The sequence below is a fragment of the Nitrosomonas communis genome (assembly GCF_900114745.1).
Classification (GTDB): domain Bacteria; phylum Pseudomonadota; class Gammaproteobacteria; order Burkholderiales; family Nitrosomonadaceae; genus Nitrosomonas; species Nitrosomonas communis_A.
On record NZ_FOUB01000002.1, the window covers coordinates 1 to 115343 of the forward strand.

Consider the following 115343-nt stretch of genomic DNA (forward strand, 5'->3'; position numbering starts at 1 on the left):
TCCCGCTTTCCGTTTGCAGTGGGAACAGGTGGAAAATCGAATCTACCTTATATCATCGGTATCATTGTGTTGGCAGCTGCTGCTGCTTTATTCTTGATGCGCGGCAAAAAAAATAAAATAGAAGTTGCATAATATACTATACAGCTTGAGTTAGCGAAAACAACATTAGAACCATGCTCATGCTCGATAATCTAAATAATATTAGTTTATTAGAATTATCAGTTTTAAAAATGAGGAGTACTCGAATGAAAATAAAATGGTCAGTATTAAATTTAAAGCGATTTTTAGCATTATCTATAGCAGTAACGGTAATGACACTGATGCATGCGAACCAAGCATTCGCGCATGCTGCTCTGGTCAAGGCTGAACCTGCTCGTCGTGCTGTACTTTCTACAGCACCAACACAAATTCGTCTCTGGTTTAATGAAGAAATTGAACCTGCCTATGCATCGCTTTCGGTACTGGATAAAGATAAAAAATCCATTACCGATAATAAAGTAAAGGTTCATCCAGAAGATCCAAAGTCTATAGTTTTGGAATTACCAGAACTGCACTCAGGACGATACACAGTGAAATTTCGGGTACTCTCTGTAGATGGTCATGTAGTTGATTCTGAATATAATTTTACAGTTACGGATAAAGAAAAAAAAGATGATTGAGATTATTGCTGCATTTGCTCGTTGGTCACAGCTGGTAGCTAATCTGATTATTTTTGGGAGCTGTATTTTTCTTGCTATAGCTGGACAACAAAAAGCTGTATTTGAGAGCCCCTGGGCAATTCGCTTGGAACGTGGATTTCCATGGCTAGTTGGTATCATCCTCGTTGGATTACTCGGTATTTTGGCGACAACGACAGGCGAAGCGACGGGTATTGCTGCGAATGCTTGGCGACCTGATGCTTGGTTGGAAGTAGTGCAACAGACTCGCATGGGGCAAATGTGGGCAGCTCGTGCGCTATTTGCGTTAGTTTTACTAGGAGCCATTCTATACATTCGGTATGCTTACAGAGTGAGGTGGCACTATATCCTAGGTGCGGTGGCAGCATCACTTCCGTTGATTGCAGGTTCACTGGTTAGCCATTCGGCTGCAGAGGAAATATCTGTTATATCAATACTTCCCTATGTACTGCATATTCTTCTGGCAGGTGCTTGGTTCGGCGCTTTACCAGCATTTCTATTGATAATATTCAATAAGAAAGAGCCGGACAAACCATTGGATTTATTGAGCACTGAAAGCTTGAAGAAGTTTTCGACGATCGCCTTGCCAGTAATGGTCGTTTTAATGCTAACTGGTTTTATCATTGCGGATCGAATGGTAGAGGAAGATTATCATGCGTTAGTTTCTAGTGCGTATGGCTGGCTGATAAACATAAAGCTTATGCTACTGGCTATAATTCTCGTCATCGCATATCGAGCACGCGCTAGATGGTTACCTTCATTCACGCAAGTAAATTACGTCGAGCAAATTCAAAGAGGCGGGCAGCAACTGAAGAAATGGGTAAGTATTGAATTCATACTTGCCATTATCATGGTATTATGCGCGACCATTTTGTCTAATACCATACCTGCAAAACATGCTACCGTAGAGAACTGGCCTTATTCTTTTAGATTCTCAATTGATGCCACTTGGAGTGAACCATATACGCCTCTTCTCTTCTGGAGTGGTGTGGTGTTATTGATACTTGCGGCTGGTTCGGTGTGGTTAGGCATTAAAAACAAATGGGAAATTAAAAAAAGAGTTGGAATACCAGCGAGCTTAACAATTGCCTCTTTAGCCATAGCCTTGCCTCCTTTAGCAGTGGACGCTTATCCGGAAACTTATCAAAGTACGCCGGTACCTTTTGATGCTATTTCCATTTCTAATGGATCGGTCCTTTTCTCACAAAATTGTACTTCCTGTCATGGCCCGCAAGGTAAAGGTAATGGAATACTTGCCAAAACATTTAATCCGCCGCCCGCAGATTTACTGACCGAGCCTCACACAGCTAGGCATACAGCCGGTGATTTTTTCCATTGGTTAACATATGGCATAGCAGCAACAGGTATGCCTGGTTTTTCCAATAATATGTCAGAAGAAGATCGCTGGGATGTTGTCAATTATATGCATGGCATGTCACGTGGCTATCAGGCGCGTTTACTGAGTCCCATGGTTGTTCCTGAGAAACCATCGATTGGGCCGCCTATTTTTTCCTATTTTGCACATGATAGCTCCAGTGGTTACTTGAAGGATTTCCGTCAGGAAAAGAATGTGATGCTCGTGTTATTTACATGGCCACAATCACAAGATCGTTTACAGGAATTGAAAGCGTCTTATGACAAGCTACGCGAACTTAGTACAGTCATCCTAGCCGTTCCAATGAATAAGCTCGATCAACAGGAAATAATACAGATTGCAGCGGATATACCTTTTCCCGTGGTTACAGAAGGAGCTCAGGAGATCAAAAATAGTTATATTCTGTACCGAAGGACTTTAACTCATCCAGATATCCTTGGTGAAGGGATCATTCCAGAGCATTTAGAGTTTTTAGTGGATCGCTTTGGCTACTTACGTGCAAGATGGATACAAGATAGAGATGAAAGTGGGTGGGATAATATGGATTTTCTAAAACAACAGTTGGTTCAGCTTAATAGTGAAAAGGAAATTCTTCCACCACCAAGTGATCATGTGCACTAATGTTTAAATCTACTATAACTTTTTAAAGTATTCTTGTCTTAATTAATACTCCAGGAGAAACTGAATGAGAAGACTGGTCGTTACATCTATTTTGTTGAGTATGATGTTGATGATGTCACATTTTGCTTTGGCCCATACAGAAGGGCATTTAGCCACATTAACACCACCTAACGGTGGTCAACTTCGAGCATCTGGTCCCTTCCATTTAGAATTAGTAGCTAAGGATGGCGAATTAACGCTGTATATAACTGATCATGGGGATAATCCAATTCCCACGAATGGAGGGCAAGGAAAAGCAAATATCCAAGTAGGTAAGGAAGGGAAAAAACAATCTGTTGTATTGGAGCCAGTGTACGCCAATATAATGAAAGCGAAGGGAGATTTCAAAATTACGCCTGAAACTACGGTGGCTGTTTTTTTAGCCATTCCAGGCTATGAGACCCAAGGCGCAAATTTCATGCCGCTAGCGTCGAATGGAGAGGGAGGAGAGCATCACCACCACCATCATCATGACGATGACACTGCTGACAAAGAGCGTGAGCATACACACTAATAAATAAATTGCTGAAATAATTCCATTTATTAATAATAAAGAATTTTTGGTAGTAAACACAATAAAGGAGTAATTTTTGATAAATTTGCTCCTTGTTGTGTGTTTGTCTCCGCATAAAAAATTTCTCATGATAATAAGAGATATGTTTTCTTCTATTTTCTCTGAAAGAGAAACTGTGCACACTCACACTATAACTTCGTCGTAATTCGATATTTGCATGTTATATCAAAAACCTTGTTCACCCGGTAAATGCGTACATAGGATTTCCGCCGTCCAGAACATAATGGGTTTATGCAGCGCCATAATTTTCAGTTTAAAAAATTTATATTTCTAACAGGCCGCTGAAAAACCTTCAAGCTACGTTAGAACTCAAAAAAGCAAACTATTTTAATTATTATGCACGGCCATGAACCCTCTCGGCAGGTCATTGAAGGTGGTAGTAGATACATACTCAAGGGGATGTATCGGCAATTTGATGCTGTTTATTCACAAAAGGCCGCCCCTCGATTCCACCTGAACGGTTCTTGCCAATTTCGCTACTACAGGTATTGTTTACGATCCGCTCTGAGCGGCAACTTGTTGAGCACATTGCGTACAACCTGCTTTACCAATGGTTAAAGATCACGGCCATGATACTGATGCGCATATCAGGTTAGTATAGGAGTTGGCCATCATTCCGCACGTGGAAGGCAAACGCAAGGGCAGTGCTGTACCGAATGACATTTGTCAGAGCGAAGGTTATATGATCAGTCTGAAAATTTGCAGGCGAATCAAACAAGTATTCGGTTGGATAAAGATAGTAGGTGAGATGCGCAAGCTGAAACTGATCTGACAAGAATAAATCCATGGACAGTTCAGGTTCATTGCAGCCATTTATAATTTTGTGCGCATTGGGAACTTGATTGGTTAGTGGTCAGGTTCACACACATAAGGAAATTCACACTCAAAATCAGCCGTGAGTGTGCGGACAAAGGAAAAAAATCAGACATTACAGAAAATTTGAGTAAAGATGCTCAAGATAGAGCATCTTTAGAAAAAATAGCTTAAAAAAACAACTAAAATACTTCCTGTTTTTTAAAACAGAATTTCAGATGAAAGTACGGAGTTTTTCAACGGCCTACTAAGCTTATATCGCTAAAGAGTGGAAATAAGGCAGTCAGATGCACGGACCCTTCGAAGAGTTGGCATTTATATTGTTTACCACAAGTATTATTGGGGTAATAGCTGTTCATTTTCGACAGCCGGTACTTGTTGCTTATATTGCTGCAGGTATTATTGCAGGTGAAACCGGCTTCGATCTAGTTAGAGCGCATGATCAGATTGATCTTTTGGCTCAAATTGGTATATCTATTTTGCTTTTTCTAGTTGGGCTGAAACTGGACTTGCAACATATACGCCATATCGGTCCTGTGGCCCTTGCTGCTGGAACAGCACAGCTAGTTATTACTAGTTTATTAGGTTTTCTATTGATTATCCTACTTGGTAAGAACTGGCAAACCGCTGTTTATATAGCAATCGCACTCTCTTTTTCCAGTACTATTATTATTGTTAAGCTATTGGCTGATGACCGAGAGATTGATTCTTTGCATGGACGTCTTGCGATCGGTATTTTGATTGTGCAGGATATCGCTGCAATTCTGGCCATGATGAGTATAAGCGCCTTAGGGAATGATATAGAGGCAAGTGGTTGGAATGAATGGTTGAGTGCTGTTTCATTTCTTATTCTACGTGTAGGTTTAGTTACACTACTTTTGTTTGTGGCTATCTGGTATATCATGCCACCATTAATAAGACTCGTTGCTCAATCACAAGAAATGTTACTAATCTTTGCCATTGCTTGGGGTACAGCACTTGCAGCTATGGGTGAATGGGCTGGTTTCTCAAAAGAAGCGGGTGCATTTGTGGCAGGCTTTTCCCTGGCCTCCACTCATTTTCGTGATGCGATTTATGCACGCTTAACAGGGATTCGCGATTTCCTGTTGCTTTTCTTTTTCATTGATTTGGGTGCAAAGCTCGATTTTAATTCGTTAAGCGGAGAACTGTGGTCTGCTGTTGTGTTATCTGTATTCGTGCTGATTGGTAAACCGATAATCGTTATGATTATCATGGGATACATGGGATACCGTAAACGAACTAGTTTTCAAGCAGGTCTAACCATGGCTCAAATAAGTGAATTCTCCATCATTTTTATAGCGATGGGTATCACTCTCGGTTACCTAGAGCAGGATGTGCTTGGTCTAGTAACGCTGGTAGGTATTGTCACGATTACACTTTCTGCTTATATGATTCTGAATTTACAGCACATATATGTATTTCTTGCAATTGCATTGAGTATTTTCGAACGTGCCCATCCTTATCGAGAAATTTCAATTGAGCAGCAGCGGTTAATGTCAAATGAGCCCAAGATCATTATTTTTGGATTAGGACGATATGGAGCTAGAGTGTTAATCAAGCTGCATAACCATGGCGTTGGGGTATTAGGAGTGGATTTCGATCCTGAAGTCATAAGAACATTGAAGCACCGAAATGTGCCTGTACAATACGGAGATGCGGTAGATCCCACCTTTCTCAGTTCATTGCCATTCACAAATGTTGACTGGATTGTTACGACTATTCCAGAATGGGATGCTAATCGAGCATTACTCCACGCACTCAAAGAAACAGGGTTTAAAGGGCGCATCATTGGCATGGCTCGGGATGATGATCATGCCTTGGCTTTAAAGCAAGGGGGTGTAACAAGGGTAATTAATATTTTTCAAGAAGCAGCAGATCATGCAGTCGATTATCTTGTGCAGAAAATTGAAGATCAGGAAAAAATATTATGATCACAGCTAAAAAAATTGTTTATTTTAAGGTAACTTGGCTGCAGTATTGCTGTTACAGCATGGTGTGCAATACCCGATTGAGTGGACAGTAAGGGATATTAATATTCACTTCAATTGGCTTCATTTCATCAATCAGCTTTCAGTCTCTCATTAATTCAGATATAAAATCATGATTATTCTCATTTAATAAGATAGCAACCAAAAAGTAGAAGCAGGTAAATCACAATAATTACCTGCTTACTTTAAAAATAATTTACTAAAATAAGAAGTAGCTTATCTAACGGTTTTTGACATTTTCCTATGAGCAGCGGCCATCTCACTGTTTCGTTCTGCCGCTTTTTCATATTTGTTTAACAAGGCCTCATGATGTGCTTGAAAATCCTGGCCCTCACGACCATAGTAATAACTATGAATTTCGTATTCTTTAAGTAGCTTTTTTTGCTCTTCCCCTTTTAAATTCATTTCTTTAGCCTCATTTTCATAGTATTCAGCTAATTTATTATGATCTGGGGGAGCGATTGTTTTTACCTCGGGATCAGCTGTATTTAGTGATTCAGCGGATACAGGAGCGATGGAAGCTAGAAAAATAAGAATGACCAGGCTTGTGAAGAATATTTTTGTTTTCACGATGAGTCTCCTTAGATAGATAAATAAAAGGAAATCTCACTGTTATTTATAAATATTCAGAATGTTTAAATTATTTTGATCCAAGCAACAGTGAGATATATAGAGCATTTTATCGGTCTTTTAGATGATGTAAAGCATTCATCATCTTTGATTACTTAGCTGGGCGAAATTGCATGTATGTAATCAGCCCGGCTGGCCCGGCAAATAGCAATGGTTTGGCTAATTTTTCCAACGTTTAATATTTGAGTACAATCTTACTGACTTTGGCCATGCAAAGAATGCGAGTGATGTGAGTTAGCTTTATTTAGGGGTATCAACGTGAATCGTGTCGAGTCCAATAAGCCAGGATAAATAATGCTACTATTTCCTCGGTCTATGAGAGTACAGGTGGCTCGATAATACATTATGCTAATTGCTATCGAACATCAGCTCCACGTTTTACAAGGAGTTCCCGCAGAATAGATCAGTGACAAAGATTCTCATCCATGCAATAACAACTCGGAAAAGTTAGTGCGATGAACAAGCACTGCAAGTAAATCTATAGTTTATTTACTTGGAGCAACCTCATCTCAACAATTAATTTTCGCCTAAAAACCAACCAGTAGTTAGGATTGTCCATCCACTTAACCTCTTTTAGGATACTCTCGCTCGAAACAAGATTGGGAAAGCCGATAACTTAAATATTTTTCGCGGCGTACTCTTCTTTTCGAATTCCTCTATGACCCAGGGGTATATATTTATAAAGAATAGCCATAAGAGTTAATTTCTAGTCACCGTTAAACTTTCAAAATGACACCATCCATTTCATCAATGGTAGCTATAACTATCATTATTCATCAAGATTTATTTTTCACTCAGGAGAAATATGGACAGGATTTATTTTCATAAGATAAGATCATAAAGATATAGCTTAATCGTAGCTTGGACCGTAGCTGAACTGACTGATTCTCACGAACTTAATCATTTTCCCAATAAAGAAGGAAATGTCTTATGGATAAAAAATTAATGGATAAGAAAGTACAGTTCAATTTCTGGTACATCGTCATTGCTGTCCTTATGATGATGTTTTTACGCAATCTTTATGAGCAATATACTCGAATTGAGCCGATCCCCTATAGCCGATTCCATACACTACTGGAACAAGGTAAAGTTGCCGAGGTGGCGATTACAGAAAACCAGATTTACGGTACGCTAAAAGAGTCCGAATCTGATGGATTCAAGGATTTTGTCACAACACGTGTTGAATCCGATCTTGCTGATATCCTAGATCAGCATAATGTAACTTATAGCGGGGTCATCAAGAGTACCTGGCTGCGCGATTTGTTGTCCTGGATTTTGCCGATGGCACTTTTCATCGGAGTCTGGTTGTACATTATTCGGCGCATGAGCGGCGGCGTGAGCGGTGGATTAATGTCGATCGGGAAGAGCCGTGCCAAAGTTTATGTTGAGAAAGAAACCAAGGTTACCTTTGCTGATGTGGCGGGTGTCGATGAGGCCAAGGAGGAACTCCTTGAAATCATCAATTTTTTGAAAAACCCTGCTGACTATAGCCGGCTGGGTGGAAGGGTGCCAAAGGGAATTTTGCTAGTGGGGCCACCAGGAACAGGTAAGACATTGTTAGCGCGTGCGGTAGCCGGTGAAGCAGGGGTGCCATTTTTTTCGATCTCGGGAGCGGAGTTCGTGGAGATGTTCGTCGGTGTGGGCGCAGCCAGAGTGCGTGACCTTTTCGAACAAGCACGGCAAATGGCGCCAGCCATTATTTTCATCGATGAACTTGATGCGTTGGGGCGCGCGCGTGGTTCCTATGCCTGGGGTGGGCATGATGAAAAGGAGCAGACTCTGAATCAGTTGCTGGCAGAACTCGATGGCTTTGATCCATCAAGCGGTATCGTATTGCTGGCCGCAACTAACCGTCCGGAAATCCTTGATGCTGCACTGCTGCGTGCTGGGCGTTTTGATCGGCAAGTACTGGTAGATCGACCAGACAAGATTGGGCGTGAGCAAATTCTGGCGGTTCATATCAAAAAAGTAAAGATGAGTGTCGATGTGAAACTGGAACAGATTGCTGCTCTCACACCAGGGTTTACAGGCGCAGACTTAGCTAATCTGATCAATGAAGCAGCTTTGCTGGCTACTCGTCGTAAATCAGATTCCGTCACGATGGAGGATTTTAATAACGCAATTGAACGGATTGTTGCGGGTCTTGAAAAGCGTAATCGTCTGCTCAATCCAAAAGAACGTAAGATCGTAGCGTTTCATGAATTGGGACATGCCATGGTGGCGCTGGCATTACCTGGCACGGACGAGGTGCATAAGATATCAATCATTCCGCGTGGAGTGGGTGCACTCGGTTATACCATTCAGCGTCCCACCGAAGATCGATATCTAATGACACGGATTGAGTTGGAGAACAAAATGGCCGTGATGATGGGTGGGCGAGCAGCCGAGCAGGTGGTATTCAATGAGATCTCTACGGGAGCCTCTGATGATCTGGTGCGTGCAACTGATATGGCGCGCGCTATGGTGCTGCGTTATGGTATGAGTGATGCGTTAGGGAATGTTGCATATGATCGTGAGCGTTCTGCTTTTCTACAGCAGGGCCTCCCGCTACCGTTGAGTCGAGATTATAGCGAGGATACGGCCAACAAGATTGATTCGGCTGTGCGTGCCCTCGTGGATCAGGCGCTTGAACGGGCAATCAGTATCCTGCGCAAGAATCGTGAGCTGCTTGAAAAGACTGCTGGAGAGTTAATCAAAATTGAGACGCTCAATCAGTCTCAAATCGAAGCGTTAAAGCAGACGATCGTTCGTGAGGCTTGATAGCAGCGGAGTTTTAGCGCAATAAAATTAATCTGGGAATTGCATCAAAATCAACCCATACAATAGCATTCTGATCAAACTGTCTGCCGAGTATTTTAGAAGTGGCAAGATCAATACCTAATGCTAGAAAACTTGATTCTGCTGGCCATTTGCCCGCTGGATCTGAGCTTTTGCCTACAAAAATGCAACTGGAAAGAGTTGATAACAGTGCGAATAACTGATTGTTTGCAGTAAGATTTGTTTCCCTTTCTTGAGGTCGACTATGAGGATTATAGGCAGTGATATAGAGGGCGCACTGCTTCCCATGCTTTTTCATGAGCTTTGCTAATAATTCGTTATGCTGACCCAAGAGCAATGTCAGCATGATGGAGTCAATCCTTGCCTGGTAGTGAGCTGTGGCATAGCATTGGATAAGTTTGGCCGAAATTATGGATTGCTTTAAACTTTCGTCCAGAATAATTGTGCCATGCTGATACAAATCTTTCAGGAAAGAGAATGGCATAGACACTGATCATCTATAAAAATGACGACATGAAACATTTTATTTTTATTATCTTATTGTTTTTTACTAGTCTAGCAAAAGCTGCAGAGGCGCTATCGGTGAATGTTCCCGATACGCTTGCTGAACGTGTCAAAGCTTGTGCCATTTGCCACGGCGCAGAGGACAGGCATAGCAGAGATGCGTATTATCCGCGTATTGCAGGAAAATTGGAGGGGTATCTCTTCAACCAGCTACGTCACTTCAGGGACGGTCGACGTTATTACCAGCCAATGGCTATTTTGCTAGAGAACATGTCAGATGAATACTTGCAAGAGATAGCCCGGTATTTTGCGGCATTAGATTTACCTTACCCTTCGCCAGAATCTGTCACCCTGCTACCCTCGGAAGCGAATCTAGCGGAGAAACTTGTTTATTCAGGTGATCTTAAACGAAATATACCGGCATGTAGTGCCTGTCATGGAAAGAATTTGATGGGGACGGCGCCTTTTGTACCCGGTTTGTTGGGGTTGCATAGTACTTACTTGACAGCACAATTGGGAGGGTGGCATAGCGGAGGGCTGATTCGTGGAAAAATTGCGAATTGTATGGCGGATATCGCCAAGCAATTGACTTATGAAGAAATCAATGCTGTTTCAAAATGGCTAACTACCCAACCTGTTTCAGGAAAGCCGGCTAATCAACTTTCGCCTGAAATGGCCCAGCGCTGTGCCAGTATCGTTTCGGAAAATGGAGATGCTCGATGATACAAACCATGATTATTATTGCTCGGGAATCGAAAAATAATTTTTTATTTCTTGGTTATATGCTGGCCTTGCTGGTAGTAGCTGATACTACCATGGTCAATGCTTCTCCTGAAAAAACCGCCATGTCCGAACAGCGACGTGCGCAAGGTGAATATCTCGCGCGTGTTGGGAATTGCTTGGGATGTCATACTGCCAAAGGAGGTCGACCATTTGCAGGGGGGCATCGATTGATTACGTCATTTGGGACTTTCATCACTCCCAATATCACCCCTGATAAAGAAACGGGTCTCGGCTCCTGGAGGGAAGAGGATTTCTGGAAAGCGATGCATGAGGGCAAATCGCGCGATGGTAAACTTCTCTATCCTGCATTTCCTTATACCGAATACACGAAGGTGACACGTACGGATGCTAACTTGATTTTTGCCTATCTACAGTCAATTCCTGCTGTGTCGCAATCCAACCCACCTCATGAAATTCGCTTTCCCTATAACTCTAGACCGCTTTTATATCTGTGGCGCGCCCTCTTTTTCAAACAAGGAGTATATGAACCGGATCCGAGCAAGAGCGACGAATGGAATCGAGGTGCTTATTTGGTACAAGGACTGGGCCATTGCAATGCATGCCACATTGCCAGAAATGTGCTAGGTGCAATTCAAGAAGATACCGTCGGAGGAGGTCAAATCATGGGGTCGAACTGGTATGCGCCCTCGTTGACTTCTCGGCGGGAAGCAGGAAGCATGCATTGGACTATTGAGGAGATCATCGAGCTGCTTTCATCTGGCGTATCCCAGCGTGCTATGACATCGGGGCCGATGGGAACGGTTGTCAGGCAAAGCTTGCAGTATTTATCGCAGGATGACCTGCGCGCCATGGCTGTTTATCTGAAGTCGTTACTTGAGAGTAATGCTCAGCCTGAAGTGAATTATCCGGAAATGCCAGAAAATGTCCGGAAATACTTGGCGCAGGGGGAGAAGTTATATAAGAAATACTGCGAGGAATGCCATGGCATAACAGGTCAAGGGGCGTCAGGCATTTATCCTGCATTGGCGGGTAATCGTAGCGTTACCATGACGATTCCCACTAACGTCATTCGCAGTGTACTGAATGGAGGTTATCCACCTACTACAGCAGCAAATCCCAGGCCTTATGGCATGCCTCCATTTCAGCAGATTATTCGGGACGAAGAAGTCGCTCAAGTAGTATCCTTCATCCGAAATGCCTGGGGAAATCGTGGTAGTTTGGTGTCCGCGATAGATGTAGGCCAGAGCAGAGGAAGCAGCCACTAATGAAACGTTCATATGGCCTGCACAAGCGAATGTATGCAGGCTTATTTAGTTGTTTCGGTTGTATCTTGCGCAGGTGTTATCAGCTGGTTTTTCATAGCAGCTTTGACAGTCACTCCATCAAGGTGGGGAGCAAACATTTCGATGAAGTGATAGACATAACTACGAATATAGCTATTACGGCTGATGCCGATACGCGTCGTACTGGGTTCAAACAAATGACTGGCGTCAATTGCGCGCAGATGTTTATCGCAGTGCGCGTCGAAAGCCATTTTTGCTAGAATACCAATACCTAAACCAAGTTCTACATAAGTTTTAATTACATCAGCATCTATTGCAGTGAGCACCACATTGGGAGTCAGCCCTTTAGATTCAAACGCTTGATTAATTTTTGAGCGACCGGTAAACGCGAAATCATAGGTAATGATGGGATATTGCGCAATCGCTTCTAATGTCAGCGGATGTTGTTTGAGCAGGGGGTGCTTGGGGGTAACAATAATACTACGATTCCACTGGTAGCAGGGAAGCATGACGAGTTCTTGAAAAACTCGATTGCCTCTGTGGCAATTGCTAAATCAGCTTCGCCTGAAGAGACTAAAGTGGAGATTTGAGTTGGATTACCTTGACGCAATATGAGTTTAACTTTAGGGTATCTTTCGGTAAAACGTTTGATAACGGGTGGAAGTGCATAACGTGCCTGGGTATGGGTCGTGGCAATAATCAGGGTGCCGCTCGCCTTGTCGCTAAATTCCTGACCAATTTGTTTCAAGTTTTCGACATCTCTGAGCATTCTTTCAGCAATTTCGACGATAACCTGTCCTGGGGGGGTTATTTTCACAATACGTTTGCCATTACGAACAAAAATATCTACGCCTAGCTCTTCTTCAAGAAGCTGAACTTGCCGGCTTATTCCTGGTTGTGATGTGTGCAGACTTTCGGCAGCTTTCGAAAGATTCAGATTTTGGTTAACGATTTCACGCAGATAGCGTAATTGTTGCAATCTCATAATGTTTTTTATTATAACATAATATTATATTAATCTAATTTAATATTATTTTGAGAGATATACTCATGCTGTTATGATATATTCGTTTAAGTAAAAAAATTCTGACAAAAAGCATAATATCTGAATAGGAAACCGGATTTTAAGGTATGAATGGTCGCTTAGGAAGAGATATAAAAATGGTGGGCCTGATACTGGCTTGCCGTTTGCCGGCGCCGTCTTCTCTTTTAAAGAGGCCAATGTTGATAACCACTAACGCCAGAAGATAGATATCGGATAAAATAACAATAAAAATTATTAATATTTTTATCCTCATTGGCAACAAGCTAGTGTGGTAAAGAAATTACGGAGAGAAGAAATAGGATGAATTATTTAACCGATCTCGCTAATGATGAGGAAATCGATTCATACGATCAATCATTGCAGGATTTTTTTGCGCAACGTATGGATATCGATCGTTTCACCGCTACCCGGTTGCAAATGGGAATTTATGGTCAACGTCAGGAAGGCGTCAATATGGTGCGTGTCAAAATTCCTGGGGGACGGTTAATTCCGATGCAGTTAAATGCAATTGCAGACGTGCTGGAGAATTATGTGCAGCATGGCGAAGCGCATATTACCACTCGGCAGGATATTCAACTGCATTATGTGCCATTAGCAGATACACCGGCTGTGATGCGTCATTTGGCGAAAGGTGGGCTGACGACACGTGAGGCATGCGGAAACACCATACGTAATGTGACAGCTTGCCCTCTGACGGGTGTTTGCTCACGTGAGCATACTGATATCAGTGTGCATCTCAATGGGATGGTTAAACATTTTCTGCGTAAACCTCTGAATCAGTTGATGCCGCGCAAATTCAAGATCAGTTTCTCTGGATGCGAGTCGGATTGTGCGCAAGGTATGATCCATGACCTTGGCGTGGTGGCAGTTAAACAGGGCACACGTTTTGGTTTTAAAGTGCTGGTAGGTGGAGGGCTTGGACATAAACCGCATGAGGCGATTGAGGTTGAATCGTTCATCGAAGAAAAGGACCTGCTATGGGTGATAGAAGCTGTGCTCACTATGCACAACAAGTATTCTGATCGCAATAAACGAGCGAAATCGCGCATCAAGTTTCTGGTTGATAAATTTGGTGCAGATGGTTTTATCGAGAAGTATCGAGAAGAACTCGCGCGTGTCAAAGAAGTACTGGCCGAGCAGGATTATCCCAAGGGTGTTTGGACAGGTGGTACGGAGAGCGAAGTGCCCGGTCCTGGCGCGCCCCGTGCGCTGTTTGCGCAAAAGCAAGCAGGATGGTATGTAGTGCCGGTCAGCGTACGCCTCGGACAATTGACTGCGGTTCAGATGCGTGGCATTGCCAGTATATTAAAACAATATGATTTGAAAGAGATTCGTACCACGCAAGATCAGAATTTGATATTGGTTGATGTGCCACAAAAATATATAGTGGAGATTCAGTCTGCGCTAGCGAATCTCGGTTTGGGTTTGCCCAAAGCAGGCGACGATGTCGTGGCTTGTCCAGGAACATCCACCTGCCGCTTGGGAATTACTTCCAGTCCGACTGTTGGAAGTAAATTATCGGGTGGGAGCGAGGATCTGCGCATTCGTGTTTCTGGCTGTCACAATGGCTGCGCTCAACCGGAAAGTGGTGATATAGGGATTTATGGTGAAGGTAAGCGCATGTTTGGTAAGTTGGTGCCGCATTATCAGATGTATTTCGGTGGGAATGGTATGGCTAATGGTGGTTTGGCTTTTAAAGGTCCATCGGTACCAAGCGCCCGTATCGAGCTGGCGGTAGAGCAAGTGAGATCAGCGTATGCCACAAACCGTGAAATGGGAGAAACGTTTTTTAACTGGACGCGACGAGTTGGTCAGAGCTATTTTGCTGAATTGCTAGCTGATGTGGTAGAAGTTAAGCAGGAGGATTTGCAGTCAGTGCTACGCGATCACGGTCAGAGAGATGATTTCAAGGTATTGCAACTGGGCGGCGGAGAATGTGCAGGTGCAAAACAGTTGCAGATTGGCACTGCTTTCTTTGATGCTGCAAACGAGCGCAATTATCGTAATGCACTAAAGTTTCAGCGTAAATTTGAGGATTCAGCCAAGTGTGCGGAAGAAATTGTCCGTTTGATCGGCCAAGGGTTGGCCCAGCTGGTGGGTGGTCAGAAATATGAAAGCTTGATAGAGCAGGCAGAAGAACTACGACGTGTGTTGCCAACCAGATCTAACCTATCTCAACAACTAGCTAAACTTGCTCGAGATTTTGTGCGTCCTACAAATGAATTGACAGATGCCTTGTTGACTGAATGGTATGCGGAATTGGATGCATGGACGCTCGATGTGGCCGAGTTTTGTACCCATTTTGACAGCCAGCTCGACTTAACGGGTTCGCTGCCGCAGGCTATAGTTAAGCCATTGCAATTCCAGAAAATTTCGCAGTCAGCCGTAGTTTAATAAGATATTGTTTTATTGAAATAGATGGGTCAATCTGAAGTGGTACAAAAAATCGAGCAGTTACATGTTTTGCTTGCAAAGATACAGCAAGAATATGCACCCGTTGGGTTTGCCAATAGTTTTGGTGCTGAAGACATGGTGTTGACGGACTTGATTGCGCGACACTATCCGCGTATTACTATGTTTACGCTAGATACAGGGCGATTGCCACAAGAAACCTACAACCTGATGCAAGAAGTAAAAGATCACTATGGCGTTTCTCTCCAGGTATATTTTCCTGAGGCTGCGACAGTGGAAAGCTATATCGCCCAAAATGGCCCTAATGGTTTTTATCAAAGTGTCGAGTTACGCACACGATGCTGTTATGTCCGCAAAGTTGAGCCACTTCGCCGCGCATTAGCGGGCAAGCGCGCCTGGATCACAGGAATGCGCCGTGAACAAGCAGTCACGCGAGATAGTTTGTCCATATCCACGTTTGATGCTGAAAACAACTTGCAGAAGTTTAATCCACTGTGTGAATGGAGCAATACCGAGGTATGGGCATATCTTAAGCAACATGAGGTACCTTACAACAAGTTGCATGATCGTTTTTATCCAAGTATTGGTTGTGCTCCTTGTACGCGTGCGATATCACCTGGAGAGGACATTCGATCTGGGCGCTGGTGGTGGGAGAATGCTGAATCCAAGGAATGCGGCTTGCATGTAGGTAAAGTCGCCTCGATTAATAAATAGTACTGAATTTTTTTTGTTAGAAGGTTAAAGAAGAATGAGTCATCGAACTTTTACCCACTTAGATGCCTTAGAAAGCGAAGCGATTCATATTATGCGGGAAGTGGCGGCCGAATGTACTAATCCTGCGTTATTATTCTCCGGAGGAAAAGATTCCATCGTTTTGCTCAGATTGGCTGAAAAAGCCTTTCGGCCAGGACGCTTTCCTTTCCCATTATTACATATTGATACCGAACACAATTTTCCCGAGGTAATTGAATTTCGCAATCATCGGGTCAAAGAGTTAGGTGAACGCTTGATTGTACGCAGTATGGAGGATTCTATCAAACAAGGTAGAGTCGTGTTGCGTTCTGAAAATCAAAGCCGTAATCCTTTTCAATCCATTACCTTATTGGATGCGATTGCGGAATTACGTCTTGATGCTTGTATTGGTGGAGCGCGTCGTGATGAGGAAAAAGCGCGTGCCAAGGAACGTATATTTTCATTTCGCGATGAATTTGGTCAGTGGGATCCTAAAAACCAGCGACCCGAACTATGGAGTCTTTACAATACACGCACCCATCCCGGAGAGAACATGCGTGTTTTCCCCATTAGTAATTGGACCGAACTCGATGTGTGGGAATATATCGAGCGCGAGCAACTGGAAGTGCCTTCTATTTATTTTGCTCATTGGCGTGAGGTTATTCCACGCGATAGCGGTTTGTTGCCAGTCTCACATCTGGTACAGCCCAGTGAGGGGGAGCGCATAGAAAAAATGATGGTGCGTTTTCGTACCGTAGGTGATATGAGCTGTACCTGCCCAGTTATTTCTCAGGCTAAGAATGTAAATGAAATTATCGTCGAAACAGCCATGACACGTATAACTGAGCGTGGTGCAACGCGTATGGATGATCAGACTTCAGAAGCCTCCATGGAATTACGCAAAAAAGAAGGGTATTTCTAATCAGTTTGCTCGCTGAAAGAAGCGATCCATTTCTATTTTAAGAATCACTTGTCAAAGGCTATTACCAAATGTCAGAAGTTAAAAATGTAAGGCTTGATCGTGCCGAATTGTTGCGTTTTATCACTGCGGGTAGCGTGGATGACGGAAAAAGCACGTTGATTGGGCGTTTATTGCATGACTCCAAATCGATTTTTGAAGATCAGTTGAGCTCTATTGCCCGTACTTCAAATAAGCGCGGAATGCAAGCGGTTGATCTTTCATTGTTGACTGATGGTTTGCAAGCGGAGCGGGAGCAAGGAATAACGATTGATGTGGCCTATCGTTATTTTGCAACGCCAAAACGTAAGTTCATCATTGCGGATACCCCCGGCCATGAGCAATATACCCGAAATATGGTTACGGGTGCTTCCACTGCTAATCTGGCGATTATACTGATTGATGCACGCAAGGGTGTGCTTACGCAATCTCGTCGCCATGCTTATCTGGCCAGTTTGGTAGGGATTCCTCATTTAGTCGTAGCCATTAATAAAATGGATTTGGTGGGATATTCACGCGAGGTATACGAGCGAATTCGTAATGATTTTGCTGCTTTTGCCCAAGGACTCCGTTTAAGCAATATTGAATATATTCCCATGTCTGCTTTGAACGGGGATATGGTGGTGGAAAGAGGCGACAAGTTGACTTGGTATGAAGGTAGGACATTGATGGATTTGCTGGAAAATATCGATATTGAGCATGATGTCAATACCGATGATTTCCGCTTCCCTGTGCAATGGGTTTGTCGCCCACAAACTGAAGAATTGCATGATTTCCGGGGATACATGGGACGAATTGAATCAGGCTCGATTCGTGTGGGTGATGAAGTGGCGATTCTCCCATCTGGATTGTCCTCACGCATTAAAGAGATCCTTTTGTACAAGCATTCTTTTGAGGATGCATTTGCACCCCAATCTGTCACATTAACTATTGAAGATCACTTAGATATTTCTCGGGGGGATATGTTGGTAAAAGCTGGTGAGCAGCCACAAATCAAGAAGGAATTTGCTGCGATGCTATGCTGGCTATCTGAACAGCCACTTGATTCTCGCCGTAAATACATCGTTAAGCATACGACGCGTATGATCAAAGGAATGGTGAATCAGATTGACTATCGTGTGGATGTCAACACGCTCACTCATGAGACGGCAGATTCCTTGAAAATGAACGATATCGCGCGGGTGGTGATGAAAGTGCAGCAGCCAATCGTATTTGACGATTATGCTCATAATCGTGGCACCGGTAGTTTCATTATTATTGATGAAACGAGCAACAATACCGTCGCAGCCGGCATGATCTGCTAGATACGCTTTCTGGAAATAAGCAGAATCTTCCGATGGCGAGAAAAGTAGCGCCGGTATCTATTTTTTTATTCAAAATTAGCTTGATCCAGTCTTAAGCAATTGACTTCATTTTTCACCCTGAGTCCTCTATTTTTTTGCTATAAAAATATCGATAAACAATTATGACAAATTCAGCATTAATGCTTAGCAAACCATCAGTAGAAGCTATTATCCCTGATCTTAAATTTGGTATGGCTTTTGCAGATTTGTATTGCCGTGATGGTTTAGTCAAGCTGGATCAAGCATTTCTTGACTTTCTGCAAGCAGGCGATGCTGGTCTGTGTAAGCGCTTGGATCTCGCGCGCCTTCATCCGGATAGCTTGGCACCCAAAGATGAATCTGCTTTTCTGATTGAGCTTGCTCCGTGGATGGAGGATTTCATTGCACAGTTATTTGGTATAGACAAGGAAGTGCGTGCGCTTGCAGCGCGTCATCATGAACTCGCGCCGCTGTATTTTTGCAAGCGGCAATTTGTGCAACGTCGTGCCAAAACTAAGGTAAGCGATGAAGTATTACCAACAATAGATGCTATTGCCCTAGAAAAGAAACTCGAAAAGGAGTTTGGCGAGCCTTTTTCTGAGTTAGTGTTTGCAACTCACGTGGCCCGATGGTTAGAGGATGAAGCAAACAACGCAGTGCGCTTAAATGATGCGTTGCACTATGCCGCTTGGGCATTACGCACGCATGAAGGGCAAGCGCATACTCAGCAAGGCGTGTTATTCAAATCTCCAGCAAAACTAGATTATTTGCACTTGTTGTCAATGGTGACCGATGATCATGCAGGCTATACTGTCCACCGTCTTGAGCACCTTCGTCAGCGTGAAGGATTTTCTCTGACTGATAAGGGGACTGACCTGGTGGGCGCTTTGGATGAGACCAATTATTGCATCTGGTGTCATGAGCAAGGGAAGGATTCCTGCTCAAAAGGGTTGAAAGTCAAACCTAAAAATGCCGAAGAACCCATTACTTTCAAGAAAAGCGAGTTAGGAGCGTTACTCACGGGTTGCCCCTTGGAAGAGCGGATCTCGGAATTCCATAAACTCAAGTCGCAGGGAGTGGCGATTGGTAGCTTAGCAATGATTGTACTGGATAACCCAATGTGCGCAGGCACGGGACATCGTATTTGTAATGATTGCATGAAATCCTGCATTTATCAGAAGCAAGATCCGGTAGATATTCCGCAAGCAGAGACTCGCACACTTAAAGATGTGCTCGAATTACCTTGGGGATTTGAGATATACAGCTTGCTTACGCGCTGGAATCCACTTAATTTACGCAGGCCGCTGCCCAGACCAGCTACTGGTAAGAAAGTTCTGGTGGTGGGAATGGGGCCTGCTGGCTATACGCTGGCACACCATTTGATGAACGATGGTCATACCGTGGTGGGGGTGGATGGTCTCAAGATTGAGCCATTACCTGCAGAGATTTCCGGAGTCGGTCTGCATGGAGAGCGTGTATCTTTTAATGCTATTTACGATACCAACATGCTCCGTGTTGATCTGAATGAACGTATCCCAGGTGGTTTTGGTGGAGTGGCCGAATACGGTATCACTGTGCGCTGGGATAAGAATTTTCTTCAATTAATTCGTCTATTATTGGAGCGACGACCAGAATTTGCGCTTTATGGTGGGGTACGCTTTGGCGGTACTATGACAGTAGATGATGCGCTGGCTTTGGGTTTTGATCATATCGCGCTAGCCGCAGGCGCAGGGCGTCCAACTATTCTTGATTTACCGAATGGTTTGGCGCGTGGTGTGCGCGCAGCTTCTGATTTTTTGATGGCACTTCAGCTATCCGGCGCAGCACAGGCTGATTCTATCGCTAACGTGCAGTTGCGCTTGCCTGTTGTAGTGATTGGCGGCGGGCTTACTGCGATCGATGCAGCTACGGAAGCTTTGGCTTACTATCCGGTCCAGGTAGAGAAATTTTTACAGCGTTATGAGTTACTTGCTTCAGAACAGGGGGAAACTGCAGTTCGCAATCGCTGGGATGAAGAGGAGCGGGAAATCGCTGAGGAGTTTTTGGCACACGCCCGAGCTATTCGTGCCGAGCGTGCACAGGCAGCCAAGGAAGAGCGAGCACCAGATATTCTGAAGTTATTGCAATCATGGGGTGGGGCTACCATTGCGTATCGTAAGCGATTAATTGATAGTCCTTCTTATACGCTGAATCATGAAGAAGTTGAGAAAGCAATGGAGGAAGGTATCTGGTTTGCTGAAGGGCTGACGCCGTTACGAATCGATGTCGATCAATGGGAGCATACCCAGTCGATTAGATTTTCTGTTCAAACAATAGATGAGGCAGGGCGATGGCAAAAAATCCGGGAAGTTGATTTGCCCGCCCGTGCTATTCTGGTCGCCGCTGGCACTCAGCCGAATACCGTCCTTGCCAGAGAAGATGAGAAATATTTCAAATTAAATGGACGCTATTTTGCAGCTTGCGATGATCAGGGGAATTCAGTTAGCTTGACAAAGGGTAATCCTAAGCCAGAAACACCAGCGGTCTTGCTGAGTCGCTGCGACGATGGGCGTTTTATCAGTTTTTTTGGAGATTTGCACCCGTCTTATTCAGGTAATGTGGTCAAAGCTATGTCAAGCGCCAAACAGGGTTATCCAATTGTCAGCCGCGTGCTTGAGCGTGTTATGCCGGCTTCGACTCAATTAAATGCCCAGTTTTTTGCTGAAATGAATCATCAATTGAGACCGACTGTTCATAAAGTGGAAAGACTGACATCTAATATTATCGAAGTGGTCGTGCGCGCACCTATGGCAGCACGACATTTCCATCCCGGGCAATTTTTCCGCTTCCAAAATTTTGCGACATTGGCTTCCACGATAGGAAACACCCGATTAGCGATGGAGGGCATCGCATTGACAGGGGCATCGGTAGATATTTCGAGTGGACTTATCTCTCTGATTGCGCTCGAAATGGGTGGTTCAGCGAATTTGTCTACCTTGCTTAAGCCTGGCGAACCCGTTGTGCTGATGGGACCTACTGGTACGCCTACCGAAATTCTGCCAAATGAGACGCTCGTCCTAGTGGGTGGAGGACTTGGCAATGCGGTGCTGTTTTCGATTGGCGCTGCTGCACGTGCTGCAGGATGCGGGGTTTTGTATTTTGCTGGCTACAAAAAACTGGCTGATCGTTATAAGGTTGCTGAAATTGAGGCCGCGGCAGACACCGTTGTGTGGTGTTGTGATGAAGCCCCTGGATTTGAACCTTCCAGGCCAGGGGATTTTAATTTCGTCGGAAATATTGTGCAGGCAATGGTGGCTTATGGCAGCGGTGCACTCGGCGCACGGCCTATATCCTTGGCAGATGCTGATCGTATCATCGCGATTGGTTCTGATCGAATGATGGCGGCTGTGGGTTATGCGCGTCATCATCAGTTGCAGCCATATCTGAAAAAAAATCACTTTGCTATTGGCTCTATCAATTCACCGATGCAATGTATGATGAAGGAAATTTGTGCACAATGTTTGCAGCCGCATAAAGATCCTGAAACGGGCGAGATTACTTACGTTTTTTCATGTTTCAATCAAGATCAGCCATTAGATTGGGTTGATTTTAGTAGTTTATCGTCACGCTTGCGCCAAAATAGCGTACAGGAAAAATTAACCAGTCAATGGTTAGGCCGTTGCCTGAAAAATTTAAATTAAATATAGAAGTGGCGTGGCTTTTCATAGTGTTTTTTCATCTTGAATATATATGGCAATAACGCGATAACGTATTAATAGGTTCACAGATAAATTATGTATAAGTTTCAATCAAAGCAATGTATCTATCAAGATTCATTTATAATCACGCATTCGAGAAAAGTTATGCAAAGCATTTGGTATTTTCAAGTTTGAATAGAAGATAAGGGAGATAATCGATGCACATAGGCATACCTGCAGAAATTTATGCGGGAGAAACACGTGTAGCAGCTACGCCGGAGACGGTTAAAAAATATACTGCCAAGGGTTTTCACACTGTTCTGGTTCAATCTGGCGCAGGTGCTGGTGCAAGTATTCCCGATGCTGCCTACCAAGAAGCGGGTGCAGTGATCGTTAACGATGTATCGCAATTGTATAGTCAAGCACAAATTATCCTGAAGGTGCGTAGCCCCGGATCTGATGAAGTGGCGCTAATACGCAAGGATGCAATTCTGATTGGTTTGCTGTCACCCCATCAAATGGAAGGAATCGAGGTGCTCGCTAAACATGGCTTGACTGCGTTTGCCATGGAGAAACTACCGCGTATTTCACGTGCACAAAGTATGGATGTCCTGTCTTCTCAAGCGAATATTGGTGGATATAAAGCAGTCATTATGGCTGCCAATGTTTATCAGAAATTCTTTCCCATGCTGATGACAGCTGCAGGAACCGTTAAAGCAGCAAGAGTATTAATACTGGGAGCAGGGGTAGCCGGTTTGCAGGCGATTGCCACGGCTAAACGTCTAGGAGCAGTGATAGAAGCTTTTGATGTACGCCCTGCAGTTAAGGAGCAAGTTGAAAGCTTGGGTGCTAAATTTGTTGAAGTTCCGTTAACGGACGAAGAAAAAGCGAAGGCTGAAACAGCCGGCGGCTATGCAACTGAAATGTCGGATGATTACAAACGTCGGCAAGGTGAATTAATTCATCAAAGAGCTATTGCGGCTGATATTGTCATCACGACTGCTTTGATTCCCGGGCGTCCAGCGCCAGTTTTAATAAGAGAAGAAACGGTTCAAGCGATGAAACCTGGTTCGGTGATAGTGGATATGGCGGTGGAGGCAGGCGGAAACTGCCCCTTGACAGAGCTGAATAAAACTGTGGTAAAACATGGCGTTCATCTCATTGGTATTGCTAATCTTCCGGGTCTGGTTGCCGCAGATGCAAGCGCGCTCTATGCACGTAATGTTATGAATTTTCTTAATTTAATGCTTGATGCCAAGAGTGGGGAGCTCAAAATTAACCAAGAAGATGAGATTATTGCCGGAACATTGGTATGTTCTGGGGGACAGATTGTCAAAAAAGCATAAGACAAAGAGTAATGCCTTGTTTTGATGCGCGCTTTAATATCAATAAAAGTTAACGAATTCAAGAGGAGCAAACATGATCGGTGAAATTGATCCAACGATAATTCATCTCACGGTATTCGTGTTGGCGGTTTTTGTTGGCTATCACGTGGTCTGGAATGTAACCCCTGCGTTACATACACCGCTGATGTCAGTGACTAATGCCATTTCAAGTATTATTTTAGTAGGCGCAATGCTGGCTGCAGGGCCTGCTGAAACCGATTGGGGGGTCTGGCTGGGGGGAGCGGCTGTAGTTCTTGCTTCCATCAATGTATTTGGTGGATTTCTCGTCACACAACGCATGCTGGAAATGTTCAGAAAAAAAGATAAAAAAGGAAGCGCCTAAATGTCTGCTGATTTGATTGCTCTCGCTTATCTGGTTGCAGCGGTTTTTTTCATTCTGGCGCTGAAAGGGCTTAGTTCCCCCCTTTCCGCCCGGCGTGGTAATTTGTTTGGAATGGTTGGGATGACGATAGCCGTTGGCACTACTTTGACCATTACCCAGAATTGGACATTGATACTCGGTTGTATCGCAATCGGAGCGATAATAGGTTCTATCGTAGCGCAGCGCGTCCAGATGACAGCAATGCCGGAACTGGTTGCTTTCATGCACTCGCTGGTAGGTTTGGCCGCAGTATTCATCGCCATTGCCGCTGTTAATAATCCTGTTTCATTCGGCCTGCCTGAGATGTTGCCAGCTGGTAGCAAGCTGGAGTTGTTTCTGGGAACGTTTATTGGTGCCATGACCTGGTCTGGCTCAGTCATTGCCTTTCTTAAATTGTCTGGCCGCATGAGTGGCGCTCCAGTTGTTTTCACTGGACAACACATGATCAATCTAACGTTAGCCTTAGTTATGATTGGTTTTGGTTTATGGTTCTTTTTTAGTGAGATGACTAACTGGTCAGCATTTATCGTCATGACAACTATTGCTTTCTTGCTCGGATTCCTCATTATTATTCCTATTGGGGGAGCAGATATGCCGGTGGTCATTTCCATGCTAAATTCCTATTCAGGCTGGGCTGCGGCAGGTATCGGCTTTTCGCTAGGTAATCCGATGCTGATTATTGCTGGTTCATTGGTGGGCAGCTCTGGTGCAATTTTGTCGTATATCATGTGCAAAGCCATGAACCGTCCTTTTCTTTCAGTCATATTGGGTGGCTTTGGGAGTGAAGGCAGCAGCCAAGCTGCCGGGGATGGAACACAGAAAACCTATCGCAGTGGAAGTGCTGAGGATGCTGCCTTCCTGATGAGTAATGCTGATAGCGTAATTATTGTTCCGGGATATGGTCTGGCCGTTGCTCGTGCGCAACACGCAGTCAATGAACTTGCAGAGGTTTTGCATGAAAAAGGTGCGAATGTTCGTTTTGCCATCCATCCTGTCGCGGGTCGTATGCCAGGGCATATGAATGTACTGCTTGCCGAAGCCGAAATACCCTATGAACAGGTTCTGGAGATGGAAGAGATCAATAGCGACTTTTCTAATACTGATGTGGTACTGGTACTGGGAGCAAATGACGTGGTCAATCCGGCTGCAAATGTGCCGGGCAGCCCCATCTATGGTATGCCTATTTTAGAGGCGCACAAGGCTCGTACCGTAATAGTCGTCAAACGTAGTATGGCGGCTGGTTACGCTGGCCTTGATAATGATTTGTTTTATATGGACAAGACTATGATGGTGTTTGGAGATGCCAAAAAAGTAGTAGAGGATATGGTGAAAGCGGTTAACACCTAGATCCTTATCCTTTTAAGATGCCTTGAAGGTATTAAAAAACTAACTAATATTTAACGTGATTTAGGCTAAGGATCGCACCACGGCAGGAAGAGTCTGGGTCATGGTGTGATCCTTATGTCGAAACTCACGTTATTTATATTTTCTCAGGCAGAAACAAGAACGATATCCGGCTCAATTGTTTTTAACAATCGCTCAATTCCTCTGAGCGTTCCAGAAATCGAGCTAGGGCAAGTGCCACACGCCCCTTGATAATGGATTCTAAGAATATTCCCTTCAAGGTTTAATATATGAAGATCTCCGCCATCATTTTGTAAGTAAGGACGTACTTCCTCATCTAATAATATATTGATACGCTCCAGTCGCTGCTGATCTTCTGGACTCAAGTTAGCCAATATTTCATTTGCTGCTGTTACCGTCTCAGCGGATTGCGCATGAGCCGCTGGTGCAGCCCGGATCGGATCAGCGACAGCGCGTGCGAGATCTTGCCAGTCAGCTTCCCCATCTTGAGTAATCGTAATCCAGCGGTCAACATAAAAGACATTGGTAACATGATCTATTTCAAACAAAGATGATGCCAATGGATCATCCTTTGCTTGCTCAGCACTGTCATATGAATGACTTACACCCCAGGTAAGAGGTTCTTTTAGAACAAACTTCAAAGCATTTGGGTTAGGGGTGCCTTCTATTTCAGCTATTTTTGGCATTTTGTTTTAACTATTTTGGTAGTGTTTTTTTTATGCTCTATCTAGTTTTTTGGGCTAGGCCTTACTGCTAGCAGCATGGATTGAATCTTCTGCTGTTTCAGTCGATACGATAGCATTAGAATTCAATGCAGCTTGCAAGGTATGCCAAGGCAGAATTGCGCATTTGACCCGTGTAGGTAGATCACGTACTCCAGCAAAAACAGCTAGTCTCCCAAGGTGGTGAGGTCCCGAAAGATCAAGATTACCCACTACCATTTCCCGAAATTCTGTTATTAAAGTTTCTGCTTCTGACCGTGATTTCCCTTTGACAGTAGCTGTCATCATTGAAGCAGATGCTTTACATATAGCGCATGATTCTCCATGAAAAGCAATACGATCAATGTGCTCTCCTTCCACATGCAACGCAAGATCAATGCGATCACCGCATAAGGGATTGTGCCCTACCGCATGGTGATTTGCATTATCAAGCGTACCGTAGTTGCGGGGCTTGCGATTATGATCAAGAATAACTTCCTGATAAATTGATTTTAAATTCATTATGAGAAAACCTTTTGTATAGAATGAATACCTTCTACCAAAGTATCAACTTCTGCCTTAGTATTATAAAAAGCAAAGGAGGCGCGTGAGGTAGCAGGTATTTTGAAGCGCTGCATAATGGGTTGTGCGCAATGGTGACCCGTGCGTACAGCGATTCCTTCTTGATTAAGCAGTGTTCCCACATCATGAGGGTGAACGCCATCAATGATGAATGACAAGACAGCAACTTTAGTCCGTGTATTACCAATAATGTGGACACCGGGTATAGTTATGATCTGTTCGGTTGCGTAATTAAGCAGTTCATGCTCATAAGCTGCAATTGCATCTAACCCGATCTTCGATAAATACTCTATTGCGGCACCAAAGCCAATCGCAGCAGCAATAGGAGGAGTGCCTGCTTCAAATTTATACGGAATGGTGTTGTAGGTCGTTTTTTCAAAGGTTACCGAAACAATCATATCACCCCCTCCTTTGAAAGGCTGCATGGATTCTAGCAACTTGGCTTTACCATAGAGGATGCCTATTCCTGTTGGGCCGCATAATTTGTGACCAGAAAAAGCATAGAAATCACAATCCAGATCTTGCACATCGACTTTCATATGGGGAGCAGCTTGTGCGCCATCGATTAAAACCGGTACACCTTGCTGGTGGGCAAAAGCAATCATGTTTTTAATCGGATTGATGGTACCTAGCGCATTCGATACATGCGTTAATGCAACAAAGCGAGTTCGAGGATTAAATAGCTTTTCATATTCATCAACTAATAGCTCACCTGCGTCATTGATCGGTACGACGCGAATGGTTGCACCTTTTTCTTCCGCTAGCATTTGCCATGGCACAATGTTTGAGTGATGCTCAAGGTTCGTTAAAATAATTTCATCACCACTCTGAATAAACTTGCGACCATAACCATGCATCACTAGATTAATGGCATCTGTTGTACCGCTGGTAAAGATAATTTCTCTATCTTCACGTGCATTGATAAAGTGCTGTAATGTGCGTCGTGCCGTTTCATATTCCCGTGTGGCTATTTCAGATAAATAGTGCACTGCACGATGGATATTGGCATGCTGAGTTGTTTGATATCGTATCAGACGATCAATGACTGATTGAGGCATTTGGCTTGATGCAGCGTTATCCAGATAAACAAGTGGCTTATCGTTTACTTTGAGATTGAGAATGGGAAAATCAGCACGATATCGTGCTGCCAACTCTGGAGTTGGAGAGGTATTCATGTCTAGTAAAGCATCAACAATTTTCATGTTTCAGGATATCTGTGTTCTTGCAAGGACGATTTCTTCGAGTTGCCTTTTAAGGGAAGAAATCGGAATACGGTCAATAACTTCGCCGCCAAATGCATAGGTTAGTAAATTACGTGCTGTCAAATCAGACAGACCACGGCTCTTTAAGTAGAAAATTTCTTCTTTATCGAGTTGACCTACTGTCGCGCCATGCGCGCATTTGACATCATCAGCGAATATTTCAAGTTGTGGCTTGGTATCAATGCGGGCTTTATTGGTCAGTAAAAGATTGCGGCTTAATTGTGCTGAATCCGTTAACTGAGCATGCGGGCGTACCATGATTTTGCCATTAAATACCCCATGTGCCATGCTATCAACGATACATTTATGGAGCTGGCGACTCTTGCCATGCGGTTGCGCATGATCAATAAAGGTATGGGTATCGGCGAGTTGACGTTCAGAAATCAATACCAACCCATCTGCAGCGCATTCAGCCCCTTCACCTGACAATATCACATTCAGGTTATAACGCGAAATATAAGCTCCTAACGTTATGCTGACTGAATGGTACTGACTTGCATGAGCAAGGGATACCGTACAATTCCCTATATGAAAAGCCTGCTGATTATCCCGCTGAACACGAATATGATTGATGTGCGCACTATCGGCAAGATTCATTTCAACGATCGAGTTCGTCACATAAGAAGCTTCTTCAGTGGTGATATAATCCTCAATAATTGTCGCATGACTTCCCGCTTCGGCAATCAGTAGACAGCGCGGGTAACTGGTAACTTCAGTTTGCCTGGATATAAACAGCAAATGAATAGGCGTCGTTACTGACTTATTCGCCGGAATAATAATACAGGCGCTATCACGAAGAAAAGCAGTATTTAATGCCGTGAAAACATCATTCTCAAATTCTGCCAGCTGACCAAGGTAGCGTGCAATCGTATCCCCATGAGTAGGAAGGAGAGATGATAAATTGCCTATAATTGCACCTGCATTATGAGCAATGTTTGATAACTCGGGGGCAAATTGACCATCTACAAATACCAGCCGACAGCTGGCTTCTTCGAGATAATAATGTTCAATATCCGAGAGCTGTACTTTGAATGTTGACTGGGCTACCGGATAAGGCAGGCGACTAAGGGGTGAAATATCAGTAAAACGCCATTCTTCATCTTGAGTTGTCGGCATCCTAAGTGCGCCAGCACTATCCATCGCGTTTGCACGAAGCTGATCAAGCCACGATGAAGTCGATGGTTTCTGCCATGATTGAACAAGATGGTCGAGGTAGCTATGGCTAGTTGCTGTACTCATGGCCGTACTCCAGCTGTCTTACCACGGTCGTCAGCATTGATCCAATCATAACCATGAGCTTCCAGTTCCTTGGCAAGCTCTTTACCGCTTGTTTTGATGATTCGTCCAGCTTCCATTACATGAACATAATCAGGCACAATATAATCAAGCAAGCGTTGGTAATGCGTCACCAAAATAGTCGCATTATCTTTATTGGTAAGCTGATTCACGCCATTAGCTACAATCCTAAGCGCATCAATATCGAGCCCTGAATCTGTTTCATCCAGAATAGCGAGTATTGGCTCAAGTAATGCCATTTGTAAAATTTCATTACGTTTTTTTTCTCCACCTGAGAACCCTTCATTGACGCTACGATCCAGGAAGTCTGGACTCATTTCGAGTAATTTCATTTTTTCGCGTACAAAATCATCAAATTCAAGCGGGTCAAGCTCTTCTTTGCCACGCTGGGACTGAACTGTGTTGTATGCTAACCGCAAGAATTGATTATTAGCGACGCCTGGTATTTCAATTGGATATTGAAATGCAAGAAACACACCGGCACGAGCACGTTCTTCAGGTTCAAGATCAAAAAGATTTTGATTGTTGAAGATAATCGTTCCAGCAGTTACCTCGTAAGCAGGGTGGCCAGCAAGAATTTTGGCAAAAGTACTTTTACCAGATCCATTGAGTCCCATGATGGCATGGACTTCTCCACTCTTGACCGTGAGATCAACACCTTTAAGTATCTCAATACCATTTACATTTGCATGTAAGCCACGGACTTCAAGGAGTGTTTTACTGTTCTGATTGATCATCCGACACTCCCTTCTAATTTAAAACTGAGTAATTTGGTTGCTTCAACTGCAAATTCCATAGGCAACTGTTGAAAAACTTCTTTACAGAATCCATTGATAATCATTGATACAGCTTCTTCAGTATCAATTCCACGTTGTAAAAAATAAAAAAGTTGATCCTCACCAATCTTTGAGGTGGATGCTTCATGCTCAACTTTAGCGCTATTATTATTGACCTGGATATAAGGAAATGTATTTGCGCTGCATTGATTACCAATGAGCATCGAATCGCATTGTGAATAGTTGCGCGCATTCTCGGCTGTAGGCGAAATTCTTACCAAGCCGCGATAGCTACTATTGGAATGTCCCGCTGAAATACTTTTACTAATAATGGTGCTACGCGTATTTCTTCCGATATGAATCATTTTTGTGCCCGTATCGGCTTGCTGATAATTATTGGTAACAGCAACCGAATAGAACTCACCCACAGAATTTTCGCCACGTAAAATACAGGAAGGATATTTCCAGGTTATAGCGGAACCTGTTTCAACTTGCGTCCAAGAAATGCGTGAATTAGCCCCTTTCGCTAGCCCACGTTTAGTAACAAAATTATAAATACCTCCAATGCCTTTTTCATCTCCTGCATACCAGTTTTGAACAGTCGAGTATTTAATTTCGGCATTATCCAGCGCAATCAGTTCAACGACGGCTGCATGTAATTGGTTAGTATCAAATCTGGGTGCGGTACATCCTTCCAGATAAGAAACAGAAGCACCCTCTTCAGCAATAATTAGCGTACGCTCGAATTGTCCTGATTCTTCAGTATTGATACGAAAGTAAGTCGACAAGTCCATTGGACATTTAACACCCTTTGGGATAAAACAAAACGAGCCATCGGTAAATACTGCTGAATTAAGGGCTGCATAGAAATTGTCGCCAACTGGTACGACAGTTCCAAGATATTTTTTAACTAATTCTGGATGAGTTTGGACAGCTTCAGAAATCGAACAAAAAATGATCCCGACTTCAGCGAGTTTTTCTTTATAAGTTGTTGCAACGGACACACTGTCAAAAATGACATCAACAGCAACACCCGCTAACGCTGCTCGTTCATGCATGGGTACGCCGAGTTTCTCAAATGTGCGTAGCAACTCGGGATCCACCTCATCCATACTCGCTAATTTTTTTTTCGGCTTAGGTGCTGAGTAATAACTAATTGATTGAAAATCAATTTTTGGGTATTTAACATTTTGCCAACGTGGTTCAGACATGCTGAGCCATTTTTCATAAGCTTGCAATCTGAATGTGAGCATCCATTCAGGCTCATTTTTTTTGGATGAAATCAATCGAATGATTTCTTCATTAAGTCCTTTGGGTGCAATATCTGATTCTATTTCTGTGACGAAACCATGCTTGTAAGGCTGGTTTACAAGATTTTGTAGTACAGCACTCATTTTTATATATTTTCCTTAGACTCTTCAGGTATTTTGAGGCTGAAGCTCTCACCACAGCCACATGTATTTCCAATATTTGGATTGTTAAACTTGAAAGTACTATTTAGACCTTCTTTGACAAAATCTATCTCTGATCCATCAAAATAAGTTAGATTATCGCGTTTTAAGACTATTCTTGCGTTATGCGACTCGAAGAGCTGATCTTCTTCTTGCATTTCATCGACATAATCAAAGATATAAGTAAAACCAGAGCATCCCGATTTTTTTATATCTATCCGTAGAGCCAATCCTTTACCACGTTTTGTTAGTTGTTGCTGGATTTGTTTGGCTGCACGTTCAGTCAATGTGATCGACATAATTTTTCTCTATAAATTAATTAAAACTAAAATGCTGCTTCACGCATATCATATAACTTGACAACAGCTTGCTCGCGTTGCTGATCGCGTTGTTTTTGTTCGTCGACCAACTGCTTCAATGTTACGCTGCCAAGATAATTGAAAATAATGTCATTGAGCTCTGCCCATAGATCATGAGTCATACATTTGCCATCATTCAGACAATTTTCTTTACCACCACATCGCGTGTTATCAATGGGTTCATCGACAGCGAGAATAATATCTGCAATAGATACTTGATCCAGGCTTTTAGCTAAGCAATAACCACCACCAGGACCACGCACACTATCAACAAGTTCGCGTTGGCGTAATTTTGCGAACAATTGTTCAAGATATGATAGTGAAATTTTTTGACGCTGACTGATATCGGCAAGTGTGACAGGCCCATTGCTGTGCTGCATCGCGAGATCCAATAGTGCTGTCACTGCGAATCGTCCTTTCGTTGTCAGTCTCATACCAGATTCCTTAATACAATAAAAGTTGGGTAAGTAAGAATTAATTAGGGTTTGTTGTAAATAATACTTGATTATTTTTGTCAACTATATAATACCTGACTGAACTAGTCAACTATAGCAACCTATGATTTGGAATTTTTAAGGAAGTTCAATAAATTAGCTTCTTATTTTACAAGGAATGAATGTATATTATGTGCTTTTAAATCAATTGGTTATTATTTTTGTCCACTATTATTATTTACTTCACTTAAACCTTAAATAACCTATATTCATATCATATTAGCAAGTGGGTATGGGGTTATACGGTTGTACTCAGATTTGCGCCAATCCATTTAGACCTCTGCACAACCCTGAAAATTTTTCCCTCTCACTACTGCAATAAAATTTCAATAAAATTTTCAGGGGTTGTGCAGATTCCTTAATAAGGAATAACGTCGCATTCGTATTCCCCGAGATTTATATCCTCAAATCCTTGTCGGAAGTTGGTTAGCGTAACTCAAGAAAGAGATAGGGGTCTAGCTTCTAGCTAGAGTATGAATTGTATGAATTCGATTTGGAGGAGTATTGGACATCGCTCCCAAGCATGCCATTGGTGCCAAGCTGGCTTTTAGAATCTCTCATATAAATATGCCGCGTGAAAGTATTTAGAAGTCCTGTTAATAGGTGTGATCTCTCGCAATATTGTTGATGCAAATGGGTTAGATAAGGCAAAAGTGGTAAAAGTAAAAAAAGAAGCTAAAAAAGTGTTTTCATATAGGTATTGAGGAGAGTATTTGCTATAACATGAATGGTTCTATCAAAGTATCTTATTTGGAAAATATTAAAATGCTGGCTGAGGTTCTTCTGTCGCGGATAAGAAAATAGGGATATAAGCGTTCGATTACATGATAGTGTGGCTAATTTTGTTACATTTAATGTTATTTTGTTAATATTCTTGTCGCACAGGGAAGCAGGATCGGACATCTCTAAAAATGATAATAAATTAAATGAATTTTTTTATGGACCTATTGGAATTTCTGTGTAGGTGAAAGTATTCCGTTACAATTATCTCTATGCAATTAATTAAGCCAATCACGAAAAATAATCATGATATAAAGTTTTTACAGGGGAATATTATTCTCGTAGGTATGATGGGTGCCGGAAAAACTACGATTGGCAAATTGCTGGCAAATTACATGGGTAAAACGTTTATCGATTCCGACCATGAAATTCAACAGCGTACTGGTGTTAAGATTCCTTTGATTTTTGAAATTGAAGGAGAGGCTGGGTTTCGTAGACGTGAAACGGAAGTGTTGCATGAGCTGGTGCAAGCAGAGAATGTGGTGCTGGCTACTGGTGGGGGGGCGGTGCTGAGTGCTGAAAATCGTGCCTTATTAAGACAGCATGGTATCGTAGTTTATTTGAGCGCATCCGTAAATGAACTGCAACGAAGAACACGCACTGATAAAAATAGGCCGCTACTTCAGACTGAGGATTTGCATGCTAGATTAACAGAGCTTCATGCTCAACGCGATGCTCTTTATCGAGAGGTGGCACATATCATTATAGATAGCGGAAAACAAGGTGTACGCTCTCTAGTACAACGGCTCGCCCGAAAGCTGCTTTTCTTTAAATTTAAGAAACTTCGAGCTGAGGCGTTAAATCGGAAAAAGAACGCGATCAAGGCTTACCAATCGAATAATTATGAACCTTAAAAGGGATGAGTTCTTCCCGAAATTAATTATTTTATATGAATGACATGCAAACTGTTAAGGTGGCCTTATTTTCTCCCGAACAGGATCGAAGTTACCCCATTTACATTGGTAATGCGTTATTAGAGCAGGTAGATTTATTATTGCCTCATTTGCCACAGAAACGGGTGGCAATTGTAACTAATACCACTGTAGCCCCTCTTTATCTGGATCGATTTCGTAGGGCACTAGAGCGGTATGGAATCTGTTCAGTTGCAATTATTTTGCCTGATGGTGAAGATCATAAAAATTGGCAAACATTGAATTTGATTTTTGACGCCTTATTGAAGCAACGCTGTGAGCGAAAAACTACCCTAATTGCGTTGGGGGGAGGGGTTGTTGGTGATCTGACAGGGTTTGCAGCGGCGACTTATTTGCGAGGTGTACCTTTTATCCAAATTCCTACCACCCTACTTGCACAAGTGGATTCTTCAGTAGGCGGTAAGACAGGTATTAACCATCCCCTTGGCAAAAATTTGATAGGGGCATTCTATCAACCGCGCATGGTGTTGACAGACAGTGCGACACTCACTACCTTGTCTGATAGGGAGTTGCGTGCTGGCATTGCAGAAGTGATTAAATACGGTCTTATACGAGATGCTGATTTTTTTATGTGGTTGGAACAGAATATAACGGGTTTGATTACACGCAATGCTGACATTCTAAATAAAGCCATTTGCCGTAGTTGCGAAATCAAAGCGGAAATTGTCGCTGCAGATGAGCGTGAGAGTGGCATGCGCGCACTGCTTAATCTTGGCCACACTTTTGGTCATGCAATTGAAAACGCCATGGGCTATGGCGTATGGTTGCACGGTGAAGCGGTTGCTGCGGGCACTATAATGGCGGCAGATCTGTCAAAACAACTAAAATTCATCAGTGAAAGTGATTTCAAACGCATATACAGCATATTTCAAAAGGTAGGATTGCCGGTTATTGCACCAAAACTTTCTCCAGATGATTACTTGAGCTTGATGAAGCTTGATAAAAAAGTAGAGGAAGGAAGAATGCGTTTTATTCTGCTGAGGCGCATTGGTGAAGCGATGATGAGTCATGATATTCCAGCATCAACCTTGAGAGAGACATTGCTCACTTGTATGGCTAATGAATGATTTGGCTCCTTACGCAGTATCCTCTGCTAATTCGCGCGGACGTCTCATCAAAGAAGCGCCTCCTATTGGTCGTAGTGAATTTCAACGCGATCGTGATCGGGTAATTCATTCAACAGCTTTCCGTCGGCTTGAATATAAAACACAGGTATTTGTTAACCATGAAGGTGATTTGTTTCGCACTCGTTTGACACATAGTCTAGAGGTGGCCCAGATTGGACGTTCAATCGCGCGGAATTTAAAGTTGAATGAGGATTTAGTTGAAGCAATAGCACTGGCGCATGATCTAGGACACACGCCTTTTGGCCATGCAGGGCAAGATGCTTTGAATGATTGCATGAAGGAATATGGTGGCTTTGAACATAATCTTCAGTCTTTAAGAGTGGTTGATGTGCTTGAAGAACAGTACGGTGCTTTTGATGGTTTGAATTTGTGCTTTGAGACCCGTGAAGGCATTCTCAAGCATGTTTCTAGAAAAAATGTTGAAAAGCTGGGTGAAGTGGGAGAGCGTTTTTTAATTAATCAAAGACCTTCACTAGAGGCACAGCTTGCCAATTTTGCTGATGAAATTGCGTATAATACTCATGATGTGGATGATGGTTTACGTTCCGGTTTTATTACAATGTCGCAACTGGAAAAGATAGAAATATTTTCCAGACATTTATGGCAGGTGAAAAGAGATTATCCAAATATTGGTGGTCGACGTTTAATTCATGAAACGATACGTGGCATGATTAATAGTGTAGCAACAGATTTAACCCTACAAAGTAAAAGCAACATCGAAAATGTGCGACCAAAAGGTATAGATGAAATACGATCAGCGCCGTGCTTGATTCGATTCAGCGAAAAGATAAAGCAGGAGCAGCAGGAACTAAAAACCTTTTTGTACGATAATCTTTATCGGCATTTCCAAGTAACACGCATGAGTAATAAGGCGCAACATACGATTGAAATGTTATTCAATGCATTTAACTCAGATATTCGACTACTACCTACAGCATACCAGATTAAATTTTCTCAATATGGACATCAGGCTATTGCTGATTATATTGCAGGCATGACTGATCGTTTTGCGATTAGGGAATATCAACGGCTGTTTATCATCAGTGAAAGCTAAAATTCAATTTGGGTGAATAACAGAGGAATTTAGATGGCTCTATTTGTTATCTGCTATCTGATTATTGAGTTGAGTGAATACATATAGAAGAGAGGAGGAATAAAAATGCTCTGGTCAAGGATTAATTTGTATGCCTTAAGCGTCCTGATAGGGTTGCTGCATCTCTCAAACTACGCATTGGCTAATTTAGAAAATAGTGATCTGGTCAATGCAGCTACACGCGGCAATTTGTCTCAAGTGAAAACATTGCTTTCAATGTCTGAGAAAAATCACGAAGCACGCGATAAGGATATGGCATTGGTGAGTGCAGTGCAGAATGGTCACGAAAATATCGTTGAACTACTGCTTGCTTCTGGTGCTGACGCAAATGTAAAGGCAAAAAATGATCGGACCGTGCTTATGTTGGCTGCGCAGGATAACCGTATAGGTATCGCGCAAGCATTACTTGCTGCTAATGCAGATATAAACGCGGTTGCCGACGATGGAATGACAGCATTAATGTTTGCATCGCAAAGAAATCATATAGAGATGGTGCGTCTTTTGCTCGAAACGGGTAATGATGTCAATGTCAATGCTGTTACCAATGAAGGTATTACAGCACTTATGCTTGCATCACAAATAGGTAGCCAAATCGTGACCCAGCATTTGCTGCAAGCAAACGCCAATGTTAATAGTCAAGCAAAAAATGGTGCAAATGCGTTAATGTTAGCCGCACAACATGGCTATCGCGGAGTGACCATGACGTTACTTGCTATGGGTGCAGAAATTGATACTAAGGCAGAAAATGGTGCAACTGCATTATTACTGGCCAAAAAATATGAGCATAAGGGTGTCATTGAGTTACTTCAAAAAGCAGGTGCAAAATAGAGATTCTGCTGAGTAATTATCTTATGAGCTTCTTATTAATTTATCAGCTTGGGTTTAATGGGTGTATCTAACTGTAATACAACTAAAATGTTATAATTTTTATTAAATTTTTATCTACTATAAGAAGAGCGGAATTACTCAATGAATATGCGTATTTTTACATTGCTAGCCTTATTGATGTTAATACTTGCTGGATGCGGTGATGAAACCCCATCAGCAAAATCCGAGACAGACGAAACTTGGAAAAGGTTACCCGATGAGATCACTACTATGAATGAATTGCCATCCGTATTTCAAGAAGGCTTATCGCCGGAAGAAAAGGCTGATCTGCTGAAAAAAATCATGCCAATGGCAGATGATGGATTATCACCTGAAGAGCGATTCCTAAAATTACGCCAGGATGCGGAAGCGGGCGATGCCGAAGCGCAGAATGCTCTTGGTTCCTTGTTCTATTCTGGAGAGGCTATCTCCAGGGATGCGACAGGGAAAATTATGGACTATGATCTGGAAGCGGCTGCAGGTTGGTTTCATCGCGCTGCAGAGCAAGGGCATGCAGGTGCCCAATTTAACCTGGGCCTGTTATACGCAGAAGGTCAGGGTGTTCCACAAGATTCCACTAAAGCAGTGGAGTGGTTTACCAAGGCTGCTGAACAAGGCAACGTGGATGCGCAAAATAACCTGGGTGTCATGTATCTAGTAGGCGAGGGAGTCCCTAAGGATATAGATAAAGCGATTGAATGGTTTGAGAAGGCTGAGAAACAAGGAAATGAAGAAGCGAGAGAAAACCTTAATGCCATACGAGCTGCAGAAAATTAGGCTAATATTTCCACTTACAAAACATTGCAAAGAAACCTGGAAGAGAATCTAGAATTTGTTATAAAAAAATGATTTCTTCTAAAGGAACTTATCCGCCAATGACCATGCTTCTGATTTCCTTGTTAATAGTAACAAACCTCCTAAAACCGCTTTCTAGATTTAATCAGTTTTATGACCGCATCAAAATCAACTCCATTCATTGGTAAGAAGCATAACCCATTTCTTGAGCTGCTAGCATGAGTGTCATTGCCACTATTCCGTATAAGTGCATCATTTTCGTGTTGTGTTTGTAATCGATCATTGATTTTATGTTGAGAGTCGAATGCCTTAATTGATCTGCTTGAGTAATAGCACTGGTTACAGCCATGCTTTTCTAATTGATGGTTTGTAAGATTTTGTAAAGTTGTCCAAAAAGATTTACAGCTATCGATTGGTATGGCAAGCGTAACAGATTCTTGTCTTGACGTTGTCTGCGGGGCTGTCTACCATAAAAAGGTCTTTATTTATAACTATTTTTGACATTCTAATTTTATCACTTTAGGGATTGATTATGTCACAGTTTAAAAGAACGTTGTTAGGTCGTTTGACGTCATTATTATTATCCGGCCTGCTAGTTGGCCAGGCAATTACTGTTACTGCCGGCCAACAAGATGATCGTTATGAGCCTGGCAGAATAACCTATGCTCATTTCAACAAAGATGGACAGCTGCTAATACCAAGAAATTATCGTGAATGGATTTTCATTGGCGCACCTGTGACACCAAAAGATATGAACGATGGTAATCCGGCATTCCCTGAGTTTCACAATGTATACATTGATCCCGTTAGCTGGGCACACTGGAAGCAAACCGGAAAATTTCGTGATGGGACAATTATCGTTAAGGAATTGGTAAGCGTGGGTGCTGAAGAGGCGGCCAGTGGCAATGGTTATTTTCAAGGGGAATATCTTGGTATCGCTGCTACCGTCAAGGATTCCAAACGTTTTGCTGATAGACCTAATAACTGGGCATACTTTGGCTATGATAGTTATGAAAGCAAGAGCACAGCTCCACAACCTGATGAATCTTGCAATACGTGCCATAAAGAAAATGCTGCTGAAGACAACGTATTCGTCCAATATTACCCGGTATTACGCGCTGGCAAACCTGAGAAGAAGTAAAGCAACGTGGTAAGATGATGACTAGGGGAGAAGGGTTGCAAAGACTGCGATAATCATCTAAAGGTATTAGGAAGAAGAGGGCATTTATTCCCGGCACTTCTAAGTGCAAAATGACTTGCCCTTTCTTATTTTATAAAACTTTAAGAGATATTCATGCGATTCGCTTGTGTTCAAGTTGTTGTTTTTTAATTCTATTATTTCTCATCAGAAATATCTTAAAGGCAAGCCGTTAACAATATCAATAACAAGGTAGTCGAAGTCGACAAAGTAAATTTTGATTAAAATTATAGTAATATGCAGATTCTAAAACAGAAGGTAGAGCTCATTAATGAAAACTAATCAAGCAAATGGAAAAATTTTGGCGCCAGAACTTCAGACAGTAGGTTGGCTTAATACACCTCAACCTATTACACTCGCTTCATTGCGAGGTAAGGTGGTGTTACTCCATGCTTTTCAGATGCTGTGCCCAGGTTGTGTGCAAATGGGTATTCCTCAGACGCAAAGGATATTTGAAGAATTCAATCCAGATCAAATTGCCGTGATTGGCCTTCATACGGTCTTTGAGCATCATTCAGTAATGGGTCGTGAAGCGCTTGAAGTATTTGCTTATGAGTATCGATTGCGTTTTCCGATTGGGATCGATAAGCCGAATGATCAGCATGTCATTCCGCACACCATGATGACTTATCAGATGCAAGGCACACCTACGACGATTCTAATCGATAAGACCGGTCAGCTGCGCATGCATAAATTTGGCCATGTCAGTGATTTTATACTGGGTGTATCAATAGGTACTTTGCTTGCAGAAGAAGTTGATGAAACCGAACAGCTACAGCCTGCTCGAAGCAAGCAGAATGAGGCTGAATCTGTAGATTGTGGGCCGGATGGTTGTGCAGTTTAATTGCATTAGCAAACTTTTCCTGCCGACCTCAATTTAGAGAAGTAGAAAAGTAAATTTCAGAAATCTGATTTAGCAGACGGTTGAAAAAAACTATCTATATTACCTCTGCGGTATTAGAAATTATATTAAAATATATTTACCTAGCATAAACTCCGTTTTTTGCCCGTTTTTGCTTATCATTAATTGCTTCGAATGCCTTTTCAGCAGCTTGTTAGAAGGTATCTTTCCATTTACGAATTTCTGTAAAAACACTGAGAGAGTCTGACAGTATTCTGCCGGAATGTTGATTAGCGGCATGAATGATGGCTGACTGGTTACATCGCAAAAAAGGATTCGTCGTTTTTTCGATGGCTAATATTGAGGGAAGTGTAGGTATATTGTGCTTTCTTTGCTCTTCTACTTCGATTGCGCGTTGAGCTAAGGCTGGATTGTTGACATCGATAGCGCTTGCAAACCGGATATTGGACAAGGTGTACTCATGCGTGCAGTAAATAAGCGTTTCGTCAGGTAGGCTGGCTAATTTCTGGAGTGAAGCATACATTTGTTGTGCAGTGCCTTCAAAGATACGTCCACAGCCACAGGCAAATAGAGTATCACCACAAAACAGCGATTTTCCGCCATAATAAGCAATGTGACCTGCGGTATGGCCAGGTATATCCAGTACGGCCAAATCGAGCGATAGTTCCGAGAGATGAACAATATCACTTTCTTTAAGGCCATGCGTAAGCCCTGGGATGTTTTCATTTGCAGGACCATATACTGGCATAGTATAGGACTGCAATAATGTTACATTGCCACCAGTATGATCGTTATGGTGATGTGTATTGAGAATGGCGATGGGTTGCAATTTCTGCTGCTGAAGATAGGCTAACACAGGTGTTGCGCTTCCTGGATCGACAATGACAGCATAATGCTGGTCATGAATTACCCAGATATAATTGTCTTTAAAGGCGCGAACAGGGTAAATATTGAGCATGGTGTTTTTCTCGGTTTAATAAAAAAATATTTATGAAAAGGCTGAGTGCTAACAGCATCATGACTCTCTCTATGCATGCTCGGACTATGCAGCAATGGTTTGAAACCTCGCTCGGCCAATATTTGCTTGAGGAGGAGCAAAGCTATTTTGATCAAGCGGTTATCAATATTTTTGGTTATAACGCTTTGCAAATTGGTTTTTCTCAATTGAATTTTTTACGTGCTAACCGTATCCCTTATCAATTTCGTCTTGGCATTAGTCCTGGTACATCCATTTATGCGTTACCTGATTTCCTACCTGTCGAAAGTGGCAGTATGGATCTGGTATTGTTGCCGCATATCCTGGAATTCAATTCTAATCCACATCAGATTCTGCGCGAAGTACATCGTGTGTTGATGCCAGAGGGACATGTCGTGATCAGCGGTTTTAACCCATTCAGCCTTTGGGGAGTAAGTCGGTATTGGAAAACAGCGAGAAATGAATTTCCCTGGTATGGCCAATTCATCGCATTACCTCGTCTTAAGGATTGGTTAAAACTGCTCGATTTTGAGATTGTTGGAGGGCGACTCGGCTGTTATGCACCCCCTTTTAGTAATGAAAAATGGATAAAACGTTTCCGTTTTATGGAGGCTGTAGGAGATCGTTGGTGGCCAATTTCCGGGGGAGTTTATTTTTTGCACGCGGTCAAGCAAATCCATGGCATGCGTATTATTAAACCCTGTTGGGAAAATAAGTTGTCTACCAAAAGAAAAATTGTGCCAGCGACGCAAAAATTCAAAAATACTGTGAAGTAAGTGTAGTTATGTTCGACAACCAATCATAAAATAAAATACAAAGTAATGAATATGCAAGATGCTGCATGCGTAGTGGAAATATTTACGGATGGCGCCTGTAAGGGTAATCCAGGCGTAGGTGGATGGGGCGTTTTGCTAAAATACCAAGAGAGTACATGGGAATTATTTGGTGGTGAAGCGAGAACGACTAATAATCGGATGGAATTGACCTCGGCAATTCGCGCATTGCAAGCGTTAGCATCGCTGCCTATTTCCAGGCAATCGTGCAAAGTACACCTCTACACTGATTCGCAGTATGTACAGAAAGGTATCAGTGAATGGATATATGCCTGGAAAAATCGGGGTTGGCGTACCGCTGACAAAAAACCAGTCAAGAATGAAGATTTGTGGAGAGAACTTGATTATTTGTCACAGCAATATCAAATTGAATGGTGCTGGGTACGGGGGCATATGGGGCATGCGGGTAATGAACGAGCCGATGAACTGGCTAACCAAGGAGTAGCATCTGTAATCACAAGAAAAGGAAGCTCTGGCAACAAGGTAAGTAACTGATGCGTAAAATTTTTATTGATACCGAAACAACTGGTTTAGATCCTAAATTGGGTCATCGAATTGTTGAGATAGCGGCTGTCGAAATGTATAACCGGCAATTGACGGGTCGTCATTTTCATTATTATTTGAATCCTGAGCGAGAAAGCGAAGCAAGTGCGCTGCAAATACATGGTTTAACCAGCGAGTTTCTGCAGGACAAGCAAAAATTTCGTGATATTTGTGCTGCTTTTCTGGATTTCATTGAAGGTGCAGAGCTTCTTATTCACAATGCACCGTTTGATGTAGGGTTTCTTGATCATGAATTAGGACTGGTCAAGCAACCACCACTGAAAAATTACTGCTCTGAGATCACCGATACACTTGTTATTGCTAAGGAGATTCATCCAGGTAAACGGAATAATTTGGATGCCTTATGTGAGCGCTATCAAATCGATAATTCGAAGCGCACCTTACATGGTGCATTAATGGATGCAGAGCTTCTAGCCGAGGTTTATTTGGCTATGACTAGAGGGCAAGAAAGTTTGTTGATGGAATTGGATATCACGCCCTTACCCATTGACATGGCAGTCATTGCTGAGAATTTGCATTTAATAGTACTGCCTGCCAGTGAGAAGGAGCTTGAATTGCACTCGCAGCAGCTTGAGAATATTAATAAACAAAGCGAAGGAAAGTGCTTATGGAAGCATGTGGCGTTCAGCTCATAGAGGAGGAGCGAGGGGGAATGCATCTCCATAAGTCAGGAATGGTCATAAACTATTTTAAATAGCGTTTTTATAACATTGTTAAGTACTGACTTTTCTTCGCAGGGCTTTAGTCGCAAGCGTTTTACCCAAATCCCAAACTGCAGCAGGGCCGCGATGTGCATCATGGATAACAGACTTGGTCGCATCTATTATCCACTTGATATCGGATTCTGTCAGTATGAGGGGTGGAATAAACTTGACAATATTCATGCCGTGCCCGGCTACCTGGGACAGAATGCGATGCCGGGAAAATAAGGGGACAGTAATCATTTGTGAGAATAATCCCTTGTTAGCCGCTTCTAACATTTTCCAAGACATTTTAAGAGACAGGCTATGTGGTTCAGTAAATTCTAGGGCAATCATCATACCTTTTCCTCGAATTTCCTTCAGACATTCATATTCTCCGACAAGGGGTTGCAGTGCATCGATAATAGCTTGCCCGGATTGAGCAGATTTTTCGATCAGATTTTCTGATTCCAACACCTCTAAAGTAGCCAATCCAGCTGCCATGGCAAGGTTACTTTTGCCGAAAGTGCTGCCATGAACGACAGCGCGGTCCATACGATTAAAAACACGATCAAATATCCATTCTTTGCAGACCAGTGCGCCAACAGGTATGAACCCTCCCGATAGCGCTTTTGCCATACAAAGTATATCTGGGGTGACTGACCAGTGTTCTACAGCCCACCATTTACCAGTACGTCCCAGTCCCGTTTGCACTTCATCCGCTATAAATAATGCTTCATAACGCCGAGTTAGCTCAGCAGCTTGCGGCAAGTAATGATCATCTGGTATCCAGACGCCATGTCCTTGGATCGGCTCGGTTATAAAGGCGGCCACATCTTTCTGGGAAAGCGCTCTTTCCAAAGCAGCAAGATCTCCAAAAGGAACTTCAATAAAGTCCGGTACTAGCGGGCCAAACCCTTGTTTATAATGAGCATCTCCAGTAGCAGAAAGCGAGCCGAGGCTAAGGCCATGATAGCCTCCCCGGCAGTAAATAATTTTAGATTTACCTGTAGCATAACGGCTGAATTTGATCGCTGCTTCGACTGTTTCTGTTCCAGAGTTAGCAAAGAAAACGCGATCCAGACCTTCTGGACTAATGGCTACCAGCTTTTCTGCTAATATGCCCGACAGTAACGAGACATCCAGTTGCACCAAATTGGGAAGATCTACACTAAGAATATCTTTAAGTACTTGAACAATTTGAGGATGATTGCGCCCTAAGGAGAATACTCCGAAGCCGCTTAATAAATCGAGATAGCGATTGTCTTGATCATCAAAAAGATAAGCTCCTTCAGCCTTTACATAATGACGATCAAAGCCTATTGTTTTTAATACCTTTACCATCTGACTATTGAGATAGAGATCGTGTAAGGTGAAATTTTCTCTGCCGCGTTGTCGAATGAGTTCTTGGATATTCATAAACCAAGCTCCTTGACAGATTTGCATGCGAAAAATAGAAAAAACATGTTCGAATCTTATGGAATCAGATGGGCTTTTAGTTTAAAGATCTTGCGTTGAAATTTTAAATATCAGGGTGGATATGACAGAAAAAATACTATGAATGTATCTGATATTCAGATTAAAAATTTAGGAAGATATAATATCTAGAATAGTTCATTCTGAACATTCAAAAGTGCTTTCTTTTGAGAATCATAATATTATCCTTGTCTAATCATGAGGCTGTCAATACTAAAGTGCTATAAAATGAAATCAATTAAATATTAAGATCTGAATGGGATGCGCCATCTAATTTTGTCAATCATAACATCTTGTCTTAAGCGCTCTTTTTCAGAATCTATATATATTTTTTGTTAGAATAGTGTTTTATTTTGATTTGTTAATTTTGTGGAGTATTTAATGGCTGTTGAAAGAACGTTATCGATTATTAAGCCGGATGCAGTAGCAAAAAATATCATTGGTCAGATTTATTCGAGATTTGAGCAGGCAGGGTTAAAAATTATCGCTGCACGTATGGCATATTTGTCTAGAAGGGAAGCTGAGACTTTCTATGCAGTTCATCGTGGGCGTCCTTTTTTTAATGATTTAGTGGAATTTATGACTTCTGGGCCTGTCATGGTTCAGGTGCTTGAAGGAGAAAACGCTATCAGTAAGAATCGAGAATTGATGGGAGCAACAGACCCTAAAAAAGCTGAAAAAGGAACTATCCGTGCTGATTTTGCCGAGAGTATCGATGCGAATGCGGTGCATGGCTCGGATGCAGCTGAGACGGCAGCAGTGGAAATTGCTTGCTTTTTTCCTGCTTTGGATGTTTATTCGCGCTAAAAATAATTTACAGCCAAGATAGCTTTGCGTATGAATATGGCTATTAATTTGCTTGATTTTGATTCGGCTAGCCTCACGCGTTTCTGCATGGATATTGGAGAAAAACCCTATCGTGCGAAACAATTGCTGCGCTGGATACATCAACTAGGCATATCGGATTTTTCTGAGATGAGCGACTTGGCAAAAGCATTTCGGGAGAAACTCGCTGCCCTTTCCATCATTCGCTCACCTGAAGTTATTAATGATCATATTGCTGCAGATGGTACCCGTAAATGGTTATTGTCAACGGGTGCAGGAAATGCTGTGGAGATGGTTTTCATTCCTGAAGCTAATCGTGGCACGCTATGCATTTCCAGTCAAGTGGGGTGCGCACTTGCATGCAGTTTTTGTTCAACGGGCAAGCAGGGGTTTAATCGTAATTTGACGGTTGCGGAAATTATTGGCCAGTTATGGTGGGCAAACAAAATGCTCAAAACTGAAAAAGCTCATGAAACTTCTTTTATCCCAGAAAATTCTATCAATGGAAGGATACATCATCAGGAAAAAAATATAGGCCGGGCTATTAGTAATGTCGTGCTGATGGGTATGGGTGAGCCGTTGGCTAATTTTGAGAATGTCGTAACTGCGCTCGGCTTGATGTTGGACGACAACACTTATGGATTATCCAGGCGAAAAGTAACTGTCAGTACTTCCGGTCTGGTACCTGCAATGGATCGGTTGCGCGAGCGCTGTCCCGTTGCTTTGGCGGTTTCTTTGCATGCGCCGAATGATGCTTTGCGTGATCAGTTGGTACCCATTAATAAGAAGTATCCCATCAAAATGTTATTGGCTGCATGTGAGCGCTATCTCCAAGCTGCACCTAGAGACTTTGTGACATTCGAATATGTCATGCTTGATGGTGTGAATGACAGTACTGAACATGCCTATGAATTGGTGCGGCTGGTGAAAAAAATTCCCTGTAAATTGAATTTGATTCCGTTTAATTCATTTGCCGAATCGGGCTATAAGCGCTCCTCGCCAGAAGCGATACGAATTTTTCGCGATGTGTTGCTGCAAGCGGGTCTCGTAACCACCGTGCGTAAAACACGCGGTGACGATATCGATGCAGCATGCGGTCAATTGGCTGGCCAGGTGCTGGATAAAACCCGGCGGGTAAATCGCAACATCACGAAGATAGCTGGATGAAAAGGGTGTTGGCGGGTTTGCTGGGAGCGCTTGCTGGAGTAGTCACAGGATGTACGCAGCTATCTGTGAAAGAGGTGGAGCAAGCTGCAGAAGAAATAAGAAAGCGAGCTCAACAAAGTGTCAAGATTCATACCGAACTTGCCGGGCAATATTACGGTCGTGGTCAGTACAAAGTCGCTATAGAAGAAGCTGAAATCGCATTGCGAGCAAATCCGGATTATGCACCTGCTTATAATGTGCTAGGCCTAGTATATATGAATATACACGAAGATGGGCTTGCACGCTGGAATTTTGAGCGTGCACTTAAACTAGACCCTAACGATTCTGACGTACACAATAATTTTGGGTGGTTTCTTTGTCAGCGACATCCTGAAGAGGTGGATCTGGCGGTGGATCATTTTATGAGTGCAATAAGAAACTCCCTTTATGAAATGCCTGAAAAAACATACTCGAATGCCGGAATTTGTGTGCTAAAGCATAATGAATTTGCACGAGCTAAAGCTTTCTTCCAGAAAGCCTTGGTGATTCGCCCCAACTACCCACTGGCAGTACTTGGGTTAATCGAGATTGATTTCAGACGTGGAGATCTCAAAACAGCTAAATCAAATATTACTTCCTATATGCAAACTTATTCGCTTTCGCCAGAAAGCTTATGGTTGGCCATTCAAATTGAACGTACAATCGGAGATTATCAGGCTGAAGCGAGTTATGCTTTTCAGTTACAAAGACGTTTTCCTGATTCGAATGAGGCAATAGCCCTGCGGGAAGGGAGATTAAATCATGAATAATGATGATAAAGGCCAACAAAAAGTATTGGATACCAGTCTGGAAGAAATCACTTCGGAAATCACTTCTTCTGATAGCGGCCTTAACCAAAACATGTCCACTCAGCTTGATGCTCGTGAAGACGGAATGAATGCGCCCGATAAGGAGTTTGCTGATCATGGAAAAAATCCAAAAGAAAAACTTAATGCAATCACTGGATGTGGACAGTTATTACGTGCTGAAAGATTAAAACGCGATTTGAGTGTGGCGGAAGTGGCGAGACGATTAAGATTATCAGTACAGCAAATCAAAGCGATAGAGGAAGAAGATTATAGTAAATTTCCTTCCAGCACATTTCTTCGGGGTTTCATTCGCAATTATGGTAGCTTGCTCCAGCTTGATACAAATTCGTTACTTCGTTTATTCGCTCAATCTACTCCAGTACTGGCTCATCAAGGCTCTGCAAAACAAGTAAAAGCAATTCCACTGGTTCCGTCGAAACGAGATGGCGGAGGGCGTGGCATATTATTTTTGGCTATGGTCTTAATTTCGGTTTTACTAGGCTATGGCGTATATCAGGGAGGAAATTGGACTCAAGGTGCGATCATAAAGAATAATATAGATGCGCCTGCTTCATTTGATTCACAAGCTGAAAATGGGCAGGTTACAATGGAATTATTGCTGCCTCAGACACTTCCAGCACTTTCACGCAGTGTAGAGACATTAGAACCTCCAGAGAAGAGACCGTCCGAAATAGCGCTTGCTCCGGTTACGACTTCTGTTGCTGAACCTATTGTGAATGAGACGGAGGAGAGCAATGAAAAAATACTGCATTTCATTTTTTCCAAGGAGTCATGGGTTGAGATAAGAGACAGCAATAAAAAAGTTATTTTTGTCAAAATGAATGGCAAGGGTACAGAGCAAGTGGTAAAAGGGATACCGCCTCTTCATTTGGTGATTGGTAATGCGAGTGGTGTTAATCTTACGTACAATAGCAAGTTAGTTGATCTAGCGCCCTATATACGAAAAGGCGATAATGTGGCTCGCTTTTCATTGGAATAGGTCTCTTATTTTGTTCATTAAATTTTTAGTTCTTTTTCAGGTTTTATAGAATGATGTCTCAAAACAATATTTCTTCACCGCGACGCAGAAGTGTTGGTGTACGTGTGGGTACTATTACGATTGGCAGTGATGCTCCTGTCATTGTGCAATCAATGACGAATACCGACACAGCGGATGAAGTGGCTACTGCCATACAGGTTGCCCAATTGGCGCGCGCTGGTTCAGAGTTGGTACGGATTACAGTTAATACAGCGGAAGCAGCCAAAGCCGTACCAGCGATTCGTGCAAGATTAGATGATATGGGTTGCCATGTGCCATTGGTAGGTGATTTTCATTTTAATGGTCACAAATTACTGACCGCTTATCCGGATTGCGCTAAAGCATTAGCCAAGTATCGCATCAATCCTGGCAATGTAGGTCATGGCAGGAAGCGTGATGAGCAATTTGCCACACTGATAGAGACAGCTTGTAAATATGATAAGCCTGTCCGAATTGGCGTGAATTGGGGCAGCTTAGATCCAGAAATGCTGGCACGCATCATGGATGAAAATGCCAAATTGACTAAGCCGCTGGATGCTGGTCAAGTGATGCGTAAGGCCCTTATTACTTCTGCGTTGGAGAGTGCTGCTAAAGCAGAAGAACTTGGACTTTCTCGAGATCACATTATATTGTCATGCAAGGTAAGTGGTGTACAAGATTTAATAGCAGTCTATCGTGAGCTGGCAGCCCAGTGTGATTATGCGCTGCACTTGGGGTTGACAGAGGCGGGAATGGGCTCGAAGGGGATTGTTGCCTCAACTGCGGCATTGTCAGTGCTGCTGTTTGAAGGAATAGGTGACACTATCAGGATATCCCTGACTCCTGAGCCTGGAGGGGACCGCACGCGTGAAGTGATCGTAGCGCAGGAAATTCTTCAGACCATGGGTTTGCGGGCATTTGTTCCCCTTGTGGCAGCATGCCCGGGCTGTGGACGAACGACGAGTACTTATTTTCAGGAATTAGCGGAAAGTATCCAGGCTTATGTACGAGAACAAATGGTCAGTTGGCGTGAGCAATACATTGGAGTAGAAAACATGACACTGGCGGTGATGGGATGTGTAGTCAATGGCCCGGGAGAGAGTAAGCATGCCAATATAGGGATTAGCTTGCCTGGTTCAGGAGAGAATCCAGTCGCGCCGGTTTTTGTCGATGGACAAAAAACGGTTACCCTAAAAGGCGATAACATCGCGGGTGAGTTTCGTCACATCGTTGATGAATATGTACGCACTAAGTACCAAAGAAAATCAGTTCATGTCTAACCTGATTCAGGCTATTAGGGGGATGAATGATATCCTGCCGAAGGAAACGCATCGTTGGGAGTTTTTCGAAGATACCGTACGGGATTGGCTAGCAAGCTATGGTTATCGCAATATCCGTACCCCTATCGTTGAGCAGACTGATTTATTCATACGTTCAATCGGGGCAGTGACGGATATTGTTGAAAAAGAGATGTACACGTTTGTGGACCATCTGAACGGAGACAGCCTGACATTGCGGCCAGAAGGAACGGCTTCCTGTGTGCGGGCAGTGCTGGAGCATAATCTGCTTTATGCAGGACCGCAGAGATTGTATTACTATGGGCCAATGTTTCGTCATGAACGCCCCCAAAAAGGGCGTTACCGTCAATTTCATCAAGTTGGCGTGGAAGCATTGGGCTATGCAGACGCTGATATTGATGCAGAGCTGATTATTATGGGCGCTCGACTTTGGCGCGAGTTGGGTATTGCAGGGGTGCGTCTGGAAATTGGCACGCTTGGAAGTACTGAATCACGTGCCATTTATCGATCAAGGCTGATTAAGTATTTTGAGCAGTATCGGGATGAGCTGGATGAAGATGCTCAGAGGCGCTTGCATAGCAACCCATTACGCATTCTCGATAGTAAAAATCCGCATATGCGCGAAATTCTGGCTGGAGCACCCAGGTTATTGGATGATCTGGATGAGGATTCACTTCAGCATTTTGAAGCGTTGCAACGTGTGTTACATGAGCAAGGTATTGCTTTTGAGATAAATCCCCAACTGGTGAGGGGATTGGACTATTACAACCGTACCGTATTCGAGTGGGTTACTGATAAGCTGGGCGCCCAAGGAACGATATGTGCAGGGGGGCGTTATGATGGCTTAATCACGCAAATGGGTGGTAAACCGGCACCTGCCTGTGGGTTTGCGATGGGAATTGAACGAATTCTTGCTTTGATGAGCGAAATTGAAATTCCAAGCCCTACCACAGATATTTATGTTGTTCATCAGGGAGAGTTCGCAGCGGATTTTGCCTGGAAAGCAGCAGAATGGTTTCGTAATGAAGGGTTAACTACTATTTTGCATTGCGGCGGTGGCAGTTTCAAATCACAAATGAAAAAAGCGGATATCAGCGGCGCTCGTTTTGCGGTCATTATTGGTGATGATGAAGCAAAAGAGGGTGAAGTGAGCATCAAACCATTGCGTGAGGCAGCTGAACAAGTGCGGGTGGAATTAGTAGAAGCGGGTCCGTTACTCAAACGCATTTAATCGTTAATTATCTAGATAAACAAAGAAAAATGGCAGCTTATAATCCGGAAGAGCAGGAAAAAATAGATGGGCTAAAAGCTTGGTGGGCGGCGCATGGTAACACAATAGTTATCATGATGACGGCATTTATTGCCGCGATAGTCGGGACGCAGGCATGGAACTATTACCAAAAACAGCAAGCGCAGCAGGCTGCTGATTTATTTGCTGTCTTGCAACAGCAAGTTGAGCAGGGTAGTGATCCTGCAAAGATTAATGATGCTGCACATTTGTTGACAGAAAGTTTTCCTACTAGCGGGTACGCATCACGTGCAGCACTTATTGCTGCACAGGCAAATGCGGATGCTGGTAATAAACAAGCAGCTAAAAGTAAACTGCAATGGATTCTCGATGTGGGTAAGGAGCCAGAGCTAAAGGATATTGCACGCTTGCGCCTGGCCGGCATTTTGTTGGATGAGAAAAAATATGAAGAAGCTTTAAGTCTGCTGAATGCTCAGCATGGGGAGTCTTTTAGGGGGCTTTATGCTGATTTGAAAGGGGATATTCTGGCTGCATCTGGGAAAATAGCTGAAGCACGTGTTGCTTATCAACAAGCAATTGATAAATTGAGTGGTGGGAGAAGCGCCTATCAGAACATTGTCCAGATGAAGTTGGATGCTTTGAGAGAGAGCAAGCAGTAAGTATTCATCAATTTGCGTTTTGGAGTATCTTTTGTTGCTTAGAGCAGGCACTTCTTTTTTACGATACATCGTATTATTTGTGGCGATGGTTTTACTGGTTGGATGCGCAAGTATTGGTGATCTGGGTATCGGTAATATTGGTGATCTGGGTATCAGTAATTTGATTGATCAGCTGAGTGATAAAGATGAAAACAAAGTTGATGAGAAAGAAATTACGGCATTAAAAGCAGTGCCTGAGATACCGCTATTATGGAAGCACAGTCTGAATAAGACCAAGATAGCGGTCTTTTCTCCTATTTATGAGAATGGTGCAGTCTACGCGGCTGATGCAAAAGGATATCTGGTTCGTCTTGATCCTGCTAATGGAAAAGAGATTTGGCAAGTAGAGACTGAGCATAAGTTGGCAGGAGGAGTGGGGGCTGGTCATGGAACAATTCTGGTCGGAACGTTTAATGGCGAAGTGCTTGCGTTTGATGAAATGGGCCATGAGCGGTGGAAAACGCGTGTAACCAGTGAAGTATTAAGCCAACCACAGATCGATAGTGATGTGGTCGTGGTACGAAGTGCAGATGGTAGGATTTTTGGATTAGATGCGGTTGATGGTAGCCGTAAATGGGTTTATCAAGGACCTACTCCTGCCTTGACGATGAGAAATTTTGCCGGTGCATTAGTTTATCGCGGTGCTGTATTTGCTGGATTAGCTGGTGGCAAACTTGTGGCAATGAATTTGTTGAATGGTAATGTTGGCTGGGAGGCGGCTGTTTCGCAACCACGAGGGGTAACAGAGTTGGAACGTATGACGGATATTGCCGGTCTACCTGTTATTGATGATCAGCAAGTTTGTGCTGTGGCTTATCACGGCCGTATCGGCTGCTTTGAAATCACAGATGGTAATCAGATTTGGGCCAGAGACGCTTCTAGCAATGCAGGCCTTACCATGGATAGCAACAATGTTTATGTCAGTGAAGATCGTGGTGCGATCGTAGCCTATGATAAAAGAAGTGGCGCCATGATGTGGAAGCAGGCTAAACTAGGTAGCCGTAAATTATCTGCACCTTTGCTTGTTCGAGGTGAGCTTTTGGCATTGGGCGATGCTGAAGGTAATGTCTCTTTACTTAGGCGACATGACGGCAGTTTAGTCGCACGAGCTGCTACGGATGGCGGCGCGATTGTGAGCCGTCCGGAATATATTTCTGATGGCTTTGTCGTGCAAACTTCAAACGGCGGGATTTATGCTTTTGCTGTGCAGTAACGGCTGCTCATAATACAACTTTTATACTTTTCACGATAAATTTCAGAAATGCTTTCTTCTCCACACAAGGGGAAAGCATGCACCTTTTTAGTCATTCTCATTTCCTGCAATCATGAAACCTACGCTTGTGCTGGTTGGGCGTCCCAATGTCGGTAAATCAACACTCTTTAATCGTCTCACACGAAGTCGGGATGCTATCGTGGCAGACATTCCGGGGTTGACGCGTGATCGGCATTATGGTCATGGCAAAATAGGCGATAAGCCTTATATTGTCGTCGATACGGGCGGTTTCGAACCTGTGGTGAAATCGGGTGTTTTACATGCGATGGCCCGGCAGACACTCCAGGCAGTGGATGAGGCAGATATCGTTTTATTTGTGGTTGATGGGCGGCAAGGATTGACGCCGCATGATAGAATTATTGCGGAGCATTTGCGGCAAACTGGCCGCAAAATCCTGCTAGTCGTAAATAAAACTGAAGGCATGCGAACAGCTATTGCCACTTCGGAATTTTATGAGCTGGGTTTGGGAGAGCCTTGTGCGATTTCAGCAATTCATGGCGATCATGTGGGTGAGCTCATTGAGTTGGCTTTGGCTGGCTTTCTTCCTCAGCAAAAGGAAATTGAAGAGAGAACGGAAAAATATCCCAAAATTGCTATTGTCGGACGACCCAACGTTGGCAAATCCACATTGATCAATACATTGCTGGGTGAAGAGCGTGTCATTGCCTTTGATCAACCAGGTACGACGCGGGACAGTATCTATATTGATTTTGAGTATCATCAGCGCCATTATACTTTAATCGATACAGCAGGCTTGCGTCGTCGTGGCAAAGTATTCGAGACGATTGAGAAATTTTCAGTCATCAAAACGCTGCAAGCAATTGAGGATGCAAATGTGGTGGTTCTGGTTCTTGATGCAAGAAATGATATTTCTGATCAGGACACGCATATTGCTGGATTTATCCTGGAAACGGGAAGAGCATTGGTCATCGCTATTAACAAGTGGGATGGTCTAGATGATTATCAACGAGAAGCGATCAAGCAAGAAGTTGCAAGAAGATTTGCGTTTCTTAATTATGCTAAATATCACTATATCTCTGCATTACATGGAAATGGCATAAGAGGACTGTTTCCGTCGATTAATGCCGCATATGCCGCTGCAATGGCTGATCTGCCTACACCTAAATTGACACGCGCTTTGCAGGCAGCTGTAGCAAAACAATCGCCTCCACGGGGAGGAATGTCTCGTCCCAAATTGCGCTATGCTCATCAGGGTGGATCGAATCCTCCCTTGATTATTATCCATGGCAGTATGCTGGACCATGTGCCAGAAACTTATCGCCGTTACCTAGAAAATACATTTCGTGAAACTTTCCGACTGGAAGGTACCCCATTACGAGTAGAATTTAGGACGGGCTACAATCCTTATGCGAATAAAAAACCTGCGCCATTGACTGAAGAAGAAGCCAGGCGAGCACATAACCGGCGGCGGCGCAATAGGAAAAAATATGGCCGATGAGATTCATTTATAGTAGAAAGATCAGAATGTATGAAGGGTACCTCTAAAAATTCATATTTGCAAGCATCTGCTTAGCGGATTGCCTGCTTACCCTGTTTCGTCACAATACTTCGTTGTTCACAAAAAATATTTCCTTACCTATCAGTTATAGGCTGCGTCAACATTTTTTGTTCTCGCCTTGTCTTGTTTAGAACAAGAATTTTTAGAGGAGCCCTGAAATCAAAGGCCAGCCATTTGTTTTAGAGCCCAATCGCGCAATGTGGCATAATCTGTTTTTCCAGTGCCTAGGAGAGGTATTTCATCAATAATTAAAATGGTTTTGGGAATATTCAGCTCTCCAATGCCTTGTTGTTGAGCATAGCTAAGCAGCTCATTTCGATGGGCAGAAGGATGAGTGGTAATGAGAACCAGCTGTTCCCCTTTTTTAGTATCGGGAGTCTGCACGACGGCATGGGTATAAGCAGGCCACAGTTTATTGACGTATTCTTCTACTGCAGTCAAGGAAACCATTTCACCGCCAATTTTGGCAAAGCGCTTAGCACGACCTTTAATAAAGAGATAGCCTTCCTCATCCATTTCGATGATGTCGCCTGTGTCATACCAACCGTTAACAGGTGGCATAACCTGTCCAGGTGAATCAATCAGGTAATAGCCTTTCATGATATTAGGGCCGGAGACCAGTAATTTACTGCCATTTTCAATACCAGGAATTTTTTCCAATTGATAGTGAATGCCTGGGACCAACCGACCTACTGATCCTGGTCGATTGTACATCGAGGTATTGATACTCAAGATGGGTGCTGTTTCAGTTGCACCATATCCTTCGAGAATGCGGATACCAAAATTTTCTAACCATGTTTTGCGCGTGCTTTTCCTTAATTTTTCTGCGCCTGCGAATACATATCGCAGGCTGCAAAAATGATAAGGATGGGCATAATGTGCATAACCAGCCAGGAAGGTATCGGTGCCAAATAAAAGTGTTGCATTCGTATCGTACACCAGTTCAGGAATAGCCCGATAATGCAGCGGAGAGGGATAAAAAAATGTTTTTAGTCCAGATAAAACAGGTAACAATATACCACCTGTCAGACCGAAGGAATGAAAGATCGGCAAGACATTGAATACACTATCCGTTGAGCCAAAATCAATAACGGATGACACTTGAAATCGGTTGGCTTGTAAATTGATGTGGCTGAGCACTACGCCTTTAGGCGCACCTTCAGAGCCAGAAGTAAATAGTATTACCGCAGCTGTACCGGCATCGTGTGCAGGGTGAGTAAAGTGATAAGCAAGCCGCGGAATCCATCCGGCTAACCATCCCGTCAACTTGTTCCACCAGTGAAGGCGTTTGCGCATATCCTCCAAATAAAGTATTGTAATATGTTGCGCTTGTAAGCTATCGATCATGTCAGTAAATTTTGACACTTCAATGAATTGCCTGGAAGTAATGACTAATTTGATTTGTGCTAATTGACACGCCTCCATCACATCCATTTTGCTGGCAGAGAAATTTAACATGGCAGGGATGCGACCAAAAGCTTGTAAAGCAAAAAAACTGATCAATGTGCTCGTCATATTAGGCAATAACATCCCTACATTTTCTCCTGCCCGGGTAAGCTTGCGCAGATCGTTTCCCATAACAAAACTGCCGATAATCAATTGAGCATAATTTATTGGCTTGCGTTCAATATCTTCAGCAATGATATGTTTTTTGCCATGAATGGTGGAGGCATCCAAAAGGGACTGAAATAACGTTTGCTTGAGCTCATTGCTATGAAACATCATGCTTGTCATAATGTCGTAGAGCTTGATCGTAGCAATATATGTTCGTTGTTTTCCCTGGATTTGCGGTGGAAGATCAAATGATTCTGGTCGCATACAGGTAAGAGTGATTTTGGGAAACCACCGAATCCGGATTTTGCCCTTCAGCCGAGAGAATGGGGTGTATTGTGCACCTGAAATACTAATTGGGAGTAGCAGGGCACCTGATTTGCCGGCAATGATGACCGGGTCTTCATATACTTTCATGAGTAACCCAGCTAGCGTTAGTCTACCCTCGGGAAAAATGACCACTCTCTGACCACTGCTTACTTTATCCATCAATAATTGAGTCGATTTCGGATCAGCAGGATCGACCGGGATAGTGTCAGCCAGAAATAAAAATGGCCTGAGCCACCAGCGCCGTACTGTGCGTGGATTGATGGCAAAACATAGTGGGTCGGGCAAGCTAGTGCTTAGCAGAAGGGCATCCAAAAATGAGAGATGATTAGCCATAATGATCATTTTATTTCCCGCTTTTGCATAGTTCTCCAGCCCTTTAACTTCCAGGCGATAGCTCGTATGAAAAAACCACTTTAGAATGGATCTGATTAAAGCCTGTGGCAATAAACTGGAAAGGTAGATCATCACAAGAGCATTTAGAATCGCGATGGTAAGAAAAACTTCTGTTACAGTGAAATCGCTGACCAATACCAAACTGATCGTTATGGCGGATGCCACCAGAAATAATGCATTGATGATGTGATTGCCAGCAATGACACGTGAGCGATGAGATATTTCTGAGTAGCGCTGAACGAGAGCATAAAGCGGAACCACATAGATGCCGCCACAAATCGCGATAGCCAGCAGATCCAGCAAGATATGCCAATGCGCGAATGAAGTCAGAAAGGCCATTGCGCCGATCGACTCATCTTTTGCTGGCAGCATGCTTCCGCTGGTAAAAACCAGGTCCACGGTAAAAATAGTCATGCCTAGAACTCCCAGCGGAGTAAAAGTCGCTGCAATTTCGCTTTTTAGTAGCTTATTGCAAAGCAGTGAACCAAGGCCGATGCCAATGGAAAAAAATATTAATAACAAAAGGGTAACTTGTTCATTGCCACCCATGACCTCTTTCGCAAAAAGGGGGAGCTGAAATAAAAAGGCTGCCCCAAACAGCCAAAACCATGAGATACCCAGTATGGAGTGGAATACAATGGTATTCTGACGTATATGCTGAAAAATGGCGCGAGTTTCGTTCAATAAATGGTAGCCAATTTTAATTTGAGGTGATGCAGGATAGGTTGATGGGATAAATAGGCTGAATAACCAACCAGCGAGCGCACTGATGATCATCAAGGCTGATAGCAGGGTAATGCCGTTCTCAGCCAGAAAGAGCCAACTTCCTGCGAGGGTGCCAAATGATAGAGATAAAAACGTACTCGTTTCAATGAAAGCATTCCCGCCAATCAACTCATTATCCTGGAGGTGATCTGGCAGAATGCTATATTTGAGCGGTGCAAAAAATGCTGAGAGGGTTCCCATTAAGAAAAGAATGCTCAACATCAAGGTGACGTTGCCTAAGAAGAAGCTGCCTGCTGCACTACTTATCAGGACGATTTCTATGAATTTTATAATTCTGATGAGTTTTGCTTTGTCCCATTTGTCTGCAACCTGACCAGCAATAGCAGAAAAAAGAAAAAAAGGCAGAATGAAGAGGCCGGTCGCAACCGCTACCATGATTTGCGGGCTAAAGCCAGTACTCTCCATCACTGCATAAGTGATTAAAATGACCCATATATTTCTGCAAACATGCTCATTCAATGATCCCAGGAACTGGGTGAGAAAAAGGGGCAAAAAGCGTTTAGTGGTCAGCAAATGCCATTGGTTCTGATGCATAGAAATGGGCCTGTAATAATGAGGGAGATCAATCTATCGTAGTTTCTCATAACATTATCTGTCTTGAAAATCGGGAAAAAGTAAGCGTGCTTATGGATAAAACATCCGTTTTTGACTTATTCCATTTCCAAAGCAAAAATGACGCGAAGGCGAGCCGCAGACAGTATAAATAATACGGCAAGGTGAAGCCGATAAAGCAGTTTTGCTTTGGAAATGGAATTAAACCTAAAAGCGATTTTGAGTTAAAAAGTCGCCTGTATCGACCTACTTTGATAGAGGGCTATTTTCTGTTTCGACTTTTTTATCTCTATTTCAAACTTTTCAATTTTTATTTTTTATCAATCTGTTAATTAATCAGACTGTTCCATTTACTCAAAAAGTTGAGGGTTTTAAAGACCTAGTACAATAGGTCTGCCATAATCTATCGCTTGCTACCATAGGTAGTATAGTAGTATAGTAAGGGCAACTTAGTTGCCCTTACTATACTTATGCTTACAGCCGACAGTGAAAATTTAAGCCCAGCACTGCAAAAAGATTTCTCCGAGATTTCTTCGGCGGTGGGGGTGCCATACGCGCAATACAAAGTGATACGCCGTAACGGCGCGGTAGTTGCTTTTGAGCCCAGCAAGATTTCTGTTGCCATGACCAAAGCCTTTATCGCAGTCGAGGGGGGGCAAGGGGCTGCGTCTGCACGGGTGCGTGAGGTGGTGGCGCGGTTGACTCAAGATGTAGTGGGAGCGTTGACGCGGCGTCAGCCTGAAGGTGGCACATTTCATATCGAGGATATTCAGGATCAAGTTGAGCTGGCGTTGATGCGCTCAGGCGAGCACGATGTGGCGCGCTCTTATGTGCTGTACCGTGAGGAGCGGGCGCGTGAACGGGCCAAGCAACAAGAAAAATTGGCTGCCGAGAAGCAGAGTCCTGTTTTGCATGTATTGGAAAATGATCGCAGAATACCTCTCGATATTGCGCGACTGACAGCGCTGATAGAAGCCGCTTGCGCGGATCTTGGTGAGGCAGTAGATAGCAGATTGATCTATAAATCCACGCTAAGAGATTTATATGATGGCGTGCCCGCGGAAGAAGTCAGAAAATCGCTTATTTTGTCGGCACGTTCCTTGATAGAAAAAGATCCTGCATATAGTTACGTTACAGCCAGGCTGTTATTACATACGATCCGTTTTGAGGTGCTAGGAGAAGATGTTATGCAGAAAGAGATGAAGTCTCGTTATGTAGAATATTTTCCAGGCTTTATCAAGCGAGGCATCGAGGCAGGATTGCTGGATGAGCGATTGGCGCAATTCGATTTGACGCGTCTGACAGAAGTACTGGATGCAGATCGTGACATGCAGTTTGGTTATCTGGGTTTACAGACGCTGTATGATCGCTATTTTTTGCATATCAATGAAAAACGTATCGAGCTGCCACAGGCTTTTTTCATGCGGGTAGCCATGGGGCTTGCGCTTAATGAAATCGATCGTGAGGTACGGGCCATCGAGTTCTATCATGTGTTATCAAAATTTGATTTCATGAGTTCGACGCCGACGTTGTTCAATTCAGGTACGTGTCGTCCGCAGCTCTCTTCATGTTACTTGACTACCGTGCCCGATAGTCTGGATAGTATTTATGAAGCCATTAAGGAAAACGCCCTGCTTTCAAAGTTTGCGGGTGGGCTGGGTAATGACTGGACGCCAGTGCGGGCGATGGGATCGCGCATCAAGGGAACCAATGGCAAATCACAAGGTGTGGTTCCTTTTCTTAAAGTAGTCTCTGATACCGCGGTAGCGGTCAATCAGGGCGGCAAACGTAAAGGAGCAGTATGTGCCTATTTGGAATGCTGGCACCTTGATATCGAGGAGTTTTTAGAGCTACGCAAAAACACCGGTGATGATCGTCGTCGTACGCATGATATGAATACCGCTATCTGGGTGCCTGATTTGTTCATGAAAAGGGTGATGGAAGGGGGGGATTGGACACTGTTTTCCCCTTCGGACGTATCGGATCTCCATGACAAGTATGGCAAAGTATTTGAGCAGGCCTATCTTGCTTACGAAAAAAAAGCAATCGAGGGTGAAATTACCTTGCATAGAAAGATCCCTGCTCAGCAAATATGGCGAAAAATGCTGACTATGTTGTTCGAGACAGGGCATCCGTGGATTACCTTTAAGGATCCATGCAACATACGCTCCCCTCAAAATCATGTCGGTGTGGTGCATAGTTCTAATCTTTGTACTGAAATTACGTTGAATACCAACGATCAGGAGATTGCTGTTTGCAATCTGGGGTCGATCAATTTACTAGGGCATATTAACGATGACAAGCTTGATATGGATAAACTCAAGCGGACGATTAGTACAGCAATGCGTATGCTTGATAATGTGATCGATATCAATTTCTATGCGGTTGCCAAAGCACGTAATGCCAATTTGAGACATCGTCCGGTTGGACTTGGCGTCATGGGATTCCAGGATTGTTTGTATAAGCTTGGCATTCCTTATTCTTCTGAAGAAGCGGTAGAATTTGCAGACCGATCAATGGAGGCTATCGCTTATAATGCTTATTGGTCTTCCACCGAATTAGCGGAAGAGCGCGGTTGTTATGCCTCCTATCGTGGCAGTTTGTGGGATCGTGGCATTCTGCCACAGGATTCTCTTGAGTTATTACGCGAAGAGCGTGGAAATTATGTTGAGGTAAATACTTCAACCACTCTGCCATGGGATAAGCTGCGGGCGCGTATCAAGAAGCATGGTATGAGAAACTCGAATTGCCTGGCGATTGCACCGACTGCGACGATTTCCAATATCGTCGGTGTTTCAGCGAGTATTGAGCCTACCTATCAGAATCTATACGTTAAATCCAATTTGTCTGGTGAGTTTACGATCGCCAATAAATGGCTGGTCAATGATCTGAAGCAACGTGGTTTCTGGGATGAAGTGATGATTGCTGATCTCAAGTATTATGATGGTGCTGTCGGCAAAATAGACCGGATACCTACCACCATACGCAATATGTATGCAACTGCTTTCGAAATGGATCCCCGCTGGTTAGTGGAGGCGGCTGCCAGGCGGCAGAAATGGATCGATCAGGCACAATCGCTCAATATCTATATGGGGGCGGCTTCTGGTAAGAAGCTCGATGAGATTTATAAGCTTGCCTGGCTGCGGGGGCTCAAGACCACCTATTATTTACGTTCATTAGGTGCTACGACCGCAGAAAAATCTACGGTGCATACCGGAACACTCAATGCCGTGCCAACCAGCGGTGGCATGGCGGCAGCAAGCGCTCAACAGATGACAGCAGAAATCAAATATTGTGCAATTGATGATCCTGAATGTGAATCGTGCCAATGATAATGAATGCAGGGATGCGACTATATAAAGATAAGGAGAAAAGATAATGTTGACATTTGATGATGAGCCACTGCAACCAGAAAGTATTCCCAAAAAAGGTCTGTTAAGTGGAATATCCGATTCCGTTTTGTATTCTCCTGCTGCAAGCAATCCAGCGACAGAACATCACCTTGAGACACCGAATGAGATACCGAACCAAAATGTAACAAAAAATGGCCGCATCTCGGTAGAAGATAAACGCATTATCAATTGCAAGGCCGATGTCAATCAGCTGGTTCCGTTCAAGTATAAATGGGCATGGGAAAAATATCTGTCAGCTTGCGCCAATCACTGGATGCCGCAGGAAATCAATATGAGCCGTGATATCGCACTCTGGAAAGATCCTAATGGATTGACTGAAGATGAGCGTCGTGTCGTCAAGCGTAACCTTGGTTTTTTTGTGACAGCTGATTCATTGGCAGCTAATAATATTGTGCTGGGTACTTATCGTCATATTACTAACCCTGAATGTCGTCAATATCTTTTGCGGCAGGCTTTTGAGGAAGCCATTCATACCCATGCCTACCAATATATCGTTGAATCACTCGGCCTGGATGAAGGTGAAGTTTTTAATGCGTATCATGAAATTGGGTCAATTCGCGATAAAGATGAATTTTTGATTCCTTTCATTGATACATTGACGGATCCAAAATTTAAAACAGGCACATCAGAAACTGATCAGCAGTTGCTGAAGAGCCTGATTGTATTTGCCTGCATCATGGAAGGGCTGTTTTTCTATGTCGGATTCACACAAATTCTGGCACTGGGCAGGCAGAATAAAATGACAGGTGCTGCTGAACAATATCAGTATATTTTGCGTGATGAATCCATGCATTGCAATTTTGGCATTGATGTCATCAATCAGATCAAGCTGGAAAATCCTCATCTCTGGACGAAAGCGTTCCGCGAAGAAATCAGTACTTTGATGCGGAGGGCAGTAGAGCTTGAATACCGCTATGCAGAAGACACGATGCCCCGTGGTGTACTGGGACTCAATGCATCCATGTTCAAAGAATATTTGCGTTTCATAGCAAACCGTCGATGCCAGCAAATTGGCCTCGATACTCTTTTTTCAGACGCGAGCAATCCATTTCCATGGATGTCAGAAATGGTTGATCTAAAGAAAGAAAAGAATTTTTTTGAGACACGCGTCATTGAATATCAAACTGGTGGTGTATTGAGCTGGGATTAGCGTTGACAGCAAATAAAAGTAAATTTGCTGGATAGCGTTTTTGGAAGTTAAAGCTCTATAAGTTATAGATTCATTAACCATTTAGGATTAATAATTTAGGAGTAAGCGCAAAAAGCAATGATGTAGCCACTTGTCTGCAAAGCACAAACAACTCTGAGTTATTCGAAAGAAATCTCAGAGAATAAGGCTCCGTGTGATGTAGGCATGATCGAATCTGAATTTTCAGAGATATTGATTATTTTGAAAATTAAGGATGCACGACACTCATGCTAAGAAAAAAAATATTACCAAATCTCATACTTATACTTATAGTCAGTACAGCACTGGCTTTCTTACCATCTACGACACAAGCACAGGAAACTTTAGAAAATAATAAAAAAGGCTATACCTCGGCAATAAAGAAGACTTTAGCTACTTCAAATAAACGTTCAAATGATTTATGGGCACGCATCCGCAATGGATTTTCCCTTGCAACTATGCCAAGCCAGGAAGTACGCCATAACGAGAATCGTTTTGCCCGCCACCAAAAGTATATCGATCAAATCGTTGAGCGAAGCAGGCGCTATCTATTCCATATTGTGGAAGAAGTGGAGCGGCGAGGCATGCCAATGGAAGTTGCACTGATTCCTATAATCGAAAGCGCTTTTGATCCATTAGCCTACTCTCCTAAGCATGCTTCGGGCCTTTGGCAGATTATTCCTTCTACTGGAAAAGCATTCGGTCTTGAACAAAACTGGTGGCATGATGAACGACGCGATGTCGTGGCCGCTACACGCGCTGCCTTGGACTATCTGCAGAGGCTTTATAAAATGTTTGGTGACTGGAAATTGACTTTAGCCGCATATAATTGTGGAGAGGGCATGCTGAAAAGATATATTGATGAAAATTATAAAGAAAAGGAACACATTAATTTTCGTGATCTTCAGTTACCCACTGAAACCAAAAACCATGTTGCTAAAATATTGGCTGTAAAGAATATTATTGCTAATCCAGAAAGTTTTGGTATCAAGCTAAAACCGCTTCCTAATCGACCCTATTTCGAACAAGTTGAATTTAATCAACAAATCGATGTGAAGTTGGTAGCCGAGCTGGCGGATGTAACGGAAAATGAATTTACTGCACTTAATCCCGCATACCATCGACCCATTATCAAAATTGACGATTCGCCTCGTAAGCTTTTATTGCCAGTGAATAAGGCGAAAACTTTTGTGAATAATCTAGAAAATTACGATAAATCGCTCGTTTCATGGCGAATTTATCGGGTTAAGGAAGCGGAAAAAATGGCGGATTTATCTAATCGGTACGTCATTGATGTGGCTGAACTTGCAGAGATCAATGGAATTGCTGAAAATGGCATTGTGAGGAAAGGGCAAATTTTATTAGTTCCTCGCAGCAAAAAGAGAAGTGAAGAAAAAAATTATCTGGTACAAAATAACGAGAATGGTAATAAGCATAATACCTTCTCACCATTGAATTAATCAGATTACTTATTCTATTTCCAAATCAAAAAGCATTACGGCAAGGTGGAGTCGATAAACTTAGTGTTGATTTGGAAATGGAATTAGGTAGCCAGTCAAGAAAAGTGAGCCATGATACGATACTGACGGGCAGGCGTGGTGGAAGGGCAAATAGCAAACGCCTTTTTATCGATCAGGAACTCATCTTGGGATGAATCATCCCAATAAGATGCATTTAAATGGAAATTCTTAGAAGAATGAGCTCCCATTAATTGGTAAGAAATTTTTGCAGAAAGGCGATCGACCAAGCAACGCCAAAGCCAGTGATATCGGTTCCAACAGCGCCCAGGCCGCCTTTGTGATTATAAGCGGAAAGATCTATGTGGAGCCAGGGTACATCGTTGATAAATCGACTGAGGAAGCGGGCTGCCAGGATATGGTCATAATCGCTTTCCAGCGTGCATTGTTTGATATCAGCGATTTTGCTTTCCAGATCAGCTTCGTAATCAGCATCCATAGGAAAAGCGCAAACGCGTTCACCACTTGATTTTCCAACAGCAAGCGCTTTCTGAATCAGATGTTCGCGATTACTAAGGATGCCACTATAACGTGACCCCAACGCAGTATAAAGGCTACCCGTTAAGGTTGCAAAATCAATAATCAAATCAGGTTTTTGTTTTTCTGCCAAAGTCAAAGTATCAGCAAGCACCAAGCGGCCTTCCGCGTCAGTATGGATAATTTCTATTGTGGTACCATTTAACGCTGTAATGACGTCATTTTGCTTATAAGCACGTGGACTAATATGATTTTGTGCAATTGCCAGCCAACAATCGATATTGATGGGTAAATCAGCTCGCGTTGCTGCCAGTAACACGCCGAGTGCAACCGCCGATCCGTTCATATCCTCATGCATGCCATGCATGAAACGTGCGGGTTTCAGATTATGCCCACCGGTATCGTAGCAAATGCCTTTCCCGACCAGCGCGACGGTATTGCCTGATTTTTTTCCATTGCTTCGTTGTAAATGCACGATGGCAGCATCTTCGGTGTCACTTCCCTGGGCTACCGCAACAAAAGCGCCTGCACCCAGCTTGCGTAGAGTGGCGAGGTCATATTCTTCATATTTCCAATTTTCATTATGCGCAAGCTTTTCGATTTGCTCGCGAAAGGTTTTAGGCGTTAGCTCATTTGGCGGCAATCCAGTCAATCCGCGTGCGAGCAAGTTCCCTTCAGCCTGAGCGTGTAACAGTAAAAAATGGTCAGGGTCTTCGTGTCCATGCAAAATGATCGACTCGAGCGGTTTTCTCTCAGCCCTAAGTTTGCGCACCGGTAAAACGGCACCATTAATCCAAGTGACATAGACTGCTAATTTTGCCAAGAGCTGTTTTTGATGCGCATTGCCATGAACCGATAGATGAATCTGAGTGGGCCCCTCTTCCAATAGCAATTGCAGAGCTTTGCGAATCACGGTGTGCTGTTCAAAAACAGATTTATTAAAATCCACCATCACCCAGGTGCAGAGCGCCCCATTTTGCAAATTGGCACAGACAGGTATTTCGCTAATTTGACCTAACTGCATCTCGCGCCGAAGCAGTAATGCCTTGAGTGCATATTCGCCAGGCAGACTCATTTTGCTGGGCAGTTTTTCCAGCTTGGGAAGGAGCACCAGAATATGCGTGGCTTTAACAGATTCATCAATCGGTAAGTTATTTTGTAAAAGTGTTGCGAGCATCAGAATTCCTGCCAATATAGTTTGCGCTATTATATCTGCTATCCTAGCGATATCTAGCATGGTTTTTTATTACAGGGTTATTTGCTAATTTTGCTGATTAAATAAATAAAAACGTGAAAAAAATAGATCGGATAAAATTTTTGGCTAATTAAATTAGCTACTGAAATAATTGCATAATCAATATCATAATGATGATCTGATAAATGTAAGCATAACTTTAGAAATGCAGGAGGACCTACTGGAATAAATTAAATATGACGTGATAGCTTTAAACTTAAAAACCAAAAATATTCCATATGCGTATTGCTTATGGAGTTAATATCTTGATTAACATCAAGATTGAAAAGGAAAGGCTGCAGTGCTTGGCGGCAGAAAACAGCCTTCCCTAATTTGATACGACTAGGCTTAATAAAGAGTTAGGCCATTATTTATAGGAGTATAAATTGTTAGTAATTTTATTACATGCAAAATTTACAACACCTACGAAGGCATTATGCGATAAAGAGGAGGTCAATTGCAATAATAAACACTTGATTATTTTGTTTTATTTAATCTATCTTGGCACCGATAGTTATAAATTAGGTTATAAGCCCGCTATTCATCTGACTTGGATAACCCCTATCAGACTTTGGCTTATTTTTAGTGGAATCAAAAATAAAGATAGGTTTTTGTTTCTAATGTTATGAAGTCTTTAATTTAATAAAAGTTTTTAGGAAAGCAATAAACCAAACTAACTTTGTTAGAAAAAGAATTGGTTTAGCAATTACTTTGTTGATTGCGACAAAAGTAAAGATTAATCAGTTAACTTTCCTTAGAGGGGCTGTTCCGCCAAATTTGGCGGAACAGCAGCGTGATCAGATTATCAACGATCTTAAAAATCCTCAGTCAGAGATCAAAGCTTTACTACATAAATCTTTAAATAAGTCCGCTCCTTATGAGATACTTTTTAATTTCCTTGATCAAAAACTGTATATAACTTGGAGTTTCGTACAGTTAATTATTAACTGCTAATGCATCAATATCTTGAACTTATGCGGCATGTACTCGAGCACGGTCATCAAAAATCGGATCGTACTGGTACCGGCACGCTTTCTATTTTTGGCTATCAGATGCGTTTTGATCTGGCACGGGGTTTTCCGCTAGTCACGACTAAGAAGTGCCATGTCAAATCGATTATCCACGAATTATTATGGTTTCTACGGGGTGATACCAACATAGCTTATCTAAAAGAAAATGGCGTCTCCATATGGGATGAATGGGCTGATGCAGAGGGTAATCTTGGCCCTATTTATGGCCATCAATGGCGCTCCTGGTCAAGTCCCGGGGTGGATTCAATTGATCAAATATCCGAGGTGATCGAGCAAATCAGAGCAACTCCTGATTCCAGGCGCATGATTGTTTCTGCCTGGAATGTGAATGATCTGGATAAAATGAAGCTGGCGCCCTGTCATGTGCTGTTTCAGTTTTATGTTGCCGATGACAGGCTCTCCTGCCAGCTTTATCAGCGCAGCGCAGATATTTTTCTCGGGGTGCCGTTTAATATTGCTTCTTATGCGTTGCTCACTATGATGATTGCGCAAGTTTGCGATTTAAGGCCGGGTGATTTTGTGCACTCGTTTGGCGATGCGCATCTTTACCTGAATCATCTTGAGCAGGCGCGAGAACAATTAGGGCGTGAACCAAGAAAACTTCCCACCATGCGACTCAATCCATTGGTCAAAGATATTTTTGCTTTTAATTATGATGATTTTACGTTGGATAATTACGATCCCCATCCAGCCATTAAAGCCTTGGTGGCAGTATGACAGCACAGCGTTTATCCATTCTGGTAGCCATGGCCACTAACCGCGTCATCGGTCGAAATAATGCGCTTCCCTGGCATCTGTCAGCCGACCTCAAACGCTTTAAAGCGCTTACCATGGGGCAAATCCTCATCATGGGACGAAAAACCTATGAATCCATCGGCAGGCCGCTACCAGGGCGTATCAATATCATCGTCACCAGGCAGCCAGCCTTTTCAGTCGTGGGTGCGGTGGTAACCGGCTCGGTTGAAGAAGCTTTAGCAGCCAGTTTGCCTTATCAGGATAAGGAAATCTTCATCATTGGCGGCGCAGAACTTTACCAGCAGACACTGGCACATTGCCAGCGACTCTATCTTACCGAGGTGCAGCAGGATTTTGAGGGAGATACTTTTTTTCCGGAATTCGATCGGGATGAATGGTATGAATCGTCACGTGAAATTCATACGTTAGAAGATGGGAGCAAACTGGAATATCATTTTGTAGTGCTGGAGCGGAAAACGGCTTTATAAAATGAAAATTGGGAGCTTGAGTAATTTAACGATGGTGGAAGAGGCGTCCGACAAGTTCCTGCCCGTCGTGCCGTTTCTGGAGGAGGTAAATCCGGTCTGGCTGAATTCCGATACGTTTTTGCTGCACCCCAACTTTGTGCAATGGATCAATCCTATTATCTCACTAGTTGATGGAGACTAAGATCGAGATAGTTATAAAATTACTTATTTGCAGTTTCTTGAGTAGCACGTGGCAACTATTCCACCATTCTAAGGTGCGCAAGGCAGGTGAATATACTCACGATGTGTTCTCTAGCCGGAATGAAAAGTGGCCAAGACTAACAAGAGAGATGCCTAACGAGGCACTAGAGGGGGACGCCACAGAAAATATGGCGCTCCTCAGCTTTTACGTTAGAATCTATGGCATAACTGCTTGATAATTACAAAGATGTCCATGCACTACATGATGCTTGATACCTGCGTGTTATTAGATATCTCTACTCGGAAAACAGATCTCCCTATAGTGTTCGCCTTAGAGGAGCTGGTGTCGACCGGAAATGTCAGGCTTGTTATCCCGGACCTCGTTGTGTCCGAGTTTAACAGAAACAAAGATGATGTTGCGGAGAAAACATGGAGGCGGCTATCGCTGGAATTTAAACAAGTTAGAAGCGTTATCGAGGAATTTGGTGGCGATGATAAAGAAAATGCTATAGAAGTTCTTAAAGAAGTGGGCTCTAGATTGCCGCTACTGTCAGAAGCTAACTATGCAACCATCTCGAGGGTTGAGCATCTGATAGAAAAATCGTTGAAGGTCGAGGCAACAGATAGTGCCAAGTTAGCGGCTGTCGCAAGAGCGCTTGATAAGCGAGCGCCCTTCCATATCAGTAAGAACTCCATGGCAGATGCAGTACTCATTGAGTTGTTTAGGGAGTTTGTTACTAATAACCAATCTGGCGGTGACACGTTTGCCTTTGTTACGCACAATCGCAACGATTTCTCTTCCAAAGATCATCGCGAGCCCCATCAGGATTTTTCTGAGATCTTTTCTAGCAACCACGTTCAGTACTTCAGCACCATATCATCCGCCATTAACTTTCTGGATGAAGGTATACTAGAGGATGCTCAGTTTGAATATGACTTCGCACAAACTCGTAGTCTCCAAGAAATTCTTTCTGCTATGGATGAGCTGGTAGATAAAGTATGGTACACCGTCATTGCAACCTGGCTTATCATATAAAAAATGGTAATATCCGCATCATTCCTGATGGTGATAAAAGATACGGAAATAACGTAATTCATGAGAGCATATGGAGAGGCGCTCTCGAAGCAGCTCGGAAGGTGGTAGAGAAATATGATGACACCGGCCCATGGGATGACTTTGAATGGGTGATGCTAAACGGGAAGCTGTCAGCACTTCGCTGGGTCTTGGGTGAGGAGTGGGATATGCTAGACATCTGATGCACTTGCCTTAAGCTCGTGTAGGGCGTAATAGCGAAGCGTATTGCGCCGAATGTTAAAACTTGATTATGGCGCCGCATATGGCTTCGCCTTCTATATCCTACGGCACTAATCGGAGTGATCTTGACATAGTCTGTAGTGTAACTTATTTTTATTGATTCGATACTTGGCCACATTCATTATATCTAGTTATAAGTTAGCCCCCGGCAATTGATAAGCACATTTTTATACTCAATAACAACGACGTAACCGCGAATATTTTTTTCAAATACGCTGCTGGCAAATTGTGTGATAAACGCACGCCAACAGGAGCAGCAATGATACTAGTGATAGATATAGTGATAAATGCGGGGGCGTAAACGTAGCCAGCTGTGTAAGGGATATCCAATGTTGCGGACCAGCCGCTTATCACATAGCCAGCCGCGCCCGCAATAGCAATCGGAAAACCAATGGCTGCTGAAGTGCCAATGGCTTTTTTAAACTCAATATTTTTGTAGCTCAGATAAAGAATGGTAAGCAAGCTGCCGCCCACTGCAGCCAGTGCGGAAATATAGCAAAACCAGCTAGAAATGATTCAAAGAGTATTCTCATTGTCTCATCTAGCACAAATGGGCATACGCCAAAGTACTGCGTAAACAACAAAACCAAACCGTTGAGATGCTCTTCAAATTCTATATATTCTGAATCATTCTTAACTGGTTACGCTATAGCACCAATACTCATGCCGACGCTTATCAATGTATGATGCCTCATTGGTTTATTGCTGGGCTTAGGTTGCCATCTAATAAATATTTGTACTGCCACAAGCCCCACAAAAAACGCAAAAAACAGCGCCATATAAGCCATATTGACTTTGGCGGCAATGTGAGTAGCCGCACAAGCGCCCACAATAATTCCCAATGTCATGCCGCCAACTACTCTCCACTCTACGGCTCCCCTTGCATTGTGTGCCCAGGTGCTTACTGCTGAGGTGATAATCATACATGTCAACGCTGTACCCAGCGCCAAATGGACAGTGTGGCCTGTACCAATCTCCTGGTAAGCAAACAAAGATGCCAGCAGTGGAACCAGAATTCCGCCACCGCCAACACCTAATAACCCCGCCATAAAGCCAACTAAGACGCCCAAGGCGGCGTATAACAGAAGCCATTCAATGCTCAGCATATGAACTGCGGTCATGGCTTCCTCCTCTGAAGAAGCCATATAACGGTTGCTGCTTCCACTTTTCCCTTGAGGCCACCTGCGATTTGATCTTGCGCCACCTGTTTCAGCTGATACGTTTCACCATAATGTTGCTTCAATTCTTCTTCCGGAACTGAAAATGGCGGACCATCATATAAGCGTTGGTCATATTCATAGGTGATCAGCAACTGCGGAGCTGCATGAGTAAGCGTTATCAGATGTGCCGCATATCGGTTGCGCATGTGCTCTGGCAGTGCCACTAAAGCCGCTCTGTCATAGATGGCATCGACTGCGCCGAGCATGCTGCTAGATAAATCAAATATGTCACCGCCCCAGATATCGATATTTGTTGAGCTGTAACGAGTCAGCGTTCCGACGGGGGTGATTTCCGGCACTAAATCCAGCGCTGCAAACAGTTCGTTTATTGCAAGCGCACTCAGCTCTGCCCCGACAATTCGATAGCCCTGTGCAAGCAACCAGGCAATGTCAAGCGTTTTACCGCACAAAGGCAGGAAGAGTCTTGCTCCCTTTGCCAGGTTCGGCCTATTCAAATGCTCAACCAACGCCGGATTGACCTGGTTTTCATGAAAACCAATTTCACCCCGTTCCCATCTTTGACGCCAGTAATTTGCTTCCATATTATCTCCTCATCATTTCAATTTATTCGTTACCAGAAATCTAATTTGAATGTTGTTTTAAGTGGTGTTCTAAAGTAGGATACAAGTTCAAGTTGACTTTAAGTCAAGTGGTTTAATAGGAGTCCTCATGGACATTTCCGAGATCGCTAAGGCATCGGGGTTACCGGCCTCGACATTACGATATTACGAAGAGAAAGGGCTTATTCAGTCTTATGGCCGCAGTGGTTTGCGGCGGCTATTTCATGCTGATGTTCTGCAGAGGCTGGCGCTGATTTCATTGGCACGTAGCGCTGGATTCTCACTTGAAGAGATTTTGGAAATGTTTACCCCTCAGGGGCCTGAAATTAATAGGAAACTGCTTTTAATAAAAGCTGATGAATTAGACAGAAAAATAAGAGAATTAACTTCTATGCGTGACAATCTCCGTCATGCAGCGGTGTGTAGCGCCCCCAGTCATTTCGAGTGCCCAAAGTTCCTTCGTCTTCTAAAGGTTGCTGGGAAAAATCGCTTCAGACCATTAAATAAATTATCGAAGAATAAACCTACGGGTAAAGCACAGAAAACTTGAAGCAGGAAACTGTAATGACTTACCTTATATTTCATGAGTCTCACCAGATAATGCTATTTGAATGAAAAGCTATCTACCATTGAATAGTGCATGAAGTATTGTAGGGCGCGACAACTATCAGGCATTGCGCCACATGATGTATGCACCCATCCAGCATCCGGTGCAATGCGCTACCACTTATGGCACCCTACCTGATTTGACCTTTCAGATATTGCTCGACCACATCAAGGATGGTGTCGCCATCGGCATCGAAGATGCCGATGAACGTGCGGACGGAAATATCGCTCTTCAAATGAGGGAACAGCCCCTGGTTACGCCAAACTGCTGTATGGCTGCATAGACCGTGGGGCTACTCAGTTCCAGCAAATTTGGGATCAGGTAGCGAATTAAGAATCATCTTTGGGATTTTGAGAAATTTATTTGCCCTCATGCTTGCTTTCGGTAAGCGGCGCAGCCACAAGACCGGTTTCAGTAGCGCTAGCGTTTGTCATTCCAAAGAATCTGCCTATTCTAAGTAACACCCCTCTAATAAATTTCCACAATTTGGGCAATAGCCAGATGGCTAGACCAATAAAAATAATGAACAGGATCAGAAATAATATGGGGTGATTCAGTGCAGTCCATAAGCCGCCTAAAACCAACAAATCTTCACTAATGGAGGCAGACCAGTTTGTGACCGGTTCGGGTGTGGTATTGAGCATCAAGCGTGTGCCCGTCTTGGTGGCGTGACTGGTAGCGGCCACGCCGCCGCCCAGAATGCCTGCAGCAATTTCCATTGCGGGGGACACATCGCCCACCGTACCGGCTGCCAGCATGGCGCCTGCAGGGATGCGGACAAAAGTGTGCAAGGTGTCCCAGGCGCTATCCAGACCGGGTATTTTATCGATAAAAAACTGGACCACATACATTACCGCTGCTGTACCGATCACTAGTGGATTTTCTAACACGCTGAGTTCGGCTGGTAAGTTGATATTGTCTGTGGCGCCACCAAGGCCCAGCACCAGCATGACGGCGTATAAATTAATGCCACTTGCCCACGATGCACCCATGGTGAGCGCCAAAGTGGCCATTAATGCTTCATAACTACTCATATTGCCATACCTTTATAATCATATTATTTCTTTTCCAAACCAAATCTGACTTTTGGTCGGTCTGCCTTCGCGTCTGTTGACTCGAATTTGTTTTTCCATACCTGTTAAAGCGACCGACTTGATTAATCAAACGCTAGCCTGCATCAACCGCTGTGCTTCGAGACCAGCGCCCAATAAGCCCACTTGCGGGTTCATGATGACATGGACCGGGATCTCGCTCATCATTTCTGAGTACCGCCCTTTGTGGCGGAAAGCCTGCATGAAATTGCCCGTCAATAAGGTGTCGATGATTTTGGGGGCAATTCCGCCAGCGATATAGACGCCACCCCGGCATAATCCCAACAGCGCCAGATTGCCGGCATAGGCGCCATAAATTTCAACAAACAACTCCAGTGCTTGTAGGGCGATCGGGTGCTTTAGCTCATAGGCCAGCTTAGTGATGATGGCGCCGCTGTCTTCCTTTAATTCCTCGGCGAGGATACCGGGAAATCTGGTTGGGTTGCTTTGCAGGAAATTGAAGATATTGGTCAACCCTGGTCCTGAAAGAACCCGTTCGACCGAGACATGCTCAAATTTCTTCATCAGGTAACCCAGTAATTCCATCTGCAAGGAGGTGGCAGGGGCGAACTCAATGTGCCCTCCTTCTGTGGATAACGGAATATAGCGATCGCCTTGCCAATGAAGCCAGGCAACGCCCATACCGGTACCCGCGCCTAACACTACCCGCATTGCTTGCCTCTCTGCTACCCCCCATTGCAGCGCTGCCAGATCATTCAGAGATAACTTTTCAATACCCGTTGCTAACGCTTCGAAATCGTTGATCAGCTTTACCTTGGGAATAGAAAACCTGGTCGCAAGGGCTGATGCATCCATTATCCATGGCAGATTGGTCAGTTTTGCTCGTTGCGACACGATCGGGCCTGCTATCCCAAAACAAGCTGATATTGGATAGTGGCCGGCTTTATTCAGCTCTGCTTTGTCCAGAAAATCCGCGAGTATCGTGTCGAAATCAGGATAAGCCCGGCTGTCATAGCGCCGTTCGTAACATAAATCCGTTTTATTACCGTCAGCTACTTCTGCACGCAATAGTGTCTTGGTGCCACCGATATCACCATAAATAAAATAGTTGTTCACAAGTTAACTCCTGTTGGCCATCGCATCGCTGGGTTCTGGCGATAGAAGGCAGACAATTGCTGATAGACTTGAGGAAAATATTGTTGTATTGCACATGGCTTGACAAAAAAAGCTTCACTCATGACTGCAAAGAATTCTGCTGGACTGGTAGCGGCATAAGGATCGATAACCAGCTCATCTCCTTTATCGAGCTGGTTACAGCAAGCCTCAAAAGCTTGCTTAAAGGCCGCAGTCCAGGCGCGTGGATCCATATTTCTATGCAGTGGAGGACAACCATTGGCCGTCCCATTCAACATATCCAGCTTATGTGCAAACTCATGTATTACCACATTATATCCCTGTTTATTATTAGTAGTATCGTTGACATCTTCCCACGAAAGTATGACGGGTCCAGCAAGCCATGATTCACCCGATGCGGCCATGTGTACAGCGTGAACGATGCCCATTTCATCAGTATATTCATAATCAAGAATGAATTCTCCTGGATAGACGATGATTTCTAGCCAGTTGCGATAATAGTCCAGATCAAGTTCCAAAATCAGCATACAGGCCTGGAGCGAGATCATTACGCGCATTTCTTCCGTGACGATGAGACCCTGTGCGCCATTTATTTTCTTGTCGTGCAAGAAAATGGTTGTCCATTGCCGCAACTGTAGGGTTTCAGGCTGGGTCAATCCTTGCAGAAAGTGCACGCGTGCTAGCACATCCTGCCAGATGGCTTCAGCGATCGGTTCATGCTGGAAGATATAGTTTCGCCACCACTTTTTCAGTTTCCATATCATAAGCTATCAAGAGGTTCAGGAATAAGGTTATAGTTATTTATATTAAGCATGAACTGATTATACGAGCGAGCTGGTTCAAGCAATATTTTTATATGAAGAACTTGAAACTGATCTCTGATTCGTTTAAGGTCTAGACTCATCGTCAATAAATTGGCTGAAAAGTTATGAACAAATCTGTTAGCGAAGCTTCGTTTTAGCGGAGTTTCATTCTTCGCAGATGCTGAGTCGGACATCAACTAGGCAGAAGGAACTCTTGTAACATGTTCAATTTAGGCAACATGCTCAACTTGGGCTCTACAGAACCGATCATAGGAAGAGCTTCCACTTTAGTGGAATGTTCGACGAAAGATCTCTTCAAATATCTGGGTGAGGATCTGTTCCAGAATTACCCAAAATGGTCGCCGGAGGTTCAAGAGCTTGAGCAGCTCACACCAGGTCCAGTACATCTGGGGACGATTGGGCGGCAAGTGCGTCTTGATATGGGGCGCCGTAGCGAATCACGCTTCAAAATTTTTACTTTTGAACCGGCTGTACGCTTGGTATTGGCCGGTGTGTCTGATCCCTTTCGCTGTACCTATGAATTGCAGGATATGAATCTGGAGAAATCTACTAAACTGACGTTTTCTTTTGAGTTGCTGGAATTATTAGTTGTCATGCGGCCTTTCGAGGGATTAGTTCGTTCTGCTATAAAAGATGGGGCTGAACGTACCGTTCAGAATATCAAGCGCCTAGTAGAGGCAGAAAAATCAATAGAAAGTTCTGCAACCTGAGCAGTATAGAAGCACAACGATTGGTTAATTATTGATAAAAAATACATCCTGACTATTGACCCGTTCTGTCAGTCACTTGTAGTCATAAAAGGAGAATTCATGGCGCGAGATATTTTGTCCAGTATTCAGGTACCGCAGGTGGATGACCGTCCACTCTGGGATGTGGTCTTTGCGGTTTATGGCTATCCAGCTTTGCTCCTAGCGCATCGGCTGAAAGTTTTTCCTTTGTTAGCTCAAAATTCCCATACTTTGCCGGAAATTTGCAAGGCACTGAACATAGCGCAGCGTCCGGCCGAAGCAATATTGACGACAGCAACTGCATTAGGCTTCTTATCCTTACAAGAGGGGCGCTATTCGCTGACCCCGGTTAGTAAGGAATATCTGCTCGAAGACAGTCCTAATTACTTCGGATTTTTTTGGGATCTGATGATCGACAATTACCAAGTATCTACCTATGCGGGTCTGGAGAAAGCTGCCCTTACCGATTCTGCCCAGGCATACGGAGGAGGCGATATTTTCAAATCTCATGAGGAGCAGATCGAATTGCTCCGACGCTTCACCTGCGGCATGCACAGTATCAGCATGACACCAGCGCTCGTTTGGCCACAAGTCATGGATTTATCCCAGCACCGGATGATGCTAGATATTGGGGGAGGTTCTGGCGCGCATTCGATTGGTGCGGCCTTGCGTTGGCCAGATTTACAGGCACATATCCTGGATTTCTCCCAGGTGTGTGAGATTGCGCAGAACTATATTACCCGGTACAAGCTGCAGGATCGCGTTAAAACGTGTGAGATCAATATCTGGCGCGACCACTGGCCTGCTGCGGATCTTCACTTTTTCTCAAATATATTTCACGATTGGTTGCCAGAAAAATGTCACTTTTTGATGGCGAAAAGTTTCGATAGTCTTGAATCGGGCGGACGGATCGTTATTCATGAGATGCTCTATAATGATGAAAAAACGGGCCCTTTCGCTGCCGCAGCATTCAGCATGATGATGCTGGGCTGGACTGAAGGCAAGCAATATTCCGGTCAGGAATTGTCAGCGATGTTGCGGGAAATCGGATTTGAGGAAATTCAAATACATAAAGCTTTTGGCTATTATAGTATCGTGACTGGCCGCAAACCTTAAGCATCGTCGTTAAATTTCAAAAAGAGAGCTGAGCATAAGTCATGCTTCTGGAGGCACTCTCTTATCTTTAAGATCAGCCAGTTATTCCATTTCCACATCAAAGATGACGCGAAGGCGAGCCGCAGACAGTATCAATAATACGGCAAAGTGAAACCGACAAAGTCAGTTTTGATTTAGAAATGGAATTAACCGTGAGGTACCATAACTGATCGCAATTTCTTAGAATTAGCCAGCTTGGATTGGCTATCGGTCGATTCATTACCGCATCCAATTCGCTACAATAGTTGCTAGAGAGACGACTCGTAAAAAAACAAAAAGGAGCTCATGATGAGTGCAAAGAAAATCTTGATGCTGGTAGGTGACTATGTAGAAGACTATGAGGTTATGGTGCCTTTCCAGGTACTGTTGATGGTGGGACATACCGTTCATGCTGTCTGCCCTAAAAAGAAAGCAGGTGAGACTGTGCGCACGGCCGTACACGACTTTGAGGGAGACCAGACTTATAGTGAAAAACCAGGCCACAACTTTACGCTGAATGCAACTTTTGCCAAGGTTAAGGCAGAAGATTATGACGCGCTGGTCATTCCTGGCGGGCGCGCGCCGGAGTATATTCGTCTGAACGAGAAAGTCATCAAAATGGTACAACATTTTTCAGAAGCGAACAAACCCATTGCGGCCATTTGCCATGGCGCGCAACTCCTGGTGGCAGCCGGAGTCATCGAGGATAAGATGTGTTCTGCTTACCCGGCAGTAGGACCGGATGTCACACGCTCAGGTGGCAAGTATATGGATATTCCAATGGATCAGGCCTGTGTCGATGGCAAGCTGATTACTGCCCCGGGTTGGCCGGCGCATCCTGATTGGCTCGCCAAATTCCTGCAAGTGCTGGGGACGAAGATTAAGCCTTAGGGAACACACCTATTATTGATTGCACTTGATGTAAAAAGAGAGGTCGAATAGGAAAATAACCAGAAAATTAAACAGCTCAGAGAGCACTTTTCCTGGAAAGGTACGGAGGGAAGACTCATGGCGAAGCTTAACGTTGCGGTCATCGGCTTTGGGCGAGTAGGGCGTGCTTGTGCAATGGCATTACGCAATACCGACTATCTTGCATTGGCTGGTGTTGTTCGGCGCCCAACTTCACCAATGAAATTGCCCGATCCACTTGGCAAGATTCAGGTAGTTACACACATTCGTGACCTGAAGCGTGTTGATGTAGCATTGATTTGTGTGCCTGCAGAGATCGTCCTTGGCGTAGCACGCGAATTGCTACAAGCAGAAATCCCGATCGTTGAGAATGCGGTGCTTGAAGGACATGCACTTGAAGCGCATTACGATGCAGTCGGCAATATAGCGCGCCATCATAGTACGCGCGCTATTGTTGGGGCAGGATGGAACCCGGGCATGCTGCCGCTTTTCGAGCGCGCGTTTATCACCTTAATTCCTGATGGTCACACCAAGCGCACCAGCCGGCCAGGTGCGAGCCTTCATCATACCGAAATGGTGGAAAGCATCGAAGGTATAAAAGGTGCGCTTGCCACCGAGATGCGAGATGTGCAGGGGCAACTGAGCCGCTATGTCTACGTCGAGTTCACAAAAGATGCAAAGGACGCAAAAGGCTCAGGGGTTACCTCGGTCGATAGGATTGAGGCTATCCTCGCTGCTGATCCACTTTTCGTGGGTGAAAAAACTCATGTGTTCGAAGTTGAAAGCATTGCTGCCCTGGAGGAGGAAGGTCGCGGCATACTGCTCGAGCGCACCGGTGCTGAGCGAACAGGTGCGCATGCTACTTTGCTGCTGGAGGGACGGTTTGATGTTTCGACATTTGCCGCACGGGTGATGCTTGATGCCGCTCAACGTATTCCGAGCCTCAAGCCAGGCGCGTATCGCTATTCTCTCTGGGGATAACTTATGCTTGAGATTGATGGCAGTTACGGCGAAGGCGGCGGTCAGCTTCTACGACTTGCCGTCGCATTGTCTGCCATTACCGGCATCGAGGTGCGCATCACGGATATTCGTGCACGGCGCGACAAACCTGGCCTTGCCGCACAGCACCTCGCGGGGGTGCGCGCCGTGGGCAAGCTCTGCGGTGCGAGAATCGAAGGCCTCGCCTTGCGATCAGACCAAATTGTTTTCGAACCGGCAACGCTTCAGGGTGGCGATTATCACTTTGATGTAGGCACTGCGGGCAGCATTACGCTGGTGCTGCAAGCCTTGCTGCCAGTCATGCTGGCGACCCGCCTGCCTTGCAAGGTGCATATCACCGGCGGCACCGACGTGCGGCAGGCACCTGCTGCAGATTATTTGCGCGCAGTGCTTATTCCGTTGATCAAACGCCTCGGTGCGCAGGTAACCATGCACGTGCTGCGTCGTGGCTATTATCCACGGGGTGGTGGCGAAATCGAGCTCGTAGTAAGACCGGCAATGCTCTCATCCGCAGTATTCGATGCGTCTGGAGACAGCAAGACCATCTGCGGGCTTGCGCACGTAACTAACCTTCCTGAGCATATTGCGCTCCGAATGAAGCAGGCGGTACTTAACAGGCTTGGCACTTACGGTATACAGGCGAGTATCGAGACGCAGGTTTTGGGTCGCGAAGCAGCTTTCGGTGCAGGCGGCGCCATCGTCTGCTGGCTCGAGAGTGAGCACACTGTGCTGGGTGCAGCACGGGTCGCAGAGCGGGGCGTCTCCGCGGAGACGTTGGGTGAGGCTGTGGGGGAGGAGCTTGCCACAGATATTGCAGCGGGTGCTGCGCTCGATACTCACGCAGCTGATCAAATACTTGTTTATCTCGCGCTTTTAGGTGATGGATCATTCAGCACGCGCCATGTCTCACTGCATGCGCGCACAGCGATGTGGCTGATCGAACAGTTTCTGCCGGTAACGTTCGAGGTAACTGAATCGTCAGATCTTGCTTACATTACTGTGAGAGTACGTGGAGAATAACCATGATCCCGATTCACGAACTGCTCGCGCGTATCCGCTGGGATCCAGAATTCGGGAAGGGAAAATTTGAGCTTGCCTACGAGGATAAAATCGAGCACCAGCACAAGCGTGTACCACTCGAACGAATAGTCATCGAACCAGGTCAGCACTTTACATTTGAGGCGGAAGAGGAAGATGGCACATTGCATACTGTACCGTTTCATCGGGTGCGAAAAGTTTGGCGAGATGGGGTGATTATCTGGGAACGATATCCAGGGAGTAAAACAAAATGAAATCACTACTTGAACAACGGCTGCAGCTGCATGTTGAGAAGCTTGCTAGTGAGATCGGCGAGCGTAACGTGTGGCAGCCGAAAGCGCTGTACGCCGCTGCCGACTATATCCGTGATACCTGGAGCCAGTTGGGCTATGAAGTTCACGCTCAGGGCTATGATGCAGGCGGTGTATGGAGCGAAAATATCGAGATCGAGATCCGCGGTAGGGAGCGGGCCAATGAGATTATGCTCGCTGGTGCACACTACGACAGCGTGACGGGCAGCCCGGGCGCAGATGACAACGCTTCCGGCGTCGCAGCGCTGCTCGAGATCGCACGACTTCTCCTCGAAATCAAACCCGAGCGCACGCTGAGGCTAGTTGCGTTCGTGAATGAAGAATCGCCATTCTTCTATTTTGGTGAAATGGGAAGCAAGATTTATGCGCAGGCTGCACGTGAGCGGCATGATGACATCCGTATCATGCTCTCGTTCGAGATGCTCGGCTACTACAGCGAAGAGCCGGGCAGCCAGAGCTATCCTCCCATTTTGCGCTGGCTCTATCCTGATCGCGGCAATTTCATCGGTTTCGTGTCCAACCTCAACTCACGCCGTGCGCTTAAACAATTCGCGGCAGCATTCGCTGCCAGCTCGGATTTTCCGTACGAGACGCTCGCCAGCCCCACCATCGTGCCGGGCGTTTCCTGGAGCGATCAGCTCTCGTTCTGGCGGCAAGGCTACCAGGCAGTGATGGTCACCGATACAGCATTCTATCGCAACCCGCACTATCATCGTGCCAGTGATATCCCTGGAGAGCTCAACTATGCCGAGATGGCGCGTGTAGTCGAGGGATTAGCCGGCGCACTGACGGTGCTGGTAAAAGCATAATCATTGCCTTCAAGTGATAATAATCGCGGCTAATATTCTCGTTATTCCTGCTAACTTGACGTAACATACCATAACAATGACTAAAGTTTCTGAAGGAGTCATTTAGTGTCGCTGAACGTTGACCCTTTTCTGCGCACCATCGCTACGCTTGAGCAAGCGTTGATTGCGCTGCAACGTCTCGAGAATGACGACATACTCTATGATCTCTACCGCAATGCAGCGATCAAAAGTCTGGAATTGTCGCTTGAAGCTATCGGCAAGTTGTTGCGTAAGACACTCAAATCTTATAGCGGTAATCCACGTGCTGTGGACGGGTTAATGTTTAACGATGTGCTGCGTATGGCAGGAAGGCATGGGCTTCTGGATATGGATGGCGTCGAGCGCTGGCTCGCGTACCGCGCTAACCGCAATACTGTTGCGCACGACTATGGGGAGGGTTTTACCAATCAAACTCTTAAACTGCTGCCACAATTTATTAACGATGCGAGAGAGCTGGCTGATACCCTGAAGCATCTTCCCAATGAGCAAGCAGATTGAGCTGATAGATCGTCACCTGGCACAACTGAAGCGCTTGCTGGCAATACATGTGCCCGAAGCCGAAATCTGGGTTTTTGGCAGTCGCATCCATGGTTCGGCACATGAAGGCAGCGATCTGGATCTCGTATTGCGTAACCCCAACGATCTGACTACTGAAGTTGCTGGTTGGGGTGATTTGATTGAAGCATTACAAGAAAGCAGCTTGCCGATACTAATAGAAGTCCATGACTGGGCGCATTTGCCAGTAGCCTTCCGGGACGAGATTATGCGGGATTACGTGGTATTGCAGTCTGTCACCAAGTGAACGAACGCTACTCAGAAAGAATCTGGATAGAGTAAATAAGTTATAGGGTTCCTTGCGATACTTTGTTTCAGAGGGATGAATTTGTCCTTAATCAAATACTGTCTTCACGCACTTCCATTTCCAAATCAAAAATAACATAAAGGAATGACACAAAGGCGAACCGTAGGCAGTGTAAATAATACAGCAAGGAGAAGCCGACAAAGCCGGGTTTGATTTAGAAATGGAATAAGATGAGTAGAATCGCACAATTACTAGGATGCTTACAATGATTGGGACGTAGGTGGCTGGAATTGCGAAAAAAATAGCAGGAGGGACGGGATACCGTCGTGATCATGGATCCCTCACTCACTATTATCGGCCAACCGTGGCGCGAATCTGCGTCATTCAATCAATGTCATTACAAAGATCCGAAGAGTAGATTCAGGCGCTATTTGAGCTGTATACTGCTGGTACAAGAGTTCGAGGAGCATCGCACGCTTTAGGGGCAACTCTTGCATCCACTCGTACGTGCCATGTTAAAAATAGTCTGATCGAGATTCGCTCCACTCAGATCTGCGTCAGTCAGATCGGCACCAGTAAAATTTACCCCTTGCAAATTAGCGTTAACTAAAGATGCTCCGCGCAAATGGGCTGCGCGCATGTTAGCACGCTGGATATCGGCATTATCGAGTATGGCATTACCAAGCTTTGCGTTGGTGAGATCGGCGTTGGTCAGCAAGGCTCCTGTTAAATTAGCGCCACTCAGATCCGCATTTTGTAGAATGGCACTTTGCAGATTCGCGTTTACCAGTTGGGCATCATTGAAACGTGCGCCCCGGGCATTCGTTTTCACCAGCGAGGCCTGGTTCAAATTGGCTTCGCGTAGTTGAGCACTCGATAGATTCGCTTCGTTCAGATTGGCTCCAGTCAGATTCGCTTTGGAAAGTATCGATCGGGTGAACTGGGAATTTGCCAGATTCACATTTTGAAGATCGCTCCCATACAGGTTCATATCCACGCAAAACGTGCCTCGTCGGATACTGCATCCCTCTATGTTGCGCGCTCCTTGGGCAAGCGCTTCAACACAAACAAACAAAAGCAGCAAGAGAGAGCATCGAAAATGATTAGCGAGCAATCGGAAAGCAGGGGGCATAGGGCGTAATTCGAGATGTATATCAAATGAATGCATAATGAGTCTAGCCCCGTATAATCGATTTTTAACGGTGGCCGATAGTGATACGATTTTTCTTCTGGACATAAGTATCAGTGTAACTCCCTTGGAAACGCACGATTTAGGTAAGATTCAGAAAAAAGTTTAATCCATGACTCATGCGCCAAGGCACTCAAGACTGCAACATCGAGTGACGCTTTCCGTAGTTACAGCACTGATCGGCAGCTTCCCATGTCACTTCGAGTTCAGCCCGGAGCCACATATCGTGAGTTCGAGGGAAGTCTTGATATTTTACTCCGATCATCTTCGAACGCATGCATTCGAGAAGCGTGTTACCCTTAATATAATTGCATTTGGAGGAGAGTTAAGATAAATATCTTTTTTAATTTAGCCGGAATGTACCGAGAATCCTATATGTTGTCAAACATGTTGAAGAATGGTCCAGAAAGTAATTTGGCTAACTCAAAAATTTAGCTAACTCAAATTGAAAAATTTTCTGATAATTTTTATATATTGCATCAATGTTATCGGTCGATTACTCAAGAAAAATGAGCCGTAATCTCAAAGCATTGGTAATAACACTAATTGAAGAAAGTGACATGGCGGCAGCAGCGAATATCGGCGAGAGCAGGATGCCAAAAAAGGGATAGAGCATACCTGCTGCCACGGGTACTCCGGCAGCATTGTAAACAAACGCGAAGACCAGGTTTTGTCGAATATTACGCATGGTTGCCATGGATAGCTTGCGAGCGAGAATGATACCGGACAGGTCACCTTTGAGCAGCGTAATGCCCGCGCTTTCTATGGCGATATCAGTACCTGTTCCCATGGCAATGCCTACATTGGCCGCAGCCAATGTGGTTCATTGTTGATGCCGTCGCTGGCCATGGCAACAATTCTCCCTGCCTCCCGTAGTTTTCTGACTATTTTGCCTTTGTCTTCCGGCAGAATCTCTGATTTGACTTCGGTGATCGCAAGCTTCGCGGCGACAGCCTCGGCAGTGCGACGGTTATCACCAGTTAGCATCACAATATGGATACCCTGTTGCTGCAACACCTTGATCGCCGCCGCTGCCGTCGTCTTGATCGGGTCGGCTATGGCCAGCAATCCGGCGAGTCTGTTATCTATAGCTATAAAAATGACAGTAGCACCCTCGGCCCGAAGAGCATTGGCCTCCATACTGAGTGAGAAACATCGATGGCCTGTTCTTCCATTAGCAGGGTATTGCCTAGGGTAATGTTTTGCCCCTTTACTCTTCCGATAATGCCTTTGCCAGTACGTGAATCAAATTGATCTGCCGCAGATAGATCGAGTTTCTTTGCTTTCGCTGCCGTGATAATGGCATGCGCTAGCGGGTGTTCTCTGCTTTGCTCTAGCGAAGCAGCTAGCGCGAGTAGCGTGTCTTCAGTAAATCCTTCAGTCGTAACCATCTTGGTTATTGTTGGCTTGCCTTCAGTAAGTGTTCCGGTCTTATCGATGATCAGCGTATCTACTTTTTCCATATGCTCTAGCGCTTCGGCATTTTTAATGAGCACGCTCACTTGTGCGCCTTTGCCAATGCCGACTATGATCGACATGGGCGTGGCTAACCCTAACGCACAGGGGCAAGCGATAATCAGCACACTGACAGCGGCAATAATGGCATAGCTTAAAGCAGGTGCAGGGCCGTATGCAGTCCACCCGATAAACGTCAGAAAAGCGATGAGGATAACTGCAGGTACAAAAAAGGAAGAAACAACATCGGCCAGTCTTTGAATTGGGGCACGGCTGTGCTGTGCTTCAGCAACCATGTGAACAATTTGTGCGAATATTGTATCTTTACCGACGCGCTCGGCTTTCATCACAAAACTGCCGGTCTGATTGATTGTGCCCCCGATTACCTTGCTGTTGGGTTCCTTCTTCACTGCCATCGATTCGCCTGTCACCATCGATTCATCCACAGCGCTGTGACCTTCGGTAACGATGCCGTCCAAAGGAACTTTTTCACCAGGTCGAACGCGCAGCAGATCATCCACCTGAATGTGTTGTAGTGGCACATCTTCTTCTCCTGTTATGCTAATCTGGCGAGCTGTTTTGGGTGCTAGATCGAGCAGAGCACGGAGTGCGCCACCTGTCTGCTCGTGTGCTTTGAGTTCCAGCACCTGTCCCAACAAGACCAGTACCGTAATTACTGCGGCAGCCTCGAAATATACGGCCACAGCGCCGTTCGCCTGCTGAAAGTCGGCGGGGAAGATATCAGGTGCGAGTGTTGCCACCAGACTGTATAGCCAAGCCACCCCTGTACCCATGGCAATCAGGGTAAACATGTTCAGTTTGCGCGTTTTCAATGAAGTCCAGCCGCGAGTGAAGAAGGGTTTTCCTGCCTAAAGCACTACTGGTGTGGCCAGTACCAGCTGGATCCAATTAGTTAAGTTGGTACTGAAGTAATGGTGCAGATTCATAAAATGGGTGCTCATTTCCAATAAGAAAACGGGGAGAGTTAGCACCAAGCCGAGCCAGAACCTTTTACGCATATCGATCAGTTCCAGGTTTTTACCTTCTTCTCCAGTCATCATTTCCGGTTCCAGCGCCATGCCGCAGATCGGGCAATTTCCCGGTGCTTTTTGCCGGATTTCTGGATGCATGGGGCAGGTGTAGATCCCTTCGCTTCCAGCAGCTGGAAAGGATCGCTTTGTGTTCTTGCCTGGTTTATGCTCATGGTGATTACTTTGTACATCCATATAGCCTCCTTGTTATGAACCTTCCGCAACCGTGTTTGCACTCAGAGCATTCTCAGCAATTATTTTTCGCTGTTAAATACCCAGTCTGTTCTTCTCAGGGCACAGTGAGAGATAAGCAATATATTGCTGATAATTTCCTTTCTTACCTGCATGATGGAATTTGCTGCTTACACTGTATTCTAATTCTAATGATAGGCTGAAAAATATGATTGATAAATTTTAATCATGGCATTGCGGGAAATACTCGTTCTAATCATTAGGAAATATTCAAAAAACCTTTTTGCAGGAGAAGACTATGGCTATTGATGTTAATCTGGTACAGGCAGTCTGGGAAAAAGGAAGAGGTACGCAGGAGCAAGATATATCCGAGTGGCGCAAGGACCAATGTGGTGCATGGATAAACCGACAAAATTATAATAATGCAAAGTCAGAATATGGCTGGAAGATAGTAAATGTTAAACCAGGTAGTCCGGATCACCTGGAAAACCTGCAGCCATTTCATTTACAAAATGATTTCGATATTGCTAATGATAAGCCACACTGCAGGGTTACAGCTGACCGATCTGGCTTGATGCCCACCCAAAATGTCGATACGCCACACAATACTGACGCTTGATCTGTTGTCTATGAATTATTTTCTCACTGTCAGGGAAATGTGTACATGTTGGCGGCATGCCGAGGCTAAATCAAAGCAAAACAAATGAGTTATTTATTGATTACGCCTAGACATAGAAAATGGTACTGCTAGCAGTCAAGATCTGATTACTCTACTTGAATGATCGATTGAATTGGTTGAACGAGGAAGCTCCAGAACTTTGTTGGATATTTTGAATGGACTCTACTCTCAGCTAATTGGCTTGCAACCTAATACTTTGTTATGTTGATGCTTTTTTGGGTGTTGAGTGGAGTGGGTGCTCTTTTCAGGTTCAGGACAAAATTTAGGAGATATACCGGAGTAGCTGATGATAAGTATCTGGCGATTCATGCTATTGTTTCTGCTTCTGAATCTGCTCAGCGGATATACATTTTCTACTGAGCCACCAGAATATTGTAAAAGTACTACAAATGCTGATGCCAGAGCATGTTTTGCCTCGCATCCCTCCTATTGTGATAGCACAAGCTTTGCCAACTCAGGAGCATGTTTCCTGATGAATGCATTTTACTGTGAAAGCGATAGCTATGCGAATTCGGGTGGGTGCTTTATTTCACACCCAATATATTGCAGTAGCTCGAGCTACGCCAACTCAGGTGCCTGCTTCCTAGCTAATGGAGCCTATTGCGAAAGCGATAGCTACGCCAATTCCGGTGCATGTTTCGCATCGCACCCATCTTATTGCAGCAGTTCTAGCTATGCCAATACGTCTGCCTGCTCGGGTGCAAGGCCGGCTTACTGTCAAGACAGCATTTACGCAAACTCGAAAGCATGTTCTCGTTTAGTCAAGCCCAGGCCTGGCCAAATTTTAGAGGTTGCTCGCCGCTTGGAGGCGCCGGTAGATGTGAACAGTCTCATGCGTGAGTTGATGAAATAAGTAGCAATGTTGGAATGGTAACGATTAGTAAGGGCTAGCTCAAAGCCATGATCTAATTCCATTTCTAAATCAAAACTGACTTTGTCGGCTTCACCTTGCCGTATTATTTATACTGTCTGCGGCTCGCCTTCGCCTCATTTTTGATTTGGAAATGGAATAATATAGTCTCAATGTGCCTGCCTCGCTGATTTATATCCCTTTGCTCCATACGCTTACTGTTTTTTAAGTTAAAAGTGGTAATGCGCACCGATTCCGAGATACTCAGCTTTCTCTTTGTAAAACTGACCAGTGGGAGAGTTACCGTTAAAATACTCTATCATAAACTGCAGTTTGCGACCAAACACCTGGTGGTTGTCGAACTGAAATCCGGCTCTGGCGGATACATCCACGTTCCAATCGTTTTGTTGGTGATTCTTTAAGTCAACAGCCAGTATGGGTCTCATTGCGGCAAAATCGAGACGCCAAGGGCTTCTGAATTCAAGCCCATACTGAATTGACCAGGGTTTAATGGTTGAGGGATGTTTATGAAAAATACCCCCTCCTCCACCATAAACTCGGAATCCGTATGGCAGCTCATATGAGAGCTTGAGATCAGCGCCTTCATAACTGAGATTGACGCGCTCCAACCGAGTTCTTAGTAAAAACTCATCGCCAAGATGCGAGCTTTGATGGAAAACACGGGCAAAAGCGGAAAGTTGACCCATTCGCATGCTTGAGTAAACTGAAGCAATAAAATCAGTATTGATCAGATCAGAAGATTTTGCATCGAGATTGAAGTCGCTAAAAACACCAGCCTGCAGTCCTGCTTCCCATTGGATAGTGGTTTGGCCAAGATTGGCGCGGTAGAAGGGGATAGTTTCGCCGAAGCTGACTGCACCATTATTTTCTCCATCAATATCGGCACCAACATAATTGCGATAACTGGCAGAGAAATGTGCCCAGCGTGGGTCAGCCAGTAATGGCATAAATAAATGGCCGGTTGGTAAAAAACCCGTAGGAAAAACTTCCGCGACTTTCCCAGAGGGAGTTACCGGTACTTCCTGTTTGGCTGGCGGTGGAGAAACCGCCAGCTCTTGTTGAGGAACGCCCTCCACTAATTCAACACCCATTACTCCCGGGATTTCAGATAACATTTGCTGAACTTGAGCACGATCTTCCGGTGGCAGATGAGGTACTGGCAAGGTAATGACACCGTTGCGTACTACCAAGGAAGAGAGATCAAGTTGAAAATCACGTTTTAGAATTCCTGTGGCATAGCCTGCAATATAAGAGTCATCTGGGATCACATCGCTGTAGATGGGGAATGATAGGAACAAAGTCATTCCAAGAAGAATAAAGAACCGTACAGCACGCATCATTTTTGTCATGATATTTTTTGTCGGTATTTATCGTCATGTAAAGATAGCAGTTTTTCCGTCATTATGCACTTGTGGTTAACCGATCAAAAATAGTCAAATTTGTTAGGGTCTGTTGACATTTTACATAGGTAACCATAGATATCCACATGCTATAGCTACCATACTCTCGTAATTTCGCTTCAGTTTGTCGTATCGTGTCGCTATTGCCCGATACTGTTTTAGCCGGGCAAAAGCATTCTCCACCCAATGCCGGTATTGATATAAACCCCAATCCATATCTGCATTACCCTTCAACGAGTTGCGCTTTCTCGGTATCACAGCCTGAACCCCCTTCTTCGTTATCTGTTCCCGTAACCATCGCTGTCATAGCCCTTGTCCGCAACTATTGTTTTTGCGTCAGGCAACCTGGCAATCAAATCAGGTGCGGCACAACAGTCATTGACTTCTCCACCGGTGATTTCAAACTCAACTGGCAAGCCATAACCATCGACCACTAAATGGATCTTGGTGGTATTGCCTGCACGGCTTTTGCCAATTGCTTGCGATTCTTGACTCGCTGCTCCCGCACTATGTTGATGCGCTTTAACATAACTGCCATCCATAAATCTCCATTCCCAATCCGGATCAACAGCCAATGCTTTGAAAACATTCAGCCATTTCCTGCTCAATGACCATGCATTGAATCTTTTATAGATGGAATTCCAGCAGCCGAACACCCTGGGCAGATCGCGCCACGGACAGCCAACCCGCATTCGATACAGTATGCCTTCTACCGTCATGCGCAGATTGCGCTTGTTATAAATCGATTCTTGAAGCAGAATCTTCTCCAGCTTCGACCAGTACTCATCATTGAGCATCATTGGGGGCATCGCAAACTCGTTTTGTTGGTGGTATGGGAACCCCAATATTACGAGTTTGTTTCTATCTATGAAATACTTATCTTAAAACGTCAACAGACCCTAGTCAGATTCCGTTTTTTGTTAAAAAATAGCAACCAGCTCTTTTTCAGTAGAGTGTAGTTTCCTGCTCGTTGTGGTCAGTGTCTTTGGCTAGATCGCCGATATTGCCGCGTATGCTACCACTGATAACTTCAACGCAGCTTTTCCAGAAGCCAGCGGAGAGCAGCTGCAGGCCACGGAAATACCTGTTCGACATCACTGTAGGCGCGCTGTATCGACAAGTAACACCTAACCCTTCCTCATCGAGATTGATGGTCTTGTGCCACATCCATGCTGGAAAAAATAAAACATCTCCCGGGTGCAGATCAAATTCATAGCGCGGTGCGTATCCCACCAGTGCATAGGCATCACGATCGCTTGGTTCGCCTTGCTCATCAGCTCGAAAAGCTGCAAAACGTCGCATACCATTGCCACGTGCAGCTGGATATAACAACCAGGAATATTCGGCTTCAATCAACGTCCAGTGTTTGGATCCTGATACAGCTTGATACCAGTTGAGACCTTCCTCGCAGTGGTAATTGGCGTTTAACCCTTTACCCAAACCAAGTATAAGAAAACTTAGAATAGGTTTGGATGGGCGGCCCATCACAGGGAAATAAGCATGTGACCGCGGAATACCGAAATATTGGTAAAAGGCTGGGTTTTGGTCGAGCAATAATTGTTGTGGAATGAAATTACGGCGGCGATCGATGGCGACTTGGTTGATTGATGTATTAATTATCTTCTTGGCGCTCTTGTCCAGAGCCTGCACTATGGTGTCTGGAAATCGCTCCGCTAAGCTTGTAAGTGTCCAGTCATGGGGTGCATTTTCAACAAAGCCACGTAAAATGCATGGAATGGCGCGTTTAACGTGTTCATGGTAAAACTGGTGTGGCTCAATCTCACCAGGATGATATTCCGCAATATTTAAAACTATTCGGCGCGGTAGATTATAGTTTTGCAATCTTTTTAGCACTCGCTGCTCTGTTCGTCGACGCATCTTTTGCAACAGGTTGGGATTATTAGTGAGATGTTGACACAACATGATGCTCTTTAGCGCCAACACATTCCCATAACCCAACGGTAGTTTCACTACGCCGCGTTTACCCATTCGCTCCACAAATAACATGCGCAAGAAAAATTGCTGCTCTACCACCAATTGCCACGTAGCATATAAAAATGTCGCTATTCCAGCTAACGGGGTAGCCAGTATATTTTTCGCAGACGCCAGAGTTATTCTTTTCAGTGTTTTGTCAGCAATCTCCATTGAATTCCCCTTTCGGTTTTTTCTCAATATTTAATTTCAGCTTGAGAATTGATTCCTGCAAAAAACTTCATCATCCGATTAGCCATCCTGGCGTCAGAGCCATACTGAACCAAATAATTGGTTCAGTATGGCTTAATGTTTGTGCCGGTTTTATGATTGACACTTGAAGCAGAGCAGAAGCAATGAATCAAACTGTTTCAGTTTTATTTCATATTGATGCTAAAGAATAATAAAGAGGCAAGCAATAATGCATAAGCCTACAATTTTTATTCCTTGGGAATACAATAATTACATTGAAGAAAAGAGTAAGCGATCTGACCGGGGCGTTATTAACCCAGCCAGATAAAATTTTAACAATTCGATTAAATCACTTGCAATAAACTGGATGCAAGAGCATTTTTTTTATAAAGAGTGGTGGTAATTCCATTTCCAGGTCAAAAATGACGCGAAGGCGAGCCACAGACAGTATAAATAATACGGCAAGGTGAAGCCGACAAAGTCATTTTTGACCTGGAAATGGAATAAAACAATAACAGGAAAGGGAAGACAGTATTAAATAGGTAACACTTATGAAAGATGAAGTCTGTATTCACTTCTTGCAGTGGGTCCTACCGCAGATGCAGCTGCGGTGGCAAGGTTTTCGTCGGGTTAGAAAACAAGTATGTAAACGTATAGGTCAGCGTATTGACCAGTTAGGTCTTGTGGATGAATTGGCTTATCGTGATTATTTGCTTAATCATGTGTCTGAATGGCAAATCCTGGCCACCTTGTGTCATGTTACTATCTCGCGTTTTTATCGCGATAAAGTCGTTTTTAATCGACTTGAAGATGAATTAATACCCCGATTATGTGCTCAGCTGCAACTACGAGGTGAAAAATACTTATATTGCTGGTGTGCAGGTTGTGCCAGAGGTGAAGAGGCTTATAGCCTGGTGTTACTCTGGACTTTTGTTTTGCAAGATCGCTACCCAGAAATGGTAATTTCGATTACTGCAACAGATATTGAGCCACTCATGATTCAACAGGCACACAAAGCGTGCTATCCATTTAGTAGTTTGAAGAATTTAGCACCTGAATGGCGTCAAAAAGCGTTCAGACAAATCAATGATCGATATTGTCTGTCTCCCATTTATCAGCATCCAGTCACTTTCGCGGTAAGCGATGTAGAACAAGTTATAGCCATGCGATCTTATCATTTGGTGCTATGCCGCAACCTGGTGTTTACCTATTTTAGCTTGGAAAGACAAGTGCAATTTCTACATAAATTACAAACACGACTATTAGAAGGAAGTGTATTAGTGCTGGGTGCGCATGAGCGTTTGCCTGAAGGGGTAAGCGGGTGGAACCAGTGGCAGCCACGATTGCCGATCTATGTGCGTGAATAGAGAATCCTCATATTTTCAGTTTAAAGATAAGCATTACCAATCAGCCATTTATCGGCTGGATGCCGTATTTCTTATTGGTATAGAGGATGGTTCTGATAATTGTCGCCATATTGACGAGGCTAACGACCAGTATCAATGTGTAATTGCAAAATCTTCAGTATATGTTCGCGATCGATCCAACCAACAATTTTCCCCTCATCTAACACAGGCACTTGGTTGATGCCATTCTCATTCATGATTTGTAATACCTCAAGGATGCTGTTAGTAGGTTGTGCGATATTAAGACGTTTGAGCGGAGTCATAATCTCGCGTACTGGCGTGTTGGACCATTGCTCACGTGGACACTTAACCACATCACTTAGTGATATTAGGCCGATAGTCTGGTTATCTTTAATCACTAGGCACGCACGGTGGCCGGTTAACAACATTTTTTCATCTATCCAAGATAGTATGCTCATGTCTGCAGCTATCATCGGTACTTCTTTTTGTATGACATCACCAACAGATACATGGCCAGCCAGGTGTTCCCTGAAATAAGCACGCTTGCTGTCCTCTGCCACGGCAAGCAAGAACCAGCTTATCCCCATTAACCATAGACCATTGACCAGCATGGCTGGCTGCAAGGCGATCAGCATTCCTGTAATCATTAAACCATAGGCGACTATCTTGCCACTCATTACAGCCCATTGCATTCCTTTAACAGCATTTCCAGTCATTTTCCATATTAGGGCACGGAAAATACGACCACCATCCATTGGAAAACCAGGTATTAGATTAAAGATTGCTACAACGAGGTTAATGGTTGTTAACCACTCGAGTACTGCCGTGGCGGTTTCGCTATAGGGCATTAGCCAAAGCTTAAGCAAATAGAAGAGACCCGCGAGAGCAAAGCTTACCAAAGGACCTGCAATCGCAATGAAGAATTCAGTTGCGGCAGTATCTGCATCCTTCCCAATTTGTGCCACACCCCCAAAAATAAAGAGTGTAATGGCACGCACCTTGATCCCACGAGCGATTGCAACTAGACTGTGGCCCAACTCATGCAGGATGATGCTGACAAAAAATAGCAGTGTGGCCAGCAAAGCGGTCAGAAATGTGTCATGACTGCTCCACTCTGGATGGGCATTTCTAAATACAACGAAAAGTGAGCTGACTAGCAAAAAGAAGACGATAAGCCACGTATAGTGCACTCCGATACGTATACCAAAAACAGTGCCGAGACGAAAAGAAGATTCCAGCATCCCATTCTCCTTCGATGAAATGGTAACAGACACACTATACTCCTTAAATCCTTCCACAGAGAATCAGTGCAAACCAATTAGATGTATTGATAGCCTGCAAAATCAGGTATGGCGTTTAACAGCAATTCGGATAAAATCACGGCTATTACATTGACCTGACTTTTAATTACCATGGGTAAATAAACATGGGTGAATAATTCGCTGTACTTATGCAGCCATGGTTGACAACCAATTAGATCGTGGAGTATGGGAAAAAATCAATGCATGGAGCAATCTGCTCAGTAGGTGGTAAAGGGGCATAGCTTTTGAAATATTGCAAATAAGCAGGATGGGGAAAAAGCTCAGGTTATTTGATGATCATGCAAGGGACGGATGATATCCATCATTTAAGTTTGCCACTTGTATGTGATTTGTTCAGCAGCAATTGAAGACTGATGGGATATCAAGTTCGGTCCTATGATTTACGTTGTTCCTAAATCCTAGTCTGTTTTGAGACATTGCGATTGCGGTGTAGGTGACGACCATGGATAAGTTAATTTATAGGCTATTCATTAGCAGCGTGTTTCATTTTGGCTATTGACAGGGCAGGCTGATGGGTGGGTTCATCGATACATAACTTCATTGATTGATAAATTTATTTGCATTATTGCAGAAAGGATAGGTTCCATGTTTGCTGTGAAAGGTGCAAGGAGAGAAGGATTTTTTGCCCTTGCTGTATGGTTGTTACTCTCCCTGGTAAGCCAGGTACAGGCGAATCCTCGCCATGCCTCCATCGTGATCGATGTGGATACGGCTCAAGTGCTGCACGAGTCACATGCTGATGCCAGTCGTTACCCAGCTTCTCTAACCAAGATGATGACGCTCTACATGTTATTCGAGGCGATGGAGAAAAGGAAGATGAGTCTTGATACTTCCATGCGAGTATCGACTCATGCAGCAGCCATGCCACCGACCAATATCAGGTTGCGATCGGGTGATACCCTTAGCGTGCGTGATGCGATTCCAGCGTTGATCGTACGCTCCGCCAACGATGTGGCAGCGGTAGTAGCCGAGGCGTTGGGTGGTACTGAAGCTAATTTTGGCCGCATGATGACGGAGAAAGCACGCAAACTTGGCATGCACTCCACCATCTTCCGCAATGCCTCCGGTCTGCCGCACAGTGAGCAGCGAACTACGGCCCGGGATATGGCAATCTTATCTACGCGGTTGATGAAGGATTTCCCTCAGTACTACCATTATTTTTCGACCCAATCGTTTCGTTACAAAGGTATGATCTATAATAGTCACAACCGTATGGTACGTAACATACCCGGTGTAGACGGCCTGAAAACTGGCTTTATCCGGGCTTCTGGCTTCAATGTGGCTACTTCTGCCAAGCGAGGTAATCGACGAGTGGTTGGGGTGGTAATGGGAGGACAAAGTGCCGCCTCGCGCGATCAGCATATGGCCCAGTTGCTGGATCGCAGCTTTACGCAATCAGTTATGACCAAGTCAGTCCGTAATGTCAGCAATATGGATGCAGCGCCAGCCGTAGCCATGAAAGTCAGTATGTCGGTTCCTGTCTCCAAACCTGCTTCCTCGTCGCAAAGAACGCTCGAGCCGGCCATGATGCAACGACCTACTCAGGCAAAAGCCACTGTTGCGTCCCAGAGGGCTGCCGGGGTGGATAGCAACAACAGCTGGGGAATTCAAATCGGTTCCTATCAACTGTATGACCGAGCCCAGGCCCAGGCGCAAGCTGTTACCCGCTGGGTAGCAGGTGAAGTGGTGGTCACTGAGGTTGAGGTCCGCAATCGCAAGCTCTATCGAGCCCAGTTGGTTGGTTTGCAGAGAAACGAAGCACATACTGCCTGCCAGAGTCTGGTCCGGCAGGGAATAGGATGCCTCGTGGTACGATCTTAATTTAGCGGCATGACTGTACTCGTTAACAAAAAGCACAGTTTAATTTTCTTGCCTACTTTGACGCCAGAGAGCGTTGTTCTTGCTAGTGGTGGCATCAAGCTAGGTAGCTGCTAAATAATAGTTGATAAGTCTTCATGCAAAAAATAAGGATGGGGTGCAAGGAAAACGGGAGCATAAAAGATGAAACCTGGAAATCGCAGTTGACGACTTAATGGGAGAGTTAAGCTCATGACATATGAGGCATTTTCGAATTTTTCTCATCGTCGCGCAGACGCTAACGATTGCCCAGTTTCTACTGACGCAGCTAAGCTAGGGTTGGTATTGCTAGGATAATTCATCCTGCTTGTTACTACTCCTAATGGGCTGCAAAGCAGCCGGCATGACAACACATGAGCAGACAGCATGTATCTCATCATAAACCTGCTGTAGCTTGTCAGCATAGCGCTGGGAAAAATGAAAGGGCACCAGTCTGGCAACTTCAGCAGCTGTTGCGATTTCGCCACAAGCGCGTGTAGTTAAATGACCAGTCTGCGTGGCTTGGTTGGCATCTGCTTCCATAAAACAAGCTTCGCAGAAAAGGGTATGGGCGTATCGAGCTAAAGCCTGTAGACGCAGGCGATTATCTACGGTATCAGCAAAATCGGTGGCATAAACTAATTTCTTACCTGGCTTGATCAGGACCAGGTCAGTTGCAATAACAGTCACACTGGTCATCGTCCCGTCAGGCAGAGTAATGATTGCTTTGTCATTTTCAGCCAGCAGGTGTTTTTTCACCTGGGCCAACCAAGGCCCTGGCTTCAGGTTATGTGCTTGCAGGTAATCTTTGCGGATATTGATTTCCTTCGTCGGTTCAAAGGCGTAGGCCAGCACTGGTGTATGATGATCTAGCAGTTGTGCTCGAATACGGAAATCCGGATCTTGCAGGATCACGCCTGCTTCCAACTTGATCTCGTCTAATTGCACACATGCTTGCTGGCCTGCTTGAAGGCGAAAGCGCAATAAACGGTCGGTATGCACTTCAGCTACCTCAAAGCGGGGTGCGCGCCCACCGATCCGATCCCATAGAATACCCTGCAGGAAACCTTTGATGTGTTGAGCCAATCCTGGCGGCCCATACAGGTGGCAAGGCGGAAACTCTCCAATGCGTGAGCGCAATAACATTATGAAGCCACCAATATGGTCGATATGAGTATGACTGATAAAAACATCCGTTACCTGATGGGCAATGCGTGCTGGCAGACGTACACCCTCTCCCAAATCGAACAGCAGACTTCGCCTTTGCTGCCGCAAGCGTATGTGTAATAGTGGATCGCCAAGAATCCCATTGACCAGACAGAAATCGATTTGCCCGACTCGCCCCATCACTTGCATCCCACTATTTTGCAGGGCTAAGCCGCTCATATTGGAGGCTGGTAGGTATGTTAGCGGTTCTGACGCAAACGGTACCGCTGTTTCCACTAGACCGCTGAGCGAACGCTGCGTATCTCGGACCAATACACAATCGAAAGCATGCGGTAGGTATGGCAACCTGACAGTTAATTGCTTTCCGTGCAAATGCTTCACTTCAGCTATGACCTGTGTCTGATTGCGTTTCAATAGTGCGACCTGTCTTCCAGCCCAGGCGCTGGATTCACCTAAAGGAGGTGGGGTACCGATAATATTTACTTGCGTAAGATCGACCGTTTGTTCAATACCCTGCTTAAGGTAGTTATTCCATAGCTTTGTACGCTGGTGAGCGCGACTACGTTTTCCGGGCCGCCTGGCCTCCACGCTGGTTTGGACTATGAAGAGCTGGTTCGTTAAGCTACGCAGTTCATCTAGCAGCGCCGGAGGTCGATCAGGCGCAGTAAGCATGAGCACAGCATCGACAGCTACCACCTCAAACATACCTTGTAACAATTCGCTGCCAGCAACGCCACGGGTTACGCCAGGGGCATCAATTAACAGTACGTCGTAATCAAACAATGGTATAAGGTGTCGTATCGCTAAAACCAGCGGCAGGCGGAAACGACCGGCATTGAGACTGCAGATAGCTTCATAACTGCAAATCTGCCAATCATCCGATTGCCATCTAGCGAGAGAAACAGCGCCTGGAAAACCAAAGGCGGGTGAACCAGGATCGGCACAGATACAATAACAGCTTCGACCAGCCTTGTTGAGTTCGTGCGCCAACTGCGATGCCAATGTCGATTTGCCGACTCCAGGTGGGCCATGCAACAATATGCGCCGATTGTGCGTTAATACGGTGGTAGCGATATCAGCCGCACGATACGCTAAAACAGGCAAGTGGTGTTTAGTATCGTTATACATGCATTTCCCCTCCCTCCGTACAAAAAGCTTGATGACTTTTGATCTTGATTTGATCACAAAAGTTTTTTAACTGAGGCAGTTTCCAATCATTTCCAAAGGTAGAAAAAGCTAAGTTGGATTTTGTTAAACACAGCATTACGTCGCTTCAAGGTTGATGATGCGCAGTATCATGAGTAATATTGCTTATCTGCTAAAGCTGAGTGGGTAGTTATTTGTTCTCAAAGCTCTCGTCCTAGACTTTAGCTGAAACGACCCAGTAGGTGGACAAAGAGAAAGCTGCAGCAGCTAGCCATTGAGGTGGTAATTCCATTTTTAGGTCAAAAATGACACGTAGGCGAGCCGCAGACAGTATAAATTAATACGGCAAGGCGAAGCCGACAAAGTCATTTTTGATCTGGAAATGGAATAAAAAAAGTAAAGCGGTGAAGGGATATAAATTTACTCTAACCCAATAATGGGAGATGTAATTTATGACTAAGCGTGAATTCTTCGGCGTAACGATTGAGTGTGTTCAGGGAAATATTGCAGCTCAAGCTGATATGGATGCCATTGTTAACGCGGCTAACGCCATGTTGCGAATGGGCGGGGGTGTGGCAGGCGCGATTCATCGGGGAGCAGGCCCTGGCCTCGAAGAGGAATGCCGCAAGCTCGCACCTATTCAGCCTGGCCAGACGGTCATAACCGGAGCACATAATCTGCCAAATCGTTATGTTATTCATTGTCTTGGGCCGGTCTACGGTAAAGATGAGCCTTCTGATCAGTTGCTCTCCTCTTGTTATCGTAATGCGTTGCAATTGGCCGAGAACAATCGCATCAGATCCATTGCTTTTCCGGCAATCTCGACGGGCTTTTTTGGCTATCCCTTGGAATTAGCTACCAGGATCGCCTTTCAGACAATTTTCGATATACTTCCCAGCCTTTTGATTGTTAAACATATTCGCTTTGTTTTGTTAAGTGATGCTGATCGGCAGTTATACGAGCAAATTCTTGACGAGTTCGAAAAAACATGATTAGGTATAAAAACATCAGTGCTAATGGTGCGATTTAGAATTTATGAATTCAGAGTGAACAGGTAAAAATAACGCAGTGTAGAGATACATTTATGCCAATTGCGATTTGCAACTACACGCATACTGGTCATTTTCTAAAAACTATTCACCCGAGATAACGAACTGTATCAAAATATCAAAGTATTACTGGATTGAAATGAGAGACAATTTTTCTGGAGAAGTTTAAACCTAAAATTGCGGCTTATGAACCGTTAATTCATTCTATTTTTAGAAGATTGTCATTTTTTTTATCCCTTGGTGGGAATTCCATTTTTAAGGAGGACAGATATGAAAAAAATGCTATCAACTATTACAACGTACTTCATTACGTTCCTTGTTATTGGGACATGTTTTGCAGAAAACAATCAAGATGTGGCCGAGGGGCGCGACGTTTGGTTCAAGAGCACTTTCGGTGGTGAGCATTTTTTCAGTATTATTTTGCCTAACCCGCCTTTCAGTCTCCGCCTTGGTTTTGATCAAATGTTAACCACGCCACGAGATAGCCGTTTTGACGAGTATGGGGTTATCAATGACCCAGATTGTACTCCAGGCGATGCATCGACCAGTTACTTTGATAAATGTGCTGATCCTGAGTCTGCCGGTATCATTGGCGTACGCAAATTTCCCAATCCTTCCGGAGGGGCTCCACTCATTGGTATTACTTGTGCTGCTTGTCACGCGGGGTTTGATCCTGTGCGTCCTCCTGCAAACCCGAACCGTCCACAGCAGGAAAATATTCACCCCACTGTGGGCAATCAGTTTCTACAGATCGGGAAGATCTTCAAGGGCCACCTTTCACCGCACGATCCTCGCTACCAGATTTTCTCCAGCTGGGCGCCAGGCACCGTAGACACCACCTTATTAGAAAACGATCACATCAATAATCCTGGCATGATTACGCCGATCTGGTCCGTACCGGACCGTCCATTTTTCGATGTGACTATGAATGGCGAGCCTGTTCGTGCTCATCGCGGCGGGCAGGGAGGAGAGGATGATATCGGTTGTGAGCAGGCAACAATTCGTGTTTATTTCAACATAGGCATGTGTGCGGCAGAGTGCATGGTTGGGCATCTTGCCAATGGTCCTGGAGGAAGTCAGACACCCATCGATCTTGCTGAGTGTAGACAGGTATGTCCTGAGCTGCTGAAGGCAGAAGAGTCGGTAGGGAAACTCTGCGCCTTCCTGCAAACGCCTCGTCCTCCAAGTCTGGTGAATACTCAGGAGGGTGCTAACTTTATCGACTGGAAGGTCGTTGGCATAGGCAAGAAAGTCTTCTCGCGCGCGTGTGCATCCTGCCACTCAGATGGAGACCGTTCTATCAAGCACAACGTGCTCTCCGATGATTTGATTCACCCATTCTCGGAAATTGGTACGAACAGTTGCCGCGCCCGTACGACCAACTGGATGGCTGGACATATCTGGGCCGCTTTTTCCTCGGGCCAATACAAGGAGCGGCCTACTGGCGGACCAGGTTTCTACCGCGACATGCCCCTGGTTGGCATCTAGGCAACAGCCCCGTTCTTCCACAATAATCGATTGGGCCGTCACCCTGGTGATCCGTCAGTCGCCAGCCTTATCGCAGCTTATCAGGACGCGATGGATCTGTTGTTAAACCCTGACAAACGGGACGAACCCGGGTCGATCCAGCGGACTAGCGACTTAGTGCAATTGCCAACTCCATCCGGTGTTGTGACGCTTCCTGTCGGGACACCTATCGCCCAGTTCGCCAGTATCGATCCCAACAGTGGTGTTAATCTCTGCCCGGATTTCATTGAAAACCAAGGGCACTATTTTGAAGTAGAGCTTTCCAGCGAAGAGAAGTATGCTCTGACGGAGTTCTTAAAGACACGTTGACATGGCGAAGCATTGCTTATAACGAGTAAATGGGTTCAGGGCTGCATTGCAGCCCTGCCTGATACAAAAGGCAGGGTCAAAATGGTCAGCGTGATACCTTACGATCTTTATGAGACCACAGGGCAGTTCTCTGCAACCAAGGCACAACGCTGCATTTGTGCTTGTAGTGACATAGAATATACCTCGTAATGGCCTTATTCCATTTCTAAATCTAACATGACGCGAAGGCGAGCCGCAGACAGTATAAATAATACGGCAAGGTGAAGCCGACAAAGTCAGTTTTGATTTAGAAATGGAATTACCATTCTGCAGAATGAGAAAATTTCGAAGATACTTCCATAATCAAGCGGTCAATTGTGGTTGTAGGATTATTCATAAATATTAAAAACAAGATCAATATACTTATTGTGGGAGAAAAATGGGGGTTAACTCCATAATGGCGGATATCTCATCGATACGGTTGGTCATTCACGGTGGCGCTGGTGCTATCAAGCGTTGCAAATTGACAGCAGAACTCGAGCATGCTTACACACAGGCGCTCGCTCAATCCTTGATGGCGGGCTATGCAGTACTTGCAGCAGGCGGCAGCAGCATTGATGCTGTGATTGCGGCAATTGTAGTGATGGAAGATTCGTCCTTGTTTAATGCTGGCAAAGGCTCGGTGTTCAGCCATACTGGCCGCAACGAACTGGAGGCATCAATTATGGAGGGTTCCACACTCATGGCTGGGGCCGTTGCTGCGGTCACAACCATCCGCAATCCGATCCTCGCTGCTCATGCCGTGATGACGAAAAGCACGCATGTGATGCTGATGGGCGAGGGTGCTGAAACCTTCGCTGCTGAACAGGGGCTTGCGATCGTAGATCCGTCTTACTTTTATACGCAATACCGCTGGGATCAGTTGCAAAAAGCGATGGCCAAAGAACGTGTGCTGCGCGATCACGATGCTGGTCCGGCTACACCGTTGCCAGGTGAGAATGAAAAGCGCGGCACGGTGGGTGCCGTGGCGCTGGATAGTCACGGCAATCTCGCTGCTGGCACATCAACGGGCGGACTCACGAACAAGCGCTTCGGACGCGTGGGAGATTCGCCGATCATAGGCGCCGGCACTTATGCCGACAATCGCTCGGTTGCGGTATCTGCCACCGGCACGGGGGAAATGTTCATCCGAGCTGCAGCTGCGTTCAATACGGCAGCACAGGTGCGCTTGCAGCATAAACCGATTGCCGAAGCGGCCAATAATGTGCTAGCAGAAATTGCCGCCATTGGCGGTGACGGTGGCTTGATTGTATTGGATGCAAAAGGCAATTATGCCATGTGCTTCAATACCACAGGAATGTACCGTGGCGTCATCAGTAATGATGGTATCGCTCAGGTGGGCATTTTCTCGGAAGCTGAAACGTCTGCCTCGGAAAAGTAGTTATGTAGAGGTGAATTTCTTTGATTCTGCCTCATCAGGTTTAGAATTTTGCTCCCTTTCTTTTCTCACCTTCCACTTAATGGTTACATAGGTACCTAAATATGCGCCTAGAAAGGCAGCAGATATATAGATTTTGTTCTCGACATAATTAGTGACGGTAAATGCTGTGACCAGAATAATCATGGCTGACCAGAATGCAGCAGGGTGTGCTCTTCTTTCTTCTACATCAATGAAATAGAGTGTCCAGCACACATCTGCAAGCGCCATTGCGATCATGATTAATAAAAAAGTGACAATTGAAAATTCCATACAATCACCCTTAAAAAATAACTCTACATCGAATCAAACAACTGCAATTCCATTTCTAAATCAAATCTGACTTTGTCGACTTTTCCTTGCCATATTATTTATATTATCTATGGCTTACCTTCGCGTCATGATTGACTTGGAAATGGAATAAGCGGTTGTGCGTTGTTTTGAAAATTACGATAGTAAAAACAGTATATTGCGTACAGAATGCGCCTATTATGATAATAGTATCGTGCAGCATGGCTGCACGCAATGCCAAAACTTTAGTATTCTTCCTCGCGTTGCTATTCAAATTCGATATTTCGCTCTGAGGGCTAATATCTCATGCGGTGCTATCCAATTAAGATGAATAACCTTCTACATACTTAGCCAAGCATAGCCTCGCTGCCAGTGATTGATCGGTGTTGCTGATTTTGGATAGGTAGTATTTGCAAACCCGATGACCTTTCCTTGATAACGTGTCGGACCACAAATTGACAAATGCCCATTGTTTTCTCTGATTTGCAGGCTTCCTCCGATCGAATTTGTGATGATCGGCAGCGTTATCCCAAAGACCTTAGCCGCTACGTAAGCACTTGCTGCGCTTCCTGTTCCGCAACTTTTGGTGATATCCTCGACACCCATCTCATAGGTGCGTACCGAAATGCCTTCCTGGTCGCGCCAGATGAAATCAACGTTAACGCCTTCAGGGTATCCGACGAGTTCACATAGAGATTGTTCTTCCCGTAAGGATTTACCCCATACTCTTGCGGTTTCCACATCAAGCTCAGAACCAATCACTACCACATGCGGGACACCGGTAAAGACGAAATGAAGCTGATGATTGACCTGCCGGTAGTTTCGTGCTTCACCTAGATTGGCTTCGACAAGGTCATCGTGGACAAGCACTTCTTTCTTTCCGTCGCCGGTGATGATAGAAAACATATCGCTGGAAATATAGGTGTCACGCAAAAAACGTGTCGCGCATCGCAAGCCATTGCCACACATGGTCTCTTCAGTACCATCACAATCAAAAATCCTCATTGTCGGGAGCCCTTGCTGCCGATCCAGATAAATAACACCATCAGTCTCATGCTGCATTGCCAATGCGGTTGAAATCTGTGAGCGATCAAACCCGGCCAGAGGCGTTCTCATCTCATCAATTATCAAGAAAGAATTGCCACACCCATCCATTTTTGTTGCTTTGATTCTCATAGATCTATTTCCTTTATGAGCTGATTAATAAGTGTTGTGTGCAATTACAAAAGATGTAAATATCCCTGTGTTTAATACGGTTTAAACCCCATCCGTCTTGTAAGGTGTACTTGAGCAACACCTGAGATAAATTCATCTTGAACCATGCCGGCCAGGACAAAGCCATTTTTAAGATAGAATCGCAAGCTTTCATTTGCATCGGCATCAGTAATGACATTGAGGATTCTTCCTCCTTGCTTCTCAATCTCAGCAAAGATGCCATCTAGCATCAGAGAGCCATATCCTTTGCCACGATGATGCTTGTCAACTGCAATGGTCAGCAGGTGATAGGTATCAACTGTCTTTTTAACAATTACATAGCCGACAGGATTGCCATTGTCCATTGCGCACAGCCCAAAGCATTTGCCAGAGGAGATGTCTTCCAGTTCATCATGAATTGCAGATTGGTACATAGGACCAATATCCTGCAGGGCAATCTTCTCAAGGCCGGGATAGAATTCTTTCGTAATAGGTATAATCATGATTCGCTTATTTGTTTACAGTTTACCTAGAAGGGTATACTGCCGATCCCGATGGGTAATCGTGCCAGCTTTGGTTGCTTGTTCCATGGCGGAGCCCGCTAATTCCTCAAGCAATTGGGTCTTTCCTTTGAATCGTTCCGAATACATTGGGGATAGTCGTTGTACGGCTGTATTGACGATCAGTGCAACCATATCATTGTGTGCAATGTTCGCGTGACGGCACATATTGGTGAGATCAGCTTCTGTGGGATGTATACCAGGAATTGTATTGGCTTCAAGGAAATAGAGCTGATCATCACGTACGCGAAAATCCATGCGGTTATAGTCGCGCACTTCGAGAGCCTCGTGCGCTGCAATGGCGATCTTCGCGAAGCTTTTTGCTTTTTCAGTCCAGGTAAGATGTGAAATATAGGGATTCTCGATGTCTTTTACGTGGGGATCGCGTACCTGCGGCTGCCCGGGAATCTTTGCGAAGTCGATTTCCAAGATTGGGAGCACATAGTTTCCGATAAGGCCCACTGTATACTCGTTTTCGGGCAGGAATTCTTCGACGAGCGCGGGTTGATTGAATTGTGTGTAGATCGCTTCGACGGCATCATTGAGTTCTAACAAATTGTGCACTTTGCTTTTTTGGCTGATACCAATGCTGGTCCCTTCGCTATAGGGTTTTACCATCAAAGGGAAAGACAAATCTTTAAGTTGCTCTCCTGGTGCCATGAGCCGAAATCGTGCAGTCGGCACGCCGTCATACGCGACGATCCTTTTTGCCGTTGCTTTATCCATCTTGTTGATGAATGTTTTTGGGCTGCTGCCTGTATAAGGAATGCTTAGATGTTCACAGAAAAAGGGGACAATAGCTTCACGCAATTCCTTCTCATCGAGACCTTCTGCGTTATTGAAGACTAAATCGATATGATTTTTGCGCTTTTCGAGTTGATGATAGATATCAGAACCAACATCAATCAATTCCACATTCGCACCAAGGCGCTCTAGCGCTGCTATTACAGCTTCGATGGTAGCCGGGCTTTCAAATTCGCCATAACGTTCGTCTTCCATCTCCGGCTTTCTTACATTACAAGTATAAGCAATATTGATTTTATTCATATTGAAGAGAAACGTTTAGTAAACAACACTCTTTTTATTAAAAGTTAACATCATTCAGGTGCAGTTCAGCAGTTCATCAGTTTGGCAGCATTCCTCCTAAGTTTTAGTCGCTCTACCCCTCCGTATTGATTGGTGTGAGAGGACGTATCATGAAGGCAATATTTTTTATACTTCCCTTTTCAGCAAGCCATTAACAGTTTGCTCACATCTATTTTTGTTTATTAACGCAGCAAGAACGCGTTCCGTTGACATACAGATAAAGTTTCGGATGCTTCTTTAATAAAACTATATGAATGGCGCATCTAATGATTGATAGAAATAGTTTGAGAGAGGAAAATTGGGATCGGAGGCTGAGGAATCCCTATTTTTGTAAAGGTGACTCATGAGCGTTCATAGTGCAGGCATCATTTTGTACCGCTTTATTGAAAGTAAGCTTCAAGTCATGCTTGTTCATCTTGGTGGGCCTTTCTGGGCAAAAAAGGACGATGGGGCATGGTCAATCCCAAAAGGAATATACGAAAAAGATGAAGATCCGCTTGCTGCAGCCAAACGAGAATTTCGAGAAGAAACAGGACGCGAAGTAGACGGAATGTTTATTGACCTTGGGGAAGTAAAGCAGCCTAGTCGGAAAATAGTGCATGCGTGGGCTTTAAAGCATGATTTTGACACTTCAAAGATCGTAAGTAACCTGTTTCGCCTTGAATGGCCACCCAAGAGCGGCAGCATTCAACAGTTTCCTGAAGCCGATAGAGCGCAATGGTTTGAAGTACAGGAAGCCAGGGAGAAAATCTTGAGAGGACAGCGAACATTTCTTGAAAGATTGATAGTGCAGCTTGGTTACACACCGGAGAATGCAGGAGCGTCGCATTATTTTGAGTAATAAGATATTGAGATCAAGTAAAACAAACTACTTTCTAAATTTTTAGCCATTAACTATCAAGGTGCTATGATTAACTAGCTAGCAGCGAGTGAGATCGTTAAAGAAATTGAAGGTGAAGCTGCCATCCTATCAGCTCAGCATTGTCATAATCGTAGCTATTCTTGTATCGTTTCTCGGGGGGTGTGCTACTAAACTGATGCTTTATCCTGAGATGGCACGGAGAATAGAAGCTCGTTATTTGCCATCCTCATTATCAAACCAACATCGGGTGAAAAAGGTAAGGGTTAGAAACGATTCAGGGTATGAATTACATGGGCTTTTGTTCGAAGCTGAAGGCGATTCAGGTACAGTTATGGTTTCGGGTGGAAACGCGATGCCAAGAAGCCATACCTTAGAATATTACCGATTTCTGCTTGGTCATGGTTTCCGAGTATTGGTATTCAGTTTCCAGGGATATGACGAAAATCAAGGCCGCTCTGATCTCAATTCACTTGTTGGAGATGCCGCAGCCTACTATGCTTATTTAAAGTCTGAATATCCTGGCGAAGAAGTTGCCTACATGGGTCATTCCATCAGTAGCGCCGTGGCATTGTGCTTACCACTCAGGGTGGCTGCACTATCCGCAATTGTTGTAGAAGGTTCGCTCGATCCAAAGTCTATCGCGTATACTAAGCTAAAGCAACTTTGGTACCTGTTTCCGTTGTATCCAATTCTTTTACCCACTGCGGTAGTTGTGAGCATTACCGTACCTGACAAACTTGATGTGGCGGAATGTGTGACTGCATATAGTAATATCCCCATTACTTTTGTGCACCACCCTGATGATGTCGTTACTCCCTTCGAACAAGCGTTTGATCTTTTCAGTACCTATCAAGGCAATAAACAGTTTCTTATTCCACGATACTCGATGCCACCTCAATACCATACTAGCCTGCTGAACGATGTGACAATCCAAAACGAGATCGTTCGGTTCTTGCAAGATCATTTATCAACGCGGCCACGATCCAATTAAAAAGTTCACTTCTGACTATCCTGCTGCAGGCAGAAGACATCAATCGTTGTTAAGGATCAATTGAACTGAACTAGAGATGGTCAACAATTTTGAACCATTTTTTTCAGAATTTATTTTTTTCGCGGAAGTTGTTTTTTGTTCTTCGATCTCATGATCGGTCGCTCAAAAATATCTTTTCTCCCACTAATCTGATTTCCGGATACTCACCATGTAATACAAGTATATTTTCATCAGCAAGCTGTAAATGTAATCGGCCATATCGCTTCTGCGGCAGTGGAAGAGGGATCGGCTCATAATATTTTCCGTCCAGCTCCAAATACCCCTCGACCACAGTATTAGGCAATATGGGTATAGGTACCTCAAGCTGGGCATGCTCCATCAGCATTATCACTTCCTGGCTCCAGGCGACATCCGGCTTATGCTCCAAATACATGCAGGTATAGGAAAAATGTAGCTCCGCTTTTTCATCCTGGAAGTGAAGATTACTTACGCGAGAATCAAAAAGCTCCCAGACTCTACCCATAACGGCCACATAATTTTGTGCATAAAAAATTAAACTTCTTCTTTTCTATAACGAATTTATAAAGCGTACCACGATTCCCCGCTTCGCAGGTAAGACAGTCCTGTTTTAGCTCAAATCGCGCAAGCGACTCACTATGTTCATGATAAAGTTTTTGTCTTATTACCAAGGTATTTCGCTGCCATCATAGCGTAAGAAACGACCACTGTTTGCCAGGGTAAAAGCATCGACTAGGGTTCGCATACCCTCGACGCTTTCTCGGGGCGATAGCAGTCCATCTGGACCGCCCATCCGCGTTCGGACCCAACCAGGATGCAGCAATAATACTCCGATCTGCTGCGGTCTTAGTTCTAATGAGAACCCTTTCATGGTGGCATTCAATGCTGCTTTACTGGAACGATAGTAATAACTACCGGAACTTTCGATCTCGGCAATGGAGCCCATGTGGCTACTGATAGCAACGATTAAACGTTTTTGGCTATGCCGCAAATGATCAAGGAACGCGCGGCTCACGCGCAATGCGCTCATCGTATTAACGCAGAAAGTGTGGGACCAGGCTTCATAGTCAATGGCTTGCTCTGGCTGAATATATTTCTCGAAATAGACCCCCGCATTGTTGATCAAGAGATCGATAGGGTGATCCGCAAGCTCTCTTGCCAAGGCGCCAATTTGATCGGAATCGGTCACATCCAGTCGATGTATGGTTAAGGCACTGTGCTCGATTTTCAGTTGCTGCAGTTCTTCCGCTTGTGCAGGAAACCGGCAAGTGGCGAAAATACGCCAACCTGTCGCCGCATATTGACGGCACCACTCCAAGCCGAGTCCGCGGTTACTACCGGTAATTAGAACGTTTGACATAATAGGGATGACTTTCTGCAATTAAAGTAAAGTGCATCAAACAATTCCTTCTGGAGCGTTCCAATAGCGTTTCCGCTCGGTATATCTGTAAGCGCGTATAATCATAATAACTTTTCCGATCTTTTTGAGATTGTCAGGCTCGACGATATCGAAAATATTAAAGTTTGCTAATATGGCATAGCTTTCCTTTAACACCAGCTTGGTGCGTTGTGTCATGGTTTACCATTTCATACCTTCGAAACAATGACAATCCTATTCCAGGATATCTTGTTTCATCGAGATCGACATGTGATTCACATTGCACGCCATAAGTGTTTTTGGCATCGAGTAATACTAAATTAGATATTCGAGAGGAAGTGAAGTTTCCTAATCGTGCTATGCAGGTTGAAGAATTAAGCAGATCATAGGGTCATGCTTCACATTTGACATTCTCTTTCTTTTCCGCTGATTTTATGTGCAGCTCACCAGCGCACGGCTCACACCAAAATGCTACTTAAGTAACATATAGTAATTATTGCCAGATCAAATATGTTTTAGTAATTAAATTTCTTTCGATCCGAATATATGAAATATTCATATTCTATTGTTTTTTTTATTTGATTATAAAATATAAAAAAGCCCGCATATTTCTTGCGGGCTTTCTTGCACATATGTTAAATCAATTAATGCAAATTGAATATTTCCATATGGGTAGTAATTTCGCTAGCAGACACACCAACTAGCGTAATCGATGATTCGCCATCCGTGAATTCAAAGGTGAAGCTGTTATTGGTCTGGGAAACATGAGTAAAGGAAAGGTTCATATCTGCACCAGCAATAATATCACCGAGCTGGAAGGGTAGATGGCCATTGTCAATCTGAATAATGTGATCACCGAGATCACCGAGACCACCGAGATTGATAATGTCATTACCATGACCGCCAACTAGAGAATCGCTACCATAGCTGCTATTTTCATACTGATGCGAAGCGGGAACTTCATAATTTTCCACATCGAGATTTAAATATTGAGAATGCTCTGAGCTTTCTGAATATTCTAAGTGTTCTGAATTTCCTGAGTATTCTAAATACTCAAAATTTTCCGAATGATTAAAATGTTCTAAATGTGCATCAACTGCATGAGCATGATCTGGAGTACGATCCCTTAAAAGCTGATCTAATATTTCTTGAAGATTTAGAGCGTTTTGTTCATTATTCCCATGCCCATGTCCATGTCCATGTCCATGACCGTGACCGTGTCCACCACCTAATGAATCATGTGCCATTATTTAAAAACTCCTTCAATTGAATGGATAAATACGCATGAATGTTATTAATTAAAGCGATGCAGGTGGTATATGATATTTACCTAAAGCTACTTGAAAATCATCATTAACTCGACCTGTCAGTTCAGCAAGTTTGCTTAGAACTGGAGTGATATTGCTGAAACGACTCCTTCGCACTTAATTACATTCAATCATTCAGCGCTCTTCAGAATTTCATTGCATAAAACAGACGGTAACTTCTTTACTCGTTTAATTTTTGCAATTAAATCTGCTTTAGTTATCGGCACTTGGTGAAAAAACTTAATTGATTTTGCGGCTGCAGTGATTCATGAAAGTTATGCAAGCGGCCTCATCGCTTGGAAAATAAGAACAGTAAGACAGAGGCTTAAAAAACTTGAATCTGTTTAATATTCTGCTGGAGAGGAAAAATTGGATCTATTTTATTTTGTGAGAAGGTGGAGACTAAGTCATATACTTGATTAAGAATTTCATATATGCAGCTGCAAAATGGATATTCATTTGACATCATATTTTGCGAAGTATAAAAAATGGTCAACTAATAATTCCATTTCCAAATCGAAAACGACGCGAAGGCGAGCCGCAGACAGTATAAATAATACGGCAAGGTGAAGCCGACAAAGGCAGTTTTCATTTAGAAATGGAATGAGATCTTCGATAGAATCATCCTGGATAAAGTTGCCACTTCATTTCGTCGAATCAGTAAATTACCGGGCACGAAATAGATAAAAAATCACTATAAAATCAAAATCACGCGATAGTCATTCACATTAATGCGAGTAGGGCCAGTGATGAGCAGGTCATTGAGTTGTTCAAAAAAATTATAGGCATCGTTGTTATTTAGCAGGGCATTGGGATTGAGACCAAGTTGATAAGCACGAATGAGCGAGTCGGGAGTGAGGATGGCTCCGGCGTTTTGTTCTGTGCCGTCGATGCCATCGGTGTCACAGGCGAGCGCATAGACTTGTTTCAGTCTATCCAAGGCAATGGCGAGCGATAGTAAAAATTCGGTATTACGTCCACCTCGGCCATGGCCTTTGACCGTCACAGTGGTTTCTCCACCCGAGATTAATGCTACGGGTGGTTTAAACGGATTATCGTAATGACAGATTTCTTTTGCCACGGCCGCATATACTTTGGCCACTTCCCTGGCTTCTCCGGTGACGGTATCGCCCAGCATCAGCGGCGTGATGTTGTGCGTGCGAAAGAAACACTCGGCGGCTGCGAGTGATTGGTGCCCCGTGGCAATGACGCAATTTTTTACATTTCTAAAAATGGGATCACCCGGTTTTGGAGTTTCTGCTTCGCCATGCTGACTTTTATCCTGCAGAATATTCATGACATGAGGAGAAACGTGGACCGCATATTGCTTGATAACGGCGAGCGCGTCGGCATAAGTGGTGGGATCAGGCGCACAAGGGCCTGAGGCAATATGAGTCGGTTCGTCTCCAGTGACATCAGAAATAATCAAGCAATGGATCGGCGCACGGCAAGCGGCAGCCAGTCTGCCACCAAGAACGGCGCATAGATGCTTGCGCACTGTATTGATTTCCTGGATCGATGCACCGCAAAGCAGCAGTTGTCGAGTGATATCCTTAAGTTCACCCATTGAGACTCCTGTAATCGGCAACGATAACAAGCTGGAGCCACCACCACTGAACAAACCAAGCAGCAGATCGTTGGCGTTGAGTGCCTGCACGCTTGCCAGAATCGCCTGTGTGGCCAGTTCACCATGCTGGTCAGGTAACGGATGACCCGCTTCGATGACTTCTATTTTCCGGGTGGGCAGGCCGTGACCATAGCGTGTGATGACAATGCCTTCTAAATTCGCTTCTACGGGCCAATGTGCCTCTACTGCTTGCGCCATGGCTGCGGCAGCCTTGCCTGCCCCCACCACCAAAGTCTTTCCTTTGGGCGGACTCGGCAAATGAGCAGGGACGATTTTTAGCGGGTCAGCTGCATCTAGTGCTGCCTGGAAACTGTTAAGCAACAGTTCGCGTGGGCTCAAGCGCTGACCTCTGTGCTTTTCTTTTTACTCGCTGCAACAAGCATGGGTTTCAAATATTCTCCGGTGACGCTTCCCGGATTTTGCGCGATATTTTCCGGTGTACCTTCGGCAATGATCTGGCCGCCGCCATGGCCACCTTCTGGCCCAAGATCGATGATCCAATCGGCTGTCTTAATCACATCGAGGTTATGCTCAATCACGACAACGGTATTGCCATGGTCACGCAACCGGTGCAGCACCTTTAGCAAGAGATCAATATCCTGGAAATGAAGGCCGGTAGTAGGCTCATCGAGGATATAAAGCGTGCGGCCGGTATCACGCTTGGACAGTTCCAGCGACAGTTTTACACGCTGCGCTTCCCCGCCGGAAAGCGTAGTAGCCGATTGTCCGAGTGTGATATAGCCCAATCCTACATCAAGTAAGGTTTGCAGTTTACGCGCGACCACCGGTACGGACTCAAAGAATGCAAAAGCATTTTCCACGGTCATTTGCAGGATCTCGTAGATGTTTTTGCCTTTGTATTGGATCTCCAGTGTTTCACGGTTATAACGCTTACCATGACACACGTCGCAGGCGACATAGATATCTGGCAAGAAATGCATTTCTACCTTGATGACACCATCTCCCTGACAGGCTTCGCAACGTCCTCCTTTGACGTTGAACGAAAAACGCCCAGGATTATAGCCACGCTCACGTGCCTGCGGGACACCGGCAAATAGTTCACGAATCGGCGTAAACAAGCCAGTATAGGTAGCTGGATTAGAGCGTGGGGTGCGGCCAATCGGTGTCTGGTCCATATTGATCACCTTATCAAAAAAGGCCATGCCTTCAAGCTCTTGATAAGGCGCTGGCTCCGTGCTGCTGCCATAGAGATGGCGCGCCACAGCGCAATATAGCGTGTCATTGATCAGCGTGGATTTGCCTGAACCCGACACACCGGTAATACAGACCAGCAAGCCAACAGGCAGGTTGAGATCGGCATTCTTTAGATTGTTGCCAGATGCGCCGGTGATTCTCAGCATACGTTCAGGATTGGGGGAAGTGCGCGTTGGCGGCACCTCGATAGCTAATTTGCCAGAAAGATAGCGACCAGTCAGCGAGGATGCATTTTGCTGAATGTCTGCTGGGGTGCCTTGCGCAATGACGTCGCCACCATGTTCACCAGCGCCAGGTCCCATATCGATCACATGATCGGCCAGCTGAATGGCATCCTGATCATGTTCTACCACGATCACGCTATTGCCGAGATTGCGCAGATGCTGCAATGTTTCTAGCAAGCGGCCATTGTCGCGCTGATGCAGCCCAATCGAAGGTTCATCCAGCACATACATCACGCCTGTTAGACCAGAGCCAATTTGACTCGCCAGGCGGATACGTTGGGATTCTCCGCCCGATAGGGTGTCAGCAGAGCGATCGAGCGACAGATAATCGAGTCCGACATTGTTGAGAAATTGCAGGCGGCTGGCGATTTCCTGTATGATTCGTTCCGCAATTGCCTGTTTGTGTCCTGCCAGCGTTAGCTGATCGAAAAACAACTTGGCTTGCTTGAGCGGCCAGGCGCTGATTTCATAGATAGCTTTTCCATTGACCTGCACATGTCGTGCTTCACGGCACAAGCGCGTGCCTTCGCAATCCGGGCAAGTGCGCGAGTTGATGAATTTTGCCAATTCCTCGCGCACGGTTTGTGAATCGGTTTCCTTATAGCGGCGCGTCAGACTGGGAATGACGCCCTCAAAAGCATGTGTTTGCTGAGAAGGTCGACCACTTTCATTGAGGTAGGAGAATTTAATTTTTTCCTTGCCGGAACCATGCAGAATGATGTGCTGGATTTTTTCGTCCAATTGCTGGAAGGGCGTTTCCAGATCAAAATCATAATGCCTGGCCAGTGCCATCAGCATCTGGAAATAAAACTGGTTACGCCGATCCCAATGTTTGATTGCGCCGGAAGCAAGCGACAAATGCGGGAAGGCAACGATCCGCTCAGGATCAAAGAAGGTAATCTGCCCCAGCCCATCACATTTGGGACAGGCGCCGACCGGGTTATTGAAGGAGAACAAGCGGGGTTCCAGCTCTGATAAGGCATAGTTGCATACTGGGCAACTGAATTTGGCAGAAAACAGATGCTCCTTGCCGCTTTCCATTTCTACGGCCAAGGCGCGGCCATCAGCATGGCGCAAGGCGGTCTCAAACGATTCTGCCAATCGCTGCTTGGCATCAGGTGAGATCTTCAACCGGTCAATGACTACTTCGATGGTATGCTTCTTGTTTTTTTCCAGTTTTGGCAGATTGTCGATTTCATACGTTTCTCCATCGAGCCGCACGCGCACAAATCCTTGCGCACGCAGTTCGTCGAATAGATCGAGTTGCTCTCCTTTGCGTCCGACTACGCTCGGCGCCAGTATCATCAGTTTGGTGCCTTCCGGCAATAGCAGTGCCTGGTCCACCATTTGCGAGACACTCTGGGCGGACAGGGTAATGCCGTGCTCCGGGCACTGTGGCTCGCCCACGCGCGCAAATAGCAAGCGTAAGTAATCATGGATTTCGGTGACGGTTCCGACCGTTGAGCGTGGATTATGTGAAGTGGCTTTCTGTTCGATGGCAATGGCAGGGGATAGTCCCTCGATCAGGTCGACATCGGGTTTTTCCATCAGTTGCAGAAACTGCCGGGCATAGGCGGATAGCGATTCGACATAGCGGCGCTGTCCTTCCGCATACAGTGTGTCAAATGCGAGCGAAGATTTACCTGAACCAGATAAGCCGGTAATCACCACGAGTTTATTGCGTGGGATGTCGATATTGATATTTTTGAGATTATGGGTGCGTGCCCCGCGAATTTTAATCAGTTCCATCAGCTACCTAAGTATGGGTCAACCTGCTAATATACCTAATTTTCCAGTTTTCTCACAATCTGATTCATGTCTGCATTATCAACTTCCGAAAAAATGTCTCCGGTAGAAATGCGCGCCTCCATCGGCCTGGCCGGTGTTTATGGATTGCGCATGTTTGGATTATTCATTATTTTGCCCGTTTTTGCGCTATTTGCAGAACATCTTCCCGGTGGTGATAACTTCACGCTGGTGGGGATCGCACTGGGTGCTTACGGACTGACCCAGGCGATCTTGCAAATCCCGTTTGGCTGGATGTCTGACCGCATCGGACGTAAGCCTGTTATTTATATGGGGCTAGTGCTATTCGCCATCGGCAGTTTAATGGCCGCTACTGCCGTGGACATTTATTGGGTCATTGCCGGTCGCATCATTCAAGGTGCAGGCGCTATTTCTGCGGCAGTTATGGCGCTTGCCGCTGATCTGACTCGCGAAGAGCACCGTACCAAAGCCATGGCCATGATCGGTATGACTATTGGTGCTACCTTTGCACTTTCACTGATGCTTGCGCCTTTGCTGAACCAATGGATCGGCGTACCGGGTATTTTCATCATGACAGGTATTTTGGCGATCGCGGCGATTGTTGTTGTTAACAAAATGGTCCCTGATCCTATCATCAGCCGTTTTCATTCCGATACGGAAGTATCCACCGGACGCTTTGCCGATGTTCTGCATGATCCGCAATTACTGCGCCTGAACTATGGTATTTTTGCGTTACATGCAGTATTGATGGCGCTTTGGCTGGTTGTGCCACTATCACTACGTGATGCGGGGTTGGCGGCGGAGCAACATTGGCAGATTTATCTGCCGGTACTGATTTTATCGGTTGTACTGATGGTTCCTGCTATTATCTATGGAGAAAAGAAAGCCAAACTCAAACCCATCTTCGTTGCCGCAGTCGTTCTGCTACTGGCAGGGCAGATCTTACTGGCGCTCATGCATCAATCCTTATGGGGAACCGCAGTGGCGCTACTGGTGTTTTTTACTGCCTTTAACCTGCTGGAAGC

Annotated in this window: 101 protein-coding genes and 3 pseudogenes (1 of these 104 running past the window's edge); 65 read left to right on the forward strand and 39 right to left on the reverse strand. The window is 44.5% G+C overall.

The window, feature by feature from the left end; translation table 11 throughout:
• Positions 1-18 precede the first annotated feature (18 nt).
• The 6 genes and pseudogenes from BM122_RS25780 to BM122_RS01000 all read left to right on the forward strand — a co-directional run bounded on the left by BM122_RS25780 (position 19) and on the right by BM122_RS01000 (position 6051).
• A complete protein-coding gene (locus BM122_RS25780) occupies positions 19-132 on the forward strand; it encodes an LPXTG cell wall anchor domain-containing protein (protein ID WP_218151962.1) in 114 nt (37 codons plus the stop codon).
• Between the two features lie 113 nt (positions 133-245).
• Positions 246-659 (forward strand): copper resistance CopC family protein, encoded by a 414-nt coding sequence (locus BM122_RS00980; protein ID WP_074902854.1) that lies wholly within the window; start codon positions 246-248, stop codon positions 657-659.
• On the forward strand, positions 652-2673 hold the full coding sequence (locus BM122_RS00985) for a CopD family protein (RefSeq protein WP_074902856.1): 2022 nt from the start codon (positions 652-654) through the stop codon (positions 2671-2673). Before BM122_RS00980 ends, BM122_RS00985 begins: the two co-directional genes overlap by 8 nt.
• A gap of 64 nt (positions 2674-2737) precedes the next feature.
• Entirely contained in the window at positions 2738-3226 is a 489-nt protein-coding gene (locus BM122_RS00990; protein WP_074902858.1) for a hypothetical protein, read from the forward strand.
• A 494-nt stretch (positions 3227-3720) separates the two neighbouring features.
• Positions 3721-3840 (forward strand): annotated as a pseudogene (locus tag BM122_RS26500) (transposase); the annotation flags it as partial.
• A gap of 546 nt (positions 3841-4386) precedes the next feature.
• The gene (locus BM122_RS01000; protein ID WP_074902859.1) at positions 4387-6051 is read left to right on the forward strand and encodes a cation:proton antiporter; all 1665 of its coding nucleotides are present in this window, start codon (positions 4387-4389) and stop codon (positions 6049-6051) included.
• Positions 6052-6324: 273 nt separating this feature from the next.
• On the opposite strand, the gene BM122_RS01005 is transcribed toward BM122_RS01000, so the two are convergent.
• Positions 6325-6678, reverse strand: a complete 354-nt coding sequence (locus tag BM122_RS01005; RefSeq protein WP_074902861.1) for a hypothetical protein — start codon at positions 6676-6678, stop codon at positions 6325-6327.
• A 1005-nt stretch (positions 6679-7683) separates the two neighbouring features.
• On the opposite strand from BM122_RS01005, the gene ftsH reads away from it, so the two are divergent.
• Positions 7684-9498 carry an ATP-dependent zinc metalloprotease FtsH gene (ftsH, locus tag BM122_RS01010; protein ID WP_074903092.1) on the forward strand — a complete coding sequence of 605 codons (1815 nt, stop codon included), beginning with the start codon at positions 7684-7686 and terminating at the stop codon, positions 9496-9498.
• Positions 9499-9511: 13 nt separating this feature from the next.
• Here the strand turns inward: ftsH and BM122_RS01015 are convergent, their stop codons facing one another.
• Entirely contained in the window at positions 9512-10000 is a 489-nt protein-coding gene (locus BM122_RS01015) for a DUF3293 domain-containing protein (protein ID WP_083398267.1), read from the reverse strand.
• 29 nt (positions 10001-10029) lie between these two features.
• Between BM122_RS01015 and BM122_RS01020 the strand changes: the two genes are divergently transcribed.
• Complete coding sequence (locus BM122_RS01020; RefSeq protein ID WP_074902863.1) at positions 10030-10743, forward strand: c-type cytochrome; 714 nt, start codon at positions 10030-10032, stop codon at positions 10741-10743.
• Positions 10740-12029 carry a c-type cytochrome gene (locus BM122_RS01025; RefSeq protein ID WP_074902865.1) on the forward strand — a complete coding sequence of 430 codons (1290 nt, stop codon included), beginning with the start codon at positions 10740-10742 and terminating at the stop codon, positions 12027-12029. Before BM122_RS01020 ends, BM122_RS01025 begins: the two co-directional genes overlap by 4 nt.
• Positions 12030-12070: 41 nt before the next feature.
• Here BM122_RS01025 and cysB read toward each other — a convergent pair.
• Positions 12071-13032: pseudogene (gene cysB / locus BM122_RS01030) on the reverse strand (HTH-type transcriptional regulator CysB).
• A 360-nt stretch (positions 13033-13392) separates the two neighbouring features.
• Here cysB and BM122_RS01035 point away from each other — a divergent pair.
• The 8 genes from BM122_RS01035 to BM122_RS01070 all read left to right on the forward strand — a co-directional run bounded on the left by BM122_RS01035 (position 13393) and on the right by BM122_RS01070 (position 25307).
• Positions 13393-15486, forward strand: a complete 2094-nt coding sequence (locus BM122_RS01035) for a nitrite/sulfite reductase (RefSeq protein WP_074902867.1) — start codon at positions 13393-13395, stop codon at positions 15484-15486.
• A gap of 24 nt (positions 15487-15510) precedes the next feature.
• On the forward strand, positions 15511-16218 hold the full coding sequence (locus BM122_RS01040) for a phosphoadenylyl-sulfate reductase (protein ID WP_074902869.1): 708 nt from the start codon (positions 15511-15513) through the stop codon (positions 16216-16218).
• A gap of 34 nt (positions 16219-16252) precedes the next feature.
• Positions 16253-17158, forward strand: a complete 906-nt coding sequence (gene cysD / locus BM122_RS01045) for a sulfate adenylyltransferase subunit CysD (protein ID WP_074902871.1) — start codon at positions 16253-16255, stop codon at positions 17156-17158.
• Positions 17159-17226: 68 nt separating this feature from the next.
• Complete coding sequence (gene cysN / locus BM122_RS01050) at positions 17227-18498, forward strand: sulfate adenylyltransferase subunit CysN (RefSeq protein ID WP_074902873.1); 1272 nt, start codon at positions 17227-17229, stop codon at positions 18496-18498.
• 161 nt (positions 18499-18659) lie between these two features.
• Entirely contained in the window at positions 18660-22196 is a 3537-nt protein-coding gene (locus BM122_RS01055) for an FAD-dependent oxidoreductase (RefSeq protein WP_074902875.1), read from the forward strand.
• 215 nt (positions 22197-22411) lie between these two features.
• A complete protein-coding gene (locus tag BM122_RS01060; RefSeq protein ID WP_074902877.1) occupies positions 22412-23539 on the forward strand; it encodes a Re/Si-specific NAD(P)(+) transhydrogenase subunit alpha in 1128 nt (375 codons plus the stop codon).
• 73 nt (positions 23540-23612) lie between these two features.
• Positions 23613-23921, forward strand: a complete 309-nt coding sequence (locus BM122_RS01065) for a proton-translocating transhydrogenase family protein (protein ID WP_046848810.1) — start codon at positions 23613-23615, stop codon at positions 23919-23921.
• Positions 23922-25307, forward strand: coding sequence for an NAD(P)(+) transhydrogenase (Re/Si-specific) subunit beta (locus BM122_RS01070; protein WP_074902879.1), 1386 nt, complete (start codon positions 23922-23924; stop codon positions 25305-25307).
• Between the two features lie 143 nt (positions 25308-25450).
• Here the strand turns inward: BM122_RS01070 and BM122_RS01075 are convergent, their stop codons facing one another.
• Genes BM122_RS01075 through iscR form a run of 8 tightly spaced genes read right to left on the reverse strand, consistent with a single transcriptional unit; the run spans position 25451 to position 32186 of the window.
• A complete protein-coding gene (locus BM122_RS01075; protein WP_074902880.1) occupies positions 25451-26011 on the reverse strand; it encodes a NifU family protein in 561 nt (186 codons plus the stop codon).
• Between the two features lie 54 nt (positions 26012-26065).
• Positions 26066-26548: a Fe-S cluster assembly sulfur transfer protein SufU gene (gene sufU / locus BM122_RS01080; RefSeq protein WP_074902882.1), complete on the reverse strand. Its 483-nt coding sequence runs from the start codon at positions 26546-26548 to the stop codon at positions 26066-26068.
• Positions 26548-27810: a cysteine desulfurase gene (locus tag BM122_RS01085; RefSeq protein ID WP_074902884.1), complete on the reverse strand. Its 1263-nt coding sequence runs from the start codon at positions 27808-27810 to the stop codon at positions 26548-26550. Before BM122_RS01085 ends, sufU begins: the two co-directional genes overlap by 1 nt.
• A 3-nt stretch (positions 27811-27813) precedes the next feature.
• Positions 27814-29109, reverse strand: a complete 1296-nt coding sequence (sufD, locus tag BM122_RS01090) for a Fe-S cluster assembly protein SufD (protein ID WP_074902886.1) — start codon at positions 29107-29109, stop codon at positions 27814-27816.
• The gene (gene sufC / locus BM122_RS01095) at positions 29106-29903 is read right to left on the reverse strand and encodes a Fe-S cluster assembly ATPase SufC (RefSeq protein WP_074902888.1); all 798 of its coding nucleotides are present in this window, start codon (positions 29901-29903) and stop codon (positions 29106-29108) included. Before sufC ends, sufD begins: the two co-directional genes overlap by 4 nt.
• The gene (sufB, locus tag BM122_RS01100) at positions 29900-31336 is read right to left on the reverse strand and encodes a Fe-S cluster assembly protein SufB (RefSeq protein ID WP_074902890.1); all 1437 of its coding nucleotides are present in this window, start codon (positions 31334-31336) and stop codon (positions 29900-29902) included. Before sufB ends, sufC begins: the two co-directional genes overlap by 4 nt.
• A 2-nt stretch (positions 31337-31338) precedes the next feature.
• Positions 31339-31692: a HesB/IscA family protein gene (locus BM122_RS01105; RefSeq protein WP_074902892.1), complete on the reverse strand. Its 354-nt coding sequence runs from the start codon at positions 31690-31692 to the stop codon at positions 31339-31341.
• A 26-nt stretch (positions 31693-31718) separates the two neighbouring features.
• Positions 31719-32186, reverse strand: coding sequence for a Fe-S cluster assembly transcriptional regulator IscR (gene iscR, locus BM122_RS01110; RefSeq protein ID WP_074666274.1), 468 nt, complete (start codon positions 32184-32186; stop codon positions 31719-31721).
• A gap of 1052 nt (positions 32187-33238) precedes the next feature.
• On the opposite strand from iscR, the gene BM122_RS01115 reads away from it, so the two are divergent.
• The 7 genes from BM122_RS01115 (at position 33239) to BM122_RS01145 (ending at position 39882) form a co-directional block, all read left to right on the forward strand.
• A complete protein-coding gene (locus BM122_RS01115; RefSeq protein WP_074902894.1) occupies positions 33239-33880 on the forward strand; it encodes a shikimate kinase in 642 nt (213 codons plus the stop codon).
• Between the two features lie 44 nt (positions 33881-33924).
• Entirely contained in the window at positions 33925-35025 is a 1101-nt protein-coding gene (gene aroB / locus BM122_RS01120; RefSeq protein WP_074903096.1) for a 3-dehydroquinate synthase, read from the forward strand.
• On the forward strand, positions 35018-36139 hold the full coding sequence (locus BM122_RS01125) for a deoxyguanosinetriphosphate triphosphohydrolase (RefSeq protein ID WP_074902896.1): 1122 nt from the start codon (positions 35018-35020) through the stop codon (positions 36137-36139). Before aroB ends, BM122_RS01125 begins: the two co-directional genes overlap by 8 nt.
• A gap of 105 nt (positions 36140-36244) precedes the next feature.
• Positions 36245-37006 carry an ankyrin repeat domain-containing protein gene (locus BM122_RS01130; protein ID WP_074902898.1) on the forward strand — a complete coding sequence of 254 codons (762 nt, stop codon included), beginning with the start codon at positions 36245-36247 and terminating at the stop codon, positions 37004-37006.
• Positions 37007-37147: 141 nt separating this feature from the next.
• Positions 37148-37822: a tetratricopeptide repeat protein gene (locus tag BM122_RS01135; RefSeq protein ID WP_074902900.1), complete on the forward strand. Its 675-nt coding sequence runs from the start codon at positions 37148-37150 to the stop codon at positions 37820-37822.
• A 550-nt stretch (positions 37823-38372) separates the two neighbouring features.
• Positions 38373-38981 (forward strand): cytochrome P460 family protein, encoded by a 609-nt coding sequence (locus BM122_RS01140; RefSeq protein WP_074902902.1) that lies wholly within the window; start codon positions 38373-38375, stop codon positions 38979-38981.
• 328 nt (positions 38982-39309) lie between these two features.
• Entirely contained in the window at positions 39310-39882 is a 573-nt protein-coding gene (locus tag BM122_RS01145; protein ID WP_074902904.1) for a peroxiredoxin family protein, read from the forward strand.
• Positions 39883-40093: 211 nt separating this feature from the next.
• Here BM122_RS01145 and gloB read toward each other — a convergent pair whose 3' ends face one another.
• The gene (gene gloB, locus BM122_RS01150) at positions 40094-40858 is read right to left on the reverse strand and encodes a hydroxyacylglutathione hydrolase (RefSeq protein ID WP_074902906.1); all 765 of its coding nucleotides are present in this window, start codon (positions 40856-40858) and stop codon (positions 40094-40096) included.
• A gap of 32 nt (positions 40859-40890) precedes the next feature.
• Between gloB and BM122_RS01155 the strand changes: the two genes are divergently transcribed.
• The 3 genes from BM122_RS01155 to dnaQ are packed head-to-tail and all read left to right on the forward strand — an operon-like array spanning position 40891 to position 42908.
• Positions 40891-41652 carry a class I SAM-dependent methyltransferase gene (locus BM122_RS01155; RefSeq protein WP_256211819.1) on the forward strand — a complete coding sequence of 254 codons (762 nt, stop codon included), beginning with the start codon at positions 40891-40893 and terminating at the stop codon, positions 41650-41652.
• 51 nt (positions 41653-41703) lie between these two features.
• The gene (rnhA, locus tag BM122_RS01160; protein WP_371264878.1) at positions 41704-42204 is read left to right on the forward strand and encodes a ribonuclease HI; all 501 of its coding nucleotides are present in this window, start codon (positions 41704-41706) and stop codon (positions 42202-42204) included.
• On the forward strand, positions 42204-42908 hold the full coding sequence (gene dnaQ / locus BM122_RS01165) for a DNA polymerase III subunit epsilon (protein WP_074902912.1): 705 nt from the start codon (positions 42204-42206) through the stop codon (positions 42906-42908). Before rnhA ends, dnaQ begins: the two co-directional genes overlap by 1 nt.
• Positions 42909-42986: 78 nt before the next feature.
• Here the strand turns inward: dnaQ and BM122_RS01170 are convergent, their stop codons facing one another.
• Positions 42987-44372 carry an aspartate aminotransferase family protein gene (locus BM122_RS01170; protein WP_074902913.1) on the reverse strand — a complete coding sequence of 462 codons (1386 nt, stop codon included), beginning with the start codon at positions 44370-44372 and terminating at the stop codon, positions 42987-42989.
• A 438-nt stretch (positions 44373-44810) separates the two neighbouring features.
• On the opposite strand from BM122_RS01170, the gene ndk reads away from it, so the two are divergent.
• The 9 genes from ndk to der all read left to right on the forward strand — a co-directional run bounded on the left by ndk (position 44811) and on the right by der (position 54243).
• Positions 44811-45236 (forward strand): nucleoside-diphosphate kinase, encoded by a 426-nt coding sequence (gene ndk, locus BM122_RS01175; RefSeq protein WP_074902915.1) that lies wholly within the window; start codon positions 44811-44813, stop codon positions 45234-45236.
• A gap of 36 nt (positions 45237-45272) precedes the next feature.
• The gene (rlmN, locus tag BM122_RS01180; protein WP_074902916.1) at positions 45273-46421 is read left to right on the forward strand and encodes a dual-specificity RNA methyltransferase RlmN; all 1149 of its coding nucleotides are present in this window, start codon (positions 45273-45275) and stop codon (positions 46419-46421) included.
• Positions 46418-47209, forward strand: coding sequence for a type IV pilus biogenesis/stability protein PilW (gene pilW, locus BM122_RS01185; RefSeq protein WP_074902918.1), 792 nt, complete (start codon positions 46418-46420; stop codon positions 47207-47209). The genes rlmN and pilW overlap by 4 nt, the downstream gene beginning before the upstream one ends.
• Positions 47202-48248, forward strand: coding sequence for a RodZ domain-containing protein (locus BM122_RS01190; protein WP_074902920.1), 1047 nt, complete (start codon positions 47202-47204; stop codon positions 48246-48248). Before pilW ends, BM122_RS01190 begins: the two co-directional genes overlap by 8 nt.
• 53 nt (positions 48249-48301) lie before the next feature.
• On the forward strand, positions 48302-49546 hold the full coding sequence (gene ispG, locus BM122_RS01195; protein WP_074903097.1) for a flavodoxin-dependent (E)-4-hydroxy-3-methylbut-2-enyl-diphosphate synthase: 1245 nt from the start codon (positions 48302-48304) through the stop codon (positions 49544-49546).
• A complete protein-coding gene (hisS, locus tag BM122_RS01200) occupies positions 49539-50795 on the forward strand; it encodes a histidine--tRNA ligase (RefSeq protein ID WP_074902922.1) in 1257 nt (418 codons plus the stop codon). The genes ispG and hisS overlap by 8 nt, the downstream gene beginning before the upstream one ends.
• Before the next feature lie 29 nt (positions 50796-50824).
• Complete coding sequence (locus BM122_RS01205; RefSeq protein ID WP_074902924.1) at positions 50825-51472, forward strand: tetratricopeptide repeat protein; 648 nt, start codon at positions 50825-50827, stop codon at positions 51470-51472.
• Positions 51473-51503: 31 nt separating this feature from the next.
• Positions 51504-52724 (forward strand): outer membrane protein assembly factor BamB, encoded by a 1221-nt coding sequence (gene bamB, locus BM122_RS01210; protein ID WP_256211820.1) that lies wholly within the window; start codon positions 51504-51506, stop codon positions 52722-52724.
• A 112-nt stretch (positions 52725-52836) separates the two neighbouring features.
• Positions 52837-54243 (forward strand): ribosome biogenesis GTPase Der, encoded by a 1407-nt coding sequence (gene der, locus BM122_RS01215; protein WP_074902929.1) that lies wholly within the window; start codon positions 52837-52839, stop codon positions 54241-54243.
• A 219-nt stretch (positions 54244-54462) separates the two neighbouring features.
• Here the strand turns inward: der and BM122_RS01220 are convergent, their stop codons facing one another.
• The gene (locus tag BM122_RS01220) at positions 54463-57897 is read right to left on the reverse strand and encodes an acyl-[ACP]--phospholipid O-acyltransferase (protein WP_083398268.1); all 3435 of its coding nucleotides are present in this window, start codon (positions 57895-57897) and stop codon (positions 54463-54465) included.
• 488 nt (positions 57898-58385) lie between these two features.
• Here BM122_RS01220 and BM122_RS01225 point away from each other — a divergent pair, with 488 nt between their 5' ends.
• The 3 genes from BM122_RS01225 to BM122_RS01235 all read left to right on the forward strand — a co-directional run bounded on the left by BM122_RS01225 (position 58386) and on the right by BM122_RS01235 (position 63956).
• The gene (locus BM122_RS01225; protein ID WP_083398269.1) at positions 58386-61247 is read left to right on the forward strand and encodes a ribonucleoside-diphosphate reductase subunit alpha; all 2862 of its coding nucleotides are present in this window, start codon (positions 58386-58388) and stop codon (positions 61245-61247) included.
• A gap of 46 nt (positions 61248-61293) precedes the next feature.
• A complete protein-coding gene (locus BM122_RS01230; RefSeq protein WP_074902932.1) occupies positions 61294-62478 on the forward strand; it encodes a ribonucleotide-diphosphate reductase subunit beta in 1185 nt (394 codons plus the stop codon).
• A gap of 266 nt (positions 62479-62744) precedes the next feature.
• The gene (locus BM122_RS01235; RefSeq protein WP_074902933.1) at positions 62745-63956 is read left to right on the forward strand and encodes a transglycosylase SLT domain-containing protein; all 1212 of its coding nucleotides are present in this window, start codon (positions 62745-62747) and stop codon (positions 63954-63956) included.
• 247 nt (positions 63957-64203) lie between these two features.
• Here BM122_RS01235 and BM122_RS01240 read toward each other — a convergent pair whose 3' ends face one another.
• The gene (locus BM122_RS01240; protein ID WP_074903102.1) at positions 64204-65667 is read right to left on the reverse strand and encodes a M17 family metallopeptidase; all 1464 of its coding nucleotides are present in this window, start codon (positions 65665-65667) and stop codon (positions 64204-64206) included.
• Positions 65668-66677: 1010 nt separating this feature from the next.
• Here BM122_RS01240 and BM122_RS01255 point away from each other — a divergent pair.
• The 5 genes from BM122_RS01255 (at position 66678) to BM122_RS23905 (ending at position 69415) form a co-directional block, all read left to right on the forward strand.
• On the forward strand, positions 66678-67472 hold the full coding sequence (locus BM122_RS01255; protein ID WP_074902939.1) for a thymidylate synthase: 795 nt from the start codon (positions 66678-66680) through the stop codon (positions 67470-67472).
• Positions 67469-67978, forward strand: coding sequence for a dihydrofolate reductase (locus BM122_RS01260; RefSeq protein ID WP_074902941.1), 510 nt, complete (start codon positions 67469-67471; stop codon positions 67976-67978). The genes BM122_RS01255 and BM122_RS01260 overlap by 4 nt, the downstream gene beginning before the upstream one ends.
• Before the next feature lie 16 nt (positions 67979-67994).
• Positions 67995-68159 (forward strand): hypothetical protein, encoded by a 165-nt coding sequence (locus tag BM122_RS23045; protein ID WP_177198012.1) that lies wholly within the window; start codon positions 67995-67997, stop codon positions 68157-68159.
• Positions 68160-68423: 264 nt separating this feature from the next.
• Positions 68424-69194: a PIN domain-containing protein gene (locus BM122_RS01275; RefSeq protein WP_256211835.1), complete on the forward strand. Its 771-nt coding sequence runs from the start codon at positions 68424-68426 to the stop codon at positions 69192-69194.
• Positions 69158-69415: a hypothetical protein gene (locus BM122_RS23905; protein ID WP_218151951.1), complete on the forward strand. Its 258-nt coding sequence runs from the start codon at positions 69158-69160 to the stop codon at positions 69413-69415. Before BM122_RS01275 ends, BM122_RS23905 begins: the two co-directional genes overlap by 37 nt.
• Before the next feature lie 196 nt (positions 69416-69611).
• Here BM122_RS23905 and BM122_RS01280 read toward each other — a convergent pair whose 3' ends face one another.
• From BM122_RS01280 to tmpT, 3 genes are all read right to left on the reverse strand, one after another.
• Entirely contained in the window at positions 69612-69935 is a 324-nt protein-coding gene (locus BM122_RS01280; RefSeq protein ID WP_371264873.1) for a sulfite exporter TauE/SafE family protein, read from the reverse strand.
• Between the two features lie 179 nt (positions 69936-70114).
• Positions 70115-70594 (reverse strand): sulfite exporter TauE/SafE family protein, encoded by a 480-nt coding sequence (locus BM122_RS01285; protein WP_074902949.1) that lies wholly within the window; start codon positions 70592-70594, stop codon positions 70115-70117.
• Positions 70591-71235 (reverse strand): thiopurine S-methyltransferase, encoded by a 645-nt coding sequence (gene tmpT / locus BM122_RS01290; RefSeq protein ID WP_074902951.1) that lies wholly within the window; start codon positions 71233-71235, stop codon positions 70591-70593. Before tmpT ends, BM122_RS01285 begins: the two co-directional genes overlap by 4 nt.
• 127 nt (positions 71236-71362) lie before the next feature.
• On the opposite strand from tmpT, the gene BM122_RS01295 reads away from it, so the two are divergent.
• Together BM122_RS01295 and BM122_RS01300 are read left to right on the forward strand one after the other, a co-directional pair.
• The gene (locus tag BM122_RS01295; RefSeq protein ID WP_074902953.1) at positions 71363-71803 is read left to right on the forward strand and encodes a helix-turn-helix domain-containing protein; all 441 of its coding nucleotides are present in this window, start codon (positions 71363-71365) and stop codon (positions 71801-71803) included.
• A 133-nt stretch (positions 71804-71936) separates the two neighbouring features.
• Positions 71937-72143 carry a hypothetical protein gene (locus BM122_RS01300; RefSeq protein ID WP_143083264.1) on the forward strand — a complete coding sequence of 69 codons (207 nt, stop codon included), beginning with the start codon at positions 71937-71939 and terminating at the stop codon, positions 72141-72143.
• A gap of 76 nt (positions 72144-72219) precedes the next feature.
• Here the strand turns inward: BM122_RS01300 and BM122_RS01305 are convergent, their stop codons facing one another.
• From BM122_RS01305 to BM122_RS01315, 3 genes are all read right to left on the reverse strand, one after another.
• The gene (locus BM122_RS01305) at positions 72220-72894 is read right to left on the reverse strand and encodes a DUF4126 domain-containing protein (protein ID WP_074902957.1); all 675 of its coding nucleotides are present in this window, start codon (positions 72892-72894) and stop codon (positions 72220-72222) included.
• Positions 72895-73020: 126 nt separating this feature from the next.
• Complete coding sequence (gene glk / locus BM122_RS01310) at positions 73021-74028, reverse strand: glucokinase (protein ID WP_074902959.1); 1008 nt, start codon at positions 74026-74028, stop codon at positions 73021-73023.
• Positions 74025-74810 (reverse strand): M90 family metallopeptidase, encoded by a 786-nt coding sequence (locus BM122_RS01315; RefSeq protein WP_074902961.1) that lies wholly within the window; start codon positions 74808-74810, stop codon positions 74025-74027. Before BM122_RS01315 ends, glk begins: the two co-directional genes overlap by 4 nt.
• 260 nt (positions 74811-75070) lie before the next feature.
• Between BM122_RS01315 and BM122_RS01325 the strand changes: the two genes are divergently transcribed.
• From BM122_RS01325 to BM122_RS01365, 9 genes are all read left to right on the forward strand, one after another.
• Positions 75071-75580, forward strand: coding sequence for an SRPBCC family protein (locus tag BM122_RS01325; protein WP_074902965.1), 510 nt, complete (start codon positions 75071-75073; stop codon positions 75578-75580).
• 99 nt (positions 75581-75679) lie between these two features.
• On the forward strand, positions 75680-76714 hold the full coding sequence (locus BM122_RS01330; RefSeq protein WP_074902967.1) for a methyltransferase: 1035 nt from the start codon (positions 75680-75682) through the stop codon (positions 76712-76714).
• A 327-nt stretch (positions 76715-77041) separates the two neighbouring features.
• Entirely contained in the window at positions 77042-77623 is a 582-nt protein-coding gene (locus BM122_RS01335) for a DJ-1/PfpI family protein (RefSeq protein WP_074902969.1), read from the forward strand.
• Between the two features lie 117 nt (positions 77624-77740).
• Positions 77741-78622: an NAD(P)-binding domain-containing protein gene (locus BM122_RS01340; protein ID WP_074902971.1), complete on the forward strand. Its 882-nt coding sequence runs from the start codon at positions 77741-77743 to the stop codon at positions 78620-78622.
• A gap of 3 nt (positions 78623-78625) precedes the next feature.
• Positions 78626-79660 carry an RNA 3'-terminal phosphate cyclase gene (gene rtcA / locus BM122_RS01345; RefSeq protein WP_074902973.1) on the forward strand — a complete coding sequence of 345 codons (1035 nt, stop codon included), beginning with the start codon at positions 78626-78628 and terminating at the stop codon, positions 79658-79660.
• 2 nt (positions 79661-79662) lie between these two features.
• Positions 79663-79932, forward strand: a complete 270-nt coding sequence (locus BM122_RS01350; protein WP_074902975.1) for a DUF504 domain-containing protein — start codon at positions 79663-79665, stop codon at positions 79930-79932.
• Positions 79929-80798 carry a M28 family peptidase gene (locus BM122_RS01355; protein WP_074902976.1) on the forward strand — a complete coding sequence of 290 codons (870 nt, stop codon included), beginning with the start codon at positions 79929-79931 and terminating at the stop codon, positions 80796-80798. The genes BM122_RS01350 and BM122_RS01355 overlap by 4 nt, the downstream gene beginning before the upstream one ends.
• A gap of 105 nt (positions 80799-80903) precedes the next feature.
• Positions 80904-81335 (forward strand): nucleotidyltransferase substrate binding protein, encoded by a 432-nt coding sequence (locus BM122_RS01360; RefSeq protein WP_074902978.1) that lies wholly within the window; start codon positions 80904-80906, stop codon positions 81333-81335.
• Entirely contained in the window at positions 81319-81639 is a 321-nt protein-coding gene (locus BM122_RS01365) for a nucleotidyltransferase family protein (RefSeq protein ID WP_074902980.1), read from the forward strand. The genes BM122_RS01360 and BM122_RS01365 overlap by 17 nt, the downstream gene beginning before the upstream one ends.
• A 478-nt stretch (positions 81640-82117) precedes the next feature.
• Here the strand turns inward: BM122_RS01365 and BM122_RS01370 are convergent, their stop codons facing one another.
• Together BM122_RS01370 and BM122_RS01375 are read right to left on the reverse strand one after the other, a co-directional pair.
• Positions 82118-82876: a pentapeptide repeat-containing protein gene (locus BM122_RS01370; RefSeq protein ID WP_218151952.1), complete on the reverse strand. Its 759-nt coding sequence runs from the start codon at positions 82874-82876 to the stop codon at positions 82118-82120.
• A gap of 448 nt (positions 82877-83324) precedes the next feature.
• Positions 83325-85509: pseudogene (locus BM122_RS01375) on the reverse strand (copper-transporting P-type ATPase).
• A gap of 295 nt (positions 85510-85804) precedes the next feature.
• Between BM122_RS01375 and BM122_RS01380 the strand changes: the two are divergent.
• Positions 85805-86125 carry a PDZ domain-containing protein gene (locus BM122_RS01380; RefSeq protein ID WP_074902982.1) on the forward strand — a complete coding sequence of 107 codons (321 nt, stop codon included), beginning with the start codon at positions 85805-85807 and terminating at the stop codon, positions 86123-86125.
• Positions 86126-86914: 789 nt separating this feature from the next.
• Here the strand turns inward: BM122_RS01380 and BM122_RS01385 are convergent.
• The 4 genes from BM122_RS01385 to BM122_RS01405 all read right to left on the reverse strand — a co-directional run bounded on the left by BM122_RS01385 (position 86915) and on the right by BM122_RS01405 (position 90601).
• On the reverse strand, positions 86915-87100 hold the full coding sequence (locus BM122_RS01385; RefSeq protein WP_074902983.1) for a hypothetical protein: 186 nt from the start codon (positions 87098-87100) through the stop codon (positions 86915-86917).
• Between the two features lie 165 nt (positions 87101-87265).
• Positions 87266-88405, reverse strand: coding sequence for a DUF1207 domain-containing protein (locus BM122_RS01390; protein WP_256211821.1), 1140 nt, complete (start codon positions 88403-88405; stop codon positions 87266-87268).
• A 111-nt stretch (positions 88406-88516) separates the two neighbouring features.
• A protein-coding gene (locus BM122_RS01400) for an IS5 family transposase (protein WP_143083265.1) occupies positions 88517-89265 on the reverse strand; the annotation gives its coding sequence in 2 pieces (ribosomal slippage) (positions 88517-88752 and positions 88752-89265; 750 coding nt in all).
• Positions 89266-89401: 136 nt separating this feature from the next.
• On the reverse strand, positions 89402-90601 hold the full coding sequence (locus BM122_RS01405; protein WP_074902987.1) for a cupin-like domain-containing protein: 1200 nt from the start codon (positions 90599-90601) through the stop codon (positions 89402-89404).
• A gap of 569 nt (positions 90602-91170) precedes the next feature.
• On the opposite strand from BM122_RS01405, the gene BM122_RS01410 reads away from it, so the two are divergent.
• Positions 91171-91986 carry a CheR family methyltransferase gene (locus BM122_RS01410; RefSeq protein WP_074902989.1) on the forward strand — a complete coding sequence of 272 codons (816 nt, stop codon included), beginning with the start codon at positions 91171-91173 and terminating at the stop codon, positions 91984-91986.
• Positions 91987-92105: 119 nt separating this feature from the next.
• Here the strand turns inward: BM122_RS01410 and BM122_RS01415 are convergent, their stop codons facing one another.
• A complete protein-coding gene (locus BM122_RS01415; RefSeq protein WP_143083266.1) occupies positions 92106-93260 on the reverse strand; it encodes a site-2 protease family protein in 1155 nt (384 codons plus the stop codon).
• A gap of 633 nt (positions 93261-93893) precedes the next feature.
• On the opposite strand from BM122_RS01415, the gene BM122_RS01420 reads away from it, so the two are divergent.
• Positions 93894-95129 carry a D-alanyl-D-alanine carboxypeptidase family protein gene (locus BM122_RS01420; RefSeq protein ID WP_074902993.1) on the forward strand — a complete coding sequence of 412 codons (1236 nt, stop codon included), beginning with the start codon at positions 93894-93896 and terminating at the stop codon, positions 95127-95129.
• 324 nt (positions 95130-95453) lie between these two features.
• Here BM122_RS01420 and BM122_RS01425 read toward each other — a convergent pair whose 3' ends face one another.
• On the reverse strand, positions 95454-97439 hold the full coding sequence (locus BM122_RS01425) for an nSTAND3 domain-containing NTPase (protein WP_074902995.1): 1986 nt from the start codon (positions 97437-97439) through the stop codon (positions 95454-95456).
• Between the two features lie 470 nt (positions 97440-97909).
• On the opposite strand from BM122_RS01425, the gene BM122_RS01430 reads away from it, so the two are divergent.
• From BM122_RS01430 to BM122_RS01440, 4 genes are all read left to right on the forward strand, one after another.
• The gene (locus BM122_RS01430) at positions 97910-98449 is read left to right on the forward strand and encodes a macro domain-containing protein (RefSeq protein ID WP_074902997.1); all 540 of its coding nucleotides are present in this window, start codon (positions 97910-97912) and stop codon (positions 98447-98449) included.
• Positions 98450-98785: 336 nt separating this feature from the next.
• Positions 98786-99994: a cytochrome C gene (locus BM122_RS01435; RefSeq protein WP_218151953.1), complete on the forward strand. Its 1209-nt coding sequence runs from the start codon at positions 98786-98788 to the stop codon at positions 99992-99994.
• Positions 99995-100084: 90 nt separating this feature from the next.
• Positions 100085-100342: a hypothetical protein gene (locus tag BM122_RS23910; protein ID WP_218151954.1), complete on the forward strand. Its 258-nt coding sequence runs from the start codon at positions 100085-100087 to the stop codon at positions 100340-100342.
• A gap of 418 nt (positions 100343-100760) precedes the next feature.
• On the forward strand, positions 100761-101762 hold the full coding sequence (locus BM122_RS01440) for an isoaspartyl peptidase/L-asparaginase family protein (RefSeq protein WP_074902999.1): 1002 nt from the start codon (positions 100761-100763) through the stop codon (positions 101760-101762).
• On the opposite strand, the gene BM122_RS01445 is transcribed toward BM122_RS01440, so the two are convergent.
• The 4 genes from BM122_RS01445 to BM122_RS01460 all read right to left on the reverse strand — a co-directional run bounded on the left by BM122_RS01445 (position 101763) and on the right by BM122_RS01460 (position 104842).
• Positions 101763-102071, reverse strand: a complete 309-nt coding sequence (locus BM122_RS01445; RefSeq protein ID WP_074903001.1) for a hypothetical protein — start codon at positions 102069-102071, stop codon at positions 101763-101765. It lies immediately after the preceding gene.
• 357 nt (positions 102072-102428) lie between these two features.
• A complete protein-coding gene (gene dapF, locus BM122_RS01450; protein ID WP_074903003.1) occupies positions 102429-103265 on the reverse strand; it encodes a diaminopimelate epimerase in 837 nt (278 codons plus the stop codon).
• 71 nt (positions 103266-103336) lie between these two features.
• Positions 103337-103786, reverse strand: a complete 450-nt coding sequence (locus tag BM122_RS01455) for a GNAT family N-acetyltransferase (RefSeq protein WP_074903005.1) — start codon at positions 103784-103786, stop codon at positions 103337-103339.
• 15 nt (positions 103787-103801) lie between these two features.
• Complete coding sequence (locus BM122_RS01460; RefSeq protein WP_177198013.1) at positions 103802-104842, reverse strand: D-alanine--D-alanine ligase family protein; 1041 nt, start codon at positions 104840-104842, stop codon at positions 103802-103804.
• Positions 104843-105272: 430 nt separating this feature from the next.
• On the opposite strand from BM122_RS01460, the gene BM122_RS01465 reads away from it, so the two are divergent.
• Together BM122_RS01465 and BM122_RS01470 are read left to right on the forward strand one after the other, a co-directional pair.
• On the forward strand, positions 105273-105770 hold the full coding sequence (locus tag BM122_RS01465; protein WP_074903009.1) for an NUDIX hydrolase: 498 nt from the start codon (positions 105273-105275) through the stop codon (positions 105768-105770).
• 112 nt (positions 105771-105882) lie between these two features.
• Positions 105883-106782 (forward strand): alpha/beta hydrolase, encoded by a 900-nt coding sequence (locus BM122_RS01470; RefSeq protein WP_074903011.1) that lies wholly within the window; start codon positions 105883-105885, stop codon positions 106780-106782.
• A 148-nt stretch (positions 106783-106930) separates the two neighbouring features.
• Here BM122_RS01470 and BM122_RS01475 read toward each other — a convergent pair whose 3' ends face one another.
• The 6 genes from BM122_RS01475 to uvrA all read right to left on the reverse strand — a co-directional run bounded on the left by BM122_RS01475 (position 106931) and on the right by uvrA (position 114300).
• Positions 106931-107305, reverse strand: coding sequence for a hypothetical protein (locus BM122_RS01475; protein ID WP_074903013.1), 375 nt, complete (start codon positions 107303-107305; stop codon positions 106931-106933).
• Positions 107306-107464: 159 nt separating this feature from the next.
• Entirely contained in the window at positions 107465-108160 is a 696-nt protein-coding gene (locus tag BM122_RS01480; RefSeq protein WP_074903015.1) for an SDR family oxidoreductase, read from the reverse strand.
• A 36-nt stretch (positions 108161-108196) separates the two neighbouring features.
• Positions 108197-108376: a hypothetical protein gene (locus BM122_RS01485; protein ID WP_074903017.1), complete on the reverse strand. Its 180-nt coding sequence runs from the start codon at positions 108374-108376 to the stop codon at positions 108197-108199.
• A gap of 446 nt (positions 108377-108822) precedes the next feature.
• Positions 108823-109425 (reverse strand): hypothetical protein, encoded by a 603-nt coding sequence (locus BM122_RS23050; RefSeq protein WP_074903019.1) that lies wholly within the window; start codon positions 109423-109425, stop codon positions 108823-108825.
• Positions 109426-110179: 754 nt separating this feature from the next.
• A complete protein-coding gene (locus BM122_RS01495; RefSeq protein ID WP_074903021.1) occupies positions 110180-111451 on the reverse strand; it encodes a glycerate kinase type-2 family protein in 1272 nt (423 codons plus the stop codon).
• Positions 111448-114300 carry an excinuclease ABC subunit UvrA gene (uvrA, locus tag BM122_RS01500; RefSeq protein WP_074903023.1) on the reverse strand — a complete coding sequence of 951 codons (2853 nt, stop codon included), beginning with the start codon at positions 114298-114300 and terminating at the stop codon, positions 111448-111450. The genes BM122_RS01495 and uvrA overlap by 4 nt, the downstream gene beginning before the upstream one ends.
• A 93-nt stretch (positions 114301-114393) precedes the next feature.
• On the opposite strand from uvrA, the gene BM122_RS01505 reads away from it, so the two are divergent.
• A protein-coding gene (locus tag BM122_RS01505) for an MFS transporter (protein ID WP_074903025.1) crosses the window boundary here: on the forward strand, positions 114394-115343 show its 5' portion. Its footprint extends 409 nt past the window's final position; the window shows 950 of its 1359 coding nt (coding positions 1-950); the start codon lies at positions 114394-114396; its stop codon lies beyond the right edge, outside the window.

Excerpts from the sequence above, each read along its gene's own strand:
- BM122_RS00980 (WP_074902854.1), top strand. The coding sequence starts at position 246 with ATGAAAATAAAATGGTCAGTATTAAATTTAAAGCGATTTTTAGCATTA.
- BM122_RS00985 (WP_074902856.1), top strand. The coding sequence starts at position 652 with ATGATTGAGATTATTGCTGCATTTGCTCGTTGGTCACAGCTGGTAGCT.
- BM122_RS00990 (WP_074902858.1), top strand. The coding sequence starts at position 2,738 with ATGAGAAGACTGGTCGTTACATCTATTTTGTTGAGTATGATGTTGATG.
- BM122_RS01000 (WP_074902859.1), top strand. The coding sequence starts at position 4,387 with ATGCACGGACCCTTCGAAGAGTTGGCATTTATATTGTTTACCACAAGT.
- ftsH (WP_074903092.1), top strand. The coding sequence starts at position 7,684 with ATGGATAAGAAAGTACAGTTCAATTTCTGGTACATCGTCATTGCTGTC.
- BM122_RS01015 (WP_083398267.1), bottom strand. The coding sequence starts at position 10,000 with ATGCCATTCTCTTTCCTGAAAGATTTGTATCAGCATGGCACAATTATT.
- BM122_RS01020 (WP_074902863.1), top strand. The coding sequence starts at position 10,030 with ATGAAACATTTTATTTTTATTATCTTATTGTTTTTTACTAGTCTAGCA.
- BM122_RS01025 (WP_074902865.1), top strand. The coding sequence starts at position 10,740 with ATGATACAAACCATGATTATTATTGCTCGGGAATCGAAAAATAATTTT.
- BM122_RS01035 (WP_074902867.1), top strand. The coding sequence starts at position 13,393 with ATGAATTATTTAACCGATCTCGCTAATGATGAGGAAATCGATTCATAC.
- BM122_RS01040 (WP_074902869.1), top strand. The coding sequence starts at position 15,511 with ATGGGTCAATCTGAAGTGGTACAAAAAATCGAGCAGTTACATGTTTTG.
- cysD (WP_074902871.1), top strand. The coding sequence starts at position 16,253 with ATGAGTCATCGAACTTTTACCCACTTAGATGCCTTAGAAAGCGAAGCG.
- cysN (WP_074902873.1), top strand. The coding sequence starts at position 17,227 with ATGTCAGAAGTTAAAAATGTAAGGCTTGATCGTGCCGAATTGTTGCGT.
- BM122_RS01055 (WP_074902875.1), top strand. The coding sequence starts at position 18,660 with ATGACAAATTCAGCATTAATGCTTAGCAAACCATCAGTAGAAGCTATT.
- BM122_RS01060 (WP_074902877.1), top strand. The coding sequence starts at position 22,412 with ATGCACATAGGCATACCTGCAGAAATTTATGCGGGAGAAACACGTGTA.
- BM122_RS01065 (WP_046848810.1), top strand. The coding sequence starts at position 23,613 with ATGATCGGTGAAATTGATCCAACGATAATTCATCTCACGGTATTCGTG.
- BM122_RS01070 (WP_074902879.1), top strand. The coding sequence starts at position 23,922 with ATGTCTGCTGATTTGATTGCTCTCGCTTATCTGGTTGCAGCGGTTTTT.
- BM122_RS01075 (WP_074902880.1), bottom strand. The coding sequence starts at position 26,011 with ATGCCAAAAATAGCTGAAATAGAAGGCACCCCTAACCCAAATGCTTTG.
- sufU (WP_074902882.1), bottom strand. The coding sequence starts at position 26,548 with ATGAATTTAAAATCAATTTATCAGGAAGTTATTCTTGATCATAATCGC.
- BM122_RS01085 (WP_074902884.1), bottom strand. The coding sequence starts at position 27,810 with ATGAAAATTGTTGATGCTTTACTAGACATGAATACCTCTCCAACTCCA.
- sufD (WP_074902886.1), bottom strand. The coding sequence starts at position 29,109 with ATGAGTACAGCAACTAGCCATAGCTACCTCGACCATCTTGTTCAATCA.
- sufC (WP_074902888.1), bottom strand. The coding sequence starts at position 29,903 with ATGATCAATCAGAACAGTAAAACACTCCTTGAAGTCCGTGGCTTACAT.
- sufB (WP_074902890.1), bottom strand. The coding sequence starts at position 31,336 with ATGAGTGCTGTACTACAAAATCTTGTAAACCAGCCTTACAAGCATGGT.
- BM122_RS01105 (WP_074902892.1), bottom strand. The coding sequence starts at position 31,692 with ATGTCGATCACATTGACTGAACGTGCAGCCAAACAAATCCAGCAACAA.
- iscR (WP_074666274.1), bottom strand. The coding sequence starts at position 32,186 with ATGAGACTGACAACGAAAGGACGATTCGCAGTGACAGCACTATTGGAT.
- BM122_RS01115 (WP_074902894.1), top strand. The coding sequence starts at position 33,239 with ATGCAATTAATTAAGCCAATCACGAAAAATAATCATGATATAAAGTTT.
- aroB (WP_074903096.1), top strand. The coding sequence starts at position 33,925 with ATGCAAACTGTTAAGGTGGCCTTATTTTCTCCCGAACAGGATCGAAGT.
- BM122_RS01125 (WP_074902896.1), top strand. The coding sequence starts at position 35,018 with ATGAATGATTTGGCTCCTTACGCAGTATCCTCTGCTAATTCGCGCGGA.
- BM122_RS01130 (WP_074902898.1), top strand. The coding sequence starts at position 36,245 with ATGCTCTGGTCAAGGATTAATTTGTATGCCTTAAGCGTCCTGATAGGG.
- BM122_RS01135 (WP_074902900.1), top strand. The coding sequence starts at position 37,148 with ATGAATATGCGTATTTTTACATTGCTAGCCTTATTGATGTTAATACTT.
- BM122_RS01140 (WP_074902902.1), top strand. The coding sequence starts at position 38,373 with ATGTCACAGTTTAAAAGAACGTTGTTAGGTCGTTTGACGTCATTATTA.
- BM122_RS01145 (WP_074902904.1), top strand. The coding sequence starts at position 39,310 with ATGAAAACTAATCAAGCAAATGGAAAAATTTTGGCGCCAGAACTTCAG.
- gloB (WP_074902906.1), bottom strand. The coding sequence starts at position 40,858 with ATGCTCAATATTTACCCTGTTCGCGCCTTTAAAGACAATTATATCTGG.
- BM122_RS01155 (WP_256211819.1), top strand. The coding sequence starts at position 40,891 with ATGAAAAGGCTGAGTGCTAACAGCATCATGACTCTCTCTATGCATGCT.
- rnhA (WP_371264878.1), top strand. The coding sequence starts at position 41,704 with ATGCAAGATGCTGCATGCGTAGTGGAAATATTTACGGATGGCGCCTGT.
- dnaQ (WP_074902912.1), top strand. The coding sequence starts at position 42,204 with ATGCGTAAAATTTTTATTGATACCGAAACAACTGGTTTAGATCCTAAA.
- BM122_RS01170 (WP_074902913.1), bottom strand. The coding sequence starts at position 44,372 with ATGAATATCCAAGAACTCATTCGACAACGCGGCAGAGAAAATTTCACC.
- ndk (WP_074902915.1), top strand. The coding sequence starts at position 44,811 with ATGGCTGTTGAAAGAACGTTATCGATTATTAAGCCGGATGCAGTAGCA.
- rlmN (WP_074902916.1), top strand. The coding sequence starts at position 45,273 with ATGGCTATTAATTTGCTTGATTTTGATTCGGCTAGCCTCACGCGTTTC.
- pilW (WP_074902918.1), top strand. The coding sequence starts at position 46,418 with ATGAAAAGGGTGTTGGCGGGTTTGCTGGGAGCGCTTGCTGGAGTAGTC.
- BM122_RS01190 (WP_074902920.1), top strand. The coding sequence starts at position 47,202 with ATGAATAATGATGATAAAGGCCAACAAAAAGTATTGGATACCAGTCTG.
- ispG (WP_074903097.1), top strand. The coding sequence starts at position 48,302 with ATGTCTCAAAACAATATTTCTTCACCGCGACGCAGAAGTGTTGGTGTA.
- hisS (WP_074902922.1), top strand. The coding sequence starts at position 49,539 with ATGTCTAACCTGATTCAGGCTATTAGGGGGATGAATGATATCCTGCCG.
- BM122_RS01205 (WP_074902924.1), top strand. The coding sequence starts at position 50,825 with ATGGCAGCTTATAATCCGGAAGAGCAGGAAAAAATAGATGGGCTAAAA.
- der (WP_074902929.1), top strand. The coding sequence starts at position 52,837 with ATGAAACCTACGCTTGTGCTGGTTGGGCGTCCCAATGTCGGTAAATCA.
- BM122_RS01220 (WP_083398268.1), bottom strand. The coding sequence starts at position 57,897 with ATGCATCAGAACCAATGGCATTTGCTGACCACTAAACGCTTTTTGCCC.
- BM122_RS01225 (WP_083398269.1), top strand. The coding sequence starts at position 58,386 with ATGCTTACAGCCGACAGTGAAAATTTAAGCCCAGCACTGCAAAAAGAT.
- BM122_RS01230 (WP_074902932.1), top strand. The coding sequence starts at position 61,294 with ATGTTGACATTTGATGATGAGCCACTGCAACCAGAAAGTATTCCCAAA.
- BM122_RS01235 (WP_074902933.1), top strand. The coding sequence starts at position 62,745 with ATGCTAAGAAAAAAAATATTACCAAATCTCATACTTATACTTATAGTC.
- BM122_RS01240 (WP_074903102.1), bottom strand. The coding sequence starts at position 65,667 with ATGCTCGCAACACTTTTACAAAATAACTTACCGATTGATGAATCTGTT.
- BM122_RS01255 (WP_074902939.1), top strand. The coding sequence starts at position 66,678 with ATGCATCAATATCTTGAACTTATGCGGCATGTACTCGAGCACGGTCAT.
- BM122_RS01260 (WP_074902941.1), top strand. The coding sequence starts at position 67,469 with ATGACAGCACAGCGTTTATCCATTCTGGTAGCCATGGCCACTAACCGC.
- BM122_RS01275 (WP_256211835.1), top strand. The coding sequence starts at position 68,424 with ATGCTTGATACCTGCGTGTTATTAGATATCTCTACTCGGAAAACAGAT.
- BM122_RS23905 (WP_218151951.1), top strand. The coding sequence starts at position 69,158 with ATGGTACACCGTCATTGCAACCTGGCTTATCATATAAAAAATGGTAAT.
- BM122_RS01285 (WP_074902949.1), bottom strand. The coding sequence starts at position 70,594 with ATGACCGCAGTTCATATGCTGAGCATTGAATGGCTTCTGTTATACGCC.
- tmpT (WP_074902951.1), bottom strand. The coding sequence starts at position 71,235 with ATGGAAGCAAATTACTGGCGTCAAAGATGGGAACGGGGTGAAATTGGT.
- BM122_RS01295 (WP_074902953.1), top strand. The coding sequence starts at position 71,363 with ATGGACATTTCCGAGATCGCTAAGGCATCGGGGTTACCGGCCTCGACA.
- BM122_RS01300 (WP_143083264.1), top strand. The coding sequence starts at position 71,937 with ATGATGTATGCACCCATCCAGCATCCGGTGCAATGCGCTACCACTTAT.
- BM122_RS01305 (WP_074902957.1), bottom strand. The coding sequence starts at position 72,894 with ATGAGTAGTTATGAAGCATTAATGGCCACTTTGGCGCTCACCATGGGT.
- BM122_RS01315 (WP_074902961.1), bottom strand. The coding sequence starts at position 74,810 with ATGATATGGAAACTGAAAAAGTGGTGGCGAAACTATATCTTCCAGCAT.
- BM122_RS01325 (WP_074902965.1), top strand. The coding sequence starts at position 75,071 with ATGTTCAATTTAGGCAACATGCTCAACTTGGGCTCTACAGAACCGATC.
- BM122_RS01330 (WP_074902967.1), top strand. The coding sequence starts at position 75,680 with ATGGCGCGAGATATTTTGTCCAGTATTCAGGTACCGCAGGTGGATGAC.
- BM122_RS01335 (WP_074902969.1), top strand. The coding sequence starts at position 77,042 with ATGAGTGCAAAGAAAATCTTGATGCTGGTAGGTGACTATGTAGAAGAC.
- BM122_RS01340 (WP_074902971.1), top strand. The coding sequence starts at position 77,741 with ATGGCGAAGCTTAACGTTGCGGTCATCGGCTTTGGGCGAGTAGGGCGT.
- rtcA (WP_074902973.1), top strand. The coding sequence starts at position 78,626 with ATGCTTGAGATTGATGGCAGTTACGGCGAAGGCGGCGGTCAGCTTCTA.
- BM122_RS01350 (WP_074902975.1), top strand. The coding sequence starts at position 79,663 with ATGATCCCGATTCACGAACTGCTCGCGCGTATCCGCTGGGATCCAGAA.
- BM122_RS01355 (WP_074902976.1), top strand. The coding sequence starts at position 79,929 with ATGAAATCACTACTTGAACAACGGCTGCAGCTGCATGTTGAGAAGCTT.
- BM122_RS01365 (WP_074902980.1), top strand. The coding sequence starts at position 81,319 with ATGAGCAAGCAGATTGAGCTGATAGATCGTCACCTGGCACAACTGAAG.
- BM122_RS01370 (WP_218151952.1), bottom strand. The coding sequence starts at position 82,876 with ATGTCCAGAAGAAAAATCGTATCACTATCGGCCACCGTTAAAAATCGA.
- BM122_RS01380 (WP_074902982.1), top strand. The coding sequence starts at position 85,805 with ATGGCTATTGATGTTAATCTGGTACAGGCAGTCTGGGAAAAAGGAAGA.
- BM122_RS01385 (WP_074902983.1), bottom strand. The coding sequence starts at position 87,100 with ATGGAATTAGATCATGGCTTTGAGCTAGCCCTTACTAATCGTTACCAT.
- BM122_RS01390 (WP_256211821.1), bottom strand. The coding sequence starts at position 88,405 with ATGACAAAAATGATGCGTGCTGTACGGTTCTTTATTCTTCTTGGAATG.
- BM122_RS01405 (WP_074902987.1), bottom strand. The coding sequence starts at position 90,601 with ATGGAGATTGCTGACAAAACACTGAAAAGAATAACTCTGGCGTCTGCG.
- BM122_RS01410 (WP_074902989.1), top strand. The coding sequence starts at position 91,171 with ATGAAAGATGAAGTCTGTATTCACTTCTTGCAGTGGGTCCTACCGCAG.
- BM122_RS01420 (WP_074902993.1), top strand. The coding sequence starts at position 93,894 with ATGTTTGCTGTGAAAGGTGCAAGGAGAGAAGGATTTTTTGCCCTTGCT.
- BM122_RS01425 (WP_074902995.1), bottom strand. The coding sequence starts at position 97,439 with ATGTATAACGATACTAAACACCACTTGCCTGTTTTAGCGTATCGTGCG.
- BM122_RS01430 (WP_074902997.1), top strand. The coding sequence starts at position 97,910 with ATGACTAAGCGTGAATTCTTCGGCGTAACGATTGAGTGTGTTCAGGGA.
- BM122_RS01435 (WP_218151953.1), top strand. The coding sequence starts at position 98,786 with ATGCTATCAACTATTACAACGTACTTCATTACGTTCCTTGTTATTGGG.
- BM122_RS23910 (WP_218151954.1), top strand. The coding sequence starts at position 100,085 with ATGGATCTGTTGTTAAACCCTGACAAACGGGACGAACCCGGGTCGATC.
- BM122_RS01440 (WP_074902999.1), top strand. The coding sequence starts at position 100,761 with ATGGGGGTTAACTCCATAATGGCGGATATCTCATCGATACGGTTGGTC.
- BM122_RS01445 (WP_074903001.1), bottom strand. The coding sequence starts at position 102,071 with ATGGAATTTTCAATTGTCACTTTTTTATTAATCATGATCGCAATGGCG.
- dapF (WP_074903003.1), bottom strand. The coding sequence starts at position 103,265 with ATGAGAATCAAAGCAACAAAAATGGATGGGTGTGGCAATTCTTTCTTG.
- BM122_RS01455 (WP_074903005.1), bottom strand. The coding sequence starts at position 103,786 with ATGATTATACCTATTACGAAAGAATTCTATCCCGGCCTTGAGAAGATT.
- BM122_RS01460 (WP_177198013.1), bottom strand. The coding sequence starts at position 104,842 with ATGGAAGACGAACGTTATGGCGAATTTGAAAGCCCGGCTACCATCGAA.
- BM122_RS01465 (WP_074903009.1), top strand. The coding sequence starts at position 105,273 with ATGAGCGTTCATAGTGCAGGCATCATTTTGTACCGCTTTATTGAAAGT.
- BM122_RS01475 (WP_074903013.1), bottom strand. The coding sequence starts at position 107,305 with ATGGGTAGAGTCTGGGAGCTTTTTGATTCTCGCGTAAGTAATCTTCAC.
- BM122_RS01480 (WP_074903015.1), bottom strand. The coding sequence starts at position 108,160 with ATGTCAAACGTTCTAATTACCGGTAGTAACCGCGGACTCGGCTTGGAG.
- BM122_RS01485 (WP_074903017.1), bottom strand. The coding sequence starts at position 108,376 with ATGACACAACGCACCAAGCTGGTGTTAAAGGAAAGCTATGCCATATTA.
- BM122_RS23050 (WP_074903019.1), bottom strand. The coding sequence starts at position 109,425 with ATGGCACATGATTCATTAGGTGGTGGACACGGTCACGGTCATGGACAT.
- uvrA (WP_074903023.1), bottom strand. The coding sequence starts at position 114,300 with ATGGAACTGATTAAAATTCGCGGGGCACGCACCCATAATCTCAAAAAT.